Source organism: Arthrobacter sp. H35-D1, from assembly GCF_030063185.1.
In the GTDB taxonomy this organism is placed as follows: domain Bacteria; phylum Actinomycetota; class Actinomycetes; order Actinomycetales; family Micrococcaceae; genus Specibacter.
Genome location: NZ_JASISP010000010.1, coordinates 1 through 115343 on the forward strand (window position 1 = coordinate 1; position 115343 = coordinate 115343).

The following is a 115343-nucleotide window of genomic DNA, read 5'->3' on the forward strand; positions in this document are numbered from 1 at the left end:
TTGCCCGCCGCACGCGGCAAGGGCCAGCCCGGCCGGTTCCTGCATGCCCTCCAATGTCTCCTGATCCATCCAAACAGCCTATCACATCTCAACTGATTTCTGATCATCTTAAGCAAAGAAAAACCCCGCAATCGCGGGCTTCATCCCACGTACTTGCGGAGGTCTGAGACTTCGAAAAATCGCGGTTTTCCCACCCTCCAGTTGAAAAACGTCACGACAACGGGGGCGGAATTGGCCCTTAGCAAGCCAAAGCCGTGACCAACTTTTCGTTCAAAAACGTGAGTAACGCGTGATTGGGCCCCTCTGCGCACCTGTCCGGTGAAGTAAAACCGCAGGTCAAAGCCCCTTTTGGTGCCCTGGGCGGGAATTGAACCCACGACCAAGAGAAACTCAGGACTCTCATGCCAACAGTCTCCGTTGAGCGCCAAAGACCGCCAGTTTTCGGGGAGAGCGGGACAATGGGCCCCTCGCCAGGGTTTGCGGATACTGGTCACGGCCCGTGAATCCATGGCCAAGGACCGGACCAGATCAATCAACGCCCTGAATGCTTTAACGCGCAGTAGCGACCTCGGAATCGATGCCCGCAAGAAGCTCACCGCTGCCCAGATGGAGGAGATCTCACGATGGCGTGAACGCGAAGAAGAACTGGCGTTGAGAATCGGTCGGACCGAGGCCATCCGCCTCGCCAAGCACATCTTAGACCTCGGCGAACGGCTGGAATCCAATGAGAAGCAGCTGGCTGATCTGGTCAAGGTCAGCGAGGCTGCACCTCCGCTACAGGAGAAAGGCTTCAGAGCCGTGACCGCGGCGAAGTGCGTCGTGGCTTGGTCCCATGAAGGACGGGTCCGTGACGAAGCGGCTTTTGCTTGCCTAGCGGGAGTGAACCCCATCCCCGCGTCATCGGGCAACACGGTGCGGCATCGCTTGAACCGTGTAGGCGATAGAAGGCTCAACAGCGCCCTACACATGGCTGCGATCACCAGGATGACCCACGACGCTGAAACCCGTGACTACGTCGAGAAACGCCGTGCTGAGCGCAAAACCGATAAGGAAGTTCGGCGCTGCATCAAACGCTACCTAGTGCCCCGCGCCGTTAATTCGTTTTAATAGTCGTCCCAGTGATTCGAGGATGCCTTCGGCGGTCTTCGTCCAGATGAACGGCTTGGGATTCTCGTTCCATCCCTTGACCCAGTTGCGCAGGTCTTTCTCCAGCGTCTGTACGTTCCTGTGGTCGCTGCGCTGGAGTAGTTCCCGGGTCACTTCGGCAAACAGCCGCTCGACCTGATTGATCCAGGACGAGTATGTAGGGGTGAAGTGCATCGTGAACCGCGGGTGTTTGCCAAGCCACGAGACAATGGTTGGACTCTTGTGCGTCCCGTAGTTGTCGCAGACGATATGCACGTCCAAGTCCGCCGGGACCTGCGCATCGATCTTGGTCAGGAACTTCTTGAACTCCACGGCCCGGTGCAAGCGGCAGGTGGAGGCGATCACGGTCCCATCAGAGACGTTCATTGCCGCGAACAGGCTTGTGGTGCCATGGCGTGCATAGTCATGGGTGCGCTTCTCGGGCATGCCCGGCATCATCGCCGAATGCCGGCTGTGACCGGGACAGGGCCTGGACCTGAGATTTTTCATCGACGCTGAGGACCACCGCGGATTCGGGCGGGTTCAGGTAGAGACCCACGATGTCGTAGACCTTCTCCACGAAGAACGGGTCGTTGGAGAGCTTGAACCCGTCGGTGCGGTGGGGCGTCAGGCCAAAAGCCTTCCAAACCCGCCCGATGGTGGACTTTGACAACCCGGCGCGTTCGGCCATCTTGGAACGGGGCCAATGGGTCGCGTTTTCCGGAGTGCTTTCCAAGGTGGCGACCACGATATCTTCGACCTGCTCGGTGGTGATCGTTGCCGGTCTCCCAGGGCGTGGATCATCGCTGAGCCCATCCAAGCGGTGCTGCACAAACCGTGAGCGCCACTTCGTCACCGTCGGGGCCGAGCACCCGACCAAGACGGCGACGTCCTTGTTCGCCATCCCCTCAGCGCAGGCCAGTACGATCCGCGACCGCAGCGCCAGCGCTTGGGCGGTCTTGCGCCTGCGGGTCCATCGCGACAGCTGCTCGCGCTCTTCATCGCTGAGGTCCAGTTCGGACTTGGGCCGTCCGGTGCGTGCCATTCACCAATTTTAACACTTATTGAACGAATTTACGACGCGGGGCACTAGCCCGACGGGTGTTCAGCATACTGAATGCCGCCTCTCACTCGAACATGGTTCAAGAAGCGACTTGACAGACATAGAAGAGTCGTAGGGACATGCCAGCCACCGCCCGCGCCGCCGTGGAAGACGCTATAACGCTTGCCGTGACGGGTGTGGATGAGAACCGCCCGGTTGCGCTCTTGGTTCTTTTGAGGAGCACGATCAAAATAGACGATGTCCTGGGACGGTACCTTGTATTTTGCCTGCACAGGCGCATTCCCACATGATTCTTCGATACCGTTATGCCCGCATTTTTTCTGAGTCAACGCGCACACTATCGAATTAGCGCGTCGGGTCGTATCATCACCTTAGGAAACCTCACCGAGCGGTTGGGTTGACTATTCGCAATTAAATCCCAAGGCTTCGGCGATCCCGGGCCACTCCGTGGAGGTGCGTCATGTACAAGTTAAGATTGCTGACGGCGGCGGCTGCCGCCGTCCTTTTAGTACCGATTCTCCCCGCAGCCGCAGCGGTCACGGGCGACCAGCTCGTGAACACCGGCAGCACTTCAGCACCATTCTCCCAGAACAAGCAGAATGAGCCTGGTCTCGCCGTCGACGCCGCGCACCCCACGGTGCTCGCGGCCGGTGCAAACGACGAAATCGACATGGAGGCTTGCGCCGCGGGCGCGCCGAACACCTGCCCGTTCACCCAGGGTGTGGGCGTCTCCGGAATCTATTTCTCCATGGACTCCGGACACACTTGGACCCAGCCCACGTACAGTGGTTGGACCGCACGAGACTGTGTGGGACCAGCGGTGTGTGCACCCCACGTCGGTCCGATCGGAACTCTGCCGGGCTACTACGAAAAGGGTCTGGTTTCCAATGGTGATCCCGAGTTGGCATTCGGGCCGCGCAGGGGCGCGGACGGAGCCTTCTCCTGGGCGGCCGGCTCCCGGCTCTACTACAGCAACATCGCCACCAACTTCGGGACAACTCGCAGCGATCAGGCGTTCAAGGGATCCGGGGCGATTGCGGTGTCACGCACCGACGACGTGGCGGCCGCTGCGAACAACGATGCCAGCGCATGGATGGCTCCCGTCATTGTGAGCAAGCAGAGCAGTGCCACTTTCAGCGATAAGGAGCAGATCTGGGCTGACAACGCTGCCAGCAGTCCCTTCTTTGGGAATGTGTACGTTTGCAACGTCAGCTTCCGCAGCAACGGCCACGGGGGTGCTCCGGAGCCGGTTATGCTGCACCGCTCGTCAGATGGGGGCGATAACTGGACTACCCGCCAGATCTCCGCCGCAGTGAATAACGCTCAGATTAGCGGGCGTCAGGGTTGTGCTGTACGCACAGACGGCGCAGGCCGGGTGTACGTGGTCTGGTCCGGCTTTACGCCAGCAGGCGCAAGTGTCTTCTACCAGGCGACTTCGGACAACGGCGGCGCCAACTTCACACGGCCTAGGGTCGTGATGGCAATCGGTGGTATCGGCCAACTGGATCCCGTCACCGGGCGATCCACCATTGACGGCGTCGCAGGTTCGCGGACCGACGTCTTTCCGAGCATCGATATCGCAAATGGTGCGCCTACCGGCGTAGGGGCCCTGAACACGGTGGTACTTGGTTGGTCCGACGACAGCGCAGGAACCAATATGGAGCGGGCATATGTCTCCTTCTCCAGCGACCGCGGCGCGAGCTATAGCTCAAAGCAGGCGGTATCTACCACCGGCGACCGCGCTAACCAGCCGGCGGTTGCCATCTCGCCCAATGGAGGCACGGTCTACATGACCTATAACGCCTGGCACGCTGCCTGGCAGACGACCACTGCCAACGCGCGCCCGATGGAGGGGGTCGTGCTCAGCGGCCCGACACGGGGCACCCTCGCGGAAGTTCACCGTGGAGTCTCGGGCGACGCCCGCGGCTCGAGCGCCAATTCACTGACGGCGGAGTTCCTCGGCGATTACAACTACGTGGTGGCGACCGACAGCTACGGTGCGGCCCTCTGGAACGATGTGCGTAACGCGACCGATTGCCCCGCGGTGGATGCGTACCGCGAGGCGCTGGCCAACGGCGGCACGCCGACCCCGCCCGTGCCGTGCCAGTCCCCGATGACCGCCTTCGGCAATACGGACATCTTCGGTTATACCTCGGCACCGTAGACTGATCCGAGGTCGCTCGACCGGGCCGTCGCGCTTCCGCGGCGCCCCGATCGTGCGGCGTGCCGTCACCTTGCTGCTCTCGCTCGGCTGGAAACTACCGGCATGCTTAGGCTAGGTCCATGACAGCACAGTTCACACACGACGACTGGGCCAGCACGGCCGAGACCCTAGACCTCGATGCGTTGCTGTTGGACGAGCACTTCCAAAGGATTTTCGGCTGGACCAAGGAAATGGCCGGAGATCCACGCACCATCGTGGATCTGGGTGCCGGCACCGGCACTGGCACCTTTGGTTTGGCACGCACGTTCCCGAAGGCCACCGTGGTAGCAGTCGATCAATCGGAAACTATGCTCAACCGGCTTCGGGGACGGAGATAGTCTCCAGATACTCATTGCAGTCGGCTTCCAGCGGTGCTGGGGTGTAACGATTGGAAGCGGCGTTGCCGTTCATGAGCGGGAATCGAGCGGCCTGGGCAGCCCGGGAAATGGCTTCCCATTCCATGAACCCCACATGAGTATCAGTCCAGGTATTGGTCAACGAAACCGCAACGATGGCTCGTTCCCAAAAGTCCTTGCCAGTAACGTGTTGCTTGAGCTTGCCACCGACGTTACCGGTTTGTCCGATGTAACAGGAAACGCGTTCCTCCGAATCACCGCCAAACAGGAAATAGAGTCCCACCTGCGATGCTTCAGGCGTCGAGAGGAAACCACCAAGCAATGACCGGTGCGCGTCGAAAACGCGAACCGTTCGTGTAGTTATTTCTGCCATGCGGATACCGGAAGGGTCACCGTGAGGTAGAAAAATCTGGATCGTTTGGGGACGTGAACTGGCCCGCATTTCGGGTTCTCCTCCGGAAGACGGCATACGAGGTCAAACTTACCCCCAGAACAGACTGGACTTGGGTCTGCCTCGGCTTTGGGTGACTCACCACCTCCCTTGGGGTCGGCGAGCGGCTCGTTCCACGGTCCCGGCAACAATTAGCTTTACGGGCCTGAGAGCTAAGTCCTGAAGGCGACGAAAGCAGTCAAGCGGCGGTCCGTGCTATGCATCGACTGCCGCCCGACGTTGTGTGCCTGAACACCCTTCTCGTGGAACGGCAGCAGCGAGGAGGCCTGCCCAACTGGGGATTCAACGAACCAAGTATCTCAAACGGATGGCTTGTCGCGGGCGCATGCCACCGTCTGCTTGCGTTACAGACCGCCATGGGCCTCGATGGCGTCGGTGTGGCGTGAAAAGGGGGAGTGATTTCTGAAGAAAATTTCGCTGAATTGGGGGAGTCAAGGGGGAGTTGGGCCGTTTTTGGCCTTAAACGGTTCTGAGCTGCGGAACATAACCGCAGGTCAGAGCCATATTTAGGTGCCCCGGGCGGGAATTGAACCCACGACCAAGAGAATGTCACCATCTGAGCGTCACGAGGTGTCGATGACTATCATAATTCGCGTATTCTCGGGTGTTTTGGTCCTCTTTGGCGCCCACGACATGTCAACAATTGCCGTAGTTTTCGGTTGAATTAGATGGGTAAAAGATGAGCGACGATCCAGCATCTGTTGACACCATTCAGCTTCACATTGGCGTATCTGTCAAATCAGGTCCGTCAGCGCCTTGCAATCGGGTGTAGACCCGCGTCAATGGCTACCATTTTACGCTTGAAAGATTGGTCAGTCTATTGACCGTTGGCCCAGGATCGAGTCGCCGTCGGTGATGATAGGGGACTGGTCGGCCATCGTGATTTTGTGTGTGGATAGGGGCTTGGTGAATCTCTGAGGTGTCAACTGTGGCCTCATGTAGCCGAGCGCTACTGCAAGGACTACAGCCAACCCACAGTGATCGATGGGCGGATCCAGAGGCCCGTTTTGGGTTTTGAGGGTCGGAGCCCTTGAATTGGCGTGTCCAAGTTGCCCGCGCTGCACTTTCTGGTTCAGACCCGAATCAGGGACTATTTGCCAAGCTTGCCCGGCAGGGCTATGAGAATGGGATCACGGGGCTTGAAAACCTGTCCCGTATAAGGCCGGGCTTTTTTGAGGGCGGGTCGAGGAGGTGCGTTGGATGCACACCATAATCAGTGGCGGGTCAATGGAGATGTAGGCGTAGGAGTTCACGGACCTTCTGGGTCTCATCCCTGTACACCGGACCCATTGCCGTGGCATTCCCGGATGCCGGAGACCTGAGCATGTTCGTCGCAGCAGCCATCGCCGCCATCGTTCATCTGGCTACCTACCGGCTCCGCCCGCTGTCCAAACCCAGGAGATCAGCAGAAGACCTGGACCCCGCCGTGCAAAAAGCTTCTGCCGAAGTCGGCCAACCCTTGGCCGTCGCCCCACAGGCGGGGAAGTGAGCACATCCGCAGGCAACCGCCAGCGCACGCTCGTGGCGATCGACGTGCAGCACTACTTCCGCGACGAGACCAGTCAATGGTCCGTCCCACGTTACGCCGACATCGTGCCGGTGATTGACACTCTGAGGAAATCCCTGCCAGACCCGGCCATCTTCACGAAGTTCGTTGCCGGCCCCAGGAACACGGGGCCTGAGGCAGCTATTATCCAGCGATGGAACCAGATGCGGTTGCCGGAAGACGACCTCGGGTGGGCCCTCACAATGGACACCGCAACCGGCGACCACACCTTCGCCAAGGGCACGTTCTCCAAATGGGGGCATGAACTCGCCGACCTCATCCCGCCCGGCGCGGAAATGGTGCTGACGGGCGTAGCCACGGACTGCTGCATCCTCGCCACCGCACTCGGTGCCGTCGACGCCGGACGCTACGTAACCGTAGTAACCGATGGCTGCGCCGCCGTCAGCGATGAGGCCCAGGACCAAACCCTGGGCCTGCTGGAACTGCTGTCACCAATGTGCACCGTCGTGGCCAGCACAGAATTGCTGGCCGGGATTGCCTCGACGACCGCGGTCGGCGGGTGACCTGACGGGGGAGTAGCCCGCCCTGCAGGCCGAACAGCCTCCACTCCGGAAGTACTGGCGGCTGCGAAGGCAGGCGTCCGCAGGTCGCAGTGCAGAGAAAAGTAGGAGGACAAGATTGCCATTATCAGCCGTTCCGGAGGGACGCTTGAGGAAGCCCAAGACACCAAAAGGCTCCACGTCGAAGTCAGCGACGGACTAAGCGAACTCCAAATTGCCGCGGCCTTGAAGCAGTCAGGGCTGGGCACGCTGGCCGAAGGTCGCGCTTTTCTTCGGATCTTCTGCCTGCGGCACCTGACCGGGCCGCCGGCAACGCCGGAATGGGATACGGCGTTCACAGCCATGGCAGATTATGCCAGTTCCAAGGGATGGACCAACACTGAAGGGGAACTACAGGCCCACCTTCAATACACAGCAGCGGGCGAAACCGAATAGCGCCCGGGCGGTGGCGACATTTGGCGGTGTCGCCATTTGCCCGTGAGAGGGAGCCATAGTGAACAATCATCCGTGGGTAGCGCGTTGTCAGAGCTTCTCGCTATTTGACTGAACCGCGTGATCGGTCACCCGATAGATGACTCGCAAGATACGTTGGGAAAGCCGTGACTGCCAAGAAACTCCAGTCGATGGAGGGCGGTGACCTGTGCTGTCACTTCGATTTCCGTGACTATCGGGTCCGATGATATGCGTGTCAGAAGAGAGCGTACACAAACGGGAGCGCCCATCCTCCTCAAGGCGTGGCCTCTTACGCGTGTCCGCAGCCGGTAAGGTTTAACAGTCCGAGCAACAAAGAGGTGCCAACGCACGGGGCGCCTACCAGCGTCCCGGCGTTTACTTATCTCGTGGGCGCGTTCACACCGGTCCGCCAAGTTATTTTCAAGGGGCTCAAGTCCTGTCAGCGTCTTCATCGCCAGCCCCATAGAACGCCCCCGTAAGTCTTTTCTGGACTGTATCATTGGCATAGGTTTCGACATGATTTGTCCAGCGCTGGTGTGACTAGAGGAGGACACGTGCGGGCTTTGGAATGGACGGCACCCCATGGTTTCTCAATCCGCGCGGCCGGACAGGGAGAGATCGCCGAGTTCAAGCGGCTTGTTAAGGCAATGAACGTTCCTTTTGAGCCGACTGAAGCCGAAATCGAGGACGGATCAACCGGTGCTTTCCTTCGGGCCGCTTTCCTCGATGGCAAACGCATGGCAGTGCTCGAAGCAGCAAGCCGGGTATTAGTCGACAGTGACTCCTATCGATCCTTTTATGCAGGTGTTTCCCTGGCACTTGTGGCGGTCGACAGTTCAAGCCGCGTTGTAGGGTTGCTCCAAGCCATACCTCCAGGACAAGTCATCAATGGCCTGCTTGAGAGCGGGTGGCCGCTACAAGACTCGATTCCGCTGGGCATCAAGGTCGCAAAAGTGTCAGCCCTTTGGGTGGACGAGGAGGCTCGCCGAGCGGGCTTGGGCTCAGCCTTGCTGGACAGCTGTTGCGACGTATACTTCGCGGCTGGCTTCAGCCTCGTCTACGGCAATTTTCGTCTATCCTCTCCGATCGATCTCGAGAGCTTCTACGGCGCCACAGGATTTCGGATTCTGCCTCCGGGGGATCGTATCCCCGTGGGAACAGGACAAGGCCGCATCGTGGACATAGGTACGGAACCGGACCAGAAAATCTTTTACATGACTCGCGGGAATTGGGCGAAGCTCGACCGTTCAAAGCCGAAGTTAGACGAGCCGATCTGATTCACCTGCAGCAGCACGAGAAGACTTTCCTCCAATTCGTCACACTTAAGTGGAGTCAGAATCCTCTGGCTTTTCCATCCGGAAGGATCCCCAGATGTCCGTCCTTTCCAGCACTGAGCTAAGCCCTATTGCCGGTTTCGCTGTCATCTGCGGTTAGCCCGGATTTTGCATGGTGGCTGGTTTGGCTGCGCGATCAGCATTTGATTTCTAGCGGCGCTGTGTTTGTTGTTTGGGGCGTGCGTTCGGGGCCTGTTGTCGCTGGCTGGGCGCCGGTGTCCACGGTGTCCGAGGTGTCGTTCGGGATGATCGAAGGGGCCGGCCGTGTGGTTCTCAGGCCAGCAATGATGACTGTTTTCGGCGGGTTTTCTTCAGCTCCGTGATGGTTGCCAGTAGCGTGGTGATCGTGCCGGCTTCGGGCGCTTGGTCGGGGATGAGTAGCCAGGTGCGGCGCGCCCGGGTGATGAGTTTTCCCGCGGTGGCGAAGAGCCGGTATCACCACCGTTTCATATCCCAACCCCGCGCAGCGTGTCCGTTGGGCAGTGCGGCGAGTTGCAGCCATTATGTAGTGCCCGCGGTTATGCAGAAAAGGGTCACCGAGGGGTTACCGGTCCGGCTCGTTGTCTGTTCTTCCCTTTCGTGGCTACTTTCCTGCTTTCTACATAAGAACCCGAGGCGCATGCTGGTCTTCCCAACGAGGGAAGGTGAGCATGATGGTGAACCATTCACCGGGGCCCATAGGCGGTCCCCTTTCGACCTACGTACAGGGTTTCGTGAGGCCCTGCACGATCTAGGGTATGCCGAGTCGAGAATCTGCCAGCTGACGGCCTTGGTAAGGCGTTTGGACCGATGGCTCCAGCACAAGGGGCTGGACGTTGCGTCGCTGGATGACCACGAACTGCAATTGTTCCTTGACGCCCTGAGCGCAGAGACTCAGGGACCTCACCCAACAGCGGCTTCGTTCACCTTCTTACTGGAGTATTTGCGCACTGTTGGTGCAACCCCGTGGCTCGCGGCTGACAAGGAACCGGAGAGCCTAGAGGAAACTATTATCGATGGTTTTGGGCGCTATCTCCGTATTGAACGGAGGCTCGGTACCCAGTCTGTCACCGGCTATGGGAAGACGGCAGGTTCTTTCATGCAGTGGTTGGAAAGGTCTGCCAAGACACTGCAGTCGATGGACGCTTCAGATGTCATTACCTTTGCCACAAGCTTCTACAGTGCCGAGCAAAGCCTCCACGCGAAAAAAGTGCTGACGGGGCTGCGGTCATTCCTACGGTGGGCATATTTGGAAAACCTGACGGAGCGAATTTGGGTGGAGGTAGTTCCCTCTGCTGCGAGCCATGGCGCAAACCTGCCAAAGGGGTTCAAGCAAAAGGAAGTCAACGCATTGCTGGCAACATGCGACCGCGAGACCGTGACGGGGCTGAGGAACTACGCAATGTTGGTTCTTATGAGCAGGCTGGGGTTACGTGTCAGCGGCCATGAGAAAGTGCCCATACGCGGCCAACAGGAGAGCCACGATTCGATGGCCGTCAGTGGGCTCGTAACTCGCCATTCCGGCGCCAAAATCTCGATTTTGCATTGTCTGCGGGGACTGACAAAAAATCGTCTTGGCGATACAGCTACGGCATCCCTCTACGGCATGGGCCAGGAAGACGCCCTTGGGCCTCCGATCCGTGCATTCCCGTGCCATCGGCGATCCTCTGGACGTTCAGGAGCATGCGGCAGGTCCTCGACGCAATGGTCGCCAAGCGATTCTCGTCCTGCATGAGCGACGGCGTATCGATAGTTGTTTTTTGGGTACATTGACGGCGAAACAGGAGCGATGTGCCTGGCCGCCAGCGGGCACGCTTCGTGGCCGTCCAGCGCCTTTCTTGAATCCTATTGGCCGCCAGTGGGCACTTTCTCATGGCCGCTAACAGTTACGAGCCGGCGAAGTGTCGGCCTTGCGGCTGAAGGACGTGGACTGGCGGTCGGGGGAGATCCTGATCCGTGGCAAGGGACCCCAGGGCTCCGGATATGGCGATTTATTCTATGTAGGAGTGCGCCTTGTTTTTGACGGTGAATCTGAGGACGAGGTCGGTGCCGGGGTAGCGGGTTTTCGTGGTGGTGAGGTGCTCACACAGTTCGGCGGCGGCATCGGTTTTTGCTTGGGTGGGCAGCCGATCGAGGGTGATCGTGAGGAATCCTGGAACGGTGGGGTCGATGTCGCCGGACTGATTGAACAATTGCCGCATGAGCGCGTGGGCTTCATTGCCGGCTTTGGCATAGCCGGTGTTGGTGCGGATCTCCCTCGCGATCGTCATGGCGGTGTTGTAGGCGGCCATGCGGATCCCGGTATGGATCAACTTGACCTCGGTATCCAGGACTTGCTGGCCGGGGGATAGTTTCCCGAGCATGATTTTCGCAGGGATCTTCTTATGTGCCTTCTCGGCCGCTAGCAAGTCTTTCTCGGCTTTCCACAACGGCTTCGTGATGGTGTTGTGCATGGTGCTGGTCACCACGACCTTCAACTCCTTCGCCCCCACCGGCGGGGTTCGCAGGGCGGCCAAGGCTGCGTCAACCTCTGCGGCAACTTCGGCATGGTGTTTCCTGGCGGTGAGGACTTTTTGATACGAGGCATTCTTCGCCGGATTCGGCACCAACCGCTTTGCATCATCGTCACTGCTGGCGTAAGAATCGTGGGAGTCAAGATCGAAGTGCATGCGTGCGTAGCGGAATTGGTTTTCCTGCCGCCACCTGTTGCCCATACGCCATACCGCTTCCCCGGCGGGCAGTGTGCGGTTGGTGGTGAGGATGTGGATCTGCCGTGTTCCACCGCCCTTGCCCTTGGCGGGAACGATACGGCTGAGCTGGCGCATCGGGTACATTTCCCCGGTTTTCTTCGTCGTGGGCAGTACCAGGTCAACGATCGTGTCCGCGACCGACCAGGTCTTCTCTTCGCCGTGCTCATCACTATGGGAGACCTCGGTGAACTTTGACTCATCAATGTCGGCGGTGGTGCCTTTGCGCCAGGTGAGCACATCGAAACCATTCTCATCCATGTGCTTGAACAAGGCCGGTGACCAGCCACCACGATCGAAGCCGACGAGGACACGCCGCTCGTCCCCCACCGCTTTGCGTAGTTCAGGCAGCAGGTTACGGAGTTCACCGGCTAGGGACGCCCCGGGCTCGGCCATGACCACGAACACGGGGGAACCGTGGGCGTCGGTGACCCAGGTTTCCTCCGTCGCCGGGACCGGGAACTTCAACCGGGTGGAGTAGAGCTTGCCGATCTTTTTCGTACCCTGGTACGCGCGCACGTGCCCGTCCACGTAGAGGATCGCGGCAAGGTTCTCACCGTTCGGGCCGGTACCGTTGAGGTGGTGGGCGGCCAAGGCTGAGATCAGCTCTTGGGCTTTGCTGGTAGCGGCGAGTTGGTTGATCCGGCGGCGGATTGTTTTTACTTCAGGGGTGCGATCCAGCCCCAACACCCGCCCGAGTTCTTCCGGGTTGAACCGGGTCGCGCCCTCGGCCCGTGTTTCTCCGGCCAACGCCCGCACCACCGCATCAATCAGGATGGCATTCAGCCCGTAGAAACCATCCGGTAAAGCACCAAAGACGTCTTTCGAACACGTCAGCAGGCCTGTGGTTTCCAACGCGGGCATCGCCAGAAACAACCCGGCATAAGGGACTTTCGCGGCAGGTGCGAACACCGGGGCAGCCTCTGCCAGCAGCCCGGCCCTCGCTGCCGAACGTTCCCCCGCACGCGGCACGGCCACAGGCAGTATCGGCAGCTCCGGCTGCATCGGTGCCGGCCCTTGTTCGCTGACCGGCGCCGGCGCGGAGAACTCGGGCAACGCTTGGGGGCCCTGTATATTCGTCGCAGCCTCGACGGTGACCGGCTTCGGGACTGCGACTGTTTTCAGGGCACGGCGAACACTGAATTCAGACACGCCCACCGCGGCGCCGACTGCTCGCAGAGAAAGTCCCATTGCCCGTAGTTCCGTGATCCGTTCCACGACGTCCTCACCGAGGCGGGACGGTCCCTTCGGACCCATGGCTTCCGGAACCAGTCCCGCAATCCCGGTCGTCTCCAGCACCTGGCGCCACCGCCATAACGTCACCGCGTCCACCCCGAACCCGGTGGCAATCTGTGCGACCGTGGCGGCCTGGATCCCAACCAACGTCGCGGCAGCAAAACGACGGGTGGCAGCATCACCAACATCCCAAACGTAGGCGAGCTGGCCATGAATGAATACCCGACCGCCTTCGGCGTTCTCCACCAGCGACGCCGAGCCGCCCAAGGACACGACACCGGCCGCCATGGGCACCGGAAGTGGAGGCTGCGAAGTCATTATGACCATCACTCGAGACCCAACGCAAGAAATTTATCCATACAATTATTATATCGCAAACAAGACAAAATTAACAGTTCTCACGCCACCAAAAACACCGGAAAATCAACGAACTGCCAAACCCATCATCCTGCTATGACCGGAGCCCTGGACCCTGCCAAGAGAAACTGCCGTCGCCGCACGACGTAGGATCCGCTTTGGCTGATTATCTGCACCAGGGACGTCCTCACGGATGGGGAAACGCCATGTTTTTGAAGCTCTATGCTCCCTTGAAAAGCCTGACTTCAGGCGACGTTACAAACGTCGTACTGGTCGCTTCAAAGCGCGCCGGAATTCCAGGAGCTTGTGCGCACCGACTACGGCATACTACCGGGACGCAGCGCTTACGATCTGGCTCGTCACGGGCCGAGGTCGGGCAAGTCCTGCGTCATCGAAGTCCAGCCAGCACCGCACTGTATGGTTTTATTCCACGGATGCGGCCCAAATAGCTATCCGACCTACAGCGGCTTCCCCCTCGGAGGTGGTGCCGACCCAGCGGCGATGCCCCTGCACTTCTGTGTCTTCTTCCATTCTCGTCAGCATATGCCTTGAAACGGCGGTTGATGTTCAACGCTCTACCGGCTCGCTAGACGCGCGATCCCGTTCCCTTACTACTGAGATCCCTGGTCAATTCGGGTCCGGAATCGGCTATTGGAGGTCATCGCGAAAGTCAATCGATCCATCACGGCTGACACTAAAGGTGAAACCTGATGCATCTCTCCAACTCAGTACCGGGATTGCATTGTTGCTGCTCCCACGAATGATCCGGGCGTTCTCTCCATCCGTGGCATTCTTCCAAATCCCTTGGAAGGTGTGCGCGATGGTGGCGTCGAGCCACTTCAACCGAGTAGTTGTGCCTGGCGTCGCATCCCATCGCACCTCCGGTTCAGCCTGCAGAAGTGCCGCGCCAGATATTGCGACATCAAAAATTGGACCTGTGCCGACGTTTGCCACCCTGAAACTCCCATATGCAATGTGGACATCTCCTGAATCCATAGTGCTGCCAGAGGACATCCAGCATACCGAAGTAGCGACGGCAAGGGCCCGTGATCGATTCATTCGATTCTCACTTTTGACCGCCTCCAATCGGGCACGACCGTCACGACGAAAGCCCCAGACCCGGTTCCTAAAGCCATCACCGATCCCCCTACAAGCGAGATAACTAGTAGTCCATACCAGTGCTTGCGGATTACGGGCTCTTCCGAATGCAGGGTGTAATCGGGGTTGCTCGGTGATGAATCCGGGCGGGGAGCTCGTTTGGGCGTAGGTGAGGGCCTTGGTAGAGAATCAGATTGTCTACCAAGGCCCTCACCTCTACCCAATCAACGCTGCACCCGGAATCATCACAGAGCAACCCCGACTACACTCTGCATTCTGAAGAGCCCCTTAAACGCTTCTGACCTGCGGAGCATAACCGCAGGTCAGAAGGTGTTTTGGGTGCCCCGGGCGGGAATTGAACCCACGACCAAGAGATTAGAAGGCTCCTGCTCTATCCGCTGAGCTACCGAGGCGTGGCCCAAGTAAGGGCCGCATCTAAAATATCAGGTTTATTGGTTGATCTCCTCCTCCACAGGTTCCCCGGGCCAGATCTCATCCACAATCGCGGTGTTCTCACTGGCAGCAGCGCCCGGAACGGCGTTTGCTGGAAGCAAGTGAACATCGCCGCAGCTGCGGCCCAGTGAAAGGCAGTGCCATGGCTAACCACGTCAGTATCAGGGGCTTCATGTCCTCAGAGTTCGAGATGCGCAACACCCCCAATGGTCTTGTCATCGGAAATTTCCGCATGGGTTCCACCGAGCGCCGCAAGGACCCCGTCACCAACGCGTGGGTCGACGGGCACACCAACTGGTATCACATCAGTGCCTTCCGCTCCCTTGCCCAGAACGCCGTCTCCAGCATTCACAAAGGTGACCGCATCTTGGTCATCGGAAGGCTGAGTATCAAGACGTTCCTGCGCAAGGACGGCACAACCGGCACCAATGTGGAAATCGAGGCCGACAGCATTGGCCCGGACCTGCAGTTCGGCACCTCGCACTACACACGCATGGCAAGCGCTCGTCCGGCAGGCCAACCAGGCGATTCGCATGAGACCGGCGATGCCTCTCAAGAGGGGCATCTGTCCGTTGCGGCCAACCACGGAGAAGTGCCCGAAGATTCCCTGCCCGCGAGTAGCGGCCAAGACGGTGAAGACGGTGATGACGGTGGGGACGACGACAACCTCGACGGCGACGCTGCAGCCGTCATGGACAACCGTGAGCACGGTGATCACGACGATGGAGGTGGCCTCCGAGACGGGGAACTCGCCGATCTGGAGACGGGGGAGATATTAAAGGAAGCTGCACCCTTCTAGTGCGGTGGGGCAATGCTCCGGTGGTCATGGCAGAATGGCGGGGTGACTTTGGAAAAGATGACATCCCGCCACCAGCCCGCATCACGGCACGTGAACGTGCGTGCTGTTGGAGTGTCCGTTTTACTGGCTGCGACCATGGCCCTGGGCGGTTGCGGCTTGCTTCCAGAAGAAACGACCGCCCCTGTTCCCACAACAGACTCGAGCACCGCAGCTCCTGCCAAGGAAGTCGCAAAGGAAACGGATAAGCCAGCTCAACCGGTGACCGCTGCCGAAGAGTTCTCCAAGAAACTCACAGGAATCCTCACCACACTGGCCGCCGGCACCAAGGCGCCCAACCGTGAACAAATGAAGGCGGCCATGCTCGACGCCGGGGCTGTCGAGGAAAAAATTGAGATCTCCATCGACATCACACCAACGGGCCTTGCCGTGGATGCCATCGAGGCGGCGTCACCCGTCGCCGAAGAATGTGTCATCGGCCAGGTCAGGGACGGCAACGTTGCTGTCACCATCTTGCCGACGCTGGCCTCCGGCCGCTGCTTTGTTGGGGATGCGCACTGACCCGGTGGCTGGACCGGCATCGCCATGACGCTTGCCTCACAAATACGTCTGCGAATATGGGTTAAGCCGCTGCACCCACTAACCTTAGGGGTATGGCGGAATTTATTTATACAATGTCCGATGCCCGCAAGGCTGTTGGCGACAAACTCATTCTTGACAACGTAAGCATGTCTTTCTATCCGGGTGCCAAGATTGGCGTCGTCGGACCCAATGGTGCGGGAAAGTCCACCATTTTGAAGATCATGGCCGGCTTGGACACCCCCTCCAACGGTGAAGCCCGTTTGAGCCCCGGCTACACGGTGGGCATCCTGCTGCAGGAGCCGCCGCTGAACGAGGAGAAAACCGTTCTGGGCAACGTCCAGGAGGGCGTTGGCGAGATCTACGGCAAGATCACCCGTTATAACGAGATCTCCGAGGAAATGGCCAGCCCAGACGCTGACTTTGACACCCTCCTCGAAGAGATGGGCAAGCTGCAGGAAGCCATCGACGCTGCCGACGCTTGGGACATCGACTCCCAGCTCGAGCAGGCCATGGACGCATTGCAGTGCCCACCGGGCGACTCGGACGTCACTATTCTCTCCGGTGGTGAGCGTCGTCGCGTTGCCTTGTGCAAGCTGCTGTTGCAAAAGCCCGATCTGTTGCTTCTTGATGAGCCCACTAACCACCTCGATGCCGAGTCCGTGAACTGGCTGGAACAGCACCTGAAGAGCTACGCTGGCGCCGTCCTTGCCGTGACCCACGACCGTTACTTCCTGGACCACGTCGCCGAATGGATCGCCGAAGTGGACCGCGGCAAGCTCTACCCCTATGAGGGCAACTACTCCACTTACTTGGAGAAGAAGCGCGCCCGTCTGGAAGTCCAAGGCAAGAAGGACGCCAAGCAGGCAAAGCGACTGACCGAAGAACTCGAGTGGGTTCGCTCCAATGCCAAGGGCCGCCAGACCAAGTCCAAGGCCCGTCTGGCCCGCTACGAAGAAATGGCTGCCGAAGCCGACCGCACGCGCAAGCTGGACTTCGAAGAGATCCAGATTCCGCCGGGCCCGCGCCTGGGCGGAATCGTTCTGGAAGCTGAGAACCTCAAAAAGGGCTACGGCGACCGCGTCCTCATCGACGGACTGAGCTTCACGCTGCCCCGTAACGGCATCGTCGGCGTGATCGGTCCGAACGGTGTTGGCAAATCAACGCTTTTCAAGACCATTGTTGGCCAGGAAGAGCTCGACGACGGCGTGCTCAAGGTGGGCGACTCGGTGAAGATTTCCTACGCGGACCAGAGCCGCGGCGGCATCGACCCGGACAAGACCCTCTGGCAAGTTGTTTCCGACGGCTTGGACTTCATTCAGGTCGGAAACGTTGAAATGCCCTCCCGTGCCTATGTTGCCGCTTTCGGCTTCAAGGGCCCGGACCAGCAGAAGAAGGCAGGTGTGCTCTCCGGTGGAGAGCGCAACCGGCTGAACCTGGCGCTGACCCTGAAGCAGGGTGGAAACCTGCTGCTTTTGGATGAGCCCACTAACGACCTTGACGTGGAAACCCTCAGCAGCCTAGAGAACGCGCTGCTGGAATTCCCCGGCTGTGCCGTGGTGGTCTCGCACGATCGCTGGTTCCTAGACAGGGTCGCCACCCACATCCTGGCCTACGAAGGCACCAACGAGAACCCGGCCAATTGGCACTGGTTCGAAGGCAACTACGACGCCTACGAGGAAAACAAGGTGGAGCGCCTTGGCGTTGACGCGGCACGTCCGCATCGCGTCACGCACCGCCGCCTGACCCGCGACTAAGCCACAACTCCGAGGGCCCACCTCGGATGGCCGGTCCCCGCAAGGGAGCCGGCCATTCCTCTTTTAAGATTGTCCAGCCATAGCGATGCCTGTCACGGGGATCTTTGTCACCGGGGTTCGTCGGCTTCGGTCATGACGGGGTAGAACTCCACGTCGCCGCCGCTGTGGATCATGGTGGCCAGGGCGCGTGCGTCTGCCTCATCGGGGAGTTCCAGCAGATGGAAGCCGTGGTTGATTTCCTTCGTCTCGGCGAAGGGACCGTCGCTGAACACTGCCGGTTTGCCGTCGGAGCCCGGTGTGATGGCCACTGCGTTGCCGGCGTCCAGCCCGCCACTGAACAGGACGCTGCCACCGGCCTCTTCGACGGCTGCCGCCAACGCCGCGTGCGCTGCCATGGCGTCGTTCCACATTTTCTCCGTAACGAGCTTGGGATCGAACTCGGACTCGCGGATCACTGCAAGGTATTGCTTGGCCATGATGATCACTCCTGGGGATCGGCCGGCCCGCAGGGATGCGGTGCCGTGCGTCGATGGTGCCTCTACCCTTACGACGAACCATACAGGCGGAAATCAACACACGGCATGAAAGATCTTTAGTCGGTGGGTGTCCCCTCCGGCACGCGCATCATGCCTTCTTGGGCAACTGAGGCGACCAGGACGCCGTCGCGGTTGAAGAAACGGCCCAGGTTCAGCCCGCGGGCCTCGGAAGCGCTGGGGGACTCGGCAACGTACAGCAGCCAGTCGTCGACCTGCAGCGGACGGTGCCACCACATGGCGTGGTCCAGGCTGGCCACACTGATTCCGGGTGTTGCCCAGGCGATGCCGTGACGGCGCAGCGACGGCTCCAACAAGGTGTAGTCGCTGGCGTAGGCCAGCGCGGCGCGGTGCAAGTTCTGGTCCGTGGGCATGGGGCCCAGCGTTTTCAGCCACACTGCCTGGTGGGCCACGTGCTCGCCCTTGACGTCAAAGTAGATGTTGGGGCCAACATGGCGGATGTCGAAGGGACGCTCATAAGCCCAGGCCTGCGCCACCGGGTGATCGATGCCACCGAGCAGCTGCGCCGACGTTGGCAGCGTTTCAGGATCTGGAATGCCCGCCGGCATGGTGTCCTGGTGCTCGATGCCGCTGTCCGGTCGCTGGAAGGAGGCGATCATGGAAAGGATGGGAACGCTGTCCTGATAGGCGTGGGTGCGGCGGGCAGAGAAGGAGCGTCCGTCACGCAGGCGCTGCACCCCAAACGTCAGGGGGGAAGCGGCGTCCCCCGGGCGGAGGAAATAGCCGTGCATGGAGTGCACCAGGTGGTCCTCACCCACCGTGCGGGCCGCCGCCACCAGCGACTGCGCCAGCACTTGGCCACCAAAAAGCCGGGCCCGCGGGGAGGACTCGTCGCCGAGCCCCACAAAAACGTCTTCATCGGTCCGGGCCCCGTCGGCGTCGGACAGCTCCAAGATTCGCAGCAGGGATTCCATCGGGTCTGTTCTGGGAGGCGTCGCATTCATAAGCGTGACTCTATGTGTCTTCCCGCCCCTGCGACAAATGGGCCGGCAGGCATGAATTCGGATGCTGCGACGCGCTTTGGCGTGATGTTGCCAACGTTGATTGGTGGCACTGCCTGCGGCTTTGACATGATGAAGGCATGGCAACTGGCATCCGCATCTCCCAGCAAATCCGCTTTGGCGACATTGATTCCTACAACCACGTCAACAATGTTGTCTATTTGCAGTACCTCGAGGATGCGCGCGTCCAGCTGACTTACGCCGAACTGCCAGGCGGCGGCACCTTTCACGACTTGGTCGGCCAAGATTTGTTCACGTTGGTGGGACGCAACGAAATTGAATATCTGGCCCCGATCAGCTTCCGGCCGACACCCATTTTCGTGAACATCTGGGTCACCCACATTGGCGGCTCCAGCTTCGACTTTGGCTACACCGTCACCGAATCCGACGCCTCCATCATCTACGCCCAGGCATCCACCTCCATGGTGCTGGTCTCGCGCAGCACCGGCCGCCCCGTCCGCCTCACCGACGCGCAGCGGGCCGCCCTTGACGCTTGGCGCGGGGCCCCCGTGCCTTTCAAACGCGGAGCCAATCGCCCCGCTGCCACACCCGCCACCGCAGAAGGAAGCCGCTGATGTCCACCGCCACGCATACCGAAGAACTGCTCCTGGAAGACGCCGGGACCGCCAACGACCTGCGCACCTTTGTGACCCGGGCCCGTGCCGCGGACGACGGCGCCATCCGGCTTCAGGGGGCCGGTCGCGTCCTCGCGGCGTACGTGTGCGTCATGCGCTCGAAACTCCTGGGGGAAGGCACCCCCACGATCCTTGGGCTGCGCACCATGGCGCTGGCAACGCCGTCGACCCTTGACGTCACCGTGTCGCTGGCCTCGGTGGCCGACCGTCTGGCACGGATGGAGGCCAACGACACCACGCTGCCCATCCCTCCCATGACCGTCAATGAATCCTGGGCGGCCGTCACGGCGCCGCGCGGGGCGTGGGAAGAACTGGGTACCGTTTCAGCGGACACGCTGATCGCCGCAGCAAAGACCGGAGTGCAGGAGATTGGGCAGATCATTCCCGTCAATCCGGGCGCGCTGATCGTCAACAACGCCCGCGCCGCTGTGTGGGGGCGGGAAATGGAAGGTGTGCCCGGCGAGATTCCCTGCGGTGCGGCCTTCGCTGCCTATGCTTTGGGCTTCGTGGCACCGGGGGAGAGCGGCACCATCTTCCGGTCCCACAAGTGGTTGCGGATCACCACCGGCCGCGGCCACATCCTCATCCGGCCCAAGGCGGTTCTCTAAACCGCCGTTCCAAGCCTCCCGCTGAATTCGAAACGGGAGTAGTTGCCCATGTTGAGCTGAAACATGGGCAACTACTGCAAACTCGAGGACGGGAGCGGAGTGGAGCGGCCCGGCGTGGCCCGGCGCGAGGGCCGCACTATCGGACCCAAGGGTCGCCCCGGAGGCCGGAAAGCTTAGCTTTGGGGTTCCGAAGCGGCGTTGACCAGCGAATGTGCCGCCCGCTCCAAGTAATCCCACAACGTGGCTTCATGCATGGGCGAGAGTTCCACGGCGTCGACGCCCTTGCGCATGGCGGCCAGCCAGCGGTCGCGCGCCTCGGGTGTGATGGTGAACGGGACGTGTCGCATGCGCAGGCGCGGATGGCCGCGTTCCTCAAGATAGGTGCGCGGGCCGCCCCAATACTGCTCGATGAACATCAACATGCGGTGCTCGGCCGGACCCAGGTCCTCTTCGGCGTACATGGCGCGCAGCACCGGATCGGCGGCAATGCCCCGATAGAACACGTGGATGATCTTCTTGAAGGTCTCATGCCCGCCCACCTGCCCGTAAAACGTGTCGGCATAGTCCACGAGTTCATCCGCGGCAGGGCCGCTGGTGGATGGCAGCGGGCGGCCCACCTTGGTGGGAATCGGCAGCATCGTTGCCAACGGTTGGCCAAAGCGCGAGGGAATCGGTGTGCCTTTCGCCGCATCATTCTCTGCCGCATCATTTTGGGCCGGACCGTTGGCGAAGGGGGAGGAGGGGTTGTGCTCGTGGTTCATGGCTGTACTTTCTACGCTTTCTACTCTGCCGTCTCGGCGGGTTCGTTGCTGGTTGGAACGTTCGACGCCGGTGTGCTTGCGGCGGGTGCCTGAGGCGCCTGGGGCTCTGGCGCATCTGGCTGTGGCGGCACATAGTTGCCTTTGGACCGGTTGCCCAGGCGCAGTATTTCACCGTTGCGCAGGTACCACACGGTGCCGTCCTCGGCCAGGACCCGGGTGATGCGCAGGCCAAGGTATTCCACCGTGCCCACCACCTCACTGGTCACAATCACGTCGCCGATCCCGTACTGGTCTTCAAAAGTGATGAAGATGCCGGCGAGGAAATCTCGAATGAGCTGTTGGCAGCCGAAACCGATGGCGATGCCCACCACACCCACGCTGGCCAGCAGTGGGGCGATGTTGATGTTGAAGGCGAGCAGGATGTAGAAACCGGTCACCAGGGCCACTGTGGCGGTCAGGATGGAGTTCAGAAGGGATCCGATGGTGCGGGCGCGCAGGACGCGGCGTTCGTTGTCCAAAGCACGCATCATGGGGTCCATGTTGCGCAGCATGGGTGCGGCCCAACGCAGTGAGGCATGGTTCAGCGGTGTGCGTTGGATGCTGGCGCGCTTGACGAACAGGCGGATGCCGTAGTGACACACCAGCCACATCACCAAGCCAATGGCCAGAGCCACGCCGGCTTGGGTCACACTGCGCCAAAATCCTTCATCAAAGCCGTCAAAGATCAATAGTGCTTGCACGCGTGGCTTACCTTGCATCGCTCGGGGAAGGGAACTGGGAACTTCATCTCAACCCTAGCGCGGACAGCGCAGCAGATCAGTCCTGCGTGGGCTCCAACACTCCAGGCTCGTGGTGAACTGGGAAGTTTACGCTTCTGGCAATGAAGCATTTGCTGGCTGCTTCTGCATGCAGGGTCAGTGCCAGAGCCTCCGTGGAAGGATCCGCAACAAAGATTTTGGGGTGCAGGGTGATTGACTCAAACTGGCCGCTGCCGTCGGGATTTACCACCAATGTTCCAGTGGCAGTGTCTTCATACTTGGTGACGACCACCCCGTGCTTCACGGCCACGTGGAGGTAGGAGAGCATGTGGCATTGGGAGAGGGCGGTCACGAGCAGCTGCTCCGGATTCCAGCGATCCCAGTCGCCATGAAAGGTCTTGTCGGCAGAGCCCAGCAGCATGGGCAGGCCAACGGCCGTGACGCTGTGGTCGCGGCCGTAGGCCTTGTATCCGGAGGTTCCGCTTCCCCGGTTGCCGGTCCAAAATACATTGATCTCGTAATGGTGCTCGTTGGGTGCCATGCGGCTAAGCCTAGCGAGCTTAGGGGAGGGCGGTAGGCGCTGGCGGCCGAGGGACCACGCCTGACGACTCTTCCCGGTACTACTTGCCTACCAGCGCAGGAATGGTTGCAGGGAGGCCGTGTAGCCGTCGAGGTAGCCGGTGGCGTTGGGGTGGAACGGGAACTCGCCGATTTGGAAGGGTGGCGGGTAGTTCAGCCATGGTTGGGCGGAGGGGATTGCGTGGCCGGCGAAGCGGTAGGCAACCGGCACGAACGCCACTCGGTTGGATAGGGCTGTGACGGCAATGACCCCGTTGAGCAGGTCGGCTGCGCCGTTCAGGAGCTTGACACCGTTGACCTGGGTGGGAGTGAACGTCGGAGCTGCCATGTTCTCCGGTTCAAAGAGTCGCGGGTAGCCCAAATAGAGGATCCTCGCGTGCGGTGCCTTGGCCTTGATGGCCTTGAGCATCGTGGTGGCGTTCCGGGGTACTTTCTTCATGAGGTGGATGGAGTTGGCGACGGCGGTCTTGCACGCTGCCGCAGTCGAGGCCGGCGACAGGCAGGTGCCCACGGCCGTGGTCCACGCGACGTCGTTGCCGCCAGCGGTGATGGTGACAAGCTTCGTGGCGGGTGAAAGCTGCGGCACTTGGGTCTGCGTGACGTCGGTGATGGTGTTGCCGGAGCACGCAATGTTTGTCAGCGCCGCACCGGTCAGTGCCGCGACGTCGTTGGCGTAGCCGGCTGTGCTCTGCCTGCACGGCCCGGTTTCGCCGCCGGCACCCGAGCCGGCCGAGTACGAGTCGCCCATGACGGTGTAGGCCAGCGTGGTTTGGCCGGTGTGCGAATGGCCGGAGTGGCTCCGGGCAGTTTGTGTTTGGGCCATGGCCGGCGCTCCGGCCATGCCTGCAACCAGGCCCAGTGACAGCAGTGTCACGGCGCCTGCACGGGCAGCAATGCCCCTAAAGTGATGAGTGAACATGCCCTCAAGATACCCCTGCCGGCGGGGCCTGACTAGCGTAAAATGTAGCCAATTCTCCCGGGCGCCAGCCGCGTGGCGGGCTGCGCTGAAATGGGCAAAAACAGGCAGGAACGGGCGGGACCCAGCTAGGTTGTGGCTGGGTCCCGCCCGTTCCTCTTGCCCGTTGGGGCGTGGCTCCTAGCTGGCGAGCAACCGGTCCGCGGCCTGCGCCGCCAAGGCGCGCACCACGCCGTCGCGGGATTCAACGAGCAGGCGGCGCAAGGCGGGGAACTTCCCGTCGAGCGTCGTCAAGAACGCGTCGGTGGCCTCCACGGTGGCCTGCGAAACCAACTGCGAAGGGTAGAGCCCGGTGATGAAGGTGGAACTGGTCTCGTACGACTTTTCCTCCCACACCCGCAGGATCGAAGCGAAGTACTTCTCCACGTACGGTTCCAGCAACGCGGTGTCCCACACCTTGCCAAAGCCGTCGATCGCCGCCCGCTGCACAGCATTGGCTCCGTCGCCGCGTACGACGACGGCCTCCCACGTTTCAGCCTTGGCCTCCGCCGTGGGGATGGCGGCATGAGCCGAGGCGGCAGCAAGCTGTCCGGTCTGGGTGTTGTCCAGTGCCAGGGCCGCGTCAATGGCGGCGCCATCTGCCCGTCCGCCGGTTGCCAGGGACGCCAGCAGTTCCCAGCGCATGTCGGTGTCCACGGACAACGAATCAAGGACCACGGTGCCGTCCAACACCGCCTGCACAGCATTAAGCTGGGCTGGGCTTTGGGCGTGTGCGGCAAAGGCCTTGGTGAATTGCAGCTGCGCATCCGATCCTGCAGCGGCGGACTGCGCCAGCTCCCACAGGGAATCGGCGGCGGCAACGGCCGTGGCCTTTTGGTGTTCGCTGGCCACATAGAAGTGCAGGGCCGTGGTGAGCTGGCGCAGCAGCACCATGATCACGGTTGAATCCGTTTCGTGGCCGATGGTTTCCAGCACAAAGTCCACGTACTCGCGGGCGGGAGTTTCGCCGTCGCGCATGGCATCCCAGATCGAGGCTGAAGCAATGGTGCGCGGCAGCGATTCCCTGAAGTCCTGCACATGGGCCTTGGCGGTGGCCAGCGAGACGTCGTCGAGGCGGATCTTGGCGTAAGCGAGATCGTCGTCATTGAGCAGGACGAGGGCCGGGCGCACCAGACCGACCAGCTCCGGAACTTCGGTCTCGGGGCCGCGCACGTCGAGCTCCACCCGGTGAGTGCGGACCAACTTGCCGGCATCGTCGCCGTCGGTGGCCAGATTGTAGAAGCCCACAGCCATCCGGTGCGGACGCAGAACGGGGTGCTCGGCCACGGCGGACTGGAGGATCGAGAATGAGGTGATGGCGCCGTCGTCCGCCACGTCAATGGCGGGCTTGAGCGTGTTCACGCCGGCCGTCTCCAGCCACTTCTCCGTCCAGGCGGACAGGTCGCGGCCGCTGGCAGCTTCCAGCTCCACCATGAGGTCGGGCAATTCGGTGTTGGACCAGGCGTGCTTGGCGAAGTAGGCGCGTACGCCGGCCATGAACTCCTCCTGGCCCACCCAGGCCACAAGCTGGCGCAGCACGGAGGCACCCTTGGCATACGTGATGCCGTCAAAGTTCACGAGCACGTCCTCGAGATCGTTGATCTCAGCCTTGATCGGGTGCGTGGAGGGCAGCTGGTCCTGGCGGTAGGCCCAGCTCTTTTCCAGCGAGGAGAACGTGGTCCAGGAGTCCACGTACTTCGTGTTTTCGGCGGCGGCGAGGGTGGACATGAACTCGGCGAACGACTCGTTCAGCCACAGGTCGTTCCACCAGCGCATGGTCACCAGGTCGCCGAACCACATGTGGGCGAGCTCGTGCAAGATGGTGATGGCGCGGCGTTCCACCATGGCGTCGGTGACCTTGGAGCGGAACACGTAGCTCTCCAGGAACGTCACGGCCCCGGCGTTTTCCATGGCGCCGGCGTTGAACTCGGGCACAAAGAGCTGGTCATACTTCGGGAACGGGTACGGGGTGCCGAACTGCTTCTCAAAGAACTCGAAGCCCTGCCGGGTCAGCTCGAACACGTTCTCCGCATCAAGGTATTCCATGAGCGACTTCCGGGCGAACACAGCCAGCGGCACCGTGCGACTGTCCGAACTTGTCAGCTCGCTGCGCACACAGCCGTACGGCCCGGCGATCAGCGCGGTGATGTAGCTGGAGATCTTCAGCGTCGGCTCAAAGTGCCACGTTGACTTGCCCGCACCGGCGGCAACCGGCTCTGGCGTGGGGGAGTTGGAAATGACTTCCCAGTGATCCGGCGCCGTGACGTGGAAAGCGAATTCGGCCTTCTGGTCCGGCTGTTCAAAGACGGGGAACATGCGGCGGGAGTCCGGCACTTCAAACTGGCTGTACAGATACGCTTCGCCGTCCACGGGGTCCACGAAGCGGTGCAGGCCCTCGCCGGTGTTCATGAAGAACGCGTCGGCCTTGATGGTGAGCACGTTCTCCGCGGCCAGGCGGGGCAGGGAGATGCGAACGCCGTCGGACACTTCCTTCGGGTCAAGTTCCTCGCCGTTGAGGGTGACTTGGTGGACGTGGGCCGTCACGGCATCAATGAACGACGACGCCCCCTCCTTGCCGCTGAACCGCACGGTGGTGGTGGTGGCGAACGTGGTCTCCGAGGTGGTCAGGTCAAGGGCCACGTCATAGCTGGAAACCGTCAAGGTGGCCGATCGCTCAATGGCTTCGGCGCGGGTCAAATTCATACCAGGCAAGGTGTGCTGCCTTCCGTTCAAGGGCGGGTGGAAAGGCCGGACGAAATCGCTTTCGGCGCTTCGGCGGCGGTTGAGACGATTCTGCCACTGTAGCGCGCGACCGCCGGAGCGGTAAGGGGCCGTGTTCTCTGCGGGCCAAAGTGCTTTTCTGCCCGAGACCGCCCCTGGGACGCCAAACCGCACCTTGCCCGCATCCCGTTCCTCCGAAACCGCGCCTTGCCCGCACCTGCGAGGGGTATCCACCGTGCTGTGTCCGCGTCTGGGGCGCTTCCCCGCGCCTTCGCCGCGAACCCGCTGATGCCCCGCAGCGGTTTTGCGGGCCAAGCGCGGGCACGCGGGCCGGACGCTGTTTCGCGGAGGGTTCGCAGTGGGGTCGCAGCGAATCGCAGCGGGTAGGGGCGGCACGTGGCGGCTAAGCGGGGGAAAGCGGCAACCCAGGGCAAGTCAGGGCAAATCAGGGCAAAGAATTACGGCAACTCAGGGCAAATTGCGGCAACTTGGGACGAAAGTTGTGCCCCGCAGAGTGCTGGTGCAGCATTAGTGAAGAAGTGCAAGAATTCGCGTCCGTGGACGGACTGGTGATCGTGGGGAAGTGGGAATTCGTGGGGGAGCAAGTGCACGGTGCCAAGGATCGTGGTGCAGAAGGCCGCAGCGCCAAGGACCGCAGCGGCCAGAGCCGAGGCGGTGAAGCCCGCGGCGCAGAAGGCCGCAGTGCAGAGGGCGAAGCAAGCTACAACCGGCGATGGGTAATGGGACTCGTTGTGGGGCCGCTCTTGCTGGGCGCCTTGGCGGCTGCCTGGATATTCAGCGTCGCCGACAGGCTGCCCACCGAACTGGCATCGCACTGGAACAGCAAAAATGAGGTTGACGGGTACATGTCGGTCACCGGGACGGCGTTGATGGCGTTTCTGTTCGGCGGCGGCCTCGGTGCGCTTATGGCCCCTCTGGCACCCATGCTGCGGGCGCAGTCGGTGCTCTTTGCCCGCATTGGTGTAGGTTTCGGCCTGGCGTTCGGGGTTGCCATGACGGCACTGGCCGTTGCCGTGGTTGCCGGCCAGCTGGACCTTGCAGACGTCTCGCACGCGGAAATTTCCGGACCCGTCATGGCAGTCGGAATCGCTGCAGCATTTGTCGTTGGCTGTGTCGCGACCTGGCTGTACCGCCCCGGCGAGGTTGACAGGACCCAGAGCAGCGAGGCCGCCGCAACGAACGCAGCGGCTGGCCAGGACCACACGGATCTTGGCCGCCAAGGAAGGGAAAGAGCATCCCGGGGCGAGACCCTGCACCTCCGCGTATCCATGGGCGCCTGGAAATGGTGCCTGAGCCTGGGCGTTGGTCTCATTGTCGCCGTCAGCACGTACTTCATTTTCCCGGGCCTCGCTTTGCTGGGTGTGGTGGTAGTCGGATTCATCTGGGTATTTTGCCAGGGAACGGCCGTGATCGGCCCCGACGGGGTCAAGGTGCTTGCCTCGGGCTTCTGGAAGGTTATGCCGCTGAACTGGCAGGAAATCAACAGTGCAGAGGTCCAGGAAATCAAGGCCATGGACTACGGCGGCTGGGGTTATAGGATGGGCGGCGGCAGCGTCGGCTTCATCATGGGCAACGGGCCGGCCCTGGTCATGAAGGGAGGATTCCACGAAACGTGGGTCATCTCCATGCCGAACCTTGAACTGGCCGGGGAAGCGGCCGCCCTGGTCAACGCCTATATTCATGCTGAAAAAATGAAAAGCTAGGGCCATGACATTCGACGGCAGCCACGATTCCACCGACGATCGGCCCGTCGACGCCCGGGCACTGCGTTTCGCCCTCATTTTCCCGGTCCTGCTGGCCGCAGCTCTTTTCCTGGGTGGCTTCCTGATCAGGGCCCAGCTGCCCGACGGCGTGATGCTCCCGACAGGCGGTGAGCCGATCCCCGTTCCGTGGTTCTTGGGCCTTGGTGCCGCCGTGATTTTGGTGCTTGGCGCAGGCGTGGGCAGCCAAGGAGCGCGAACATCGCTGCCACCGCTGCGGCGGAGGATCCTCTTGGGACTCGGCATGACCCTGCAATTGGCAGCCTTCACGTTCTTTGTGGCAGCGCTGCTGGGCCAAGGTGCGCCCGGCGGGCTGCCGGAAACGCCCGTTGACGGTTTCGTCCTGCTCATGGGCTGCGGGTTGGCCATGGCCATGGGGGTGGTGCTGGCCATGACGTTCAAGCCGGCGGAACAGTGGAGCGCCACCGATGACAAGGTGCTGGCCCAGCTGTTGGATGCGGAAGCGGACCCCACCGCCAGCAACGACATGATGGCCTACTTCGTGCACCCGAGAGGCTCCGTGACCATCATGATCCTGCTCGCTGCCATCTTGCCCGGGGCCATGTTGAGTGTGGTTTCACCGTGGATATTGCTGGGTGCGGTGGTACTGGCCCTGCTGGTGATTTCCACGCTCACGGCGACTGTCCAGGTGGATAGGCACCAGCTCAGCGTGAAACTGCTCGGGCTTCTCCCTGTGCTCGTCGTCCCCTGCGAGGGGGTGGACGCGGCAGTGTCCCTGGACATCAGTGCCAAGGACTACGGCGGCTGGGGCTTGCGCAAGCACAGCGGTTCCGCCACCTTTTTGACGCACTCGGGCGCCGCCGTCGTGCTTCGACAAAACAACGGCGGAAAGGTGGTGGTCAGTGCACCCGACCTTGACATTGCCGACGACCTGTCCGCGATCTTGAACCGTCGGGCCGGAAAGTCGCCCGACAAGCACTGAGGCCACCAACGCAGCGGCCGCAGCACGTGGCTGGCATGGGTAGGCTTGGAGCAGAAATAATCACCTCCACCACTAAGGACCCCTCATGCGCGTTCACATCGCAACCGACCATGCCGGCATGGAGCTCAGCGCCCACCTCATCACCGCCCTGGCCGCCAAAGGCTACGAGATGGTGGACCACGGGCCCCAGGCCTACGACGCCGAGGACGACTACCCCTCCTTCTGCATCAACGCAGCCTTGGCAGTGGTGGCAGACCAGGCGGCCGGAGTGGATGCGTTGGGGATCGTGCTGGGCGGTTCAGGCAATGGAGAGCAGATCGCGGCCAACAAGGTCAAGGGTGCACGCGCGGCCTTGGCCTGGAACCTGTCCACCGCGAAGCTTGCCCGCGAGCACAACGACGCCAATTTGGTGGCCGTGGGCGGCCGCCAGCACAGCGTCGAGGAAGCCACCGAGATCATCGAGGCGTTCCTCGCGGAGCCCTTCAGCGATGCCGAACGCCACGTCCGCCGGATCGGGAAGATCGCCACGTACGAGGCCACCGGCGAAGTCGACGGGTAACTGATGCCTGAGGGCCATTCCGTCCACCGACTGGCGCGGCAGTTCAATGACGTCTTTGGCGGGGCCGCGCTGACGGTGTCCAGCCCGCAGGGGAAATTCACTGCCGGCGCGGCCCGCATTGACGGCCACGTCCTGGAACGGGCCGAGGCCCATGGCAAGCAAATGTTCCTGTCCTTCTCCCACGATCTCGTGATGCGCGTCCACCTGGGCCTCTACGGTGCCTGGGACTTTGGCGGCGACTCCACCTTTTCCGGTGCCTCCAGCATCGGGGCGCCGCGGCGCATCGGCGAGCAGGAAGTTGGTGGCGACTCCGTTGCTCCTGGAAGTGGGTGGGGCCACGCGTCCGAGGGCCCCGCTGCGAGCTTGCGAGCTGGGGGAGGAAGTGGGTGGGGCCACGCGTCCGAGGGCCCCGCTGCGAGCTTGCGAGCTGGGGGAGGACGTGGGGAGTACGCAGGCCCGCCGGAACCCAAGGGAGCCGTCCGCGTGCGGCTTGTCTCCGACCACGGCTGGGCCGACCTGCGGGGACCCACGGCGTGCGAAGTTCTCACGCCCGCTGAAGCCGCGGCCGTGCGCAAGAAGTTGGGGCCTGACCCGCTGCACAACTTCCCCGGCGACGCGGAAGAGTTTGCGCGCCGGATTCGAAAGAGCACCACCACCATTGCGCTGCAATTGATGAAGCAGGACGTCCTGGCTGGCGTCGGCAATGTGTACAGGGCTGAGGTCCTGTTCCGGCTGGGCCTGGACCCCATGCTTGCCGGCACAAGCCTGCAGGCAGAGGAGGCCATGGCGCTCTGGGTGGACATCACACGCATCATGGCCGACGGCGTCCGCGACGGGCGCATCATCACCACCGAAGTGGCGGACAGGCCCTCGGGCATCGGCGTTGGACCCGGTCTCGCGGCACAGTGGCGGGACGGCGGGGGCAGGCGGGCCGGCGGCGGGCAGGACGGAGGGCACGACGGCGGGCAGGACGACGGCGGCAGCCAGGGGACGGCGTCGAGCCTCAACACCGTGAACAAGGACGTTCCGGTTGAAGACGCCCATTATGTGTACAAGCGAGAAGGCCTGCCCTGCCGTCATTGTGGCACCGAGATTGCCATGAAGGGCTTGGGTGGGCGGAAACTGTACTGGTGCCCGAACTGCCAAGGCGGCTAGCGCACAAAAATGCCGCCGTTTGACGCAAATGCCACACTTCAAACCCTGGCATTTGCGTCAAACCTCGGCGGAAACCAAACCCGGGGCAACACGATTTGCGGCACGGGCAAAGTCGTTGATAGTGTTACGGAGTTGTTCGGCAGAAAGTCGAAACATCCGGGGGCGTAGCTTAATGGTAAAGCCTCAGTTTTCCAAACTGATGACGCGGGTTCGATTCCCGTCGCCCCCTCCCAACAAGGATTCCTCGGTCAAGTGGCTGGGGAATTGTTGTTTCCCGGCAAGTCGCCCGCGCCACACCCCAAATGGCGTGTTCATAAAGGGCGATTGTGCATCCGGGAACATTTGCCCGTAGACTGTTCCGGGCAACTACGGGGCGTAGCGTAGTGGCTAGCGCGCCTGCTTTGGGAGCAGGAAATCGCAGGTTCGAGTCCTGTCGCCCCGACTTCAGCATTATCCGGATCACGTTTGGTCAGTGACTGCCCATGTGCTGGGCCCAGATATCCATCTAGAGACCATCAGGAGTACCACGCTGTGAAGAGCGCTGTCGAAAACCTCACACCCACTCGGGTCAAGCTCGATGTTGAGGTTTCCTTTGATGAATTGAAGCCCAGCATTGCCGAGGCATACAAGACAATTGCCACACAGGTTCAGGTGCCTGGCTTCCGCAAGGGCAAGGTCCCCAACCAGCTGATCGACCAGCGCGTTGGCCGCGGCCACGTTCTGGAGACGGCCATCAACTCCGGCCTCAACGGCTGGTACCAGGAAGCTGTCATCGAGAACAAGCTCACCCCGTTGAGCCGTCCCGAGGTTGAAATCACCGAGGTTCCCGATCCTTCCGGCACCGACGGCATCGTGAAGTTCCATGTTGAATTGGACATCCGTCCCGAGATCGAGCTGCCCGACTACGAAGGCATCGAAGTTGAGGTCGCCGCACTCGAGGCCTCCGAGGAGGACACCGAGACGGCACTTGACGAACTGCGCGGCCGCTTCGGCACGCTGAAGGTTGAAGACCGCCCGGCTGCCGATGGCGACTTCCTCACCATCAACATCGACGCCAAGATCGGCGACGCCGAAGTTGACTCGGCTTCCGACCTGTCCTACCAGATCGGTGCAGGCAACATGCTTGACGGCCTGGACGAGGCTGCAACCGGCCTGTCCGCCGGCGAAGAAGCCATCTTCAACACCAAGCTCGCCGGTGGCGAGCACGCTGGCGAAGACGCCCAGGTCACCGTGAAGGTCACCTCCGTGAAGGTCCGCGAACTGCCCGAGGCAAACGACGACTTCGCCCAGCTGGCTTCCGAGTTCGACACCATTGGGGAACTGAAGGAAGACCTGGCCAAGCAGGCTGCGGAGTCCAAGACCGTTGAGCAGGGCGTCGAAGCCCGCGACAAGGTTCTCGAGAAGCTCGTTGGCCTCGTTGAGGTTCCCGTTCCGGATTCCGTCGTTGCGGAACAGATGGAGCAGCACTTCAAGCCGGAGAACGCCCACGGCCCCGAAGAGCACGACACCGAAGAGCACCGCGCCGAGGTCAAGGACAACACCGAGAAGGCGTTCCGCAACGAGATCATCCTCGATGCCATCGCCGAGAAGGAAGAGATCGGAGTCAGCCAGGCTGAACTGATCGACTACATTGTTTCCTCCGCCAGCCAGTACGGCATGGACCCGAACCAGTTCGCACAGATGCTGGATTCCTCGGGCCAGGTCAACATGATCGTTGGCGAAGTTCGCCGTCGCAAGGCGCTGGCTGCTGTTTTGGCCAAGGCCACCGTGAAGGATTCCGAAGGCGCAGACGTCGACCTGACCGACTTCGTCTCAGTTGCTTCGGAAGAAGAAGACGAAGAAGTTGCCGGCGAGGACGAGGTCATCGAGCCTTCAGCCGTTGTCGATCCGGGCGAAGTGCGTATCTAAGGCACACCTTTCCAAGGGTCGTTAGAACCAAAAGCCGTTGCCGGTTCCTTGCACAAGGAGCCGGCAACGGCTTTTTGTGTGCCGGTCCGTCCACGTCCCCGCGTGCCACGCGGGGAGCGTTTTATTCCCACGCACACGGGGTCTTCGAGGATCGTGCGCCTACAGCGAACAGTGTACGGATGGGCCCCAAAGCACCACCGAAAAGGGCTACTGTCCAAGTAGTGAACATTAGTGATGGGCACGTTGGGCTCGCCCGGCGGCCCACACGAAGGAGAGGTAAACCCACCATGGCACAGCACACCACCCCCACGATGGCCGGCGACGACCCGAACGCCCAGGACCAGTACATTTTCAACCGCCTGCTGAAGGAACGCATCATTTGGTTGGGCTCGGAAGTCCGCGACGACAACGCGAACGTGATCTGCTCGCAGCTGTTGCTGCTCTCGGCGGAGGACCCCGACAAGGACATCTTCCTGTACATCAACTCACCCGGCGGTTCGGTGACGGCCGGCATGGCCATCTATGACACCATGCAATACATCCCGAACGACGTCGTCACGGTCGCCACCGGGCTGGCAGCCTCCATGGGGCAGTTCCTGCTCTCCTCCGGCACGAAGGGCAAGCGCTATGCGACGCCCAACGCACGCATCCTCATGCACCAGCCTTCAGGCGGCATTGGAGGTACGGCGTCGGACATCAAGATCCAGGCCGAACTGATCCTGCACATGAAGAAGGTCATGGCTGAACTGACGGCCGAGCAGACCGGCCAAACGATCGAGAAGATTCTCGTCGACAACGACCGCGACAAGTGGTTCACGGCCGAGCAGGGACTTGAATACGGCTTCTTCGACAAAATTGCCCGCAGCGCCGGCACCGTTGCCGGCGGCGGCGGAACCAACGCCAAGTAGAGACTCGCCAAAGCAAATCTTAGATTTCAGGAGCAACCGATCATGACATACAACTTTGGCAGCACAGCTTTTGGCCAGACTGCCGGCACCATGCCCACCAGCCGCTATGTGCTTCCCCAGTTCGAGGAGCGCACCCCCTACGGTTTCAAGCGCCAGGACCCGTACACCAAGCTGTTCGAGGACCGCATTATTTTCCTGGGCGTCCAGGTTGACGATGCGTCCGCGGACGACGTCATGGCGCAGCTGCTTGTGCTGGAAGCCGATGACACGGACCGCGACATCACCTTGTACATCAACTCGCCCGGCGGATCGTTCACGGCCATGACGGCCATCTACGACACCATGCAGTTCATCCGCCCGGAAATCCAGACCGTGTGCCTGGGCCAAGCTGCTTCGGCGGCTGCCGTGCTGCTTGCAGCGGGCGCACCGGGCAAGCGCCTGGCACTGCCCAACGCACGCGTGCTCATCCACCAGCCGGCGCTGTCCGGCGGCCAGGGCGGCCAGGCATCCGACCTGGAGATCCAGGCCAATGAGGTCATGCGCATGCGCGCTTGGTTGGAGAACACGCTCTCCTCCCACTCGGGCCGCACGCCCGAGCAGGTCAGCAATGACATTGAGCGGGACAACATCCTCACGGCCGCCCAGGCCAAGGACTACGGTTTGATCGACGAGGTTCTTGAACCCCGCAAGATCAAGCCGGCGGCCATCACCCGCTAAGCAATACCCCGCAAGCGCCGGAACGAGGGCGTAAAAATCCCTCGTTCCGGTGTTTGCCTTCCACCCAATGTCCGTGCCGTGGCCTAGAGTGGAATGTAATTCACCGAACGTTCCCGGCACCAGTCGGGGACGCACACGTTTCAGAGGTAACTTTGCCGCCGGCAGGTTATGCGCGAGAGGACACATCAATGGCCAGGATGGGCGAAAGCACCGATCTGCTGAAGTGTTCTTTCTGCGGAAAGAGCCAAAAACAAGTCCGCAAGCTCATCGCCGGCCCCGGGGTGTACATCTGCGACGAATGCATTGAACTGTGCAATGAGATCATTGACGAGGAACTGGCCGAAGTTGCCGACCTCGACGCCTTTGAACTTCCCAAGCCGCGGGAGATTTTCGACTTTCTGCAGGAGTATGTGATTGGCCAGGAACCGGCCAAACGCTCCTTGGCGGTTGCCGTGTACAACCACTACAAGCGCATCCAGTCCGGCCACGCCGTCATCAGCAACACCATCTCCGCCGGCGTCCACGACGAAGTGGAAATCGCCAAGTCCAACATTCTGCTTGTGGGACCCACCGGCTGCGGAAAAACATATCTGGCCCAAACCCTTGCCCGGCGACTGAACGTGCCGTTCGCCGTCGCCGACGCCACGGCGCTGACCGAGGCCGGCTACGTGGGGGAGGACGTCGAGAACATCCTGCTCAAGCTCATCCAGGCAGCGGACTTTGACATCAAGAAGGCCGAACAAGGCATCATTTACATCGACGAAATCGACAAGATTTCACGCAAGTCGGAGAATCCTTCCATCACCCGGGACGTGTCCGGTGAAGGTGTCCAGCAGGCGTTGTTGAAGATTCTTGAGGGTACCGTGGCGTCGGTTCCGCCGCAGGGCGGGCGGAAGCACCCGCACCAGGAGTTCATCCAAATCGACACCACGAATGTGCTCTTCATCGTGGCTGGCGCCTTCGCCGGCCTGGAGGAGATCATTGGATCCCGTGCCGGGAAGAAGGGCATAGGTTTTGGTGCCCCGCTCAGTGCCCTCAAGCAGTCCGAGGCCAGCTACGCCGACGTCATGCCCGAGGACCTGCTGAAGTTCGGCTTGATCCCGGAATTCATTGGCCGCCTGCCTGTCATCACCACTGTCACGCAGCTGGACCGCACGGCCCTCATCCAGATCCTGACGGAGCCCAAGAACGCCCTTGTCAAGCAGTACCAAAAGATGTTCAAGCTCGACGGCGTCGAGCTTGAGTTTGATGACGAGGCACTCGATGCGATTGCTGATCAGGCACTAGCGCGGGGGACAGGTGCCCGCGGCTTGCGCGCCATTTTGGAAGAAGTCCTGCAACCTGTGATGTTCGACCTGCCCAGCCGGGAGGACATTGCCTCGGTGGTCATCACGGCCGCTGTTGTGGACAAGAAGGCCGAGCCGACGCTCATCCCCCACGAAGTGGTTGCCAAGCGCAGGAACAAGTCGGCCTAGAAGCGGGCTCGAGGCTGTCTTGCGGAATAGTCTGCCAGCCCATTTGGTTGCACAAAGTAGCGGGCCAAGCCCGCGCAGGCTTCATTTTCCTTGCCCTACCCAGGAGGTTCTTCATGACTGAAAATTCTGCAACTGCGGTTGAGACCGCTGATTTCTGGTTCGATCCCACGTGCCCCTTTGCTTGGGTGACGTCGCGCTGGATCGGCGAAGTGGAAGAAGTTCGCAATATCAAGGTGGACTGGCATGTCATGAGCCTGTCGGTGCTCAACGAAAACCGCGACGACATTTCCGAGGCATACAAGGAGCACATCGAGAAGGGATGGGGCCCTGTCCGCGTCATCACGGCTGCTGCGCAGGAGCATGGCAAGGAGTTCATCAAGCCCCTCTATGACGCCATGGGGACGCAGATCCACAACAACGGCAACAGGGAACTGGACGACGTCATCGCCAAGTCTCTCGCCGAGGTGGGCCTGCCCGCCGAACTGGCCGCAGCGGCAACTTCGGACCGCTATGACACGGCCTTGCGCGCCAGCCACTCCGAGGGCATCAGTCAAGTGGGGCAGGACGTTGGAACGCCCATCGTGGCCTTCAACGGCACGGCATTCTTTGGTCCCGTCCTCACGCGCATTCCGCGCGGAGAAGAAGCTGGCAAGCTGTGGGATGCCACCCTGACACTGGCCGGATTCCCCTACTTCTTTGAAATCAAGCGCAGCCGAAACGAAGATCCGCAGTTCGGCTAACTCCGGCTGAGCCGCCCAGCGCGCATGAAGAGGAAAGTGCCGCCACCCGAGCAGGGGTGGCGGCACTTTTTATGCGCTGATCGAGCACCGATTATTCTGCGCCGCATCTATAGGCGAATGGTGCGCCACTGTGTCACTGGCGCCGCATCCGAAGGTGAATCGGACGCATAAGTTGAGTGGCGTGGGGGCATGCGGAGCGTTCCGGGTGTAGTCCGGCGCATAAGTTCAGTGCCCTGTGGCCAACTGGACACCCGTGCAATCCTGGCAGTTCTTGGCAACCCGTGGCTGCACGAGCGTGGTGCCTGATAGCGGCACAGTGCCCCATGGCCCAAGACAGTTGTGGCCGCCACTCTCAAGGAGTGGAGGCCACAGCTGGCTGGGTCTCAACGAAGCAAGAGCACCACGAGACTAGGCCTGCGCGGGCTCCTCGGCCGGCGCCAGCTCGACGTCGGACACGCTCAGCTCACCCGCGCCCACGGCGATCGTAATCTCCAGGGCATTCGCTGCGGCCTTTAGGTCGCCCAAGCCAGCGGCCAGCTGTGCCGCCCGGACTTCGCCGGCGGTGACAGTTGCCGAGAGCACTTGGGTGCGCTGCTTGACCTTTGCCTCGGACTTGGCCTTGCGGATACCGCTCAACGCGTCCCCGACCGTGGAGAGCAAGGTGGTGTCGCCGTCGTCCACGGCGACTTCCGTGGGCCAGGATGCGCGGTGCACCGAACCGGCACGCCACCATCCCCAGACTTCTTCAGTGGCGAACGGCAGGAACGGTGCAAACAAGCGCAGCAGCGAATCCAAGGTGGTGGCCAGCGCCGCCAAAACGGAGGCCTGGCCTGCGTCGCCGGCAGCACCATAGGCGCGGTCCTTGATGAGCTCCACGTAGTCGTCGGTGAAGTGCCAGAAGAAGCTCTCGGTGAGCTGCAGGGCCCGGGCATAGTCGTATTTTTCAAACGCAGCCGTCGAGGAGTGCACCACTTCGGCCAGTTGGGCCAACAGGGCGCGGTCCAGCGGGTTGCTCAGCACTTCACTGTCAACGCTGAGCACATTGGCTTCGGTGGCGCCAAGGTTCAGCACGAATTTGGAAGCGTTGAGCAGCTTGATGGCCAAGCGGCGGCCAATCTTCATCTGCGCAATTTCGTATGCTGTGTCGGCTCCGAGCTTGGCCGAGGCGGCCCAGTAGCGAACGGCGTCGGCGCCGAAGTCGTTGAGCACGTCGGTGGGGACCACCACGTTGCCCTTCGACTTGGACATCTTCTTGCGGTCCGGGTCGAGGATCCAGCCGGAGATGGCAGCGTGCTTCCACGGTGCGCTGTCCTGCAGTGCATCCGCGCGCACGGCGGAGGAGAACAGCCAGGTGCGGATGATGTCGTGGCCTTGCGGGCGCAGGTCGAAGGGGTAGACGGTGGAGAACAAGTCCTCGTCTACGCCCCAGCCACCCACGATCTGCGGTGTCAGCGACGATGTGGCCCAGGTGTCGAGCACATCGGCATCGCCGACGAACCCGCCCGCGGCGTTGCGCTGGTCTTCGGCGTAACCGGGCGCGGCATCGGCTGCCGGGTCAACGGGCAGCATCGCGGTGGTGGGGAGGATGGGGTGCTCGTAGTCCGGGTTGGCGTCCTCATCGAGCGGGTACCAGACGGGGACGGGCACGCCGAAGAAGCGCTGGCGGGAAACCAGCCAGTCGCCGTTCAGGCCGGAGATCCAGTTGTCGTAGCGCGATCGCATGAAAGCGGGGTGGAACTCGATCTGGGCGCCGCGGTTGATCAAGCGTTCGCGGCGGTCTTCGTCGCGGCCGCCGTTGCGGATGTACCACTGGCGAGAGCTGACGATCTCCAGGGGCTTGTCGCCCTTTTCGAAGAAGTTCACCGGATGCATGATCTGCTTGACGTCACCGTCAAGCAGCTCCGCCTCGGTCAGCATCGCCACGACGCCTTCCTTGGCACTGAAGACAGTCTTTCCGGCGATCTTGGAGTAGTTCTCCCGGCCTTCTTCGGTGGCGATCCACTCGGGCGTCTCGCCCAGGATGCGGCCGTCGCGGCCCACAATTGCACGGGTGGGCAACTGCAGCTCACGCCACCAAGTCACATCGGTCAGGTCGCCGAACGTGCAGACCATGGCAATGCCGGAACCCTTGTCGGCCTTCGCCAGGGCGTGGGCGCGAACTTCCACCTCAACCCCGAAAAGCGGCGAGGTGACCTTCTTGCCAAACAGCGGCTTGTAGCGCTCGTCGTCCGGGTTCGCCACCAGTGCCGAGCAAGCTGCTAACAGTTCCGGACGCGTGGTTTCAATGTAGATTTTGGTGCCGTCTTCGGCGAAGAACGGGAACCGGTAATAAGCGCCGGGCATTTCCCTGTCCTCAAGCTCAGCTTGGGCCACGGCGGTGCGGAACGTGACATCCCACAGCGTGGGGGCTTCGGCCATGTAGGCGTCGCCGGCAGAAAGGTTCGCCAGGAAGCCCCGCTGGGACACCGCACGGGAGTGGTCGTCGATGGTGCGGTACGTCAGGTCCCAGTCAACCGACAGGCCCAACGTCTGGAACAGGTGCTCAAAGACCTTCTCGTCCTCGACGGCGAGTTCTTCGCACAACTCGATGAAGTTCTTGCGCGAGATCACATCGAAATCACGCTGGTTCTTGGCCGGGGCAGCGGGAGGCCGGTAGTCGGCGTCGTACGCGGTCTTCGGATCGCAACGCACACCGTAGTAGTTCTGCACGCGCCGCTCGGTGGGCAGGCCGTTGTCGTCCCAGCCCATCGGGTAGAAGACGTTTTTGCCGCGCATGCGCTGGAAGCGGGCCAGCACGTCCGTCTGCGTGTAGGAGAACATGTGCCCCACGTGCAGCGACCCGGACGCGGTCGGCGGGGGAGTGTCGATGGAGTACACCTGCTCCCGCGTGGTCTCACGGTTGAACTTGTACGTCCCCTCGGCGAGCCAGCGTTTGGTCAGGGACTCTTCAAGTCCCTCCAGAACGGGCTTGTCGGGAACGTTGCTTGAGGAAGGTGCGGGCGTGTCTGTGCCCGGAATGATTTCAGCCATGGATCGATTCTTCCATGGTTTGCGCCTGTTCCCCGATTGCGGCGTGAATGGCCGCACGTTGATAGCATGCGGGCAACGAATATTGGTCCATGGAAGGGGAACACGGTGGCGCATGATGCACTGCGGGATCTGCAGGCGCTGGTCTGGAACCCTGCCGGGCTGGCCTGTGCCGACGTCCAAGCCGAGCCGGAAAGCGCCGACTATTGCGCCCATTCCCTGACCATCTCCGGCAGGCGCTCCGTGTTTCGCTCAGCGAAGACCACACCCACCAAGGCTGGTCAGTTCGTCACGCTGTGGCAACGATCGGCCGATGGCCCCATCCGGCCCTTTGACACGAACGACGGCGTGGCGTTGTTCCTCGTCCAAGCCGGCTTTGGCGCGGGGCTGGGGCTGTTTGTGTTCCCGGCCAGTGCCATGGTCCGCCACGGTGTGGTGTCAGTTGACGGGACAGGGGGCAAGCGGGCCATGCGTGTGTACCCACCGGATATTGAGGTGGGCAGCAGCCAGGCCCGACGGACGCAGAAGTGGCAAGGTGATTACTTTCTGCCCACCTCTGGTCTGGACACGGTCCGGGCCCGGGCACTTCACGCAGACTGAGTGGGACGCTCCTGCGCACCATTGTTCGGCAATGGTACGCAGCGGTGGCACTGGCCCTCCATCCGGTGCCAATGGTGCGCAGGAGTTGAAGTGGCCCCTGCCGCGGGCCGCTCTTCCGCGCTAGGATGCGGATATGGGCACACTGCGGATTTTGCGTGTATATGAAGAGCCTGAACCGGGGGAGTACCGCGTTTTGGTCGATAGGCTGTGGCCCCGCGGTGTCAAAAAGGACAAAATTGACGTTTGGCTCAAGGAAGTGGCGCCCAGCACGGAGGTGCGCAACGCCTTTGACCACGTGGCGGAACGCTTCGAGGCTTTTGTGCGGGACTATACGGTGGAGTTGAAGGACAATCCGGCTGTCGCAGAGCTGCAGGAGGTCATCTCCAAGCACAAGAAGGTGGTGCTGCTCTACGGTGCCAAGGACCACCACGAAAATCAAGCGGCAGTCCTCTTGGACTTCCTCAACGGGGCCAACGGCTGACAACACCGGTTGGCTGCATTGGCTGGCAACACCGGGTGAGTGCGCTGGCTGGGCGCACCGGCGGTCCCAGAGCTACCAGCCCAGAATCAGTGCTGCTGCCTTCTCCCCGATGACGATGGCAGGGGCGTTGGTGTGTCCACGAATAATGTTGGGCATGATCGACGCGTCGGCCACCCGTAGTCCATTGACGCCACGCACTCTCAACTGTTCATCCACAACGGACGCCTCGTCCGTGCCCATCCGCGCGGTTCCCACCGGGTGGTACAGAGTTTGGGCATGCTGGTTGATGGCCAGTTCGTCGCGCTCCGCGAGCGGCAGGGTCCCGGCCCCTGCAGGCTGGATGAAGGTCCCCTTGGTGCTCTGGCGCATGGTGTCGTTGGCGATGATCTTTTCACACAAGGCAAGTCCTGCCATGAGTGTTGTCCGGTCCTTTCCGGCCGGGTCGCTGAGGTAGCGCGGGTCGATGAGCGGTTTGTCGAGAGGGTCGGCGGTGGCAAGTCGGATGGTGCCGGTGCTTTCGGGTTGCAGCAGGATGGCCCCCACGGAGATGCCGTGACCGGTGTGCTCGATGAGTCCTTCGCCAATGAAGGCGACCGGGCCGAAGACCAGCTCAATATCCGGAAGCTCCAATTCGGGGTCGGTGCGTACGAAGCCGTAGGCTTCAGCCGCATTCGAGGTGAGCATGCCCTTTTTCCGAGACAGGTAGTTGAATAGTTGCCCGGGTTTCCGGGCGAGGAACAAGGTATCTGCCGTCGCTTCAACAGCCAGCAAGGCAGCCAAGTGGTCCTTCAAGTTCTTGCCCACTTCGGGGGAGTGGGCCAGGACCTTGATGCCGAGGGCTTGCAGGTCCTCGCGATCGCCGATTCCGGATAGCAGGAGAAGTTGTGGGGTGTTGATGGCACCACCGCACAGGATCACCTCCTTCGCGGCACGGACTGTGCGGCTCACGCCGTCCTGCATGTATTCGACACCGACGGCAGTTGTCCCCTCAAAGAGAACTCGCGTGGCTTGGGCGCCGGTGCGCACCGTGAGGTTGGTTCGCTTCCGGGCGGGTTTGAGGTAGCCGTCGGCGGTGCTGAATCGGGATCCCTTGGATTGGGACACCATCGTTTGGCTGAAACCCTCCTGGTTGTTGGAGTTGGCCGCAATGACTTTGTAGCCCAGTTCCTTTGCCGCGGCAAGGAAGGTTGCCGTGTGGGGGCGGGGGCTTCGCTGCACCTCGATGCTCATGGGGCCCGATGACCCGGTTTCCTGGTCGTCGGCTCCTTCGACTCGTTCCGTTCGAGTGAAGAACGGCAACAGTGATTTCCAGCTCCACCCTTGCCCTGCCGCCGCACCCCACGCGTCATAGTCTTCAGGGAACCCGCGCACCCACATCATGGCGTTGATGGAGGACGACCCGCCCAGCACCCTGCCCCGAGGCCAGAAGACCCGGCGGTTGTTCAGCTCAGGTTGAGGTTCGGTGTCATAGTCCCAGTCCACCTCGGAACGGAACAGGGAGGAGAATGCCGCGGGGATGTGGATTTCTGTTTTCTTGTCCACTGGCCCGGCCTCCAGCAGCAGCACAGTGTTCTTTTTATCCTCGCTGAGCCTGCAGGCCAGTGCGGCCCCGGCTGAACCGGCGCCGACAATGACGTAGTCGGCCACATCTGTGGAGCCAGCGCGTTCATGGCCTGACGCCGTGGGCTTGGCACTCATGCCGCCATCACCACGGCAAGCAGGGTTCTGCCTTGGGCGGTTCTGCCCTGGACGTCTCTGTCCTGGACAGCCCTGCCACGGACGGCTCTGGCGTAAACGCTGCCGGTCGGTGCCGGAAAGATGTTGTTGATCATTATGGCCTGTCTCGCTTTCGTGGAGGGGCGTGCTGACTGGCTGGGATGGAGGGGGAAGCCCTTGGCATTTCCGTCCTGGTTCTTGCCGGTGCGGTTTCAAGCTCGGAAAGCGGCTCCGAAGACTGCCGGCATGCGCGCCCAGGACGGCTTGGCGGCAAACTCCGTCAGCAGCCTGCCCGTTGATTTCGCGCTGCGCGAGGTGACAAACCACGGTGGCTTGGGGAACAAGGCAAACTCTCCGTGGGCAACAGAGCGCGGGAAGGGGCGGAACGGGCCCGTCACCACCGTCCGCTCGGGATCGCTGATAAGCAGCGCGTTGTGTACCACGCCAAGCCCGCTTTGCACGTCGTCCAGCGTGTGGCCGGGAAACGCTCCCCACGGGGCTGCAGCCGTCAGGAAGCCAACGCCCGTCCAAGCATTGACGGCAATGGTTCCATAGTGCAATTGTGCGATCGACCTACGGAACCCCTTGCCCATGGACTTGATGTCTTTCGGGTCGACAATAACATTGGCCCCAAGGGTTCCAAGGAAGTCTTGGTTCGCGGCTGAGATGGCAGCGTCCAGAAATGCCCGTCCTGTGCCAGCCAGTTCCATGACCCCGAGGACAGGGGAGAAGTACTCGGTGGTTTGCATTGTTTGCGCATTTTCCGCTGCCGTCAGCTCAATGAGCAAACGGCCCGCTCCGACTTTCTCGGCGTCCGGGTATGACTCGCAGGCCGCGGCAACCCTGTCGGCGCTGCCGGGGTACCAAGGGGTGCGTTCGGGGGTGCGCGCCAAGGCGGCACGCAGCTCTTTCAGGAAGGCGTCCTTTTGTTTCCAGTCCCGGCTCATGAGCACTATTTGCCCGGCAATACAGTTGTAGCCGCCATTGTGAAGACGCATCGTGGCGATGTGCTCTGCCTGATAGCGCAAGTCCCGTGCCGTCCACTGGCCGGGAACCACGATGATGGGAGAGACCCCGCCGAGTTCGCTGGTGATGGGCTTGTTCAGCAGTGGTGTGTTGGCGCCCTTGCGTGCCCGGCCTTCCGCGCCTGGACCGTAGACAACGGCGTCATGGGTCGCCGCGCTTCCCGTCATGTGGACATGGGAGATGCCGGGGTGGTGGGCCAGGTATCCGCCTTCCGCACCGCCGCCGTCGACTATCCGCAAGAGATTCGCTGCGATGAGAGGGGCCAATGCCACTTCGTACACAGCTTTCATCCTGGCCATCACGGGGTTGAGCTTGAGCAGCGTGAGCCGGTTGCTGGCGATGAGTTCATACAAGACGTCAAGGGGTGGAATGGAAGTGATGTTGCCCGCACCGAGCACCAGTCCCACCCCATGGGTCAGCGAGGGGCGGTGGGCCGACAGTCCGGCATGCGAGCGCACTGTCGACGCAGCCACACCCGGTGGCATCCACACTTCGGCCTTGAACCCATGCAGCAGGATTGATTCATAGGCACTGTGCGGGAGCACGGGAACGCTGACCCGGCCACCAGGTGCCGTGCCGAACTTTACGCCCTCCAAGGGGCTCTTCTTCTGCGCCAGGGCACGCAGGCTGTGGGCCAGCATCGCACAGGCCGACAGCACCGGGTAGGGGCCGGAGATCCACTCTTCGCCGACGAGCTGCGAGTCCGGATCCAGGCCCTTGATGCTGCTTGCCGTGGCAACCCAGCTTTCTGCGGATGCCGCCACGGCGTCGTGAACCCGGTCAAGCAGGGCGGCACGCCCAGTCAGTGACATTGCGGCCCAGGAGTTTTCTCCTTCGGCGAGCGCCGCCACTGCGCCGTCGAACATCTTTCGGTCCTGCTCAGTGGGGGCTGGTGTGACAGTCATGAATCTCCCTTGATTAATGCCTCTGCCGATCACACGGCGATCGATGCCTGACACCGAGTGTATTCGGGTACAGGCCCCCGCACCATGGGCGTCAGCCGCCAATTGCCCGGCAAATGTTGTGCTGGGGCACAAAAAGTGAAGGCGAAACGGCGTATCATTCACGCATGACTGCTCACCAGCAAGAAACAGGGCCCGCAACAGCTGGCGCCGTCGAGTTGTTCGCCGATTTGCTCGGCGCCGTTGATGAGCTCAGCGGGGGCATAGTGGATGAGATTCTCAGTGGTGAGGAGGTTTATGCCGAGGCCACCCTGACACCTGACCAGCTCCTGAAGATTGTTCGCGTCAATGTGCGCTCCCTGCTGGAAACTCTGGTGGGCGCCCCCGAGTCCTTGGACGCTGCGCGCATGGCGGGCAGGCTCAAGGCCGAATACGGGATTCCGATGGCGAGCCTGCTGCGGGCCTATCGAATCGCCGGGCTGACCCTGTGGGAGGAGATGATCTCCCGTTCGGCCGCATTGGGCAGTTCCGAGGCACTGCTGCGGGTTTCATCGAACTTTTGGGGAATCATTGACGCGTTCTCCAGTGCGGCCGCCGAGACGTACCGTGAAGTGGTTGCCGACATTGACCGCCGTGACCAGAGGGCACGTGGAGCCATGTTGTTGTCATTGCTCGAGGGCACTGCCGCCACACGAGAGGCGGAAGACCTGCTGCGCAGACTGGGGCTTCCCTTCCCCGCCACTTACCTTGTCGTTGCCGCGGAGTTCAACGGCACGGGTGCCGATCCGCTGCCATCGATTCGCAGCAGGCTGGGCGCTGCGGGAATCCCCTCCACGTGGACAACATGGACCGGTGAACATTTGGGTCTGGTGGGTTGCCCATCGCCGAACGAGGTTCCGGTGGCCGCAGGCATCATCGCGGCAGCAGCCACGTCCCGGGTGGGTGCAAGCAGGCCATTCGCCTCCGTTCAGTCTGCCAAGGACGCGGTCAGGCAGGCGCAGCTGGCCATGGAATGCGTTCCACCGCTGAGCGTTGGTTTTCACAGTTATGGTTCGGCTCCCATTGACACCTTGCTGGCGGCCCAGCCGAGCTACGCCAGCGAACTGCGCCTTGACGTGCTGGGCCCCCTCGCCGACGCTGTCGATGCAGAACCCCTCCTTGACACGCTCGAAGCATGGTTTGCCGCCGACGGTTCGCCGGCACAGGCAGGAATCATGCTGCATTGCCACCGCAACACCATCGGATACCGGCTGGGCCGCATTGCGGAGCTGACGGGAAGGAACGTGTCGCGGCCTGCGGACGCTGCCGAGCTGTATGTGGCGCTGCGTTCGATGCGCCTTGCCCCGGAATCCGGCACCTTCGGCAGCGCCAGGAACCTGCGCGCCGGGAACCTGCGCCGCTGAAACTGCGGGCGAAACAGCGCAGGGACAAGAACCAGGAGCGGCTTGCGCTGCGGATCTCCAGTCCGCGGCGAGGTGCTGGCAAAATCTCTCCGGAGCAAGCTTGCGCGCTACATTTATTCCATGGTTGAAAACAGTTCCCGCAATGCAGTAGTCACAGGCGCCAGCTCCGGCATTGGCGCCGCCACCGTCCGCGCACTGCGGGCCCACGGCTGGAATGTGGTGGCTGTCGCCCGCCGCGCGGACCGGCTGTTGGCCCTCGCCGCGGAAACCGGGGCCATTGCCTGCCCTGCAGACATTTCCAAGGACGACGACGTGGCCCGCCTCCGCAGCAACGTCACCGACGCGTTTGCCCAGTTCGGCGGCGTCGACACCGTCATCAACATTGCCGGCGGGGCGCGCGGGGTGGACCCTGTGGGCAGCGCAAGTGTCCAGGATTGGGAGTGGATGTACCAGGTCAACGTGCTCGGCACGCTGAAAGTCATCCAGGCATTCCTGCCGGAATTGCGCGCGCATGGCCGAGGCACCGTGCTTAACCTGACCTCCACGGCCGGGCTCGTCGCCTATGAAGGCGGAGCCGGCTACAACGCGGCAAAATTCGGCCAGCATGCGCTGAACAACGCGCTGCGCCTGGAAGAGGCCGAGCACAATGTGCGCGTGATCGAGGTGGCGCCCGGACTTGTCCACACGGAGGAATTCATGCTGAACCGCCTCGGTGGGGACAAGGAAGCCGCAGCCAAGACGTACCAGGGCGTGGCCGAGCCACTGCTGCCGGAGGACGTGGCCGACGTGGTGCGCTACGCCGTCGAACTTCCCCAACACATCAACTTGGACCAAATTGTGGTCAGGCCCGTGGCACAGGCGGCCGCGCACAAACTGATCCGCAACCCCTAGGAAAACCCCTGGTGATCGGTGCCGGACAGGTGGGGTGTGCCCAGCGCCGGCACGGACGACCTGGCCGCACGGCTGGCCGACGTCGAATCCGGTTTCCCCGATGAGGCGTGGGCCCGTGATCGGCGTGTGCGTTATCGCCTGGATTCGGGCCCCGCACCCGAGCCGCCCCCGTGCTGGATGCCAGAAACTATCCGGTGCATGTGCGGGGCGCCGTCACCGGCCAGCCCGGATGCCGGACGCCTGGCCCGACGCTGACCGGCAGCCGAATGTGGCAGGTGGCTGCCGGGGCGCTAGACTTGTAGACAAAGCGTTGAACCGGCCATCACCGGCGAGCTTCCGGAAGAACGCACCGCGCACAAGCATGAGGGCACGGTGCCAGTAGAACCGGCCGGGTAAGCCCGTCACAGCAGTCAATGAGCGGCCGGACCCGGCGTCGGAAGGCAAGGGGGACGGTTAGCGAGGTGGTACCGCGGCGCAAGCCGTCCTTGCATCCTGAAACGAACGCCCCCAACCAGGATGATGTGATGACCCACTTCCCGAAGGCCTCCGCCGCCGCCGGCCTCCATGCCGAATCCAAGCACGTTCCCGCCTCCGTGAATTTTCCGAAGGTGGAAGAGCTCGTCCTGAAGTACTGGGATGAAGACGGCACCTTCCAAGCCAGCATCGACGCGCGCGACGCCGGCCAGGACGGGTCCAACGAGTTCGTCTTCTACGACGGCCCTCCTTTCGCCAACGGACTGCCGCACTACGGGCACCTGCTCACCGGCTACGCCAAGGACTTGGTGGCCCGCTACCAGACACAGCGCGGTCGCCGGGTGGAGCGCCGTTTCGGCTGGGACACGCACGGTTTGCCCGCCGAACTGGAAGCCATGAAGCAGTTGGGCATGACGGACAAGGCCCAGATCGAGGCCATGGGCATCGACAAATTCAACGACGCCTGCCGCTCCTCCGTCATGAAGTACGCCGGCGAATGGCAGGAATATGTCACCCGCCAAGCCCGCTGGGTGGACTTCGAGAACGACTACAAGACACTTAACGTCGAGTACATGGAATCGGTGCTGTGGGCCTTCAAGCAGCTGCACACCAAGGGCCTGACCTACAACGGCTACCGCGTCCTGCCGTATTGCTGGAAGGATGAGACACCGCTCTCCAACCACGAGCTGCGCATGGACGAGGACGTGTACAAGGACCGACAGGACCAGACTGTCACAGTCGCCTTCCCCATCCTGGCCGGCGAATCCACGCTCTCGCAGGAGCTGGCCGGCGTGCAGGCGATCGCGTGGACCACCACGCCCTGGACCCTGCCCACCAACCAGGCCCTCGCCGTCGGACCCGACGTGAGCTACGCCGTGGTGCCCGTGGGTCCGGGTGGAACCAGCGCAACGGGGGAGCATTTCCTGCTCGCCTCGGATCTGGTGGGTGCCTACGCCAAGGACCTGGGGTACGACGACGGTGCTGCCGCGACTGCCGCCGTCACCGCCACCTACGCCGGTGCCGAGCTTGCGGGACTGAAGTACGAGCCGTTGTGGGACTACTTTGCCGACGACGAAAAGTACGGCACTGCCAAGTCTTGGCAGTTCCTGCTCGCCGACTACGTGACCACCACCGACGGCACCGGCGTGGTCCACCAGGCCCCGGCCTATGGTGAAGAGGACCAGAAAGTGTGCGAGCAACACGGGATCCCCGTGGTCCTGTCCGTGGACGAGGGCGCGAACTTCCTGCCGCTCTTTGAAGGCGGGCCGCTGAACGACATCGCCGGCGTGCAGGTCTTTGACGCCAACAAGACCATCACGAAGGTGCTGCGCGAGGCCGGGCGCCTGGTCCGCCAAGCCAGCTACGTGCACAGCTACCCGCACTGCTGGCGCTGCCGCACACCGCTGATCTACCGCGCCATCTCTTCCTGGTATGTGGAAGTCACGGCGTTCAAGGACCGCATGGTGGAGCTGAACCAGGACATCAACTGGATCCCCGGCAACGTCAAGGACGGCCAGTTCGGCAAGTGGCTGGCCAATGCCCGCGACTGGTCCATCAGCCGCAACCGCTACTGGGGCAGCCCCATCCCCGTGTGGCAGTCCGACGACGAAGAATTCCCGCGCACCGACGTCTACGGCTCGCTTGCCGAGATGCAGGCCGACTTTGGCCGTCTGCCGGTGAACAAGGCGGGCGAAGTGGACCTGCACCGTCCGTTCATCGACGAGCTGACCCGGCCCAACCCGGACGACCCCCGCACGCCTGAGCAGGGACAGTCCACCATGCGCCGCGTGGAGGACGTGCTGGACGTCTGGTTTGACTCCGGCTCCATGCCGTACGGCCAGGTCCACTACCCGTTCGAGAACGAGGACTGGTTCAACACCCACAACCCGGCCGACTTCATCGTTGAGTACATCGGACAGACCCGCGGCTGGTTCTACATGCTGCACATCCTCTCCACCGCGCTCTTTGACCGTCCGGCGTTCCGCAACGTCATCAGCCACGGCATCGTGCTCGGCTCCGATGGGCAAAAGATGTCCAAGTCCCTGCGCAACTACCCCGACGTCTCCGAGGTCCTGGACCGCGACGGCTCCGACGCCATGCGCTGGTTCCTCATGTCCAGCCCCATCCTGCGCGGCGGCAACCTGGTGGTGACCGAGCAGGGAATCCGCGACGGCGTCCGCCAGGTCATCCTGCCGCTGTGGAACGTGTACAGCTTCTTCACCCTGTACGCGAACACGGCCAACGGCGGCACCGGCTATGACGCGAAACTGCGTTTTGACGGCTACACCGACCCCATGGACAAGTACTTGCTGGCCAACACCGGAGACCTGGTGCGCAAGCTGACGGGCATGCTTGACGGCTACGACGTTTCCGGCGCCTGCGAATCCCTGCGCGTGTACTTCGACATGCTCACCAACTGGTACGTGCGCCGCAGCCGCAACCGCTTTTTCGGCGAAAACGTGGACGCCTTCGACGCCTTGTACACGGCGCTGGAAACGGTGTGCCGCGTGGCAGCCCCGCTGCTGCCGCTTGTCACCGAGGAAATCTGGCGCGGCCTGACGGGCGGGCGCTCGGTGCACCTGACCGACTGGCCCAATGCCGAGCTGTTCGTCCCCAACGCAGCCCTCGTGGAGCAGATGGAGGCGATCCAGCAGATCTGCTCCACCGGATCCAGCCTGCGCAAGGCCGCCAAGCTGCGCGTCCGCCTGCCCCTGCAGGAACTGACGGTGGTGGCGCCCAATGCCGCTGCGCTGAAGGACGGTGCGTCCATGGTTGCCGAGGAACTGAACCTGCGTTCCGTGCGCTTCCTTGACGCCGCCGATGCCTCGCCGGAAGAGTTCGGCATCTCGCAAAAGCTCGTGGTCAACGCCCGAGCTGCGGGGCCGCGTCTGGGCAAGGACGTCCAGCTCGCCATCAAGGGATCCAAGTCCGGGGACTGGTCCGTCAACGACGGCACCGTGACGGCAGGCGGCCTGGAACTGCAGCCTTCCGAGTACATGCTGGAGACCGTTGTTGCCCAGAGCGACGACGGCGGCAACAGTGCGGTGGCCATGCTGCCGCACGGGGGCTTCGTGGTGCTCAACACCGAGCTGACCCCGGAACTCCTGGCCGAAGGCACGGCAAGGGACATGGTCCGGGCCATCCAGCAGGCGCGCAAGGACACCGGCCTGCAGGTCAGCGACCGCATCCGCACCATCGTCAGCGCCCCGCAAGAGGTGGTTGATGCCCTGCATGCCAACGCCGAGCTGGTGAAGGGCGAAACCCTGACGTTGAAGCTTGAACTCATCCCCGGTGACGTTGAAACCACCATCACAGTTGAACGGAGCACCGTCTAAATGAGCACCAATCACGATGAATTCTCGGTGGAAAGCGTCTATGCCGAACTCCTGGGACGAGCCCCGGAGAACAAGATGGAGCCGCGGCTTGCCCCGCTGTTCCGCGCCATGGATTTTCTGGGCGAGCCCAACAAGGCGTTCCCCATCATCCACATCACCGGAACCAACGGGAAAACCTCCACGGCCCGCATGATCGAAGCCGGACTGCTGGCCCACGATCTGCGCACCGGCCGCTACACCAGCCCGCACCTGACCCGCGTGACGGAACGCATCAGCATTGACGGGGCCCCCGTCAGCGACGAGACGTTCGTGCGGATCTGGGATGAAATCCGCCCCTACCTCGACATGGTCGACGCCGAACTCGTCTCTGCGGGCGAGGTGCGCCTGACCTACTTTGAGTGCCTGACCATCCTGGCTTTCGCCATTTTCGCCGACGAGCCCGTGGACGTGGCGGTCATGGAAGTGGGACTGGGCGGCATCACCGACGCCACCAATGTGGGCGACGGCCAAGTTGCCGTCATCACCCCCATCTCCCTCGACCACACCGAGCTGCTCGGGGACACCACGGGACTCATTGCGCAGGAGAAGGCTGGCATCATCAAGGAAGGTGCGTTTGTGGTCAGTGCCGCGCAGCCCGCCGACGCCGCTCAGGTCATCCTGGACAAGGCCCGCTCGGTGAACGCGGACTTCCGCTTCGAAGGCGTGGAGTTCGGGGTGGAGTCGCGCACCATTGCCGTGGGCGGGCAAAGCCTTGACCTGCAGGGCCTGGCCGGGCGCTATCCCGGCATCCTGCTGCCACTGCACGGCGAACACCAGGCGCAGAATGCCGCCGTCGCCCTTGCCGCCCTGGAAGCGTTCCTTGGCGGCGGGGAAAAGGAACTCAACCTCGAATTGGTCCAGCAGGGTTTTGGGGCCGTCACCGCGCCTGGCCGCCTGGAAGTCATGCGCACCTCACCGACCATTGTGGTGGATGCCGCGCACAATCCTGCCGGAATCGCCGCAAGCGCCAAGTCGCTGCAAGAGTCCTTCGCGTTCAGCAAGCTGGTGGTTGTGCTGGGGGTCCTGGCGGAGAAGGACGCCGCGGAAATTCTGAACACCATCAAGGAATCCTATGGCGACGAAGCAGCCGAGATCTGCCTGACCCAGTCAAACTCCCCGCGCGCCATTCCCGCCGCGGAACTGGCCGAACTGGCCGTTGACCTCGGCTGGGACGAAGCGGACGTCCACATTGCCGAGAGGCTCGACGACGCCATCGAATGGGCGGTTGAACGGGCCGAGTCCAACAACGACCTCGCCGGCGGAGTCCTCATCACCGGCTCCATCACGGTGGTGGGCGAAGCGCGCATCCTGCTTGGCCGCCCAGGCGAAAAGGCAGGTGCCTGAGATGGCAAAGCTGACTCGTGCACAGCGCGAATGGAAGCCCAACACGCCCAAAAAGGTGCGGTCCACGAGGATGATGTTCGCCTCGGTCGTGTTGGTCCTGGAAGCTTTTGTGGCCCTCTTTGCCGGCCTGGCGCTCTTCGGCTTGAAGGACAAGAACCCCCTCTTCCTGATCTTGGGCGTGGTGCTGGCAGTCCTGCTGGTCTCTGCGTGTGCGTTCCTGGCCAAAAAGTGGGGCCCGGCCTTTGGCTGGATCCTGCAGCTGATCCTCATCGCCGGCGGCTTCTGGGAACCGTCCATGTTCGTTGTGGGCGTCCTCTTCGCCGTGGCCTGGTGGTACGCACTGTACGCAGGCGCCAGGATTGACCGTGAAAACGTGGCCCGGGCCCGGGTGCAGGCGCAATGGGATGCCGACCACCCCGACGAGGAACCCGCCGCAGAATAGTTTCGCGCCCCGGCCAGTAAGCTGAATCTGAAAGTTCGTTACATCTAGTTGTTTGGAGTATCTGTGAGCATCGAGCGCACTCTTGTCCTGGTCAAGCCCGACGGCGTTGGCCGCAACCTTTCGGGGGCCGTGCTGGCCAGAATTGAAGCCAAGGGCTATGCCTTGGCCGAGTTGAAGAAAGTCAACGCCACGCGCGACCAGTTGGAAGCACACTACGCGGAGCATGCCGGCAAGCCGTTCTACGAGCCGCTGGTGGAGTTCATGCTGTCCGGCCCGGTGGTGGCAGCGATCTTCGAAGGCGAGCGCGTCATTGAAGGCTTCCGTTCCCTGGCCGGCACCACCGACCCCACCACCGCGGCCCCCGGCACCATCCGCGGAGACTTTGGCCGCGACTGGGGACTGAAGGTGCAGCAGAACCTTGTGCACGGCTCCGACTCGGTGGAGTCGGCCGAGCGCGAAATCGGTATTTGGTTCGCTTAAGCACGCAGCGCAATAAAAATGAGTGGGCACCTTCCAAAGGGAAGGTGCCCACTCATTTTCATTGCCCCCGTCCCGACGCTCCTGCACTTTCCGGGGTGAAACGACCGACGCTCCTGCACCTTCCGGGGTGAAACCACCGACGCTCCAGCACTTTCGGGGGTGAAACACGGAACGCTCCTGCAGCAGCACGGGGACGACTCGACTACAGCCACCGATCGCGCCAGAGCGTTGAGGGAAAGTGCCCCGAAAGTGCTGGAGCGTTGGGATGTGCGCTGGGGGTGTGCGCTGGGGGTGTGCGCTGGGGGTGTGCGCTGGGGCTAAGCGTTGGAGGGGATGATCAAATGCATGAACTTGAAGAAGATGGAGGCCAGGGTGGCTATGTAGAGCAGGCCCACAATGACCCAGGCCCAGTCGTTGAGGAACTTTGTCAGGGCGGCAGGGGCGGGAATGACGCCGTGGTTCAGGTTGCGCACGGTGAGCCAGACAAATAGCGGGATCATCACGGCCCACACGATCATGCAGTAGGGGCACAGGACTGCCAAGACATAGACGGCTTGGAACCAGAACCAGCCAACAAGGGCCATGCCCGCAGTGATTCCCGCCTGCAGTCCAATCCAATACCACCGGCTCATGCGTGCCCCGGCCAGCAGGACCATGCCCGTGGTGATCACGACGGCGAAGGCCGCAACACCAATGAACGGGTTGGGGAATCCCAAGATCGCTGCCTGCGGTGTCTTCATGACTTCGCCGCAGGAAATCCAGGAGTTGAAGTCGCAGCTGACCGTCGCGTCCGGGTTTGCGTACAACTGGAGCCGGTCAAGGACCAATACGAAGGAAGCGATCCAGGCGATGGCGCCGGCAATGACAAGGAACCAGCCGAAGGCCCGGGCCCGCACCATGGCGGGCTTGCCCAGTTCTGTCGGATCGCTCGTGGATACTTTGGTGCCGGGCATGGTGTCCTTATTCGTCGACAACGGTGATCGTTTCCTGATTGTAGCGTGAGTTTCTTGGCGCGCCGTGCGTGGAATCGCACCACGTCAGGACGCATGTGAGACAATGAGTACGGCTGATTGGCGATCCACATGCGCCCCTCAGTCCGATGGCACGCCCAATGGCTGCCGGTGACGACGCTGCCAGAGAAGGCAGCCATCCACCGGGCAACTTGCGCAAACCATTGGCTTCGCAGAGCTTGCGCACCCAGAAGTTGGTGCCGCCCGTGAAGTATTTAGACGACTTCCGTCAGCGCCCGCGGGGGCTGACACATCTGCCGCTTTTGGCGTTCGATGTGGGTGCGCTGAATCGGCGCGAAAGTAACGCCCACCATGGATAAAGAACAAGCCTCCACAGACAATGCCGGGGCGGCCGAGGCAGCCCCCACCAAGGCAAGGACAACGCGGTCGCGTCGCGCCACCGCCGCGGTGACCAGTCCAGGGAAAACTCCCGTTGCCGCAGAAGCCGCAACGTCCGCCACAGGAACGTCCGCCACCGCATCGTCCGATGCCGCGGCATCGGACGCGGCTGCATCAGATTCAGCCGCGGCGCCGGCCACAGCACCTCCGGCACGCCGCAGCAGGGCCAAGAGGACCGAAACCTCCCATGCCGCGGCCGCTGAAACCCCGATGATTGACATCCCGGATGCTGCGGGAGTTGCCGGCGCGGTGCCGGCGGAAGACAAGGCAGCGGCAGACAAGGCCCCGGCCGACAGTGCCCCGGCAGCGTCGGAACCAGCCGAGACGGCACCGACCGCTGTTGCACCCAAGAAGCGGACCGCGAGCCGGCGTGCCACGGCACCCGTTACCGCGCCCGGCCAAGGTGAACTGAGTCTCGGCGCAGGTGGAAGCATTCCCGAGTCGGGAAACGAACCCGCCAAGGCCCCCGCGAAGCGGACCCGCACCACCAAGACTTCCGCAACCAAAACGGCCACAGACAGAGCGGCGGCGTCCAACGACGCCAGTTCAACGGGAGCCGATGCTGCCGTCAAGGACGAGACTGCATCCGTTTCGGCTGACTCCGCCTCTGTTGCCCGTGACAGTGCCCCTTCCGCCGACGTGTCGGTCGAGGCAGCACAGCAGGAGCCGGCAAGCTCAGGCGCTGCTGCCGCCAAGGGCCGCTCCACGCGTCGGAGCACAAGGAAGACGGCTCCCACGGACGCCCCCGCCACGGATGCACCCGCACAGGCCGGAACGCGGCAGGAGACCCTCGACGGTGCTCCCGCCGAAACCGCCACGGATGGCGAATCCGCCGCGCCCAAGGCAACGCGCAGCCGTCGCCGGACCACTGGAAAGGGTGCCCCGGCCGAGCCCGTCGCAGAAGCTGCCGCTTCCGGCCAAGCCGACCATACGGGAACGGGCGAGCCGGCAACCCAAGCAGTAGCGAATCCAGCGACCACAGCGACCACCGCAGCGGCAAGTACTGCCCCAGCGACCGCCACCGACACGGCGCCTGCCGACACGGCCCCTGCCGCCGAAGCCCCGTCCAGGGCTCCTGACACAGGCATTTCTGCGCTGTTCCTGGCCCCTGACCTCAGTCACAGCGTGCCCGTTGTCGTCTCGCACGGGCAGGAAGAGAATCCTGAAACAGGCGACGGGGACACTCACAACACGGACAGCCACAGCGGGGACAACGAGGGCGGGGATCGCCGCGGACGCAACCGCCGCAACCGCCGCAACCGCAGCTCCGAAAACGACGCAGCCGAAGTCCACAACGAGAGTGACGATCCTGCCGACGAAAATGACACTGAGGAAACCGACGACGGCGTGACGTCCCGCCGCCGGCGTCGTCGTCGCCGTGGTGACGCCGATTTGGAAATGGCCGGAGGCAGCGACGAGGACCCGCCCAACACGGTGACCCGTGTCCGTGCCCCGCGCACCGCTTCGGAGCCGAGCACCAGCTCCTCGAACCGGGTGACAAGCCTGCGCGGCTCCACCCGGCTCGAAGCGAAGAAGCAGCGCCGCCGCGATTCACGCGACTCGGGCCGCCGCCGCACCGTCATCACCGAAGCGGAGTTTCTGGCCCGCCGGGAATCCGTGGACAGGGTCATGGTGGTGCGCCAAAGCGACGACCGCATCCAGATCGGCGTGCTGGAAGACGGCATCCTGGCCGAGCACTTTGTCTCCAAGACGCAGCAAGACTCACTGATTGGCAACGTCTATCTGGGCAAGGTCCAGAACGTGCTGCCCAGCATGGAGGCAGCCTTCGTCGACATTGGCCGCGGCCGCAACGCAGTCCTGTATGCAGGGGAAGTCGACTGGGACGCCGCCAACCTCAACGGGCAGCCGCGCCGCATTGAGAACGCATTGAAGTCCGGGGACTCCGTGCTGGTGCAGGTGTCCAAGGACCCCGTGGGCCACAAGGGCGCCCGCCTGACAAGCCAAATTTCGCTGCCCGGACGCTATCTTGTCTTCGTGCCCGGCGGATCCATGACGGGCATCTCACGCAAGCTGCCCGACGTCGAACGCAACCGGCTCAAGCGCGTCCTCAAGGACCACCTGCCGGAAAACGCCGGTGTCATTGTGCGCACAGCGGCCGAAGGTGCCAGCGAAGAGGAGCTGACCAACGACATCAACCGGTTGCGGGCCCAGTGGGAGGGCATCAGCGCCCGTGCTTCCTCGAACAAGACGCTCGCCCCGGAAATGCTCTACGCCGAGCCCGACCTGACCATCAAGGTGGTCCGCGACGTCTTCAACGAGGACTTCACCAAGCTTGTGGTCTCCGGTGAGGACGCCTGGGACACCATCGAGGCCTACGTCACCTACGTGGCCCCGGACCTGCTTGACCGCCTGGAAAAGTGGACCAATCCCGAGGACATTTTCACGGCGCACCGCATTGACGAGCAAATCAACAAGGCCCTGGAGCGTAAGGTCTTCCTGCCCTCGGGCGGTTCGCTTGTCATCGACCGCACCGAGGCCATGACGGTGGTTGACGTCAACACCGGCAAGTTCACCGGATCCGGCGGAAACCTCGAGGAAACCGTCACGAAGAACAACTTGGAGGCTGCTGAGGAAGTTGTTCGCCAGCTGCGCCTGCGCGACATTGGCGGGATCATCGTCATTGACTTCATAGACATGGTCCTGGAATCCAACCGCGACCTGGTGTTGCGGCGCCTGGTCGAGTGCCTGGGCCGGGACCGGACCAAGCACCAGGTGGCAGAGGTCACCAGTCTGGGCTTGATCCAGATGACGCGCAAGCGCATGGGCACCGGCCTGCTTGAGGTCTTTGGTGAGCAGTGCCCCAGCTGTGCCGGCCGCGGCATGGTCACCCACGAGATCCCGGTGGAGCACCACCGCGTCCCCGCCGTCCACACCGTCGTCGAGTCCGTGCCAAGCCACCAGAACCGGCACGAACAGGGTGAACGCACCGCCAACCGCTCCACACGCAGCGAACGCAAGCGCAATCGCAACCGTGGACAGCAAAACGAGGCCGAGCAACTCCAGGAGGCCTCGGAGACGCACGTGCCCGATGAAGTCGACGAGGCTGCGAAGGCACAAAAGGCCCATGAAGCGCGTGCGGCATTGGCCAACATTGCCGCAGCAGCGGCCGCATCGCACCACGAGCACGACGGCGAGCAGCCCCGCACCGAGGCCGCTGCGGCGACCGCCGAAGAAGTAACGCACGACGCCGCCACCCTCACCTTGGGTGGGGAAGCCGTGGAACTCCCGCGGGGGCATCGCAGCGAAAGCAGCGGCTTCTCCGGCACTGCCCCACTGGACAGGGACGCAGCCTTGGCCGGTCTGACGCAGGCACTGGACCAGCTGGCGGCACCCGGGAACGAACACGGGTACGAGGCTGATGCCGAAACCGGCAACAGCCGCGCCCGTTCACGCAAGGGACGGCGCAACCGCAGTGCCCGCAGCGCACAGGGCGGGTCCGACACGGCTGTGGAAACCAACACCGGCGGTTCAGGTGCCCAGGGGTCGGTGCAACACAGCAGTGCCACGTCCCAGGGGGAGCCGACACGGGGGGAGCCGGCCCAGAGCCTTGTGGCTCAGTCTGAGCCGGGACGGCCGGCGGAGCCAGCCGCAGTGAAAAAGAGTGCGGCGCCCATCATTTTGGGTGTGGGAGTCCCCGCCGCGGAACTCTAGGGACTCTGGGAACTTCAGGCTCCCGTACCTCGGCTGCCTGAAGGCCCGGAAGCTTCAGGAAAGGGGACCGGCCCGCAGCAGACAGGAAGAAACACCGCCACCGGCGGAGTTCACAACTGTTTGTTGCGGGCCGGTTTTCGCTAAGCCGAGGAGGCGAGGCTAGGGTGAAGAGCGACACGGGGTGCCAGGACAAGAGGTCCGGCTGAGACAAGACCCGTTGAACCTGCCCGGCTAGCACCGGCGAAGGGATGTCCCATGGTCATCAACACTTTAACGTCAAACACCCCGGGCCTTGCCCCCGACACCAATGCCCACGGCGCCAGGGCCCGTGACGCCGCTGCGGCCACGGCTGTGAAACACCCAAGAGTATTGAGCATTGCCGGCTCGGACCCATCGGGCGGAGCCGGCATCCAGGCGGACATCAAGTCCATTTCGGCCCATGCGGGATACGCCATGGCAGCGGTCACCGCCTTGACCGCGCAGAACACCCGCGGCGTCAGCGGCGTCCACTTCCCGCCAGCTGAATTCCTTGGCAGCCAGCTGGACTCCGTGGCAGCGGACATCACCATTGACGCGGTCAAGATCGGGATGCTGGGCAGCGCGGAGGTGATGATCACCGTAGCGGACTGGCTGGTGCGAACCCGTCCCCCCGTCGTCGTCCTTGACCCTGTCATGGTGGCAACCAGCGGCGACGCCCTCATGGCACCGGAAGCCCACAGCGCCTTGGTGGGACTGCTGGGGCACGTTGACCTTGTCACCCCCAACATTCCGGAGCTGGCTGCGTTGCTTGGCGAGCCCGAGGCGCAGTCGTGGCCCGAGGCGGTGGATCAGGGCAGGGCGCTGGCCGCCGCCCACCAGCTCACCGTCCTCGTCAAGGGCGGGCACCTGCCGGGGGACCAAAGCCCCGACGCACTGGTGGCTCCCGACGGCACGGTGCACGAGTTTTCCGCAGCACGGATCGACACGGCCAACACGCACGGCACCGGCTGCTCGTTGTCCGCCGCCGTGGCCACCCTCCAGGTCAAGACAGGCGACTGGGAGTCCAGCGTGCGCCAGGCCAAGGCGTGGCTGAGCCGCGCGTTGGAGACCTCGGGGGAGCTGCAGGTGGGAGGCGGAGCCGGTCCGGTCAACCACCTGCATGCCTTGTGGGAAACGGCCGCACCCGGACTTGACGCGTTTAGCCGCGGTTTGTGGGCTGACACTGCACCCCAGCTGGAGGCCATCCTTGACCTCGACTTCATCAAGGAACTGGCCGCCGGCACCCTGCAACGCAACCACTTCGCCTACTACCTTGCCCAAGACGCACTGTACCTGGGGGCCTATGCGCGGGTACTGGCCAGGGCCAGTGCCATCGCACCGACGGAAACCGAACAAAAGTTCTGGGCCGCCGGGGCGCAAAACTGCCTCGAGGTGGAGATGGAACTGCACCGGGACTGGCTGCGCCATTATCCGCTGGATTCTTCCCAGGGACCTGTGACCAAGCACTATGTGGACCATCTGCAGGCAGTGGCATTTTCCGGCAGTTACGGGGAAGTGGTGGCGGCCGTGCTGCCCTGCTTCTGGCTCTACGCCGAGGTGGGACGCATCCTCCACGCCGACTACCAGCTGATGTCCGGCGACCACCCCTACGGCACGTGGTTGCAGACGTATGCCGACGAAGCCTTTGCCCAGGCCACGCAAACGGCGATTGCCATCACGGACGCCGCAGCACGGAGGGGATCGACACTGGAACGAGGACGCATGAAGGCGGCCTTTGCGCATTCGGCACAATTTGAAGTGGACTTCTTTGCCGCGGCCCATCAGGCTCTGCCGCCCCATGAAATCGCCATTGGTGATTAACACCACCTGTCATGAGCGCAAAAATACGGTGCGGCACGGGCATAAATGCCAAAGAATGCCGACTTCCGCGCTAAAGTTGCCAAGTGCGGTTTCGCGAATAACCCCAAGGTTTCGGAGCAGAGTTCACTCTTTCCCGGCACAGTTGGGGGCGCGCAGTCAGTCTCATTTGCTCCCGGAGCGAGAATTAGCGTATTCTTGATCTTCGGTGCTTACGCCAACACTTAGGGCAACCACTCCATGGCAGAACTCCATTGAGGTCCACGGCGTTGAGGCACATGCACGCACACCGTTCCTGTTCAGTTCCGAACAGCGGGCGCATGTGGTTGGCAGTGGTCTAATATGATCCTGTCGGCATAAAACTTTGTAATAACGTCGAGAGAAGTGAGTTCCCCAGTGGTGTACGCGATTGTCCGCGCAGGCGGCCGTCAAGAAAAGGTTTCCGTAGGAGACCACGTGACCATGAACCGCGTCCCCGGTGGAGTCGGCAGCACGCTTGAGCTGCCCGCTCTGCTCTTGGTCGATGGTGAGAAAATCACCACCGCCGCGAAGGACCTGGCTAATGTAAAGGTTACGGCTGAGAAGTTGGAGGACCTCCGCGGTCCGAAGATTGTCATCCAGAAGTTCAAGAACAAGACCGGTTACAAGAAGCGTCAGGGCCACCGTCAGGAACTGTCCAAGATCAAGATCACTTCAATCGCCTAACTGGCGATTCGAACGTAGATCCTCTTAGTAACTTTTAGTCAAAAGGCAGGCATTTTCAAATGGCACATAAAAAGGGTGCGAGTTCCACTCGCAACGGTCGCGACTCCAACGCCCAGTACTTGGGCGTCAAGCGCTTCGGTGGTCAGGTTGTCAAGGCGGGCGAAATCATCGTTCGCCAGCGCGGCACACACTTCCACCCCGGCGTAAGCGTAGGCCGCGGCAAGGACGACACACTGTTCGCCTTGGACGCCGGCTCGGTCGAGTTCGGTACGCGTCGTGGACGTCGCGTCGTCAACATCGTTGAAGCTGCGGTCTAAGACCAACGCTATTCCAGTGGAGCGGACCGCATGGTCCGCTCCACTGTCTTTTAACAAGAATTGCGCACTGGATAAACCAGATCACTCGCGCAATTCCTTCGCTGGCAGCGCACAAGCCGTAGTCCCACAGCGGACTAGAATTAGTGCGAGACAGCAAGTTCTATTCAAGGAGATTTCATTGGCCAGCTTTGTTGACCGGGTTGTATTGCATGTATCCGGCGGGACTGGCGGCCATGGCTGCGTCTCCGTGCACAGTGAAAAATTCAAGCCGTTGGGCGGGCCCGACGGCGGCAAGGGCGGCGACGGCGGCAGTGTCACCTTCCGTGTCAGTGACCAGACCACCACCTTGCTTGACTTCCACCACGCCCCCCACCGCCGCGGCGGCAACGGCCAGCCCGGCATGGGCGACTGGCGTGACGGCAAGGACGGCAATTCGCTGATCCTTGAAGTTCCCGATGGCACGGTCATCAAGGACAAGGGCGGTAATGTCCTGGCCGACCTCGTGGGCATCGGCACGGAATACGTCGCTGCCGCAGGTGGACTGGGCGGGCTCGGCAACAACGCCCTTTCCTCACTGAAGCGCAAGGCCCCGGGCTTCGCCCTGTTGGGAATCGCAGGCTCAGAGGCCGACATTGTCCTTGAACTGAAGTCCATTGCAGATATTGCCCTGGTGGGTTTCCCGTCCGCCGGCAAGTCCAGCCTCATCGCCGCCATGTCTGCGGCTCGGCCCAAGATTGCCGACTACCCTTTCACCACCCTGATCCCCAATCTGGGCGTTGTCCAGGCAGGCGAGGTCCGCTTCACCATGGCCGACGTTCCGGGCCTCATTGAGGGGGCCAGCGAAGGCAAGGGCTTGGGCCATAACTTCCTGCGCCACGTGGAGCGTTGCGCGGCCATTGTGCACGTCCTGGATTGCGCCGCGCTCGAGGTGGACCGCGACCCCATCAGTGACCTGGCCATCATTGAGCGCGAGCTTGACCGGTACGACGTCGACATGAGCTATGCCGGATCCGACGGCGATGTGGTGCCCTTGAATGCTCGCCCACGGCTGGTGGCCCTGAACAAGGTGGATTCACCCGATGGCCGAGACATGGCCGAGTTTGTCCGCGGCGACCTTGAAGCCCGCGGCTACCGCGTGTTTGAAGTCTCCGCAGCAAGCCATGAGGGTCTGAAGACGCTGGGTTTTGCCATGGCGGAGATTGTCAGCGCCGCGCGGCAGCAGGTCATCGACAGCCCCGTGAAGGTGGAACCTGTGGTGCTGCGCCCCCGTGCCGTCAACGCGACGCCCTTCACGATTGTGCGTGAAGAGCGAAACCTGGAACCCCTGTTTCGGGTGCGTGGCGACAAGCCCGAGCGCTGGGTTGAACAGACGGACTTCCAAAACGAGGAAGCCATTGGCTATTTGGCGGACCGGCTGGCCAAGGTTGGAGTGGAAACCGGACTGTTCAAGGCTGGTGCCACACCTGGCGACACAGTTGTCATTGGTGGCACGGACGGTATGATCTTTGATTGGGAGCCCACGATGATGGGAGGCGCCGAACACTTGGCGGCACCCCGCGGGACAGACTTGCGCCTGTTGGATCTTGGGGACCGTCCCACCCGATCACAAAAGCGGCAGGAACAGCAGGACCGCCGCGACGCAAAGGCAGCAGCTCGTGCCGAGCTGGAAGCCGAACGCAAGGCTGGCATTTGGACTGAATCCACCAACCGCCACGCAGCCAAGACACAGCTCATCGAAGCTGATTTGGCTGCTGAAGGCGATGCCGGCGACAACACCACCCCTAAGGACCTATGAGCACGGAAGCAATGACATCCATGGAAAAGAACCAAGCACTCTCAATGTCGGCACGGCAGAACATTGCCACGGCATCCCGAATCGTGGTGAAAGTCGGCTCGTCGTCGTTGACGTCGGTGGCCGGTGGCATTTCAGAGGATGCGCTCACCAAGCTCGCGGACGTGCTTGCCGAGCGGCACCTGGCAGGAACAGAGATCATCCTGGTCTCCTCCGGTGCCATCTCGGCAGGACTGCTGCCGCTCGGGCTGGGTCGGCGCCCCTACGACCTCGCCACACAGCAGGCAGCCGCCAGCGTTGGCCAGGGATTGTTGATGGCCCACTACAGCAACGTCTTCAGGTCCCACGGAGTTACCGCTTCCCAAGTGCTGTTGACGGCCGAGGACTTGGCCAAGCGACGCCAGCACGTCAATGCCCACCGGGCGCTTGAACGCCTGCTCAACTTGGGCGTGATTCCCATTGTCAATGAAAACGACACCGTGGCGACGCGTGAGATTCGCTTTGGCGACAATGACAGGCTCGCGGCACTCGTGGCGCACCTGATCAAGGCCGACGCCCTTCTCCTGCTCTCCGATGTTGACTCCCTGTACGACGGTCCGCCATCCGAAGGGGCCACACGCATCAGCCGGGTGGACTCGCCTGACGACCTTGAAGGCATTGTCATCGGCAGTGCCGGCAAGGCGGGAGTGGGCACCGGCGGCATGGCCACCAAGGTCCAAGCCGCCATGATTGCTGCGGAAACCGGGATTCCGGCGCTTGTCACTTCCACGGCGCAGGCTGCTCAAGCCTTGGCCGGGGAGGACGTGGGAACGTGGTTTGGCGACAACGGCAACAGGCGCTCCGTGCGCATGTTGTGGCTGGCACACCTGGCGGACATTCGTGGCCGGCTGGTGCTGGACGACGGTGCTGTCCGGGCCGTCAGGGAACGGCACAAGTCCGTGTTGCCTGCAGGGATCACAGCCGTCAACGGCGAATTCGTTGCTGGCGACGCGGTTGAAATCTGCGATTCGCAGGGCAACGTGTTCGCCCACGGTCTAGTGAACTTCCGCAATTCAGACCTGCCCCAGATGCTTGGACACTCAACCAAAAACCTGGCAAAAGTCATGGGACAGCAGTTCGAGCGCGAAGTTGTCCATGTCGACGACCTGGTGGTTCTGAACGTTTAGCGTTCAGCGTACGGAGATCTATGCCACAGCCGCAGGCTCTCCGTTGCCCTAGACTGGGTAGATGACCGAACAGATTGTAAAAGAAAACATTTCCGCTGAAGTTCAGGCCATCACAGAGCGCGCCCGAAAGGCCGCACGCCGCATGGCCGGCGCCAACAGGGCTTGGAAGGACAAGGGCCTGCGGGCTGTTGCCAAGTCGTTGTTGGACAATCAGGACGCCATTCTTGCAGCCAACGCCAAGGATGTGGCAGCAGGCCGCGAGAACGGCACCTCCCTGCCAATGCTCGATCGCCTGACGCTGACAAAGCCGCGGGTCCAGGGGCTGGCCGACGCGTTGGAAAACCTCGCCAGCCTTCCGGATCCAGTCGGCAACGTAGTGCGCGGGCAGACCCTGCCCAACGGCCTGCGGATGCGCCAGATCAACGTCCCCTTGGGCGTTGTCGCCGCCATCTACGAAGCGCGTCCCAACGTTACGGTGGACATCGCCGGCCTTGCCCTGAAGAGCGGCAACGCCGTGATCCTGCGTGGCGGCACGGCTGCAGCCAATACCAACAAGGCCCTGCTGGGCCTCTTGCGGGACGCCCTTGACTCAGTGGGCCTTCCCGCTGACGCAGTGCAGTCTGTCGACCAGTTCGGCCGTGAAGGTGCCAACCTCATCATGAAAGCCCGCGGCTCCGTGGACGTGCTGATTCCCCGCGGCGGGCGCGAGCTCATTCAGACAGTCGTGAACAACTCCGCCGTTCCCGTCATTGAAACCGGCGAAGGCAATGTGCACATCTTCATCGACAGCAGCGCCGAAGAGGAAATGAGCGTTGACATCCTCGTCAATGCCAAAACCCACCGCCCCAGCGTCTGCAACACCGTGGAGACGCTGCTGGTCCACAAGGACGCCACAGTGCTTCCGGCCGTGCTCAGCGCACTCTCCAAGGCAGGTGTGCGCCTGCACGTCGACGAGCGTGTGCAGGCAGTGTTGCCCACCGGGGTAACAGCTGTGCCCGCCACGGATGAAGACTGGGCCACGGAGTACATGGACCTTGACTTGGCCGTAAAAATGGTCGACTCGATGCCCGACGCCATCGCCCACATCCGCACGTGGAGCACAGGCCACACCGAAGCGATTGTTACCAACGATCTGGCCAACGCGGAAAAGTTCATTGCAGAGATTGATTCGGCAGCTGTCATTGTGAATGCAAGCACTCGTTTCACCGACGGCGGCGAGCTGGGGCTCGGTGCCGAGGTCGGCATTTCGACGCAAAAACTGCACGCCCGCGGGCCGATGGGCCTGACTGAACTGACCACCACCAAATGGATTGTGCAGGGCGAAGGCCAGGTCCGGGGCTGAGTCCGGCCAGTCGGTGTGCCGGTACGCGCCGATTGCACGTACCATTAGAGGAGAATTCAAGCGATAAACGGTCAGGTTGCGGTTACACTTCCGCCCGGCCACGTACCCCAGGGGAGAAATAATGCTGACCCAGCTTGCCGGAGTCGTACTGGCTGCCGCAGAGGAACATGACCTTGCGCCGTTGATCGCACCCCCGTACGTGGTTGGTGGGGTCATGCTTGCCATCTTGCTGTTGCTGATGGTGGTGACAGTCTCATTCATGAACTTGGGCAACCGGCATGTGGCAGTGGAGGCTTCCGAGGACCCGCACCGCCAGCACACGAACAAGCATTTGCACGGCGACGATTCGGCGTCCTCCAATCACTGAGGAAAATCCCTTGGTGACTTCTTCTGAAGGCACCAGGGGGCGCCTGCGCATCGGCGTCATGGGCGGCACGTTCGATCCGATCCACCATGGCCACCTTGTCGCAGCCAGCGAAGTTGCGAGTGTCTTCAAGCTTGATGAAGTCGTGTTCGTACCCACGGGCGAACCGTGGCAGAAGGCCAAGAACAAGGTCAGCGCCGCTGAGCACAGGTACCTGATGACAGTCATAGCCACCGCGGCAAACCCGCGATTCACGGTAAGCCGGGTGGACATTGACAGACCCGGCCCAACCTTCACCATCGACACCTTGCGCGACCTGCGCAGGATGCGTCCAGAGGCGGATCTGTTCTTTATTACCGGAGCCGACGCCATGGCCCAGATCATGTCGTGGAAAGACAGCGACGAGCTGTGGGGCTTGGCCCATTTCGTTGGTGTTACCCGTCCCGGCCATGTCCTCGACGACAGGGGTCGCACCGATGTGAGCTTGCTGGAAGTCCCCGCCATGTCGATTTCTTCCACAGATTGCAGAAAGCGCGTGGCGGAACACAACCCCGTCTGGTACCTGGTTCCCGACGGAGTGGTGCAATACATTGCCAAGTATGGGTTGTACCTTCAACCTGTCACAGATGCCGGCGCAGGCATCGCGCCGGTGACCAAAGAGAACCGAATGAGTAAGTCATGAGCAAGGAAAAGGAGCCGATTCGCAGCCGCAGGCAACTGCGTGCGCAGTTGGCACAAACGAACGGCACCACCGAGAAGCCGGCGGAGCCTGGTCCTGCCACGCCCAAAACGGACGACGCCGCAGCTGCCGCTTCAGGGCACGCCGCAGGCTCGAATGCCGAACACGCAACGGACGCCACTGCCCCCACAGTCCCTGTCGAGCCGAGCACACCGCCCCGCGTGGAAGCTCGCGTCGAAGCAACGCCGCGTGAACGCGAGTCCCAAACGCGTGCTCGCGACAGGGCCGCACTGCGCGCCTACAAGGAACTTCTGGACCAGTCCGAGCTGAACCCGCTGCCATCCCGGCGCGCCTTGCGCCAGGCCCAGCTAGACGCCGACCGGGCTCCCATCACGGCTGTCAACCCCGTGGTCTCCGCTGCGGCCGCTCCCGGCGCCGGAACAAAACCAGAGCAAGCTCCGGGCACCCCGCCTTCGCCCGTGACGCAGCCTGCACCCAAGGTGGCCTCCGCGGCCAAGGTGGCCAAGGTGGCCAAGGCCGACACAAGCGCCACCCAGGCAGGCGCCACTGCCGCAGGATCCGGTCAAGGCACCACCAAGCCGGAAGTAGCCGATGGTGCGCCCGCAACCGGGACCCAAGCAACCTCGCCGACGCCGCAGGGAAGCCACCCGGCGCCCCAAGGTCTCCCGCGCACCCGTGCAGGGCGCCGTGCCGCAGCCAAACCTGTGGATGAAACACCAGCGACAGCTGCGGCGACGTCGGCACCGCCGCACTCGGCACAATCGCAGGTAGCCCAGTCGCATGCGGCCCAGCCGCCGCCACTGCCGGCGGTGGCGCCCTCAGCCCCGGCAGGTGCGCCCGGCCCGTCCAGTCAAGACAGCACAAAGGCAGCAGATGCGGAGCCCGACACTGACAATGTCAGCGGGGGAAACTATTCGCCGCTGCCCGGACTTGCGCCCGGTGACAGCTACTACCCGGTCTCGGCAGGTCCGCCAACGGGGGCGGTGCCCGTCGCCACGCCCACAGCCGAAGAACTGAAGGTGCTGGCCGCACAACGGGCAGACACCGAGCGTGCGGCAGTGCTCACCCAGCGAGCCCAAGCCCGTGAGCGGCTGGCCCAGGAAAGTGCCAAGAACCGGCGCACGGGTGCAGAACCCCGGCCGGGTACCGAACCGCGCCCGGTATCGGAGCCCCGCCCGGTTGCCGATCCCACGGCCACGAACAACCTGGCCATGGTCACTCCGCTGGAATTCGTCAATGTACCCGGCACCGGTCGGCCCATGATGCGCCCGCCGTCGACAACCCATGTGCCCATCGTCACCCGGTCGACACCCCAGCAAGCGCCCGGGGCACGGAAGCCGCTGCCCCGTCCGGAAAAGAAGGCTGCGGCACCGGCGAAGGCTCCCGGAGGTACAGCACGTGAAGGCACCGGCACTGCAGGGCGGTCGTCGAGCGAGCTGGAAACGCAGGCTCAGGCCACGGTGGCCCGGGCCAATACCGTGCCCAACGTCAGCGCCGAACGATTCGATGCTGCCTTGGCGGCGCGGGCCGTCCACCGCCCGGGTCCGGGGAACCGCCTGCTGACAGGCGGACGCAGCAGCACCCTCAAACGCGCGGAAGCGATGGCGACCGGTGGGCACCCAACTGTGGCTCCCGCCGTCGGACATCCCGATCAGGAGCTTGCGGATGGTGCCGCCGATGTGCCCGTGGAGGTGCACCGCTCGCAGATGCCTCCGATGCCCGCCGACTACGCCCACGGCCTGGAGCCGCTGGATGCCATGACGGCCGGTCTTGGACGCACGCAGCGCAATCGCCTGCTGCAGTGGGGCAGCGTCATTGTTGGCGGAGCGGCATTGGCCGTGGCCGCCATCTTGTTCATCACCACACTTACACGCTAAATCTTCACCAATCAAAGGAAACAGTAGTGACGGCAACAGAACAGTCAATCGAACTTGCACGCGCAGCGGCGCGTGCGGCATCGGACAAGCTGGCCCTAAATGTGACAGCCATTGATGTCAGCGATCGCTTGGCCATCACGGATATTTTCTTCATTGCATCCGCCGAGACCGAGCGCCAGGTCAACGCCATCGTGGACGGCATCGAAGACGAACTGCACAAGTTCAACTTGCGCCCGGTTCGTCGTGAAGGACGTTCGGGGGGTCGCTGGGTATTGCTTGACTACGCCGACATCGTGGTCCACGTCCAGCACGAGGAAGACAGGATCTTCTATGCGCTGGAACGCCTCTACGGCGACTGCCCGGTCATCGACCTGCAAATGGGGGAGCTGGACCCTTCGGCAAAGTCCGTTGACGCCCCCGCCGACGCGACGGCAGACGAAAACTAATCCCTGCAAAGTGCTCTGGAACGGACATTTTTTCTGATGGCTGGAAATGAACAAGAACATTCAGTCCTGCAGCCCGCCGGTGCACGCCGACGGGTGATTTTTTGGCGCCACGGACGCACCGCGTGGAATGCTGCGCGGCGTTTTCAAGGCCAAACTGACATTCCGTTGGATGAGGTGGGCCTGTCCCAAGCCAGCCGTGCCGCGGCCCTGTTGGCGGGGAAACTTGTTCGCAGCAGCAGCGAGCCAAACGTGCAGATCCTCTCCTCCGACCTGGGCCGCGCCTATGCCACGGCGCAGGAACTGGCGGCCTTGCTGGGCAGCGACATTCTGGTGGATCCACGTCTGCGCGAAACGTATGGCGGGGAATGGGAGGGGAGAACTTTCGATGACATCATGGAGCACTTCCCCGAAGACATTGCGCTGTGGCAGCGCGATGAGCCCGGTGTGCGTGCCGGCGGGGGAGAGACCCGCGTGGAGGTTGCCCACCGAATGGTGGCAGCCATTCTCGAAACGGCCGAGGCCATGCCCGACGGTGGAACGCTGGTGATCACCACCCACGGTGGTGCCACGCGTGTGGCCCTGGCGAAACTGCTGGGCCTGCCGGAGGAATTGTGGCGGACCATGTCTGGCCTTTCAAACTGCCACTGGTCGGTGGTTGAAGCCGCCAAAACCGAAGCCGACGGCGAAGGAATCGGCCATTGGCGGCTGCTTGAACACAATGTTGGCACGCTTCCCGCACCCTATGAACTACCCGAAGACTTTACCGAGCCAGTTGAAGATTAGACGCGCTTGGAAGCCCGATTTGGCAGCTGGGCGAAACGTGTTCTAGGATAGACAAGTTGTTCCGGCCAAGACCGATTGGTCGAGTCGGAAGAGCGGTTTGGGGCTGTGGCGCAGCTGGTAGCGCACCTGCATGGCATGCAGGGGGTCAGGGGTTCGAGTCCCCTCAGCTCCACCAAACCATCCTGTGCGCCCCAAAGGCGGCTAATGGTTACAACTAAATAATGTTTTGGGGCTGTGGCGCAGCTGGTAGCGCACCTGCATGGCATGCAGGGGGTCAGGGGTTCGAGTCCCCTCAGCTCCACCAAAGTAAAGTCCGGCCTTCCACACATGGAGGGCCGGACCTTTTTTGGTTGGTCCTCCGTTTCCGCCAGCTGCGGGTGCACCTGCGGTGGCTTGTGGGCCAGGTGGTGTCGAAAGCTCCCGGAGTTCGACAGCATAAACCTCCCGGGGTGCGACAGCATAAAAGAGTGGGAGAATGATTCAGTGCCCACGCCAAACACCACCCCCGATCCCATGGCCGAGCCTGTCGCCCGCAGCTACGAGGCGGTGCTGGCCAGCATTGAAGCCGAACTCAAGACTGGCAGGATCAAGGTGGGGGACCAGCTGCCCGGAGAGCGCGCGCTGGCCCTGAAACACGGAATCTCCCGGGCCTCGGTGCGCGACGCCATTCGCGTCCTTGACGCCATGGGCGTGGTGCGCACCGCCGTAGGATCGGGTCCCCGCTCGGGAGCCGTGGTCATTGCCAATCCCAGCGCCGGGTTGGCTGCCACGTTGCGCCTGCACATGGCAACCAGCCATTTTCCGGTGTCTGACATTGTGCAAACCCGCATCATGATGGAAACCTGGGCCGCGGTGGAGGCAGCCGCACAGCCACGCGAGCGTGCCCGGGAAGCGGAATTGGGCAAGCTCCTTCGCGCCATGGACCAACCGAACCTGGACAGGGAGGAATTCCATGTCCTCGATGCGGCTTTTCATGTGCAGTTGAGTTCCTTGGCCGGCAATGCCGTCATCACGTCCATGATGGAGTCCCTGCGCTCCGCCATCCAGGGCTACGTCAGTGCAGCCATCGACAGCGACGAGCGGTGGGAGGAGATCGTGCCCGCGTTGCGGGTGCAGCATGAACGGATTCTCGAAGCGGTGTTGGCGAACGACGGCGACCGGGCAGCCCAGGAACTCAAGAGCCACATCGAATGGTTCCACCAACAGACACTCCCGTTGCCATGAGGTGCCCCTGTCAAAGCGGCGAAGCGTATGCAAGCTGCTGCGCCCGGTACATCACCACGGTGGGCGCGGCCGAGCCGACGTTCCCGCCCACGGCGGCGGCGCTGATGCGCTCACGTTTTAGCGCCTTTGCCGTGGGTGATGCCGGATACCTGCTGCACACCTGGCACCCCTCCACCCGCCCGGCATCGCTGGAGCTTGATCCTGACCAGCAGTGGTACCTGCTGGAGATTCTGGGCACCAGCGCCGGCGGCGTGTTTGATGCGCAGGGAGTTGTCAGTTTTCGCGCCCACTACCGTTCAGCGGCCAACCGCAAGCTCAAGGATTCGCTCATTGAAACCAGCAGTTTCGTCCGGCTTGGGAAACAGTGGCTCTATGTGGAGGCATTGGAACTGCATTAGTACTCCTGCGTTGCCGGACCGGGTTCCGACGGCGGGGGGTCGATCTCCTTCTTGGCGGCGACCTCTTCCCTGTCGGCTAGAATTTGGCGGGCATGGAGGATGTCCCCGATGAACCAGTCGTACAACAAGACACCGATGACACCGCCAATGAGTGGTCCCACAATCGGGACCCAGAAGTACCAGGCGAACGCCCCGGGGACACCTGTAATTGTGCCCGGCATGGCCACATCACCCCAACCGGCCAGCCAGGCAAACACGCGCGGTCCAAAGTCACGGGCCGGATTGATGGCGTACCCGGCGTTGGCGCCGAAGGACATGCCGATCGCGGCCACCGCGAAGCCGATCATGAGCGGACCGAGGTTGGCCTTGACCGCCAAGTTGCGCATGTCGATGATGGCGGCAATGAAGATGATCAGGAATGCCGTTCCGACGATTTGGTCAATCAGCGGGACGGTCAGGTTTCCGTTGAAATATGGTGCCGGGAACGTGGCAAAGATGGAAAAAGTTGCCAAACCGCCAGCCTCGTCTCGTTGGGTTTTCGCCGCGGCATTGAACGCGTCAATGGCATTGAAGTACACCACGTACAGCAGAGCTGCGGCGGCAAAGGCGCCGACCACTTGGGCCACGACGTAGGGGACAACCTTGTTCCAAGCGAACTTGCGCCGCACGGCAAACGCCAAGGTGACAGCCGGGTTCAAGTGGGCTCCTGTCACGCCACCGGCCACATATACTCCCAAGGCAACGGCCAACGCCCAACCCCAGGTGATCAGCAGCCAGTCCCCGGCAGCGACGAAGATGGTGGTGTCGGTGGCGGCACGCCCACTTCCTGGCAGGGCTGCGACAGCCATGGCGACGACTCCGTCGCCAAAACAGATCAAAACAAAGGTGCCGAGGAACTCTGCAAGCATCTCGCCCCAAATACCGCCAACACGTTTTAGACCGCTGCCTTCGCGAATACCTCTCCGCAGCGGCGTAATCTCACTCATGTGAATCATCCTTCGAGTCGTCAATGACGGCGACGTATCTGTGACTGAGGTGACTGCCACCAGTATACGACCAGGTGTTCCTTGTCACCATGGGTGGGGCGGAGGGGTGGAAATTCGCCCTGTAGAGTTGCCCGGTGGAGGAAAACAAGAGCACTGCCGGCCTCGAATTCGATTTTGTGCAACTGCGCCGGTTTCCTGACATTGAGGCTGCGAACCTCTTCGCCCACGACGCCACCGACGAGATGATCCTGCACGAAGCAGACGAGGCCCTGGCCAGCGCAGGCAACGGCACCGTGGTTGTGGTGGGGGATCGCTACGGAGCCTTGACCCTGGCCGCCGCCACCCTCCACGGGCTGCGCGGACTGCGCGTCCACCAGGACGGGCTGTCCGGGGAACGGGCGCTTGCCGCCAATGCCGCCCGAGCCGACTTGGCAGCGGCCTACACCTCGGGACTGCTCGACGGCGGCCTTTTCGCCGGTGCCAAGGTGGTGCTGTGGCAGCTGCCGCGCAGCTTGGAGGAAGTGGCCGAAGTGGCCGAGCTGATCTGCACCCACGCCGACCCGGAAGTGCGGATCTTCGCCGGGGGTCGCGTCAAACACATGACAGTGGCCATGAACGCGGTCCTGTCCCGTCACTTTTCCTCCGTCACCGCCGGGAGGGCGTGGCGAAAGTCCCGTCCGCTGGCCGTGCGAGGCCCGCTCAAGGAGGGTGCGGCGTCGAGCTTTCCGAGGCGCGAGTTCCACGAAGAGCTTGACCTGTGGCTGTGCGCGCACGGGGCCACTTTCGGTGGCACAAAGATTGACGTGGGCACCAGGTTCCTGCTGGAGTTCATCCCGGAGATGCGCCACGACACCGACACCGCCATTGACCTCGGCGCCGGCAACGGCACCATCGCAGCGGCGTTGGCCACGTCCCGGCCAGGGTTGCACGTCGTCGCCACCGACCAGTCGGCTGCCGCAGTGGCCTCCACCGGCGCCACCGCCGCAGCCAACGGGCTGCAGGGGCGCATCGAGGCAGTCCGCGACGACGCCCTGTCCGGCTTCCCGGCGGAGTCGGCCGGGCTGATTGTGCTCAACCCGCCCTTCCACGTTGGAGCGAGCGTCCATGCGGGCATCGCCCTGAAGCTTTTTGCCGCGGCAGCCCGGGTGCTGGCTCCGGGCGGAGAGCTTTGGTGCGTGTACAACCGCCACCTTGACTACAAGCCCGCTTTGGCCAAAACCGTGGGGCCCACCCGCGTGGCGGGACGCAACAGCAAGTTCACGGTGACAGTCTCCACCAAGACCGGCCACCCCGCGGCGGACCCCGGCGCTGCTCAACTCCGGATCGGGTTAACCCCGGATCGAGGAGTTTCCCGTGGCGTTCGCGCACACTGGAGCTGCGGAGGGTAATCTGGCAGCTGGGCATCGGGGGATACGGGAGCCCTCGTGTGCCAACCATCCGCAGGGAGAAATAGTTGACTGGTCTTGAACTTGCTGTGCCGCTGCGCCGCCGCGGCACAAATCTTCCCAAGATGGGCAATTTCAACCAGGCTGTCATTTTGGATTCCATCCGCCGCTCCGACGAGGGTCTCAGCCGTGTCGAGCTGGCATCCTCGGCCGGACTGGCCGCCCAGACCGTCTCCAATATTTGCCGCAGACTCCTTGACTCCGGGTTGATTGTCGAGGCAGGCAAGGAAACCTCCGGTCCGGGCAAACCCCGCACCATTTTGCAGCTGGACCCTCGCGGCATGTACGCCGTGGGACTGCACCTGGACCCGGCGCTGACAAGTTACGCACTCCTTGACGCCGTGGGCAACGTGGTGGCGTCGAGACAGGAACCAACGGACCTGGCCAGCACCCCGGCCGACGCCGTTGCCGCCATGGGTGCCATGGTGCGCCAACTCATTGCCGAATCAGGCGTGGACGAGCAAAGAATTGCCGGCGTTGGCGTGGCCACCCCCGGGCCCGTGGATGTTGCCAGCGGCACCGTTCTCGATCCGCCGCACATGACAGGCTGGACGAGGGTTCCGCTGCGGGACATCCTGGAAGAAAGCACTGGCCTGCCGGTGGTCGTCGAGAAGGATGTGACAGCAGCTGCCGTCGCGGAGCTGTGGGCCGGCGGGGCTCACAACGCAGCCGATTTTGTGTTCGTCTACGTCGGCACTGGAATAGGAGCCGGCCTGGTGCTCAACGACGAGGTGGTGCGCGGTTCATCAGGGAACGTCGGGGAGATCGGGCACATTATTGCCGATTCGGACGGGCCCGCCTGCGACTGCGGACGCCGGGGCTGTGTCAAAGTCACCTGCATGCCTGAAACCATTGTGGCCCGGGCCCGGGAGGCAGGGGCCCTGCCTCCTGCGGACCCGCTGTCGCCCCAACTGCTCGTGGAAGACATGGCGGCGCTGGCCCAAGCTGCAGCGGACGGAAATCTTGCCGCCGCCGAGGTGTTGGCGCAGTCGGCTCGCAGGATGGCAGTTGCCGTCTCGGTGCTGACCAATCTGCTGGATGTTGAAAAGGTTGTCTTTGGCGGACCGTTCTGGCCGGCACTGGCCGCGAGCCACCTGGCCCAGGTCCCGCCCGTGTTGGCGGAACTCAGTGTCACCACCAGCGTCCACACGGTGGATGTTGTGGGCACCATTGTCAGTTCGGGGGAGGAAGCGTTCGGTGCTGCCTGCCTTGTCATGGAAAAGACGTTCAGCCCCAAGGCCACCCACCTGCTGTTGGACGCCACACCCTAGTTCCGTGAGTTCCGGTCCGGCAGGGCGGCTTGCTCAGTCGACCGCGCCTTCGCGGACCTCGCCGAAGGGAACGTCGGGATCCGTGCGTGCCTGGACTGTGTGGGAATTGATGACGACATGGACGCCGTGCTTTTTGTCGGCGACGGACTGCTTCAGGACCGGCAGGACGGTGGCGACGAAGTCATCGTCCCTGCCTGCGAGATACTCTGTATAGGCGGCTGGCAACTGGTTCATGTTCCACACTGTAGCCTTCACACGGCGCCACCAACAGGTGTGCGGCTCCTCCGACGGGTTCGCGGTGGCACCGACAGGTGTGCATGGGAAGTTCTGCCCATTGCGGCTTCGGCCGGGATTGGATGGGCTTGGCCCTAGGATTTAGTCAATAACTGTGCCCGGAGAAAGGCCCAAAACCGTGTTGTCCACCAGCATCCACCCCACCCTCGACCGTGCGGAGCTGGCCCATGCCCAGCAGCTTTCAGAGCGCATCGCCCACAGCTTTGAATACAAGGTGGTGGGGCAGGGGCGGTTGCGCGAGACGCTGCTGATCGCCTTGATGACGGGCGGGCACGTGCTTTTGGAATCGGTGCCCGGGCTGGCCAAGACCACGGCTGCCCAAACTTTGGCCGATTCCATCGATGCCCGCTTCCACCGCATCCAGTGCACTCCGGACCTGTTGCCCAGCGACATTGTGGGCACCCAAATTTACGACGCCTCCCAAGGCAGCTTCGTTACCCAGCTCGGCCCCGTTCATGCCAATATCGTGCTCCTGGACGAGATCAACCGCTCGAGCGCCAAAACACAGTCGGCCATGCTGGAGGCCATGCAGGAACGCCAAACCACTATTGGCGGGCAGGTGCATCCGCTGCCCTCGCCGTTCCTGGTCATGGCGACGCAAAACCCCATCGACCAAGTGGGCACCTATCAACTGCCCGAGGCGCAGATGGACAGGTTCATGCTCAAGGACGTCCTTGACTACCCCAGCCCGGCGGAGGAAGCCGAGGTGATTCGGCGCATGGATGCCGGCGTGTACCTGCCCGAAGCAACGCCGTCGGCCGTGGCCACGCTGGAGCAGGTGCGCACACTGCAGGCTACCGCGAAGAAGGTGTATCTGGACCCCTCCCTGGTGAACTACATTGTGGGCCTTGTGTACGTGACCCGGCACGCCGGAGCCTACATTGACCCTGCCCTGGGCGGCCTCATTGCATTCGGCGCCAGCCCCCGGGCCAGCATTGCCTTCACCCAGGCGGCACGCGCCTTGGCGCTGCTGCAGGGCCGCGACCATGTCATCCCCGAGGACGTCAAGGCCCTTGCCGAGCGGGTGCTGCGGCACAGGATCATCCTGGGCTTTGAAGCCGTGGCCGAAGACATCCGGGTGGAAAAAATCATTGCCGCCATTGTTGACTCCGTGCAGACACCCTAGGACCCCGTGGCAAGTTTGTTGACGGCGGTGCAGAAAAAGATGCACATCTTCGCCCACCGCAAGGCCAGGGGCCTGCTCGAGGGCGAATACGCTTCGATCTTTCGTGGCCGGGGCCTGGACTTTGAGGATCTGCGCGATTACGTCCCGGGGGACGAGGTGCGCGACATCGACTGGAAGGCCACGGCGCGAACGGGCAAGCCACTTGTCAAACGCTATGTTGCCACCCGCCGCCAGCAGTTGCTCTTCGTGGCCGACACCGGCCGGAACATGGCGGCGCTGGCCCAAGGCGGGGAGCTGAAAAAGGATCTGGCCGTCATGGCCATGGGAGTCCTGGGCGTGCTGGCAGTGGGCCACGGCGACTCGGTCTCGCTGGTCCACGGGGACGGGGACGGGACGGACGCGCTGCCTGCCGGAGGTACCGAACACCACGTGGAAATGCTGTTGCGCCGCATGGACGCAGCGGGCCTTGACCACGGACCCAGCGACCTCGCCGCCCAGCTGGAATATGTGGCCGCCCATTACCGGCAGCGCATGCTGCTGGTTATCATCGCCGACGGGGTGGCGGCGGATCAGCGCCTGGCAAAGGTGTTGCGTCGCCTGCGGGCACAGCACGAGATTCTATGGGTGGACATTGCCGACGCCGACCTGGCGGGGCCGGACGCAGTCCAAGGGACGGGCCTTGACGTGGCCGGGATGGAACCGGTCCTGCTGTTTCTGGCCCAAGATCCCGGGCTGGCCCGCAGTTATGCCGAGGCCATGGCCGAACGCGCCAGGGGCCTCTCGGAGCTGCTGGCCGCCCATGGCATTGCCACGGCATCCATCGCCTCCTCCAGCGAGGCCGTGGCGCGGATCTTTGCCCTGCTGGAAAGGCACCGCCGTGGCCGCTGAATTTTATGTCCCTGAGTTTTATGCCGCAGAGTTTCATGCCGCCGAGTTTCAGGCCGCTGATTTCTATGCCCCCATTGGATATTCGCCGTGGTGGCCGCTGGCCGGGGCTGCCCTGCTGCTGCTGTGCCTGGGCTGGTGCGCGTGGGTGTGGATTGCCACCCGCGCCGGAGCCGACGCTGCCGTGCCGGAGTTCACGGCACCGCGCAATTGTGATTCCGTCCGGCAAAGGTACTGGGCGCTGATTGCCGAGATTGAGCACAGGCACGACGGCGGCCGGCTGGACGGGCGGGCGGCGCACCTTGAGCTCAGCCTCGCCGTGCGCACTTTTGTGCACGAGATGACGGGGACGCGCGCCCAACGCATGACCCTTGCCCAACTGCGTGAACGCCAGCTCCCGCTGGTGGCGGACGCCGTGGAACGTTGGTACCCGGCGGAATTCTCCGCCGGTACCGGCTCGCCCACGGTGGCAGCTTCGGCACAGCAGGCTCGGGAGGTGGTGGGTCAATGGCGCTGAAGTATTGGTGGCTGCTGCCCCTGGGACTGGCTGTGCTGGCCGCCGCGGGAGCATGGTTGTGGCGGCGCCGGGACGCCGTCCAGGAGCATTCCCCGGTGGCGCACGCCGAGCGGCTGACGGAGCTGCCTGCCTACCGGCAGGCTGTGGCCGCCCACCGCAAACGGCTTGCTTGCACCTTGGCGGCGTTCGCCGTGCTGGCGGTGTCGTTGCTTGTCGCCGCGGCCCGGCCCGTCAGTGAAAGCAGCAGCATCCCCGAACAGCTCAACAGGGACATCATGCTGTGCCTTGACGTGTCGGGGTCCATGCTGGAGACCGACGAAGCGATTGTGGGCGTGTTTTCCCAACTCGTGGGCAATTTCAAGGGCGAACGGATCGGGATGACCATCTTTGACTCCAGCGCCGTCATGGTTTTTCCGCTCACTGACGACTACGAATTTGTGGAAGCGGAACTGGCCACAGCCACACAGGCGCTCAGCTCCGATGCCGGCACCTTCGACTATCTCGCCGGGACCTACGAAGCGGCCGGTTCCTCGCTCATCGGCGACGGTCTGGCCAACTGCGTCAATGGATTCCCTGCAGCAGGGAAGGCTGCAGGGGAAACGGAGCGGTCGCGTTCAATCATCTTCGCCACCGACAACATGCTGGCAGGACGGCCCTTGTTCACGCTGGAGCAGGCCACCGGACTGGCAAAAACCGCCAAGGCCCGCGTCTACGCATTCAACCCCAACGACTACGGCCCCACCGGTTCCGGCGCCAACGAATCCGGCTCCAGTGGATCGGACCCGGGCTCAGGCAGCCTAGGCTCCATCGCTTCGGACTCCGGAGGCTACGGCCCCAGCGGTTCCGGCGCGGTTCCGCTCTTTGGCGACGCTGCCGCAGGGCTGCAGAAGACGGCGGTGGCCACCGGCGGGGCCTACTACGCGCTGGAGTCGGAGGAGGCCGTTCCCTCCATTGTGGAGAAGGTGCAGGCCACCGAGGCTTCGCTGTTGTTGGGAGCCCCGCAAAAAACCGTCGTCGACCACCCGGGCGCTGCCCTGGGTGTAGCCGGTCTTGCGCTGCTGGGCCTGGCTCTGGTGGCTGCGGCGGCACGGAGGGGGCGGCCATGAGCTTCCTGCCCATTGTTTCACCTTGGTTCTTTTGGCCAGTAGCCGCACTGCTGCTGGCGGCCACCGGCTGGACGCTGCTGAAGAACCGCGGCACCGCCGGATGGCACGCCGGCTCGCAGAACACAAGGGCCGCGCGATGGCGTCTGGCGGCGCTTGTGGTCCTGGTGGTCCTGGCGGCTGCCCGGCCCGGCCTGGCCGGTGCCAGTGCACCCGTGGCCAGTAGCGATCTCAATGTGTTCTTTGTGGTTGATGTCTCGCCAAGCTCTGCGGCCGAGGACTATGACGGCGCGTCCCCGAGGTTGGCGGGGATGCAGGCGGACATCAACGCGCTGGCTGCCGAGCTGCCGGGGGCCCGGTTTTCGTTGATCAGCTTCGACAGCACCGCGAAGGTGCTGCTGCCGCTGACAACGGATGCGACGGCGCTGCGCACGCTGACCCAAGTGCTGGCCCCGGGCACCGCCTACACGTCCAAGGGCAGCAGCATCACGGCGGCCGGGCCGGTTCTGGGGGAGCGGCTGGCTGCAGCGCAGCAAAGCCACCCCGACCGGCCCAGGCTGGTGTTTTACTTGGGCGACGGTGAACAAACGGCGGCTGCGGCCCCCGAACCCTTCGCCGAAGGCACCGAATTAATCGACGGCGGTGCGGTGCTGGGCTACGGCACGGCAGCCGGCGGACACATGCGGGACCATTCCTTCAGCGCAGAGCATCCAGGACCTTATATCTTGGACAAGACCGCCAACTATGCCCCGGCCACCTCACGCATCGATGAAAAGGCCTTGGGATCGGTTGCCGGGCAGCTAGAGGTGCCGTATGTCCACAGGGGGAGCCCGGCGGATATTTCCGCGGCCCTCGCGGCCTCGGCGCCCAAGGGGTCGGCTGCGCCAGGGAACAACGAGCAGCAGGGTGCCGGGCGCTGGGAACTGTATTGGCTCTTTGCCTTGGCCGGCTTTGGCGTGGCCGCGTGGGAAGTCGTGCGGCTGGGCATCGCCCTGCGCAGGCTTCCCGGCGACAAACCTTCCGGCGGCAGGCTTCCGGGTGCTCGACGTCCCAGTGGAAGGAAGGATGCTCCATGAGCGGGAGATGGAACACGGAAAACACCGGTCCGGGCCGCGCGGTTCAACCTGAACCTGAACCGCAGCCGCAGCCGCAGTCGCAGCAACAGCACCCGCTGCAGCCGCAACCGGCGCTGGAAGTGGACCGGTTGGCGCGGTTGCACCGGCGCAGGACACTCCTGCTGCGCTCGGCGCCCGTGGTGTTGGCTGCGGTGCTCCTTGGCGTGAAGCTGCTCTCGCTGCCGGTCTCGGCCGGACAAGCCGCGGACTCCTATGGGGCATCCAACGCCGGAGGGACCCTCGGCGGTGCCCGCGCCATGGGCCTGCCCAACCTGGTGGAACGGTGGAAACCGCGCTTTGCACAAGGGGACGGCCACGTGCTGCAGGGCGACTTTGAGCAGGCCCGCGAACAATTTTCCCAGGCCCTGGAGCTTGTCCCGGCAGGGGAGTCCTGCAAGGTTCGGGTGAACCTTGTGCTCAGCCTGGAAAAGCTGGGTGAGGCACGGGAGAAGGCAGGGGACCCGACGTCGGCCATGGAATTGTTCGCCGAGGGCAGCGAAACCGTGGCACAGGCACCGCGCGACTGCTTTATGGCGAACAGCGGCAACAATCAGGACGGCGAAGGGAAGGCGCTGCGCGAAGCCGCTGAACGGCTGGAGGAAAAACAATCCGCAGGTCCGGGCGACGCAGCGCAAGGCCCGGACGGCGACGGTGAAACGCCCACGCCCCCACCGCCGGCCGGAAAAATGGAGCAGCTGGAGCAGACGGGGCAAAAGGCGCAGCAGGAACGCGGGCAGCGGCAAAAGCTGAAAGAACAGTTGGATGCGGACGACTCGCAGCCCTACCCCAAGCCCTGGTGACAGAAAAAGCCCTGGTGACAGGAAAAGCCCCGGGCGGCCTGCGTGGCAGCTGTGCGGCAATAACAACTGTGCGGCAATAATTCGGCGGCGACGACCATATTAGGCCCCGCGCCGAACGCAAATGCCGAAATATTGCGTAAAGTTGCGTCGTAATTCGGCTCCGGCTTGGTGCTGGCAAAAGTTTCCGGTTAGAGTGGTTGTTGAGTTTGTACCTCAATATGTGTCAGCGACCTTTGCACGCAAAGGTGTGGGTGCCCCCATGTGGGCCTGACATTTGCTGGTGGATGGCAGCTTCCCGACAACTGTGCTGTGCACAGTCGGCAGGGGTGCATCCGCCCGACCTTTTACGAAAATGCGGCAGTTCCTGCCTGCGGTGAGCTAGACACCCGCGCATGAATTGCCGGCCCATCCTCAAGGACCCAAGCAAATGTCTCCTCCGAGCCTCATCCAGGCGTCGGCGCCATCTTCACACAGCGCGCCGATCGCCCTTTCCTACGAACTTTTTCCGCCCCGCAACGAAGCTGCGGCACTCTCCCTGTGGAACACCATCCGCGAACTTGAAACGACCAATCCGGACTACGTCTCCGTCACCTACGGGGCCAGCGGAAGCAACCGGGACACGGCAGTTGAACTTCTCAACCGGCTGTTGACCGAAACCTCCCTGCTGCCGCTGGCGCACCTGACCTGCGTGGGCAACACGGCCGACGAACTGGCCGAGATCATCTCCGAACTTCTGGACCATGGTGTGCGCGGCATCCTGGCACTGCGCGGAGACATGCCCAAGGACGCCCCGGCGGAGCCGCGGGCAGGATCGCTGGCCTATGCCCAGGACTTGATTGAGCTGGTCCGTCGCGTGGAGCAGCGCCGTTCAGCGCTGCTGTGCGCCGGCAAGGTGGCCATTGGTGTGGCAGCCTACCCGGCACAGCACCCGGAATCACCGTCCATTGAGCACGACATCGAGGTGTTGCTGGCCAAGCAGCGTTCAGGCGCCGACTTTGCCATCACCCAGGTGTTCTTCCACGCCGACCAGTACAAGGACCTGGTCAACCGGGCACGGCGGGCCGGGGTGTCCATCCCCATCATTCCCGGGGTCATGCCCTTGACAAGCCTGCGCCGTGTCCAGCGCCTGGGCGACCTGACCGGCGTCGAGCCTTCGGCAAAACTGCTCGATGCCCTGGGCAGGGCCGAGGACGCTGCGGACAGCCGCCGCATCGGCGTTGAGGCGACGGTGGGCCTGGCCCGTGCCGCCCTGGACGCCGGTGCCCCTGGAATCCACTTGTACACCTTCAACGAACACGCAGCGGCGCTGGATGTCCTGGACAAGCTGCAATTGCTCAGACCGGGTCGGCCGCAGCTGGCCTCCCGGGCTGTACCGGAGCGCCTCGTCAGGGCCTGAACCACTGCCCGGCCCGCAATTTTTCCGCACAATCTTGAATTGTCTTTGCTTCACCATCACTAAGGAAATGCCATGTCAAACACACCTGTTTTCCCCGCCGCCTCACTCCTTGGCTACCCCCGCATTGGCCGTCGCCGCGAATTGAAGAAGGCCATTGAGTCCTTCTGGGCCGGCAAGATCGATGCGGCAGCATTGGAAACCGCTGCCCAGGACATCCAGTTGGGCACCGCCCGCCGCTTGGCCGAGCTGGGCCTGACCGAAGCTGCCGCCATCCCCGGCACGTTCTCGTACTACGACCAGGTCCTCGACGCGGCCACCCACATTGGGGCCGTGCCCGCCCGCTTTGGCGAGCTGCGCAACGCCGACGGCCAGCTGGACATCAACGCCTACTTCACCTTGGCCCGCGGCACCGCGGAGGCGCAGCCGCTGGAAATGACCAAGTGGTTCGACACCAACTACCACTACCTGGTGCCGGAAATCGGCCCGGAAACCGACTTTTCGCTGACCTCGAACCGCATCGTGGAGCAGTTCGAATACGCCCTCTCCAACGGCTTCGAAACCCGCCCCTACTTGGTGGGCCCGGTGACCTTCCTGCTGCTGAGCAAGGCTTCCGACGACGCCCCGGCCGGCTTCTCCCCGCTCTCGCGCCTGGAAGAGGTCCTGCCCGTCTACGCCGAACTGCTCACCCGTCTCGGTGCCGCCGGTGCCTCATGGGTCCAGCTGGATGAGCCGGCCCTCGTGGCCGACCAGGATGTTCCCGTGGCCGAGATCCAGGCCGCCGTGGCCCGCAGCTACGAGGTCCTCGCAGCGGCCGCCGGACGACCTGCCATCCTCGTCTCCACTCCCTTCGGCGCCCTCGCCGAACTGCTGCCGACCCTTGCAGCAGCCCCGATCGAGGCGCTGCACATCGACGCGTTCAAGGGCGCCGTGCCGTCCTCCGAAGAGTTGGCACTGCTGGCCGGGAAGACCGTTGTTGCAGGCGTTGTTGACGGCCACAACATCTGGCGCAACGACCTGGCCGAGTCGGTCAACCGCCTGGAAGTTCTCAAGGCAGCCGGGCTGACCGTGGCCGTGTCCACCTCCACCTCCACCCAGCACGTCCCGCACGACGTCACCGAGGAAACCCAGCTCTCAGCGGAACTGCGCAGCTGGTTGGCGTTCGCAGACCAGAAGGTCACCGAAGTGGTGACCCTCGCTGCGCACCTGGTGGACCCGGCGTCGTCCGCTGCCGCCGTCGCGGAAGCAACAGCCGTCATCGCCTCCCGCGCCGCTGCCGCCGGCGTCAAGCGCTCCGAGGTCAGGGCCCGCCTGGCCGCACTGACCCCGGCCGACTACAGCCGCTCCGCGTACTCGGTGCGCGAAGCCGCCCAGGAAAAGGCGCTGTCCCTGCCGCCGCTGCCGACCACCACGATCGGCTCCTTCCCGCAGACGAGCGAGATCCGCTCGGCCCGCGCCCGCGCCAACAAGGGTGCCATCACGGCCGGGGAATACTCGACGCTGATGAAGGAAGAGATCAAGCGCGTGGTGGACCTGCAGGAAGAACTCGACTTCGACGTGCTGGTGCACGGCGAGCCCGAGCGCAACGACATGGTCCAGTACTTTGCCGAGAACCTCGAAGGATTCGACGTCACGGTCCACGGCTGGGTCCAGTCGTATGGCAGCCGCTGCACCCGCCCGTCCATCCTCTGGGGCGACGTGACCCGCGAAAAGGCCATCACGGTCGAGTGGGCCGAATACGCACAGTCCCTGACCAACAAGCCCATGAAGGGCATGCTGACAGGTCCCGTCACGATCCTGGCCTGGAGCTTCGTCCGCGACGACCAGCCCCTCGGCGAGACCGCCAACCAGGTGGGCCTGGCCCTGCGCGACGAGATCGCAGACCTGGAAGCCGCCGGCATCAAGGTGATCCAGGTCGACGAGCCTGCGCTGCGCGAACTGCTGCCGCTGCGCCGCGCGGACCAAGCTTCCTACCTCGACTGGTCAGTGAACTCCTTCCGCCTCTCCACGGCAGGGGCAGCCGACGCCACCCAGATCCACACCCACCTGTGCTACTCCGAATTTGGTGTCATCATCGACGCCATTGACGGACTGGACGCGGACGTCACGTCCATCGAGGCCGCCCGTTCACGCATGGAGGTTGTCAACGACTTGGAAAACCACGGCTTCGGCCGCGGTGTTGGCCCCGGCGTGTATGACATCCACAGCCCCCGTGTCCCCGGCCAGGCCGAAGTCTCGGAGCTGCTCGGCACCGCCGTCAAGCACGTGCCGGCGCGCCAGCTCTGGGTCAACCCGGACTGCGGCCTGAAGACCCGCGGCTACGTGGAGACCGAAGAGTCGCTGCGCAACCTGGTCAAGGCCACCAAGGAAGTACGCGCACAGCTCGTGTAAGTTCCTGCCGGCGCGTGCAATGCCGCGCCACTGCCGAAGGCGTTTCCTGTTCCCCGCACGGGGGCAGGGAACGCCTTCGGCGTTTAAGCAGCCAGTTCGGTTGGCTGGCGGCTTGACGCGCGGACTAGATTGAACACATGAGTGCAGATGCAACGGTGGCAGCAGCCCGGACAGTTTTCGACAGCGGAATCACCAAGCCCCTTGCGTGGCGGCTGCAACAACTGGCGGCCATGAACCGCATGCTGTGCGAACAGCGGGACTACTTTGCCGATGCACTGGCGGAAGACCTGGGCAAGCACCCGGCAGAGTCATGGCTGACAGAGCTCGGCTTCCTGACCAGCGAGATCGCCCACACCATCAAGCACCTTGAAGGGTGGCTCAAGCCGCGCAAGGCCGCCGTCCCGTTGGCCCTCCTGCCGGCCAAGGCCTTCACAGTCCTGGAACCCCTGGGTGTGGTCCTTGTCATAGCCCCGTGGAACTACCCCCTCCAATTGCTGCTGGCCCCGGCCATCGGCGCGCTGGCGGCCGGCAACACCGTGGTGGCCAAGCCCAGCGAGCTGGCCCCGGCCAGTTCCACCGCCCTGGCCCGGTGGGTGCCTGAATATCTTGGCGGGGCTGTGAGCATTGTTGAAGGCGGGGTCCCGGAGACCACCGAGCTGCTGGACCAGCGCTTCGACCACATCTTTTACACCGGAAACTCACGTGTGGGGCGCATCGTCATGGCTGCAGCGGCAAAGCACCTGACACCTGTGACGCTTGAACTGGGCGGGAAGTCGCCCGTCTACATTGACGACACCGTGGACATGGCCGCCGCCGCACGCAGGATCGCCTGGGGCAAGTTCATGAATGCCGGGCAGACCTGCGTTGCCCCCGACTACGTGCTGGGGACCGGCCCGGCCCTGGCCGGGCTGGCTGCCGAACTGCCGAAAGCCATCATCGAACTCTACGGGACGGATCCGGCCCGGAGCCTGGACTACGGGCGCATGATCCACGACGCCGCCTTCGCCCGCGTTGCCGACATGGTGGCAGCGGACCTGGCCGAAGGCGCCGGATCGGTGCTGGTCAGCGGGGGCGGCTCGGATGCGGTGGCCCGGTACATTGAACCAACAGTGCTGCACGTGGATGCGCAGGCCCGGCTCATGGACAGTGAGATCTTCGGTCCCGTGCTGCCGCTTGTCACCGTGGACTCGTTGGAGGACGCCCTCGACTTCATCAACGAGCGGGACAAGCCGCTGTCCCTGTATGTCTTTAGCGAAGACAAGGCAGTACGCACGCAATTCACTGAACGGACGTCGTCGGGCGCGTTGAACTTCGGCGTCCCCGTGGCCCACCTGACCATCCCGGACCTGCCTTTTGGCGGTGTGGGGGAGAGCGGGATGGGCAGCTACCACGGGCGCCACTCCATCAAGACGTTCTCCCACCGAAAGGCCGTCCTGGAAAAGTCGTTGGCGCCTGACACCCTCGCCATGATCTACCCGCCGTACGGGGCAGTGAAGAAACAGCTCATCAAGCGCTTCGTGGCACCGGCCCGGCGCTTCCGCAAGGGCTAGGAGCGGGAGTCCACATAGCTGGTGCCCGTCATTTCCTGCAGAATGCCCGCCAGCTTGTCCACGAACACCTCCACCCGTGCTGTCCGGGCGTCGTTGATGAGCAGGGCAAAGATGTTCCTGGCCAACCGGATTTCCGGCACGTCCAGGACCACCACGTTGTCGGGTTTGTTGCGCAGCGCCAGCTCGGGGACCAGCGCCGCACCCAAACCCACGCTGGCCAGCTGCAGGCTCGCATTGAAGTCGTCGCTGTAGGCGACCACGCGCGGATGCAGGTTGCAGCTGGCAAAGAGCCGTTCGATGACCGAGGCGTCGCTGGTCCCGGGATGGTGCATGATCCACGGCATATCCGAAAGCTGCTCGGCCGCCATGACCGAGCCGGGACGGATGCCCCAGGATTGGGGAAGGACCACCCTGAAGTTGTCATCGCCTATCCATTGCCGGTTCAGGCTGTGCGGCCACGCCAGTCCGGACTGCCCCACCTGATACACGAGTGCCACATCAAGGGTCCCGTCGCTGCGCAGACCGCCAATGGTCTGTTGGGGCTCGCCCACGGAGATGTGCACCTTGATGCCCAGGGCGGGCCACTCCGGGCTGCGCAGCAGGCGCGGCAACACGTAGGTGGCCAGCGAGGGAAAGATGCCCAAGCGCAGTTCTTGGCCGCTCCCTTCCTCGGTCCTGGCACTGGCTGCCAGCAGCGCGTCGATGTCGGTGAGGACCTTGGCCGCATGCCTGGACATGACCAGCGCAGCATCGGTCGGCACCACGCTGCGCGCCGACCTGCGGAACAAGGCCACCCCGGCATCGCGCTCAAGGGCTGACATCTGCTGTGAAACGGCCGACGCCGTGTACCCCAGTGTGGTGGCGGCCGCGGCAAAGGACCCGCGGCGGACAACCTCGAGCAACGTCTGAAGATGGACGGGATTGATCACTGGTAACCTCTTCTCTGGGGTTCGGCCCACTCCATGCAAGCATAGGCGGCGCCGTCGGCTTCGGCGTGGCCTGTACTGTGGCCGGCAACATGGCCGGCAGCATGGCCGGCACTGTCTCCTGCGGCACGTGCGGCGAAGTAGTTCGACACGCCGCAGTTACCCGACACGCCGTTGAATTTTTTGTGATGAAGTACTCCACAAGCTGTGGACAGTGCAGATTTTTCGTTGAGTTCTAGCGCTTTTAAATCCCGTTGCCTGTGGACGGACGGTGTATAAAATGACATACTTGTAATACATCATGTAGGGGTCTACCTCCGGACTCTGCACTACATGTAGTATCTATTACAGAATTCAAGCGGTTCCAAGGAATTAGCTGGAACAGCTCGAAAAGCTGGCGAGACCGTGGCGAGAACCGTTGGTCCCACCGAGAGCGAGCAGGCCGTTATCGGCAGCCAAAGGTAGTTACAGACAAGGGGAACTTGATCATGACCGTCACGGTTTACACCAAACCAGCATGCGTGCAGTGCAATGCCACATACCGCGCGTTGGACAAGAAGGGCATTGCGTACCAGAGCGTGGACATCTCCACCGATCCGGCAGCCCTTGAGCATGTGCTCAGCCTGGGATACCAGCAGGCGCCCGTAGTGATCACCGACGCCGACCACTGGTCGGGTTTCCGTCCGGATAAAATTTCAGCATTGGCCGCAGTCCTCGAGGACGCAGCCACCAGCGTCGCATAGCCGCAGCAGTGCCCGGACCTCGGGTGCAACACCACCATTTCTCGTGCTCCGGCACACACGAGTGGGGCTGGCCGAAGGAATGGTTGGCCCCACCGCCGCAAGCAAGTAGTTGGAAAGCGTTTGTCATGTCAGCCATTGCAGCCGAAGCCGCTGTTGGTCGGATAGCCTCTCGAATAACCAGCAGCCCCTTGATTTACTTTTCATCAGCCTCCGACAACACCCACAGATTCGTTGTGAAACTCGGTGTTGACGCCGCCAGGATCCCGCTTCTCACCCGTGAGGACACCCTCTTGGCGCAAGAGCCCTTCGTCTTGCTCCTGCCAACCTATGGTGGGGAAACAAGGCGTGGGGCAGTGCCAAAGCAGGTCATCAAATTCCTGAACATACCCGAAAATCGACGTTTGATCCGTGGCGTCATTGGCGCCGGGAACACGAATTTCGGAGACACCTATTGCCTTGCCGGAGACATCGTCGCCGAGAAGTGCAATGTACAGCATCTATACCGTTTTGAACTGATGGGCACGTCTGAGGACGTGGACCGCGTTCGCGAAGGATTGGAAGAATTTTGGACACGATTGTCTCAGAACACGACTCAACAGTGAAGGCGTCCAAGGACATGCCTGCGGCATGGGAGGGCCTGGGTTACCATGAGCTCAACGCCATGCTGAACCTGTACAACGCCGACGGCGAAATCCAGTTCGACGCCGACAAGGCCGCCGCCCGCCAGTACTTTTTGCAGCACGTGAACAACAACACCGTTTTCTTCCACGACCTGGAAGAAAAGCTGGACTACCTGGTGAAGAACGAGTACTACGAGCGTGAAACGCTTGACCAGTACACGATGAACTTCATCCGCGACCTCTACCACCACGCCTACAAGAAGAAGTTCCGCTTCGAAACCTTCTTGGGCGCTTTCAAGTTCTACACGTCCTACACGCTGAAGACCTTCGACGGCAACCGCTTCCTTGAGCGCTACGAGGACCGCGTGTGCATGGTTGCCCTGCACCTGGCCCGCGGCAACGAAGAACTCGCCACCAAGATCGTCGACGAGATCATCGAAGGGCGCTTCCAGCCGGCCACCCCCACCTTCTTGAACGCCGGCAAGGCCCAGCGCGGCGAGCTTGTCTCCTGCTTCCTGCTGCGTATCGAAGACAACATGGAGTCCATTGGCCGCTCCATCAACTCCGCACTGCAGCTGTCCAAGCGCGGCGGCGGGGTGGCGTTTGCGTTGACAAACATCCGTGAAGTGGGTGCGCCCATCAAGCAGATCGAGAACCAGTCCTCCGGCGTCATCCCCGTGATGAAGCTTCTTGAAGACAGCTTCTCCTACGCCAACCAGCTCGGTGCCCGCCAGGGTGCAGGCGCCGTGTACCTGCACGCCCACCACCCCGACATCAACCGCTTCCTTGACACCAAGCGCGAGAACGCCGACGAGAAGGTGCGCATCAAGACCTTGTCGCTCGGTGTGGTCATCCCCGACATCACCTTCGATTTGGCCAAGCGCGACGAGGACATGTACCTGTTCTCCCCGTACGACGTCGAAAAAGTGTATGGCATGCCATTCTCCGACATTTCGGTCACCGAGAAGTACTACGAAATGGTGGACGACGCCCGCATCAAGAAGACGAAGATCAAGGCCCGCGAGTTCTTCCAGACTCTCGCCGAGATCCAGTTCGAGTCCGGCTACCCGTATATCATGTTTGAAGACACGGTGAACCGCGCGAACCCGATCGAGGGCAAGATCATCATGAGCAACCTGTGCTCGGAGATCCTGCAGGTTTCGGCACCGACAAGCTACAACGACGACCTCTCCTACGCCGAGACCGGCAAGGACATCTCCTGCAACCTTGGCTCACTGAACATTGCCAAAGCCATGGATTCCCCGGACTTCGGCAGCACCATCGAAACGGCCATCCGCACGCTTTCGGCTGTGTCGGACATGTCAAACATCACCAGCGTGCCCTCCATTGCCAAGGGCAACGACCAGTCCCATGCCATTGGCCTGGGCCAGATGAACCTGCACGGCTACCTGGCACGGGAGCGGGTCCACTACGGCTCGGAAGAGGGCTTGGACTTCACCAACATCTACTTCTACACCGTGGTGTACCACTGCATCCGGGCATCGAACCTGCTGGCCATCGAAACCGGCTCCAGCTTTGCCGGCTTTGAGAAGTCCACCTACGCCTCCGGTGAATTCTTCGACAAGTACACGGACGGTGAATGGCTGCCGCAGACGGAGAAGGTCGCCGAGATGTTTGAAGGCGTCCACATCCCCACGCAGGATGACTGGCGTGAGCTGAAGGCTTCCGTCATGGAACACGGCATCTACAACCAGAACCTGCAGGCCGTCCCGCCCACCGGTTCCATCAGCTACATCAACAACTCCACGTCGTCCATCCACCCGGTGGCTTCGCGGATCGAGATCCGCAAGGAAGGCAAGCTGGGCCGTGTGTACTACCCGGCCCCGTACCTGACGAACGACAACCTCGAGTACTACAAGGACGCGTACGAGATCGGCCACGAGAAGATCATCGACACCTACGCCGCTGCCACCCAACACGTGGACCAGGGCCTGTCCCTGACCTTGTTCTTCAAGGACACCGCCACCACGCGCGACATCAACAGGGCGCAGATCTACGCCTGGCGCAAGGGCATCAAGACCATCTACTACATCCGTCTCCGCCAGCTCGCGCTGGAAGGGACCGAGGTGGAAAATTGTGTTTCTTGCATGCTTTAGTGCCACATAACTGAAGAGCACGACGGCGGGTGCGTCCCGCCGTCGTGCCTTCGGCTTAAGATTGACTGGGCTCTTGGAGCCACCAGTATTTAGTGAAGAGAGAAAAACGATGACACCGGAAAAGCTGAAGTTGGCAAGCCACGTTAAGGCCATCAACTGGAACCGCATCGAGGACGAGAAGGACGTGGAAGTCTGGAACCGCCTCTGCAACAACTTCTGGCTGCCCGAGAAGGTGCCGCTGTCCAACGACATCCAGTCGTGGGCCACCTTGACACCGGATGAGCAACTGCTCACCATGCGTGTGTTCACCGGCCTGACCCTGCTGGACACCCTGCAGGGCACGGTGGGTGCGGTCTCGCTGATCCCGGATGCCATCACCCCGCACGAGGAGGCCGTCTACACGAACATTGCGTTCATGGAATCGGTGCATGCCAAGAGCTACTCCTCGATCTTCTCCACCTTGGCCTCGACGAAGGAAATCGACGAAGCCTTCCGCTGGTCGGTGGAGAACGTCAACCTGCAGAAGAAGGCCCAGATCATCGAGGGCTACTACTACGGCGACGACCCGCTCAAACGCAAGATCGCCTCCACCTTGCTGGAGTCCTTCCTGTTCTACTCTGGCTTCTACCTGCCCATGTACTGGTCCTCACGCGCCAAGCTGACGAACACGGCCGACCTGATCCGCCTGATCATCCGCGACGAAGCCGTGCACGGCTACTACATCGGCTACAAGTACCAGAAGGGCCTGGAAGGTCTCTCCGCAGAGCGCAAGGCAGAGCTGAAGGCCTGGACCTTCGAGCTCATGTTTGAGCTGTACGAGAATGAGGTCCAGTACACCCACGACCTCTACGACTCCGTTGGTCTGGCCGAGGATGTCAAAAAGTTCCTGCACTACAACGCCAACAAGGCGCTGATGAACTTGGGCTACGAGGCCATGTTCCCCTCGGCCGTCACCGATGTGAACCCGGCCATTTTGTCCGCGCTCTCACCGAACGCCGATGAGAACCACGACTTCTTCTCGGGCTCCGGTTCCTCCTACGTCATCGGCAAGGCCGTGAACACCGAGGACGACGACTGGGACTTCTAATTCCCTCATAGAATGCGCGCAACCTGGCCCTTGGGGGCCGAGGTTGCGCGCATCTTTTGTTCCCACAACGTGCGGTGATCCGAACATGGGTTGTGCCTCGTCTACTAGATCAGAGTGGCAAACCGTTCGGCGGCCGAAGTTGCCCCGGCGACGATGATCTCGTCGTCCAGATTCAGCACGGTTTGTGGGGTGGTGTAGTCCCATTCACCGTTTTTACGTTTAACCGCGACCACGGTGATGTGGTGCTTGGCCCTGATTCCCGTCACGCCCAGGGGTTGGTTCAGCGCTTCCCTGGGCGGGCGTGTCTTGACCATGGCAAAGCCGTCCTCGAACTCGATGTAGTCCAGCATGGCGCCGCGGACGAGGTGGGCGACCCTGCGCCCCATGTCCTCTTCCGGGCGCACAACATGTTCCACGCCGAGTTGTTCCAGGATTTGGCCGTGGGCAGCGCTGACCGCCTTCGCCCAGATCGTGGGTTTCTTGAATCGAAGCAACGATGAGGTGGTGAGGATGCTGGCTTCAAGGTCGCTGCCGATGCCAACCACCGCCCTGTCGAACTCATGCACCGAGAGTTGGCGCAAGGCTTCTTCCTTGGTGGAATCCGCCCGAACGACGTGGGTGAGCCGGCCGTTGAAGGATTGGACAATGTCTTCATCCCGGTCAATGCCGAGCACTTCGGTCCCAGCTGCCGCCAGTTCCAAGGCCAGCGCACCTCCGAACCGGCCCAGTCCGATGACGACGACGGAGTTTGCTTCTGCGATTCGTTCCATCGATTTGGGTGCGAAAAGTGGATGTTTAGCCAATGAGTGGCCTCTCTTTCGGGAATTCGTAGAGCAGGGGACGGGATCGTAGTGCCAGGGCGGAGGCCAGGGTCACTGGACCGAGACGGCCGATAAACATCAGGAACACCAGCAGGAGTTGCCCTGCCGGTGGGAGGGACGCCGTGATCCCGGTGGAGAGTCCGACGGTGGCGAAAGCCGAGATGGTTTCGAAGAAGAGCCGGTCAAAGCCGATGTCCGTCATCAGCATCAACGCCATGGTGGAACCAATCACCAGGGCGACGGCGAGCAGGACGATGGTGATGGCTTGGCGATGCACGGAGCGGGAGAGTCGTTTGCCGAAAACATTCACTGCTGTGCCGCCTTGAATTTCGGTGGCGAGGATGAAGAAGAGCACGGCGAACGTGGTGATTTTGAGGCCTCCCGCGGTACCTGCCGGTCCGCCGCCGATGAACATCAGGATATCCATGCCCAGCCAGGTAGCCGGATCCATCTGGCCTAGATCCAGTGAGTTGAAGCCAGCGGTGCGGGTCATCACGGATTGGAAGAAACCGGCGAGGAGCTTATCCGCCGTAGACAACGCGCCGAGGGTCTTGGGGTTGTTCCATTCCAGCGCGCTGATAAAAAGTGTTCCCAGGACCAGAAGGGTACCCGTGCCACTAAGCACCAATTTGGTGTTCATGCTCCAGTGCAGGGGCTTGCGGTAATGACGCCCCAGCTCGAAGAGAACCGGGAACCCCAACCCTCCGATGATGATGGCAACAGCAATCGGCAAACAAATCCAGGGGTCTCCGACGAAGCTCATGAGACTATCGCTGAAGAGCGCGAATCCAGCATTGTTGAAGGCTGACACGGAGTGAAAGAGACCCAGCCAGATTGCGTGCCCGGCGGAGTATCCGTAGCCGACGCCGAAACGCAGAGCCAAAACAGCCGCGACAACGAGTTCGACGCTGATGGTGATGCGCAGAATTCCAAAGAGCACGGATCGAACGTCACCAAACCCGGTGCTCTTTGTTTCCGTAGCAGCTTGGATTCGGGATTTGAGCCCCAAACGCCGGGCCATCAGTACCCCGAGCAGGGAAGCGAACGACATGATGCCGAATCCACCGATCTGGATGAGAACCAAGATCGTGCCCTGTCCGAAAGGGGTCCAATACGCGGCCGTATCCACCACGGCCAACCCTGTGACACACACAGCGGATGTGGCCGTAAAGAGAGCTTCCAAAACACCGGCTCCACCGGTTCCGGACTTTGCGATGGGCAGCATCAAGACAAGCGTTCCGAGCAGGATGGCCAAACCGAACCCAGTGGCAATTGCTTGCGCTGGATGGCGAGGAACCATCGCTTGAGCGATGACTCTGAACTTACCTGCGGCTACGTGCATAAGTCATAGAGTAAACGCCATTCATGGAAACCCAACCATCGGCAGCGAAAGTGCGACTAGGCGACAGCATTGGCCGGACGTTGGAGCGGGACGAATCGTGCGTTCCACGCTTGGCACAGTTTCCCAACCTGCAGTTTGACCATCATGTGGTCACAGCCTTCTTAGCTCACGCAGACCGGTGGCCTGACGCTATTTGAAGGTGGTGGGTGTCGTGTCCTTTTTATTGCCTGCACAGGGTGTGCTGGTCGGGCCGGTGTCCACAACGGCGATGCTGGCGGGTGTGAATGTCAGTGGACGCTCTTAGAATATATGTATGAATGAAACGGCAGCGAGGCCGGGACTTTCGGCCTCCGATTCAGAATATTCCAGGGTTGGTGGGCATGTTCACCAGCTGTTGAATCTTGCAGGGGCTTTGGTCCGTGCCGCGTCCCGTGCCAGTGCTGTCACGGTTGAGGATATGTCTGCTGCTGCTGCTGCTGCTTCTGCTGGCGGTGACCTTGGTGGGTTACCGTTTGGTGTGGACGTCGGGGTACTGTCTGATCGGGAGTGTGTGCGGTGGGCGCAAGACCTGGAGCACTTGGCCAGGATTGGGGAGGCGATGACTGTGCAGGTGGTGGCTGAGTTGGCCCAGCGCACTGAAGCCGGTTGGTACGAGGCAACCGGGGTGCGCAGGCCGGTGGATTTGTTGGTGCAGTCCTTGAAGGTTAGTGCGGCTGAGGCACATCGCAAGATCCGCCTTGCCGAGGCAGTGTTGCCGGTGCGGGACGTGTTCAGTGGCAATGTTGCCCCGGTGCGCCAGCCCCGGCTGGGGGAAGCCTTCTTCCGGGGAGAGTTGTCTCAAGAGCAAGCGTTGCTGGTGTCCGGGTTTGTGGATGAAGCAGCCCGTCTGGCGAGTGATGGCAGGATTGACCAGGATTGTTTTCTAGACGTCGAAGTGACGTTGGTGGAGGCCGGGCAGGGGGAGGATCCGGATTGTTTGCGTCGTATTGGCAACCGGATCATGAGTCATCTGGATCCCGACGGGCAAAAGCCCAGTCATGCTGATTTGGTGGCGAAGCAGGGATTGTTTTTCCGCAAGCCCCGGCGCGGGCTGATTCATATTGACGGGTACATGACCATCGGGCAACACGAGCAGCTTATGGCCGCCATTGGCCACGCCACGAACCCCAACCACCACGGAGACGCGAACACCACCACGACCACCAGCACGGCCAGAGGTGCTGGCCAGACGACTGAGACGGGTGCGGACGCCAACAACGCCGGTGCCACTGATCAGGGTCCTGACACGGCCAATAGCTCCACCGCTGCTGCCGCTGACCCTTGTGCTGGCGCCGGCCCTGATGCCAGCAATGGTGCTGGCACTGATATCGGCGGGCAGGAGACCTTGTTCGAGCAGCTGCACGGGTTGATGGGACTCTTCACCACACCCACGGCCGGAGCGACGGGCGCAACGACGGCGACGGGCACAGGGACGAATGGAGCGTCAGGGCCGGCAGAACCAGCCGGAGCAGCCGGGACAGCCGGGCCGGCAGGAGCGTCAGGGCTGGCAGAACCAGCCGGAGCGGCTGGGGCTGGGGTGGGTTGGAGGGCACAGCCGGGCCCGCAATCGCCCCTGGGTCATGAGGAAGCGCCCTCACGCCCAGGACGGGACCCGCTGATCCCGGGACCAGGGCGGGACCGGGCGGAAGCAGGACAGAATCCGTGTCCGGGGCCCGATGGGGATCCGTGTCCGGAGCCCGAAGGTGGTGCATCGCCCGAAGGTGGTGCGTCGGCGTGGCGGTCGGTGTGGGCTGCGGTGCCCGGGCAGGGGCAAGAGCAGTCGCGGGTGGTTGATGGTGTGCGGATTCCTGTTCCGGGTTCGGGGGAGATGTTGGAGGGCTTGGATCCGATTGATCCGGCGAGTACGGACCCGGTGGTCAAGGACGAGCGCACCTATGGGCAGAAGCTCTTGGATGGGTTGCTGGAGTGTGTGAAGTTGGCGGCACGGACGGAGAAACTCCCGCTCAATGGTGGGCTGAAAGCGCAGTTGATCATCATGGCCACCGAGGAAGACCTGGCCCGCAGGGACGGGACGGGGACGGCGTTTACCGCCTATAACGGGCCTGTGCCGTTGGCACTGTTTGCCCCGTCCTTGTGTGATCCGGAGATCACCACCGTGTTGACCGGAGATGGGCAAGAGATCCTCAATGTGGGTCGGGCCCAGCGGCTCTTCACCCTGGCGCAACGCAAGATCTTGTTCGCCCGCGATCTGGGGTGTTGCTTTCCTGATTGCACCGTCCCGGCGCCGTGGACCGAGGCCCACCACGTGATCCCGTGGCAACACGGAGGGGAAACCAATATCAGCAATGCTGCCTTGCTCTGCGGACCTCACCACACCCTGATTCACCACAGCGAATGGAGGCTGGAGCTGGTTCAAGGCACACCCACCTTCACCGCCCCGTACCTGATTGACCCCACCCAAACCTCGCGCCGCAACACCTACCACCACGGCCTGAACAAAAGCAGCCACCACAACAGCACCCACAACCAACAAAACTGACAACAAAACCCCCACCCACCCACCAGTACCCGCTGAGCCCTGTGGATTTGATAGCGTAAAGAGCATGGACGATGATTCTTCCCAGATACATCCGGATGCAGCAACAGCGTCGGCTCCCTTCATGCGAAGTGCCGCTTCGATCGGGCGTTTGGGCAAGGACAGCGGCCCGCGCGACCCCGGCGACGCTTGGGTCGAGGGCGAAGCAGGGAAATTCTGGGGCAGGTTTGGTTCGTCCGGCTTGCTGGTGGTCGATACCGAACGAGGAATCCTGCTGCAACACCGCGCACTCTGGTCCGACCACGGCGGCACATGGGGTCTGCCCGGAGGCGCACGCCATCAGGGGGAAAGTGCGGTCCACGGCGCGCTTCGCGAGGCTTGGGAGGAAGCTGGTGTGCCTGACGAGAAAGTCGAGCTGCTTTTCACCTCGGTGTACGACGTTGGTTACTGGTCCTACACCACCGTTGCTGTCAGCGTGGTGGAGCGCTTTGAAGCGGTGATCAACGACCCCGAAAGCATTGCCCTTGAATGGGTGACGCCGTCGGATGTTGAATTGCTGGACCTGCACCCCGGCTTCGCTGCAGCATGGCCAAAGCTGTGGCGTCGTTTGCCGGAGTCTTCGACGATGGTTGGACCTACCAGCTGATCTTGTCAAAGTCGCGCCGCAACCGCACGCCTCGCCCCGGGTTCAATGACTCCACCCAATTGATCCGACCTCGCAAGTGGGCGCGAAAATCGGTGTGATCGGCGCGGTTTTGCGACTGCGGACCATGCAAAACGCAATTGTGCAGGATTGCCTTGAGTGCGTCGAATTCGTGGCGCGGAACGTTGAGATGCTGGTTCACCACGATCCCGGTGATCTGCTGGCGGGTGCCGCGTGGGCGCACCCGGGTCTTGCGGTCGTTGAGCGCATGGCCCTCGTCGTCGACGATCCGCTTTGCTCCCCGAAGGAAACTGTCGGCACGGCGGGCCAAGGAGGGACCCCCGCTGAAGCCAAGGTCGTCGGCATAGCGGGTGTAATTGGCTGCGAAGGAGTCTGCCCAGCCCTGCAGCCGGGAGTCCAACCTTCGCAATGCCACATTCGCCAGTGCGGGAGATGTCGGTGCGCCCTGCGGCAGATGGGGGAGTCGCAGGGCTTGGGCCAAGGCAAAGCGTCCAGCCGCGGTGCCGCCCCGGGGCATGGCGCTGATGATCCGGGGAGGGACGACATGGGTGCACAATCCGGTCAGCCTGTGCGCCACCGCTTCCGGATAGCCTGCTTGACGCAGTGCGCCAAAAACTTTCCCGGCGGTGACGTTGGCGAAGAAGCTGAGCAGATCAAGAGACATCACCACGTCGGAGCCAGTATGGCCAGCCGCTCCGGTGGCCGCACTTCGTCCCGGGACGAAACCGTGGGCCGAGTTGTGCAGTGGAATCGGAGCCAAGAGGCTGCACAGCACTTTCCGTTGGATGCTCCGCAGCCGCAGCCCCGGAATCTCCAACAGTCGAGGGGTCCTGCCGGCCCGCTCGCGCCATACGTAGCGGTAGTGCTGCAAGCTTCTCCGGTGGGCAAGCCTGTTCAAGTGGCGGGTGTCGGCAAACCACTCCAATTCGCCCATCGTCAAGCCGAGGAGTCTTGCCAACTGGTCCAGCCCGGCGACCTCGGGAACAGCAAAGGCGGCATCCCGCACTTCGGGGCCCGCCAACGCATAGGAAGCTAACCGAAGGGGCTTGCGCTGTTCCGTCGCTTTGCCCACAGCAGCAACGAAGGGATCGCTGGCAGCTATGTGGGCGGCCAGCTCGCGAGGCGCGTCGGCGGGTTTCCGGTGATAGGCGCCCACCACGGCTCGAACCAGCGGACCCAGCCAACGCCGTCGTGCTCCCAATACATCGGCACCAGCGGACACCAACGCCGGCACTGTCCACTCCGGGGCTGCAAGAAAAGCATGCGCCAACGCCGTTGCCACAGTCGTGGGTGTGGGATGCGGCGTGCGGGCAAGGACTTGCACAGCTTTATGTTCGATGGCCATCCCCCTCACTTCCCTTCGCGGCCCCACAGCGAATCCAGGGATGCCGTGAGGCGACGGAAGCCTCCGGACGACCCGTCTGTCTGTGCGGGTGGCGTGCTGCGCGGAGCGCAGAGCCCCACCCGCGGCGCTTGCTCGAGCAATACTGCGTGCCCCGGGGTAGCCCCGGGGAGGAACATGCATGAATGCAGCTCCACCTCGTCCGGAGGGATCCGTCTACCAGAACGCTAGCATGGCGACTTCGATCACAGGGCTTCGATCACAGGGCCCGGCAGGGGGCGGACGCTGCCGGGTGGATGGCTGACACCAGTGCGGACGGCAGTTGGCCTGAGCGCCGACGTCCTGGCCGCGGCGCCGGACCTGGCACGTTCTCCTCCGCAGTGTCTTCCCACCTGAATGTGCCCAATGGCATGGTTGGTACCGAACGCACCCGCTACCGTGCCGTGGTGGACAAATACATGACGGGCGAATGCACTGCGGCGATTGCGCCGATCTGCCGGGCAGTGGCTGCCAAACTCGTGGCAGAAATCTCCCGCGGGGCGCCGGTGGACGTGGTTGGGGGGCTGGCGAAACCATGCAGATCGCCCACCGCTTCGACGCCATCATCGCAGATCTGGCCAACACCCGCCGCATGGGACGCATCGGCGGACGCGGCACCGCCGTGGACCCCGCCGATGAAATGGCGCATGACTATGGAGGCAATGCGCCCCCTTCTGCTGGCGGAGACTGTCAGCATTGTGCGCAACTGGACGGCGGGGGACTTGGGCACCATTTCCGGTTGGGTGGGCAGCATTGTCAGCCAACTGGCCCAGCACCCCGAGCTCCAGCAGGAACTGCGCAGCCGCATGGCGGATTTAGCCAGCGAAGATGCTGCCTTCCTGGACGCCGCCATTGATGAAATGCTGCGCATTGACAACCCGTTCCTGTCCAACGGGCGCAAAACCACGCGCGCAACGGGACTCGGGGGAACACTGCATCGAGCCGGAGCGCCGGGTCTATCTGGACTGGGTGTAAGCAAACAGGGACTCTGCCGTTTTTGGCGACCCCGACGACTATGGTCCTCCCGAAAATGCCGCCAACAACCTCATTTATGGCTATGGCTATGGCTATGGCTATGGCTATGGCATGGGCCAGCACGCGTGCCCGGGACGAGCCCTTTCCACCATGGAACTCCGGGTGGACACAGTTGAACTGCTGCGCCAAACCACGGCGATCATCCCTGCCCCAGGCCTGAAGAATGCGTGTGAGAGGTCACCGCTGGGCGGCTTTGGCAGCGTCCACGTCATCCTCGCCCAGAAGCAGCTTCCGCTCGAGAACCAAAGCCCGGCAATCTGCGCGCTCGTCAGTCCGCAGCGGTTGGTTGGTCCAGCAGGGCGACCAAGAAATCGGATTCCTGGGTAAAGGGATGCAACTGCCAAGTGGAGAAGCGTCCCGAAACGTGTAACCCTGCGTCTTGGACGTCGCGGAAGAAATTGGCAAAATCATAGCCGCGGCCAGCACCGAATCCCACCACTGCCCGGCCATCCGGCGCCAAGTGGTACCTAAAATGCGTCAGTACGGTCCTCGCCGTGCCCGGGACAAGAAACGTCAGCACATTTCCAGCGCACACGATCAAATCGAAGGTCTCCCCGGGCAGGGACAAATCTGTGAGGTCGCCCAGCCGCCAGTCCACATCCGGGTAGTCCTTCCCGGCAGCCGCAACCAGCTCTGCATCCAGGTCCATGCCCAACACCTGGTGACCCCTGCGTGCCAGCGCCCCGCCAATCCGGCCCATGCCGCATCCGGCATCCAGGATGCGGCTTGAGCGGGCGAGCAACGCATCCGCCAGCCTGGCCTCGCCTTCCAAGTCCACGCCCTCGGCCCCCAAAGCGGCAAACCTGGCCATGTACCGGGCCGAATGGCCGGGTTCCTCTCGATTTTTCGCTTCCCACAAATTCTCGCTGTTCATGGCCCAAGGCTACCGCTGTCCAAACAGCCAGCCCCAACAGCACCAAGGCGGGGTTGCACCCCGCCAGCTGTTCACGTGTGGTGGGCCACGCCGTCGAACATGGCGCGCTTCGTGGCATCACCGGAAGAGGCAGCGCCGACCCTGATCCATGCAGAACGATTTGCTGGCGTGCACGGGGTGTCATCCATGGCCCAAGCGACCAGTCTCACGCTGAAGAAATTAGCGCAACACCGCCTACTTTCGCTAAGCTAAGGCAAGACTAATAGATCAGCATTCCTTAGCTATATTATTTTCCTTACCCAGGGGGTAGCGCACGCTCATGATGGACAGTATTGTCTCCCTCCCCTTTGTCTGGGCCTTTTTGATCTTGTTCGTCATTGTGATGCTGCGCTCCAATGGCACGTACTGGGCAGGGCGGGCTTTGGCTGCCGGCGGCCGCAAGACCAAGTTGCAAAAGCACTTGGACTCCCCGGCCGTGGTCCGTGCGGAGAAAATCATCGCACGATGGGGTGCACCGGCTGTCAGCGTGAGCTTCCTGACCATTGGTATCCAGACTGCGGTCAACATGTCCGCCGGACTGGGGCGGATGCCCTTGCGCCGCTACATACCTGCCACAGTGGTCGGGTCCATTGCCTGGGCTTGCATTTACGCCACCATCGGGCTTGCCGCCTTCGACGCCGCCCTGGCCGCGGCAGCCGGATCGCCCCTTGCCTTGATCGTTTTGGTTGTTGCCGTGGCCGCAGCGTTGCTGGGTGTGCACCTGTTCCGTGTCTCGCGGACCCGCAAGCTGGACCAGAGCGCCCTGGACGATTGCCCTGTCATGGGCCAGGAAGTGGTTGGCAACTCAACGCTGCAGGCTTAGCAGCCGTGTGTTTTTCGATACGCACGCTGCCGGTAGAGTCGTAGCCATGCCGGAAACAACCACATGCATGGCTGCTGAAACCCTCGCAGCCGAAACTACAGCAGCCGAAACAACAGCCGTTGACACCCAGTCGTACTACCACCACTTGGGCGGAAACAGCTACTCCTCAACCATCCACGCACAAGGTGCCTGGAACGCGCATGAACAACACATGGCTCCGGTTACCGGCATCATGGTCCACGCCTTGGAACAGTTCCAACCGCGAAACGACATGCGCCTTGTCCGCCTCAACTTCGACATCCTCGGACTGATTCCGGCCGGCGACTTCAGCATTGAAACCACTCTTCTGCGCCCCGGCAAAACCATCGAACTGCTGCAAGCTGAATTGATGGCCGGGGGACGCGTGGCTGTCCGGGCCACTGCTTGGCGGCTGCAACGCGGGGACACGTCCGCCGTCGAGGCCTTGGAAGACAAGGCCCTCGAGCCCTTGGAGCAGGCCGTTCCCTGGACCGGATTGAACAGCTGGCCTGGAGGGTTCATCAAGACCATTGAGGGACGATCGCTTCCCGGCCACCGCAAGGGGCATGGTCGCGCCTGGCTGCACAGCCCGTACACCATGCTCGACGGCGGCGAGCACTCCTCGGCGTTGGTCCGGCTCCTGGGCTTGGCTGACAGCGCCAACGGCGTGGCCGCGCGCGTGACGCCCGAACCCGGCAGCTTCATGTTCCCCAACGTGGATCTTTCGCTGCACATCTACCGGGAACCTGTCGGGGAGTGGCTGGGCCTGGACTCGACTGTGACGTTTGCCGGCGACGGAGTGGGCCTCACCTCCTCCGTGCTGCATGACGCACAGGGCCCCTTCGGACGCTCCGAACAGATTCTGACCCTGCGTCCCATCCCGCACAGCCAGTGAGCCCTCTGCTTGTCCCGCGCATGGAAGTCCACAAACAGTTGGTCAACCAAGGTGCTGAAGCGGACCTCAACCAGGCCCTGGATCTTTTGTCCGAAGTGAAGGCCGGCCGCCAGGACGCCATGCTGCGCCTGTACAGGCCCGAGCCGACCGTGGCGTTCGGACAGCGCGACACCAAGCTTCCCGGCTTCGCCGCAGCGGAGCAGGCCTCCCGCATCAACGGCTACGTGCCAGCGGTTCGGCGTGCCGGGGGCAGGGCCGCCGCCTACCACCAGGGCACGTTGATCGTGGACCACATCCAGCGTCAGGACGACGCCATCGCCGGAGCCAAGGCGCGGTTCGGCTTCTTTGGCGAGCTGTTTGCGCAGGCGCTGCAATCGCTGGGTGTGGACGCCGGTGTCGGGGAAATCCCCGGTGAGTATTGCCCGGGGGCGTACAGCGTGTATGGCCGAAGTGCCACTGCCAGCATTAAACTGGTGGGAACGGCCCAGCGTGTAGTCTCCGGGGCGTGGCTTTTCAGCTCAGTCATCGTCGTGGAAAATTCGGCACCCATCCGCCAAGTTCTGCTCGACAGTTATGCCGCGTTGGGCCTGGAGTGGGACCCGGCCACGGCAGGTGCCGCCGAGGACCTGCTCCCGGGCCTCACGGTGGATGACGTGGAAGCGGCCATCCTGGCGGCCTACAGGGATCACACGCACTTGATCGGCGGCTAACCCGCGATCGAGCGGGTACAAAAATCGGGCCGCGCAGCTTGCGCCGCGCGGCCCGTTTCTCTCAGTCCTTGCCGAGCTGCTGCCCCGCTATTGCCCTGCTGTCAGGATCCCTGGAGCCTCGGCGCCAATGGTCGTGGAGTCGCCGTGGCCGGTGTTGACAACGGTTTCCGCCGGCAGTGCCAGCAGCCGCTCGGTGATTGACTTCACGATGGTGGGGAAGTCGCTGTAGGAGCGCCCGGTCGCCCCGGGGCCACCGTTGAACAGCGTGTCGCCGGTGAAAACCGTACCCAGTGCTTCGGCGTAGAAACACGTCGAACCGGGGGAGTGGCCCGGAGTATGGAAGGCCACCAGCTCCGTGCCGGAGATCGTGAACGTATCCCCTTCAGCAATGGGCGAGTCCGGGGTTGTCCCCGGGTAGATGTCCTCCCACAGCATCTGGTCCGCAGGGTTCATCAGCACCGGAGCGCCTGCCAAGCCGGCGAACGCGCGGGCATGGCGGATGTGGTCGTCGTGTCCGTGGGTCAGCAACACGGCCTTGACGGTGCGGCCGCCCACGGCGTCCATGATGGCCTCCGGGTCGTGGGCGGGGTCAATGACGAACACCTCGGCGTCGTCACCCACGATCCAGACGTTGTTGTCCACGTCCCAGGTGCCGCCGTCGAGCGAGAACGTTCCTGAGGTAATCAATCTATCAATATGTGCGGCCATTACAGCTCCACCACCGATCGTAGTACGGAGCCTTCACCCATTTTGGCGAAGGCAGCTTCAATTTCATTAATGGTGATGCGTTCGGTGACGAACGCATCCAGATCAAGCTTCCCCTGCTTGTAGAGGTCCACGAGCATGGGGAAGTCCCGGGAGGGCAAACAATCCCCGTACCAGGAGGACTTCAGCGACCCGCCGCGGCCAAAGACATCCGCCAGCGGCAGTTCAAGCATCAGCTCCGGGTTGGGCACGCCCACCAGCACCACGGTGCCGGCCAGGTCGCGGGCGTAGAACGCCTGCTTGTAGGTTTCGGGACGTCCGACGGCGTCGATCACCACATCGGCGCCGAAGCCTCTGGTGTACCCCTGGATGGCGACGACGGCATCCTCGACAGTGGAGTCCACGGTGTGCGTGGCGCCCAGAGCCTTGGCCGCTGCCAATTTTTTCGGATCGCGGTCCACGGCGATGACGGTGGTGGCACCGGCCAGGGCAGCACCGGCAATTGCAGCCGAACCCACGCCGCCGCAGCCAATGACGGCCACGGAGTCCCCGCGCTTCACGCCGCCGGTGTTGATGGCGGCGCCAATGCCGGCCATGATGCCGCAACCGAGCAGGCCCACAGCGCCGGGATCGACGTCGTCGTCGACCTTGGTGCACTGTCCGGCGGCGACGAGGGTCTTTTCAATGAACGCCCCGATGCCCAGTGCGGGCTCGAGCACGGTGCCGTCCTCGAGTGTCATTTTTTGGGTGGCGTTTGCAGTGTCGAAGCAATACTGGGGCTGGCCCTTGGCACAGGCGCGGCACGTTCCGCAGACTGCACGCCAGTTCAGGATCACCCTGTCGCCGGGAACCACGTTCGTGACTCCTTCACCCACGGCGCTGACCACACCTGTTGCCTCGTGCCCCAGCAGGAAGGGGAAATCATCGCTGATGCCGCCGAGCTTGTAGTGCAAATCCGTGTGGCACACGCCACTGGTGAGGATGTCCACGAGGGCCTCCCCCGGGCCGGGATCGGGAACAAGAATGGTTTCGATTGTTACGGGGGCGTTCTTGCTGAGCACAACTGCGCCTTTGACCTTGTGAACCATGAATGGCTCCTTACGACTTGGGTTCCTGCCAGGAACGTCCATTGGGGGTCATGACAGGCTACATGGATTGCTGACGATCGGTGCTCATTATCAGGCGTGCTTAGACGCCCAGCTTCGTTTTAACATCTTTCAGCGAAGGATTGGTGGCCGCGGAGCCGTCGGGGAACAGCAAGGTGGGGACAGTCTGGTTTCCCCCGTTGAGGCTCTCAACGAGCTCGGCAGTGCCGGGAACGTCCTCGATGTTGATCTCCGTGTAGCCGATGCCCGAGGCCTCAAGCTGCTTCTTCAGGCGCTTGCAGTAGCCGCACCAGGTGGTCGAGAACATGGTGATGGTGCCGGCGTCGGGGGTGAAGTCCACGGTGAGTGCTCCTTGTAAGGGGGTTGTGAGTGCTGCTGTCCATGACAACGCTACCGGGCAGAGTGCATATTCCCGGAGTTGTGCCACCATGGAATGCATGTGCGGACGATATGTCATGGCCAGGGCTGTCGGCGACCTGGTGGCCGAGCTCGAAGCGGAAGCCGATGCCAACCTGGAGCTGCGGGCCTCCTGGAACGTGGCTCCCACCACGGATGTGCCCATAGTGCTCGAACGGCTCGTCGACGGCGCCCTGCACCGGCAGGTGCATGTGGCCAAGTGGGGCCTGGTGCCGCGCTGGGCCAAGGATCCCGGCGTCGCCGTGCGCGCCTTCAACGCCCGCAGCGAGACGGTGCTTGAAAAGCCCACGTTCCGTGCCGCTGCCAAGACCCGGCGCTGCGCGGTGCCCGCGGAGGGGTACTACGAGTGGAAGAAGCTTCCCGACGGCAAGAAGCAACCGTACTTTGTGCATGCCAAGGACGGCTCGCTCATCACCTTCGCCGGACTGTATGAGTGGTGGAAGGACCCTGAAAAGGACGACGCCGACCCCGAAGCCTGGCTGCTCTCCTGCACCATTCTGACCATGGAGTCCCCGGCCGACGGCGAATTGGCCACCCTCCACGACCGGCTCCCTGTCCCGATGGGCAGCGAGTTCATGGCCGAATGGCTCAACCCGGTGCCGGGTGAGGTTGCCGGGCTGCTGGACAGGGTCCTTTCCGAGGCCCACCAGCTGGCCGGCGAATGGCAGCTGGACCCGGTGGGTGCCGACGTCGGCAACGTGCGCAACAACTCCCCGGAACTCACGGCGCCGCTCCGCTGACATGGTCCCGGAGCCTGCGCGCGAAAATGCCTGGTCGATTGGCCGCAAGCACCCTACGCTTGCGGTAAGGATCCACCCACACCGGGGCGGACGACCCCGGCGACCCCGCCACCCGGTACGGCGAACCGGTCCTTGAGGAAAGGATGCCCGGACATGTGCCGACTCTTTGGACTGCACGCCGGCACGGAGACCGTGAAGGCCACGTTTTGGTTGTTGAAGGCCACCGACAGCCTGTCGGTGCAGAGCCACCGCGCACCGGACGGCACGGGGATTGGCGTTTTCAACGGCCAGGACACTCCCACGGTGAGCAAGCAGCCCATGGCCGCCTGGCAGGACGCAGACTTTGCCTGCTCGGCCAAGACCCTGGAAGGCACCAAGTTCCTGGCCCACGTCCGGTATGCGTCCACGGGCGGCCACACCACGGAGAACACCCACCCGTTCGAGCAGGACGGCAGGCTTTTTGCCCACAACGGCGTGGTGCACGGGTTGGCCGAGCTGGAGGCCCGCATTGCCGAATGCGGGGGAACCGGCTTGGTTCGCGGCCAGACGGACAGCGAAAGGATGTTTGCCCTGGTCACCGCGGAGGTGCGCCGCAATGGCGGGGACGTGGGGGGTGGAGTGGTCGCGGCGATGGCATGGATCGCAGGCAACCTGCCCGTGTACAGCCTGAACTTCATCCTCGCCACCGCCACGGAACTGTGGGCACTGCGTTACCCGGAAGCACATCAGCTGCATGTCCTGGAACGCTGTGCAGGCGGGCACGATGGAGGGACGTTGCAGGCCGGAAGCCAAGGAATTCAGGCGCACTGCAAGGACTTGATGGACAAGGAATCGGTGGTGGTGGCCAGCGAGCCCATGGACGCGGATCCCGGCTGGCGCTTGCTGGCGCCCGGGGAAATGCTCCATGTGGACAGCGGGCTGGGAGTCACATCAAGCCTTCCGCTACCGCCTCAGCCGGCACACCGGCTGGCACTCGCAGACCTCGAACCTGCTGCGGCGGCCTCCCAGCATCCAATCGGCGGCTGACGGATACCGGCCTGGCAGTTTGAGTCCGGCAGTGCCATCCAGACAGCCAGCCAGGCGGGTGGGCTTGGCTTGGTGGGCTTTAGCCGTCCGAGTCGTCGGAAGACCAGCGATGGAAGTCAAGGGACAGATACAGGGCAAGGGCTGCGGAGTTGGTGGCTTCAACCTGGAGAGAAACATCACTCCGGCCCTCATTGAACAAAGTGTCCATGGTAACCAGCACAAGTTCCTCGGCCAAGCCGCGGCGGCGGTGGTTGCGGTCGGTGATCAGTTCAATGATGAAAGGGGCGTCGGGGGCGCCGTGGCCGGTGAAGCGATCCACCACCAGCACAGCGGCCACAATTTCGCCATCGTCATCCAGCGCCACATGGGATGCCTCGTGGAGCAACCGGCCCCACTTTCCCTCGAAGGCGGAGCGCATGTCGGCCAGTGCCACGGAAAGATTTTCACCGGCAGCGCCAGCCTCATACGCGCTGAAATACAGCTCGCCAAGGCGTTGCAGATCGGTGTCCTGCACGGTCCGCGTTGCTGTTTTGAACTCGCGTTCCAACGGGTTGGTCTTGGCGATGAGGGTGACCATGTCAGTCATGGAACGCTCCTTAAATCGTTGTGGCGCCGGCAGCGCGTGCAGGCCAAAGGCCCTAAGGCCATGCTAGACGCCTGTGTGCGTTGTCAGCTATCTGCTTCATAACGTTTGCTGCACGGATTCTGTGCCGAACAAGTGCCGGCTGCTGCGAGTGGCCGAAGTGGCGGGTAGTTTCCGCGTGGAGTTGAGCGTACACTTAAATTCGATCGAATATATGTACTAATACGAATGAATCATCCGGAACGGACCTTGTGGTTTGGGCGGCTTGAGTGGTTTGAGCAGCTGGATGGGGATGGAACGCGCACATGGGCAGCTTCAGTGAGGGCATTGATGTGGTGAGCTCGCCCGAAGGGGAGCTTTTGCAGTTGTGCTGGCGCGGCGCTCATTACGCCATCGAGCCGCATCCCTTGTGCTGGTACGAGCGCCGGTCTTGGTGGGAGAGCGAATCCCGCGTACCCCCGGGGGAGGGGGCCGGGATTGTGGACCTGCAAATGTGGCGCTTGCAGCTTCGGCGCGAAGGAACCCCAGGCTGCTTGACCCTCGATGTTGTCCATTATCTGCCCGGCGGACAGTGGCGGGTCATTAAAATTCATGACGCAGTGGATGAAGTGTTTTGGCCGGAGGAGTTGGCGGACGGTGCGTAACTTTGTCCATTTGCATAGTTCATCCGCCTTCAGCGCCCACTTTGGAGTGTCGTGGCCGGAGGAGCTGGCACAGGTTGCCGCCGTGGATGGCGACGCACTGGCCGTCACCGACAGGGACGGCCTCTATGGGGCGGTCAAGCATGTCAAGGCGTGCATGGCTGCCGGCATCGACCCCATCATCGGCGTTGACCTGGCCGTGGTGGAGGATGGGCCGGGCGGGCCGGTGGCAGCGGGCCGGGTGGTGGTCCTGGCCCACGGCGGGACATTTCTGCCGCCGGGCACGGGCTACGCCGCGCTGTGCCGGCTGGTGTCGGCAGCCCACGCCGGCACGCCAGTGGGGCTCACACTTGACCAGCTGGCCGCCGGAGTGCTGGACCCGGAATCCGGGAAACCCGCGCTAACGGTTTTGCTCGGCCCCGCATCTCCCGTCGGCAGGTCGCTGCACGGACGCAAGTACCTGCTGCCGCGCACCAAATTCCTGCAATGGCACAAGGCCATGCCGGACGGAGCAATGGTGGTGGAAATTGCCAGCCACCTCAGCGCGCCCGGCGCCCCGCTGAGCACTGCCCACGCCGTGCGGATGCTCAAGTTGGCGCAGGAGTTCAACGTTCCGGCGGTGTTGAGCAACGCCGCCCGCTACGCCCATGCCGAAGACGCCCCCACGGCCGATGTCCTGGATGCGGCAAGGAACGTGATGCCGTTGGGAGAACTCCACGAGCTGCAGCCCACGGGACAGGCTTGGCTCAAGAGCGCCGCCCAGATGCGTGCCGTGGCCAAGGAAATTGTGTACCAGGGCGGATACGGCAACGCCGAACTAAGCCAACTATGGGCCAACACCGCCCAGTTGGCGGACAAGTGCAGGCTTGACCCGGCTGCAGACTTGGGCTGGAAGCAACCGGCAACCCCGGAAATGGATGTGCTCGGGTTGACGGGCACCGCCGGTGTGGAACTTCGTCAACGCAGTGAGGCGGGGCTTGTCCAACGCTTTGGCAACCTCAGCGGAACCAAGCTGCTGACTGTGCGCAACAGGCTGGAGACGGAACTGGCCACGATTGGCGGCTTGGGCTTTGAATCCTACTTTCTCACCGTGGCAGAAGTTTCGGACATGATCCGCACCATGGGGGTGCGGCGGGCAGCAAGGGGCTCGGGGGCGTCCTCGCTTGTCAACTACTTGCTGGGCATCAGCGCCGTGGACCCCATCGCCAACGACCTGCTCTTTGAAAGGTTCCTCTCAGCGGACAGGTCCACGCTGCCCGACATCGACCTGGATGTGGAAAGCGCGGAGCGCCACAACGTGTACAGGGGGATTTTTGAACGCTTTGGCCCCAAGCGGGTGACCTTGATGAGCATGCAAAACAGCTACCGTGCCCGGGGCGCTGTCAGGGATGCCGGCATGGCACTGGGCATGGACAGGGGAGACATTGACCAGATAGCCAAACAGCTGTGGCGGTTTTCGGCAGGCTCCTTCAGGGAAGCACTGGAGGAAAAACCCGAGCTGCGCGACCTGGCCGCCCAGGTCCGCGACTCCCGCCACGCCGACGGCGGCGGCCAGCTGGACCTCCTGGTGGACCTCACCGAACGTCTTGACAGCCTGCCCCGGCACATCTCCATGCACCCGTGCGGGGTCATCCTGGGAGACTCCGGGCTGCTCAACCGCACCCCCGTGCAGCCCAGCGGCATGGGACTGCCCATGAGCCAGTTCGACAAACACGACATGGACGCCATGGGCATGCTCAAACTCGATGTCCTGGGCGTGCGCATGCAAAGCGCCATGGCCTATGCGGTCCGGGAAATCATCCGCCTGCACCCCACAAGGGAAGCCGTGGCGGAGGAAGGCGGGCACGCCCCCGACGCACCCTTCATCACCGAAGGAGGGGGAATTGACCTTGACGCCGTCCCGTTCGACGACGAACCCACCTTTGAACTGATCCGCAGCACCCACACACTGGGCTGCTTCCAAATCGAATCCCCGGGCCAGCGCGAGCTCGTGGGGAAAATGGCCCCCGCTGAATTCAGCGACCTCATCATCGACATCTCCTTGTTCCGGCCCGGACCGATGAAATCAAACATGGTCAAACCATTTCTGGAAAACCGGGCAGGCTTCTCGCCGGCACACTACGCCCACCCCGACCTCATCCCCGTGCTGGAAGAAACCCATGGAGTCACGGTTTTCCACGAACAAGTGCTGCGCACCCTCAGCACCATGACAGGGTGCACCTTGTCCAGGGCAGACGAGTTCAGGCGGGGATTGGGGAACCCGTCCGCCGAGCCCGCCGTGGAAAAGTACTTCAGGGCCAAAGCCGCGGGGAACGGCTACAGCCAGGCTGTCATTGAGGAGGTGTGGGGGACTCTTGCCGCGTTTGGCAGCTTTGGCTTCTGCAAGGCGCACGGGGCGGCCTTTGCCGTGCCCACCTACCAGTCGGCCTGGCTGAAAGCACACCATCCTGCTGAATTCATGGCAGGACTGTGGGAACACGACCCCGGCATGTATCCGCTCCGCCTGATCGTGGCAGAGGCAAGGCGCATGGGCATCCCCATCCTGCCCCTTGACATCAATGCCAGCGGCGGGCAGTACCGCGCCGAACGCACCGCGGCCAATGTGACGGGCATCCGCATGAGCCTTGCCGGTGTTTACGGGCTCTCCGGCACCGAGCTCAAGCGCATCCTCGCCGGCCAGCCCTACGGCTCCCTGGCCGAGCTGCGCGACAGGGGAAGACTGAGCCGGCCCATCCTGAAACGACTGGCTCAATTGGGCGCCCTGGACTCCCTGCATCGCCGGGCACAACAGAGAACAGGGAACACCGCCAACCGTGCCGACCTCATCGCCCACGTCAACAGTTTGCCGGCGCACAAGGCCAACAAGCGCAATGAGCCCATCTCCGGGCAGCTGGCCCTGCCCATGGAGGATGTGGAACTGGGCGCGCTCGCAGCCAGGCACCCTGCGGCAGGGTTGGCCGAGACTGTGCGCACCGAACTAGACCTGCTCTCCGTCGATGTGAGCGGGCACCTGATGGAAAGCTACGCCCCGCTGCTGGATCGGCTGGGTGTCAGCCGGGCCGAGCAGCTGCTGGGCTTGCGCAACAACACCGAAATTTTGGTGGCCGGGGTGCGGGTGGCCACCCAAACACCGCCCATGCGCGGCGGCAAAAGGGTGGTGTTCATCAGCATTGACGACGGCACCGGCTGCGTGGACGCCACCTTCTTCAGCGAGGCGCAGGAAAAGTCCGGCCCCCTGCTCTTTGGCACCCGCATGCTGCTGATCCGCGGGCTGACACGGCGCACCGGCCCGCGAGGCATCACCGTGCAGGCGTTGGAAGCCTGGGATTTGCAGGACCTGGACATGAACTCGCTGCCCGGGTCGCTGCTTGGGGCGCTGCCGGAAATGCGGCCGGAGCCAGTGCCGGACATGGAGCCAAATATGCGCCCTGGCTCGCTGGCAGGCTCGCCTTCCGAGGCGTTGCCGGAGCCCCCGTGTTGGCCGGTGCACCGGCATGCAGATATCATCGAGGAGGCCCACAGCAACCCCCGTATGTTGCTTGGACATGGGGCCGCACAGGACAAATCAAGGAGTTAGACGTGCCAGTGGATTCACAAGTCACCATCAAGGTCGAGGGCAACGAGACCGCGGTGGCCACCGGCACCACTGGTGCGGAACTATTCTTTGACCGCCGCGAAGTTGTTGTCATGCGCGTGGACGGGGTTTTGAAGGACCTTTCGGCAGTGCTCGAAGCCGGCGCCGAGGTGCAGCCCGTCACCATTGATTCCCCCGACGGCCTCGACGTGTTGCGCCACTCCACCGCCCACGTCATGGCCCAGGCTGTGCAGCAGCTGCGCCCGGACGCGAAACTGGGCATTGGCCCGTACATCACCGACGGGTTCTACTTCGACTTCGACGTGGCCGAGCCTTTCACTCCAGAGGACTTGAAGACCCTTGAGAAGATGATGCTCAAGATCGTCAACCAGAACCAAAAATTCGCCCGCCGCGTCGTCACCGAGGACCAGGCCCGCGAAGCCATGGCCCACGAGCCCTACAAGCTGGAGCTTTTGGGCAAGAAGAACGACGGCGACACCGCCGAAGGCGTCAACGTCGAGGTGGGCGCCGGGGAGATCACCATCTATGACAACGTGGACCGCAAATCCGGTGACCTTGTTTGGTGCGATTTGTGCCGCGGCCCGCACCTGCAAAACACGAAGCTGATCTCCAACGCCTTCGCCCTCACCCGCACCTCCGCCGCCTACTGGCTGGGCAACCAGAACAACCAGCAGCTGCAGCGCATCTACGGAACGGCCTGGCCCACCAAGGACGCTTTGAAGGCCTACCAGGAGCGCATCGCCGAAGCCGAGCGCCGCGACCACCGCAAGCTCGGCGTCGAGCTTGACCTGTTCTCCTTCCCCGACGAGCTGGGCTCCGGCCTGCCCATCTTCCACCCCAAGGGCGGCATCATCCGCAAGGAAATGGAAGACTACTCCCGCAAGCGGCACGTTGAGGCCGGCTACGACTTCGTTTACACCCCGCACATCACCAAGGCCAACCTGTACGAGGTCTCCGGGCATCTCGACTGGTACAAGGACGGCATGTTCCCGCCCATGCACGTGGACGCCGAGCTCAATGAGGACGGCACGGTGCGCAAGCCCGGCCAGGATTACTACCTCAAGCCGATGAACTGCCCCATGCACAACCTGATCTTCCGGTCCCGCGGACGCTCTTACCGTGAACTGCCGCTGCGCCTGTTCGAGTTCGGTTCCGTGTACCGCTACGAAAAGTCCGGCGTGGTCCACGGCCTCACCCGTGTCCGCGGCATGACACAGGACGACGCGCACATCTACTGCACCAAGGAGCAGATGAAGGATGAGCTCACCGAAACGTTGAACTTTGTGCTGTCGCTGCTCAAGGACTACGGCTTGGACGACTTCTACCTGGAGCTCTCCACCAAGGATCCGGAAAAGTTCGTCGGCGACGACGCCGTTTGGGAGGAAGCCACCCAAACCCTGGCCGAAGTGGCCGAGGCGTCGGGGCTGGAACTGGTGGCCGACCCTGAAGGAGCCGCGTTCTACGGCCCGAAGATCTCCGTTCAAGCGAAGGATGCGCTGGGACGCACTTGGCAGATGTCCACCATCCAGCTGGACTTCAACCTGCCCGACCGCTTTGAACTTGAGTACCAGGCCGCCGACGGCACCCGCCAGCGGCCGGTCATGATCCACCGCGCACTGTTTGGTTCGGTGGAGCGCTTCATGGCCGTGCTGACTGAGCACTACGCCGGGGCCTTCCCCGCCTGGCTCTCACCCGTGCAGGTGGTGGCCATCCCGGTGGCCGAAGCGTTCAACGACTACATGTTCGACGTCGTCGCCAAGCTCAAGGAAGCCGGCATCCGTGCCGAGGTGGACATTTCAAGCGACCGCTTCCCGAAGAAGATCCGCACCGCCAGCAAGGACAAAGTCCCGTTTGTGCTGATTGCCGGCGGGGACGACGCAGACGCCAACGCAGTGTCCTTCCGCTTCCGCGACGGCAGCCAAGACAACGGCGTGGCAGTCGATGACGCGGTGGCCCGCATTGTCGAAGCTGTTGGGAACCGCACGGCGTGAGTGAATTTGGTGGGGCGCCCGAGCCTATTCCAGTCGATGATTTTGAACTCCCCGGGGTTCCAGACGCCTTCCAACGACTCTGGACGCCCCACCGGCTCGCCTATGTGAAGGGCGGGCAGGAGCAGGTCACCGGCAAGCACAACTGCCCTTTTTGCGAAGCGCCCGGGCGCAGCGACGAGGAATCCTTGATCGTCCACCGCGGGGAACTGGCCTATGTCATCCTGAACCTGTACCCGTACAACGCCGGACACCTGCTGGTGTGTCCGTACCGCCACGTGCCCGACTACACCGACTTGACGGTGGCCGAGACGGCCGAGTTTGCCGCCCTCTCCCAACAGGCCATGCGTGTTCTGCGCCAGGTGGCGAACCCGTCGGGCTTCAACCTGGGCATGAACCAGGGCGTCACGGGCGGGGCGGGCATTGCCGCGCACCTGCACCAACACGTGGTGCCGCGGTGGGGAGGGGACGGAAACTTCCTGCCCATCATCGCCGAGACGAAGGCCATCACCCAAACCCTGGGGGATGTCCGCCACCAGGTCTCCGCGGCCTGGGCCACCGCCAGCGGGGGCCCGTCGGCGACGGAAGCTGCCGAGGAGGGGGAGAGCAGTGCTTAATAAATATGCCCGCGCACTCTTCGCCGCCATCTTCACCCCGGTGGCTGCCTTGTTGGTGCGGCTGCGGGTTTCACCGGACGCCGTCACCATCGTAGGCACCTTGGGCGTGGCAGCAGGGGCCTTGATCGGCTACCCGCTGGGGGAGTTGTTCTGGGGCACTGTTGTCATCACTGTCTTCGTCTTCTCGGACATCGTCGACGGGCTCATGGCCCGCATGCTGGGCCGCTCCGGAAAGTGGGGTGCCTTCCTTGACTCAACGCTTGACAGGGTGGGCGACGGCGCCGTGTTCGCTGGCATTGTCGTGTGGTTCTACACTGGCGGCAACAACCACTTCATCGCCGCCATGGCACTGACCTGCCTGGTGCTGGGTTCGATCGTCTCCTACGCCAAGGCACGGGCCGAAGGCCTGGGCATGAGCGCCAACGTGGGCATTGCCGAACGCTCCGACAGGCTCGTGGTGGTGCTCGTGGCGACCGGGCTGGTGGGGCTGGGCATCCCGGAAGCCGTGCTCGCCGTCGTGCTTGTCCTGCTGGCACTTGCAAGCCTTGTCACAGTGTTCCAGCGAATTGGCACCGTGCGCCGGCAGGCCCACGATCCCAACCTCGCGCAAGGGCAGCAAAAGCAGGGGCAGTAACACCAGTTTTAGGCGGCGCAGAACCCCGGAATAGACTGGCGACACCCGTGCGACGCATCACGTTTGCGGGCTTAGAAACTATTGTTCTCATCCAGAGGGGTTTTTGTGTCTACACCCGATGTAACACCGGTAACCGGCAGCAGCCGCGTCAAGCGCGGCATGGCGGACATGCTCAAGGGCGGCGTCATCATGGACGTTGTCAACGTTGAACAGGCAAAAATTGCCGAAGATGCCGGCGCCGTGGCCGTCATGGCACTGGAACGCGTTCCGGCCGACATCCGTGCCCAGGGCGGCGTCTCGCGCGCCAGCGACCCGGACATGATCGACGCCATCATCGCCGCCGTGTCCATCCCCGTGATGGCCAAGGCCCGGATCGGCCACTTCGTTGAGGCCCAGGTCCTTGAGTCCTTGGGCGTTGACTACGTGGACGAGTCCGAGGTCCTGACCCCGGCCGACTACGAGCACCACATCGACAAGTGGAACTTCAAGGTTCCCTTCGTCTGTGGCGCCACCAACTTGGGCGAGGCCCTGCGCCGCATCAACGAAGGTGCCGCCATGATCCGCTCCAAGGGTGAAGCCGGCACCGGCGACGTCTCCAACGCCACGGGCCACATGCGCAAGATCCGCACCCAGATCGCCCAGCTGGCAGCTCTGCCCAAGGACGAGCTGTACGTTGCCGCCAAGGAACTTGCCGCCCCGTACGAGCTCGTGAAGGAAGTTGCCGCCTCCGGCAAGCTCCCCGTGGTGCTGTTCACCGCCGGCGGCATCGCAACCCCTGCCG

General features: G+C 62.8%; 96 protein-coding genes, 5 tRNA genes, 2 pseudogenes and 1 riboswitch (1 of these 104 running past the window's edge). Of the genes and pseudogenes, 75 read left to right on the forward strand and 28 right to left on the reverse strand.

Translation table 11 applies throughout. The features are described from left to right. Positions 1-468: 468 nt before the first annotated feature. Positions 469-1107: pseudogene (locus QMG25_RS11600) on the forward strand (transposase); the annotation flags it as partial. Here QMG25_RS11600 and QMG25_RS11605 read toward each other — a convergent pair. Beyond that, positions 1078-2170, reverse strand: a pseudogene (locus QMG25_RS11605) (IS630 family transposase). The pseudogenes QMG25_RS11600 and QMG25_RS11605 sit on opposite strands and share 30 nt — an antisense overlap. A gap of 478 nt (positions 2171-2648) precedes the next feature. On the opposite strand from QMG25_RS11605, the gene QMG25_RS11610 reads away from it, so the two are divergent. Next, positions 2649-4352 (forward strand): sialidase family protein, encoded by a 1704-nt coding sequence (locus tag QMG25_RS11610; protein ID WP_283460401.1) that lies wholly within the window; start codon positions 2649-2651, stop codon positions 4350-4352. A gap of 119 nt (positions 4353-4471) precedes the next feature. Next, positions 4472-4729: a methyltransferase domain-containing protein gene (locus QMG25_RS11615; protein WP_283460402.1), complete on the forward strand. Its 258-nt coding sequence runs from the start codon at positions 4472-4474 to the stop codon at positions 4727-4729. On the opposite strand, the gene QMG25_RS11620 is transcribed toward QMG25_RS11615, so the two are convergent. Then, complete coding sequence (locus QMG25_RS11620) at positions 4704-5189, reverse strand: GIY-YIG nuclease family protein (protein WP_283460403.1); 486 nt, start codon at positions 5187-5189, stop codon at positions 4704-4706. The two genes, QMG25_RS11615 and QMG25_RS11620, sit on opposite strands and share 26 nt — an antisense overlap. Positions 5190-6492: 1303 nt before the next feature. Here QMG25_RS11620 and QMG25_RS11625 point away from each other — a divergent pair. The 4 genes from QMG25_RS11625 (at position 6493) to QMG25_RS11645 (ending at position 10766) form a co-directional block, all read left to right on the forward strand. After that, on the forward strand, positions 6493-6687 hold the full coding sequence (locus QMG25_RS11625; protein ID WP_283460404.1) for a hypothetical protein: 195 nt from the start codon (positions 6493-6495) through the stop codon (positions 6685-6687). Further along, positions 6684-7268: a cysteine hydrolase family protein gene (locus QMG25_RS11630; protein ID WP_283460405.1), complete on the forward strand. Its 585-nt coding sequence runs from the start codon at positions 6684-6686 to the stop codon at positions 7266-7268. The genes QMG25_RS11625 and QMG25_RS11630 overlap by 4 nt, the downstream gene beginning before the upstream one ends. Before the next feature lie 1004 nt (positions 7269-8272). Then, positions 8273-8995, forward strand: a complete 723-nt coding sequence (locus QMG25_RS11635; RefSeq protein WP_283460406.1) for a GNAT family N-acetyltransferase — start codon at positions 8273-8275, stop codon at positions 8993-8995. Positions 8996-9833: 838 nt separating this feature from the next. After that, complete coding sequence (locus tag QMG25_RS11645; RefSeq protein ID WP_283460407.1) at positions 9834-10766, forward strand: site-specific integrase; 933 nt, start codon at positions 9834-9836, stop codon at positions 10764-10766. Between the two features lie 256 nt (positions 10767-11022). Here the strand turns inward: QMG25_RS11645 and QMG25_RS11650 are convergent, their stop codons facing one another. Then, positions 11023-13332: a putative transposase gene (locus QMG25_RS11650; RefSeq protein WP_283460408.1), complete on the reverse strand. Its 2310-nt coding sequence runs from the start codon at positions 13330-13332 to the stop codon at positions 11023-11025. A 1477-nt stretch (positions 13333-14809) separates the two neighbouring features. After that, positions 14810-14882, reverse strand: a tRNA-Arg gene (locus tag QMG25_RS11655). Positions 14883-15064: 182 nt separating this feature from the next. Between QMG25_RS11655 and QMG25_RS11660 the strand changes: the two genes are divergently transcribed. From QMG25_RS11660 to ettA, 3 genes are all read left to right on the forward strand, one after another. Further along, positions 15065-15721 (forward strand): single-stranded DNA-binding protein, encoded by a 657-nt coding sequence (locus QMG25_RS11660; protein WP_283460409.1) that lies wholly within the window; start codon positions 15065-15067, stop codon positions 15719-15721. Between the two features lie 42 nt (positions 15722-15763). Beyond that, positions 15764-16279 carry a DUF6993 domain-containing protein gene (locus QMG25_RS11665; protein ID WP_283460410.1) on the forward strand — a complete coding sequence of 172 codons (516 nt, stop codon included), beginning with the start codon at positions 15764-15766 and terminating at the stop codon, positions 16277-16279. A gap of 92 nt (positions 16280-16371) precedes the next feature. Next, positions 16372-18054: an energy-dependent translational throttle protein EttA gene (gene ettA / locus QMG25_RS11670; RefSeq protein WP_283460411.1), complete on the forward strand. Its 1683-nt coding sequence runs from the start codon at positions 16372-16374 to the stop codon at positions 18052-18054. Between the two features lie 107 nt (positions 18055-18161). Here the strand turns inward: ettA and QMG25_RS11675 are convergent, their stop codons facing one another. Both QMG25_RS11675 and QMG25_RS11680 read right to left on the reverse strand, forming a co-directional pair. Continuing rightward, the gene (locus QMG25_RS11675) at positions 18162-18530 is read right to left on the reverse strand and encodes a YciI family protein (protein ID WP_283460412.1); all 369 of its coding nucleotides are present in this window, start codon (positions 18528-18530) and stop codon (positions 18162-18164) included. 116 nt (positions 18531-18646) lie between these two features. Then, positions 18647-19552 (reverse strand): acyl-CoA thioesterase, encoded by a 906-nt coding sequence (locus tag QMG25_RS11680; protein WP_283460413.1) that lies wholly within the window; start codon positions 19550-19552, stop codon positions 18647-18649. Positions 19553-19689: 137 nt separating this feature from the next. Here QMG25_RS11680 and QMG25_RS11685 point away from each other — a divergent pair, with 137 nt between their 5' ends. Both QMG25_RS11685 and QMG25_RS11690 read left to right on the forward strand, forming a co-directional pair. Then, entirely contained in the window at positions 19690-20184 is a 495-nt protein-coding gene (locus QMG25_RS11685; protein ID WP_283460414.1) for an acyl-CoA thioesterase, read from the forward strand. Further along, positions 20184-20852, forward strand: coding sequence for a DUF8185 domain-containing protein (locus QMG25_RS11690; RefSeq protein ID WP_283460415.1), 669 nt, complete (start codon positions 20184-20186; stop codon positions 20850-20852). Before QMG25_RS11685 ends, QMG25_RS11690 begins: the two co-directional genes overlap by 1 nt. Positions 20853-21025: 173 nt before the next feature. Here QMG25_RS11690 and QMG25_RS11695 read toward each other — a convergent pair whose 3' ends face one another. The 5 genes from QMG25_RS11695 to pepN form a co-directional block, all read right to left on the reverse strand. Beyond that, the gene (locus QMG25_RS11695) at positions 21026-21490 is read right to left on the reverse strand and encodes a globin (RefSeq protein WP_283460503.1); all 465 of its coding nucleotides are present in this window, start codon (positions 21488-21490) and stop codon (positions 21026-21028) included. A 143-nt stretch (positions 21491-21633) separates the two neighbouring features. After that, positions 21634-22353, reverse strand: a complete 720-nt coding sequence (locus QMG25_RS11700) for a mechanosensitive ion channel family protein (protein WP_283460416.1) — start codon at positions 22351-22353, stop codon at positions 21634-21636. Positions 22354-22429: 76 nt separating this feature from the next. Further along, positions 22430-22912 carry an OsmC family protein gene (locus QMG25_RS11705; RefSeq protein ID WP_283460417.1) on the reverse strand — a complete coding sequence of 161 codons (483 nt, stop codon included), beginning with the start codon at positions 22910-22912 and terminating at the stop codon, positions 22430-22432. Positions 22913-22999: 87 nt separating this feature from the next. Beyond that, complete coding sequence (locus QMG25_RS11710) at positions 23000-23869, reverse strand: SGNH/GDSL hydrolase family protein (protein ID WP_283460418.1); 870 nt, start codon at positions 23867-23869, stop codon at positions 23000-23002. A gap of 177 nt (positions 23870-24046) precedes the next feature. Next, positions 24047-26608, reverse strand: coding sequence for an aminopeptidase N (gene pepN, locus QMG25_RS11715; protein ID WP_283460419.1), 2562 nt, complete (start codon positions 26606-26608; stop codon positions 24047-24049). 575 nt (positions 26609-27183) lie between these two features. Here pepN and QMG25_RS11720 point away from each other — a divergent pair. From QMG25_RS11720 to QMG25_RS11770, 11 genes are all read left to right on the forward strand, one after another. Beyond that, the gene (locus QMG25_RS11720) at positions 27184-28350 is read left to right on the forward strand and encodes a DUF1648 domain-containing protein (protein WP_283460420.1); all 1167 of its coding nucleotides are present in this window, start codon (positions 27184-27186) and stop codon (positions 28348-28350) included. A gap of 4 nt (positions 28351-28354) precedes the next feature. Then, the gene (locus tag QMG25_RS11725; protein WP_283460421.1) at positions 28355-29350 is read left to right on the forward strand and encodes a hypothetical protein; all 996 of its coding nucleotides are present in this window, start codon (positions 28355-28357) and stop codon (positions 29348-29350) included. 85 nt (positions 29351-29435) lie between these two features. Beyond that, a complete protein-coding gene (locus QMG25_RS11730; RefSeq protein ID WP_283460422.1) occupies positions 29436-29909 on the forward strand; it encodes a ribose-5-phosphate isomerase in 474 nt (157 codons plus the stop codon). A gap of 3 nt (positions 29910-29912) precedes the next feature. Continuing rightward, positions 29913-31064 carry an Fpg/Nei family DNA glycosylase gene (locus QMG25_RS11735; RefSeq protein ID WP_283460423.1) on the forward strand — a complete coding sequence of 384 codons (1152 nt, stop codon included), beginning with the start codon at positions 29913-29915 and terminating at the stop codon, positions 31062-31064. 158 nt (positions 31065-31222) lie between these two features. Further along, positions 31223-31293: transfer RNA gene (locus QMG25_RS11740), tRNA-Gly, on the forward strand. Between the two features lie 140 nt (positions 31294-31433). Beyond that, positions 31434-31506 (forward strand) — tRNA-Pro (locus QMG25_RS11745). A gap of 89 nt (positions 31507-31595) precedes the next feature. Continuing rightward, positions 31596-32972, forward strand: a complete 1377-nt coding sequence (gene tig / locus QMG25_RS11750) for a trigger factor (protein ID WP_283460424.1) — start codon at positions 31596-31598, stop codon at positions 32970-32972. A gap of 287 nt (positions 32973-33259) precedes the next feature. Further along, complete coding sequence (locus tag QMG25_RS11755; protein WP_283460425.1) at positions 33260-33880, forward strand: ATP-dependent Clp protease proteolytic subunit; 621 nt, start codon at positions 33260-33262, stop codon at positions 33878-33880. Between the two features lie 42 nt (positions 33881-33922). Further along, the gene (locus tag QMG25_RS11760; protein WP_283460426.1) at positions 33923-34597 is read left to right on the forward strand and encodes an ATP-dependent Clp protease proteolytic subunit; all 675 of its coding nucleotides are present in this window, start codon (positions 33923-33925) and stop codon (positions 34595-34597) included. Between the two features lie 188 nt (positions 34598-34785). Beyond that, entirely contained in the window at positions 34786-36072 is a 1287-nt protein-coding gene (clpX, locus tag QMG25_RS11765; RefSeq protein WP_283460427.1) for an ATP-dependent Clp protease ATP-binding subunit ClpX, read from the forward strand. A 113-nt stretch (positions 36073-36185) separates the two neighbouring features. After that, positions 36186-36812: a mycothiol-dependent nitroreductase Rv2466c family protein gene (locus QMG25_RS11770; protein ID WP_283460428.1), complete on the forward strand. Its 627-nt coding sequence runs from the start codon at positions 36186-36188 to the stop codon at positions 36810-36812. 408 nt (positions 36813-37220) lie between these two features. On the opposite strand, the gene valS is transcribed toward QMG25_RS11770, so the two are convergent. Further along, positions 37221-39842 (reverse strand): valine--tRNA ligase, encoded by a 2622-nt coding sequence (gene valS, locus QMG25_RS11775; RefSeq protein ID WP_283460429.1) that lies wholly within the window; start codon positions 39840-39842, stop codon positions 37221-37223. A 105-nt stretch (positions 39843-39947) separates the two neighbouring features. On the opposite strand from valS, the gene QMG25_RS11780 reads away from it, so the two are divergent. After that, the gene (locus tag QMG25_RS11780) at positions 39948-40439 is read left to right on the forward strand and encodes a MepB family protein (RefSeq protein ID WP_283460430.1); all 492 of its coding nucleotides are present in this window, start codon (positions 39948-39950) and stop codon (positions 40437-40439) included. Positions 40440-40572: 133 nt separating this feature from the next. Next, positions 40573-40920, forward strand: a complete 348-nt coding sequence (locus tag QMG25_RS11785) for a DUF488 domain-containing protein (RefSeq protein WP_283460431.1) — start codon at positions 40573-40575, stop codon at positions 40918-40920. A 72-nt stretch (positions 40921-40992) separates the two neighbouring features. Here the strand turns inward: QMG25_RS11785 and QMG25_RS11790 are convergent, their stop codons facing one another. Together QMG25_RS11790 and QMG25_RS11795 are read right to left on the reverse strand one after the other, a co-directional pair. Then, positions 40993-42618, reverse strand: a complete 1626-nt coding sequence (locus QMG25_RS11790) for a GMC family oxidoreductase (protein WP_283460432.1) — start codon at positions 42616-42618, stop codon at positions 40993-40995. 230 nt (positions 42619-42848) lie between these two features. After that, entirely contained in the window at positions 42849-44567 is a 1719-nt protein-coding gene (locus QMG25_RS11795; protein WP_283460433.1) for an aldehyde dehydrogenase family protein, read from the reverse strand. Between the two features lie 164 nt (positions 44568-44731). On the opposite strand from QMG25_RS11795, the gene QMG25_RS11800 reads away from it, so the two are divergent. The 6 genes from QMG25_RS11800 (at position 44732) to ndk (ending at position 52972) form a co-directional block, all read left to right on the forward strand. Further along, entirely contained in the window at positions 44732-45967 is a 1236-nt protein-coding gene (locus QMG25_RS11800; protein ID WP_283460434.1) for a PucR family transcriptional regulator, read from the forward strand. 120 nt (positions 45968-46087) lie between these two features. Continuing rightward, entirely contained in the window at positions 46088-46858 is a 771-nt protein-coding gene (locus QMG25_RS11805) for an SDR family oxidoreductase (RefSeq protein WP_283460435.1), read from the forward strand. Between the two features lie 524 nt (positions 46859-47382). Continuing rightward, positions 47383-50667, forward strand: a complete 3285-nt coding sequence (gene ileS, locus QMG25_RS11810) for an isoleucine--tRNA ligase (protein ID WP_283460436.1) — start codon at positions 47383-47385, stop codon at positions 50665-50667. Continuing rightward, positions 50668-52050, forward strand: coding sequence for a bifunctional folylpolyglutamate synthase/dihydrofolate synthase (locus QMG25_RS11815; protein WP_283460437.1), 1383 nt, complete (start codon positions 50668-50670; stop codon positions 52048-52050). It begins immediately after the preceding gene. A gap of 1 nt (position 52051) precedes the next feature. Then, entirely contained in the window at positions 52052-52492 is a 441-nt protein-coding gene (locus QMG25_RS11820; RefSeq protein WP_283460438.1) for a DUF4233 domain-containing protein, read from the forward strand. Between the two features lie 63 nt (positions 52493-52555). Beyond that, positions 52556-52972 (forward strand): nucleoside-diphosphate kinase, encoded by a 417-nt coding sequence (gene ndk, locus QMG25_RS11825; RefSeq protein WP_283460439.1) that lies wholly within the window; start codon positions 52556-52558, stop codon positions 52970-52972. A 317-nt stretch (positions 52973-53289) separates the two neighbouring features. Here ndk and QMG25_RS11830 read toward each other — a convergent pair whose 3' ends face one another. After that, on the reverse strand, positions 53290-53925 hold the full coding sequence (locus QMG25_RS11830) for a vitamin K epoxide reductase family protein (protein ID WP_283460440.1): 636 nt from the start codon (positions 53923-53925) through the stop codon (positions 53290-53292). A gap of 369 nt (positions 53926-54294) precedes the next feature. Between QMG25_RS11830 and QMG25_RS11835 the strand changes: the two genes are divergently transcribed. The 16 genes from QMG25_RS11835 (at position 54295) to QMG25_RS11910 (ending at position 71003) form a co-directional block, all read left to right on the forward strand. Continuing rightward, positions 54295-58053 carry a ribonuclease E/G gene (locus QMG25_RS11835; protein WP_283460441.1) on the forward strand — a complete coding sequence of 1253 codons (3759 nt, stop codon included), beginning with the start codon at positions 54295-54297 and terminating at the stop codon, positions 58051-58053. 167 nt (positions 58054-58220) lie between these two features. Next, positions 58221-58319, forward strand: a riboswitch (TPP riboswitch). Then, a complete protein-coding gene (gene thiD / locus QMG25_RS11840) occupies positions 58309-59892 on the forward strand; it encodes a bifunctional hydroxymethylpyrimidine kinase/phosphomethylpyrimidine kinase (protein ID WP_283460442.1) in 1584 nt (527 codons plus the stop codon). It overlaps the preceding riboswitch by 11 nt. A gap of 393 nt (positions 59893-60285) precedes the next feature. Further along, a complete protein-coding gene (rplU, locus tag QMG25_RS11845) occupies positions 60286-60594 on the forward strand; it encodes a 50S ribosomal protein L21 (RefSeq protein WP_283460505.1) in 309 nt (102 codons plus the stop codon). 59 nt (positions 60595-60653) lie between these two features. Continuing rightward, on the forward strand, positions 60654-60911 hold the full coding sequence (gene rpmA, locus QMG25_RS11850) for a 50S ribosomal protein L27 (protein ID WP_283460443.1): 258 nt from the start codon (positions 60654-60656) through the stop codon (positions 60909-60911). Positions 60912-61089: 178 nt separating this feature from the next. After that, positions 61090-62706: a GTPase ObgE gene (gene obgE / locus QMG25_RS11855; RefSeq protein WP_283460444.1), complete on the forward strand. Its 1617-nt coding sequence runs from the start codon at positions 61090-61092 to the stop codon at positions 62704-62706. A gap of 11 nt (positions 62707-62717) precedes the next feature. Then, a complete protein-coding gene (gene proB, locus QMG25_RS11860; RefSeq protein WP_502866392.1) occupies positions 62718-63869 on the forward strand; it encodes a glutamate 5-kinase in 1152 nt (383 codons plus the stop codon). A gap of 61 nt (positions 63870-63930) precedes the next feature. After that, complete coding sequence (locus tag QMG25_RS11865; RefSeq protein ID WP_283460446.1) at positions 63931-65211, forward strand: glutamate-5-semialdehyde dehydrogenase; 1281 nt, start codon at positions 63931-63933, stop codon at positions 65209-65211. 121 nt (positions 65212-65332) lie between these two features. Next, entirely contained in the window at positions 65333-65578 is a 246-nt protein-coding gene (locus QMG25_RS11870) for a hypothetical protein (protein WP_283460447.1), read from the forward strand. Between the two features lie 13 nt (positions 65579-65591). Beyond that, positions 65592-66257, forward strand: coding sequence for a nicotinate-nucleotide adenylyltransferase (gene nadD, locus QMG25_RS11875; protein WP_283460448.1), 666 nt, complete (start codon positions 65592-65594; stop codon positions 66255-66257). After that, positions 66254-68152 carry a hypothetical protein gene (locus QMG25_RS11880; protein ID WP_283460449.1) on the forward strand — a complete coding sequence of 633 codons (1899 nt, stop codon included), beginning with the start codon at positions 66254-66256 and terminating at the stop codon, positions 68150-68152. The genes nadD and QMG25_RS11880 overlap by 4 nt, the downstream gene beginning before the upstream one ends. A 26-nt stretch (positions 68153-68178) precedes the next feature. Then, complete coding sequence (rsfS, locus tag QMG25_RS11885; RefSeq protein ID WP_283460450.1) at positions 68179-68598, forward strand: ribosome silencing factor; 420 nt, start codon at positions 68179-68181, stop codon at positions 68596-68598. Between the two features lie 36 nt (positions 68599-68634). Continuing rightward, positions 68635-69381, forward strand: a complete 747-nt coding sequence (locus tag QMG25_RS11890) for a histidine phosphatase family protein (RefSeq protein ID WP_283460451.1) — start codon at positions 68635-68637, stop codon at positions 69379-69381. Positions 69382-69480: 99 nt separating this feature from the next. After that, positions 69481-69556: transfer RNA gene (locus tag QMG25_RS11895), tRNA-Ala, on the forward strand. 53 nt (positions 69557-69609) lie between these two features. After that, a tRNA-Ala gene (locus QMG25_RS11900) sits at positions 69610-69685 on the forward strand. A 179-nt stretch (positions 69686-69864) separates the two neighbouring features. Further along, positions 69865-70605 (forward strand): FadR/GntR family transcriptional regulator, encoded by a 741-nt coding sequence (locus QMG25_RS11905; protein WP_283460452.1) that lies wholly within the window; start codon positions 69865-69867, stop codon positions 70603-70605. Beyond that, complete coding sequence (locus QMG25_RS11910; RefSeq protein WP_283460453.1) at positions 70602-71003, forward strand: YchJ family protein; 402 nt, start codon at positions 70602-70604, stop codon at positions 71001-71003. Before QMG25_RS11905 ends, QMG25_RS11910 begins: the two co-directional genes overlap by 4 nt. On the opposite strand, the gene QMG25_RS11915 is transcribed toward QMG25_RS11910, so the two are convergent. Beyond that, positions 71000-71989 (reverse strand): MIP/aquaporin family protein, encoded by a 990-nt coding sequence (locus tag QMG25_RS11915; protein ID WP_283460454.1) that lies wholly within the window; start codon positions 71987-71989, stop codon positions 71000-71002. The genes QMG25_RS11910 and QMG25_RS11915 overlap by 4 nt on opposite strands. Positions 71990-72123: 134 nt before the next feature. Between QMG25_RS11915 and QMG25_RS11920 the strand changes: the two genes are divergently transcribed. Continuing rightward, a complete protein-coding gene (locus QMG25_RS11920) occupies positions 72124-73377 on the forward strand; it encodes a class I SAM-dependent methyltransferase (RefSeq protein WP_283460455.1) in 1254 nt (417 codons plus the stop codon). Between the two features lie 122 nt (positions 73378-73499). Further along, complete coding sequence (locus tag QMG25_RS11925; RefSeq protein ID WP_283460508.1) at positions 73500-74705, forward strand: ROK family transcriptional regulator; 1206 nt, start codon at positions 73500-73502, stop codon at positions 74703-74705. 33 nt (positions 74706-74738) lie between these two features. Here the strand turns inward: QMG25_RS11925 and QMG25_RS11930 are convergent, their stop codons facing one another. Beyond that, positions 74739-74939, reverse strand: a complete 201-nt coding sequence (locus QMG25_RS11930) for a hypothetical protein (RefSeq protein ID WP_283460456.1) — start codon at positions 74937-74939, stop codon at positions 74739-74741. 178 nt (positions 74940-75117) lie between these two features. Here QMG25_RS11930 and QMG25_RS11935 point away from each other — a divergent pair, with 178 nt between their 5' ends. The 9 genes from QMG25_RS11935 to QMG25_RS11975 all read left to right on the forward strand — a co-directional run bounded on the left by QMG25_RS11935 (position 75118) and on the right by QMG25_RS11975 (position 85879). Beyond that, positions 75118-76125 (forward strand): AAA family ATPase, encoded by a 1008-nt coding sequence (locus QMG25_RS11935; RefSeq protein WP_283460510.1) that lies wholly within the window; start codon positions 75118-75120, stop codon positions 76123-76125. Between the two features lie 6 nt (positions 76126-76131). Beyond that, a complete protein-coding gene (locus QMG25_RS11940) occupies positions 76132-77013 on the forward strand; it encodes a DUF58 domain-containing protein (protein ID WP_283460457.1) in 882 nt (293 codons plus the stop codon). Continuing rightward, entirely contained in the window at positions 77003-77527 is a 525-nt protein-coding gene (locus tag QMG25_RS11945) for a hypothetical protein (protein WP_283460458.1), read from the forward strand. Before QMG25_RS11940 ends, QMG25_RS11945 begins: the two co-directional genes overlap by 11 nt. Continuing rightward, entirely contained in the window at positions 77518-78633 is a 1116-nt protein-coding gene (locus QMG25_RS11950; protein ID WP_283460459.1) for a VWA domain-containing protein, read from the forward strand. Before QMG25_RS11945 ends, QMG25_RS11950 begins: the two co-directional genes overlap by 10 nt. After that, the gene (locus QMG25_RS11955) at positions 78630-79706 is read left to right on the forward strand and encodes a vWA domain-containing protein (protein WP_283460460.1); all 1077 of its coding nucleotides are present in this window, start codon (positions 78630-78632) and stop codon (positions 79704-79706) included. The genes QMG25_RS11950 and QMG25_RS11955 overlap by 4 nt, the downstream gene beginning before the upstream one ends. Further along, entirely contained in the window at positions 79703-80545 is an 843-nt protein-coding gene (locus QMG25_RS11960) for a hypothetical protein (RefSeq protein WP_283460461.1), read from the forward strand. The genes QMG25_RS11955 and QMG25_RS11960 overlap by 4 nt, the downstream gene beginning before the upstream one ends. Positions 80546-80972: 427 nt before the next feature. Further along, positions 80973-81941, forward strand: coding sequence for a methylenetetrahydrofolate reductase (locus QMG25_RS11965; protein WP_283460462.1), 969 nt, complete (start codon positions 80973-80975; stop codon positions 81939-81941). A gap of 72 nt (positions 81942-82013) precedes the next feature. Next, on the forward strand, positions 82014-84329 hold the full coding sequence (metE, locus tag QMG25_RS11970) for a 5-methyltetrahydropteroyltriglutamate--homocysteine S-methyltransferase (protein WP_283460463.1): 2316 nt from the start codon (positions 82014-82016) through the stop codon (positions 84327-84329). Between the two features lie 137 nt (positions 84330-84466). Beyond that, positions 84467-85879: an aldehyde dehydrogenase family protein gene (locus QMG25_RS11975; RefSeq protein ID WP_283460464.1), complete on the forward strand. Its 1413-nt coding sequence runs from the start codon at positions 84467-84469 to the stop codon at positions 85877-85879. Here the strand turns inward: QMG25_RS11975 and QMG25_RS11980 are convergent. After that, positions 85876-86808, reverse strand: coding sequence for a LysR family transcriptional regulator (locus QMG25_RS11980; protein ID WP_283460465.1), 933 nt, complete (start codon positions 86806-86808; stop codon positions 85876-85878). The genes QMG25_RS11975 and QMG25_RS11980 overlap by 4 nt on opposite strands. Next, complete coding sequence (locus tag QMG25_RS11985) at positions 86805-87092, reverse strand: hypothetical protein (RefSeq protein WP_283460466.1); 288 nt, start codon at positions 87090-87092, stop codon at positions 86805-86807. The genes QMG25_RS11980 and QMG25_RS11985 overlap by 4 nt, the downstream gene beginning before the upstream one ends. A gap of 201 nt (positions 87093-87293) precedes the next feature. Here QMG25_RS11985 and nrdH point away from each other — a divergent pair, with 201 nt between their 5' ends. The 4 genes from nrdH (at position 87294) to nrdF (ending at position 91372) form a co-directional block, all read left to right on the forward strand. Beyond that, entirely contained in the window at positions 87294-87548 is a 255-nt protein-coding gene (gene nrdH / locus QMG25_RS11990) for a glutaredoxin-like protein NrdH (protein WP_283460467.1), read from the forward strand. A 125-nt stretch (positions 87549-87673) separates the two neighbouring features. Next, a complete protein-coding gene (gene nrdI / locus QMG25_RS11995; protein WP_283460468.1) occupies positions 87674-88150 on the forward strand; it encodes a class Ib ribonucleoside-diphosphate reductase assembly flavoprotein NrdI in 477 nt (158 codons plus the stop codon). A 14-nt stretch (positions 88151-88164) separates the two neighbouring features. Next, positions 88165-90285 carry a class 1b ribonucleoside-diphosphate reductase subunit alpha gene (gene nrdE / locus QMG25_RS12000; RefSeq protein ID WP_283460512.1) on the forward strand — a complete coding sequence of 707 codons (2121 nt, stop codon included), beginning with the start codon at positions 88165-88167 and terminating at the stop codon, positions 90283-90285. 109 nt (positions 90286-90394) lie between these two features. Beyond that, complete coding sequence (gene nrdF / locus QMG25_RS12005; RefSeq protein ID WP_283460469.1) at positions 90395-91372, forward strand: class 1b ribonucleoside-diphosphate reductase subunit beta; 978 nt, start codon at positions 90395-90397, stop codon at positions 91370-91372. A 104-nt stretch (positions 91373-91476) separates the two neighbouring features. On the opposite strand, the gene QMG25_RS12010 is transcribed toward nrdF, so the two are convergent. Both QMG25_RS12010 and QMG25_RS12015 read right to left on the reverse strand, forming a co-directional pair. Then, positions 91477-92142, reverse strand: a complete 666-nt coding sequence (locus tag QMG25_RS12010) for a potassium channel family protein (protein ID WP_283460470.1) — start codon at positions 92140-92142, stop codon at positions 91477-91479. Between the two features lie 25 nt (positions 92143-92167). Next, positions 92168-93418 carry a TrkH family potassium uptake protein gene (locus QMG25_RS12015; RefSeq protein ID WP_349307131.1) on the reverse strand — a complete coding sequence of 417 codons (1251 nt, stop codon included), beginning with the start codon at positions 93416-93418 and terminating at the stop codon, positions 92168-92170. 574 nt (positions 93419-93992) lie between these two features. On the opposite strand from QMG25_RS12015, the gene QMG25_RS12020 reads away from it, so the two are divergent. Beyond that, positions 93993-96074 carry an HNH endonuclease signature motif containing protein gene (locus QMG25_RS12020; RefSeq protein ID WP_283460516.1) on the forward strand — a complete coding sequence of 694 codons (2082 nt, stop codon included), beginning with the start codon at positions 93993-93995 and terminating at the stop codon, positions 96072-96074. A gap of 121 nt (positions 96075-96195) precedes the next feature. After that, positions 96196-96717, forward strand: coding sequence for an NUDIX domain-containing protein (locus tag QMG25_RS12025; RefSeq protein WP_283460518.1), 522 nt, complete (start codon positions 96196-96198; stop codon positions 96715-96717). Here the strand turns inward: QMG25_RS12025 and QMG25_RS12030 are convergent. The 3 genes from QMG25_RS12030 to QMG25_RS12040 form a co-directional block, all read right to left on the reverse strand. Beyond that, on the reverse strand, positions 96707-98080 hold the full coding sequence (locus QMG25_RS12030; RefSeq protein ID WP_283460471.1) for a reverse transcriptase family protein: 1374 nt from the start codon (positions 98078-98080) through the stop codon (positions 96707-96709). The genes QMG25_RS12025 and QMG25_RS12030 overlap by 11 nt on opposite strands. Before the next feature lie 430 nt (positions 98081-98510). Next, the gene (locus tag QMG25_RS12035; protein WP_283460472.1) at positions 98511-98987 is read right to left on the reverse strand and encodes a hypothetical protein; all 477 of its coding nucleotides are present in this window, start codon (positions 98985-98987) and stop codon (positions 98511-98513) included. A 432-nt stretch (positions 98988-99419) separates the two neighbouring features. Further along, complete coding sequence (locus tag QMG25_RS12040; protein ID WP_283460473.1) at positions 99420-100025, reverse strand: class I SAM-dependent methyltransferase; 606 nt, start codon at positions 100023-100025, stop codon at positions 99420-99422. Positions 100026-100344: 319 nt separating this feature from the next. Between QMG25_RS12040 and QMG25_RS12045 the strand changes: the two genes are divergently transcribed. From QMG25_RS12045 to QMG25_RS12055, 3 genes are read left to right on the forward strand one after another with little or no spacing between them, the layout of a single operon-like run. Next, the gene (locus QMG25_RS12045; protein ID WP_283460474.1) at positions 100345-100887 is read left to right on the forward strand and encodes a DedA family protein; all 543 of its coding nucleotides are present in this window, start codon (positions 100345-100347) and stop codon (positions 100885-100887) included. Between the two features lie 46 nt (positions 100888-100933). Continuing rightward, entirely contained in the window at positions 100934-101800 is an 867-nt protein-coding gene (locus QMG25_RS12050; RefSeq protein ID WP_283460475.1) for a thioesterase family protein, read from the forward strand. Positions 101801-101820: 20 nt separating this feature from the next. Then, positions 101821-102510 carry a lipoate--protein ligase family protein gene (locus QMG25_RS12055; RefSeq protein ID WP_283460520.1) on the forward strand — a complete coding sequence of 230 codons (690 nt, stop codon included), beginning with the start codon at positions 101821-101823 and terminating at the stop codon, positions 102508-102510. Between the two features lie 87 nt (positions 102511-102597). Here QMG25_RS12055 and QMG25_RS12060 read toward each other — a convergent pair whose 3' ends face one another. The 3 genes from QMG25_RS12060 to QMG25_RS12070 all read right to left on the reverse strand — a co-directional run bounded on the left by QMG25_RS12060 (position 102598) and on the right by QMG25_RS12070 (position 104661). Further along, positions 102598-103218, reverse strand: coding sequence for an MBL fold metallo-hydrolase (locus QMG25_RS12060; RefSeq protein WP_283460477.1), 621 nt, complete (start codon positions 103216-103218; stop codon positions 102598-102600). Next, positions 103218-104303, reverse strand: a complete 1086-nt coding sequence (locus QMG25_RS12065; protein ID WP_283460479.1) for an S-(hydroxymethyl)mycothiol dehydrogenase — start codon at positions 104301-104303, stop codon at positions 103218-103220. Before QMG25_RS12065 ends, QMG25_RS12060 begins: the two co-directional genes overlap by 1 nt. A gap of 100 nt (positions 104304-104403) precedes the next feature. Further along, complete coding sequence (locus QMG25_RS12070; protein ID WP_283460481.1) at positions 104404-104661, reverse strand: mycoredoxin; 258 nt, start codon at positions 104659-104661, stop codon at positions 104404-104406. A 97-nt stretch (positions 104662-104758) separates the two neighbouring features. On the opposite strand from QMG25_RS12070, the gene QMG25_RS12075 reads away from it, so the two are divergent. Then, the gene (locus QMG25_RS12075) at positions 104759-105478 is read left to right on the forward strand and encodes an SOS response-associated peptidase (protein WP_283460483.1); all 720 of its coding nucleotides are present in this window, start codon (positions 104759-104761) and stop codon (positions 105476-105478) included. 153 nt (positions 105479-105631) lie between these two features. After that, entirely contained in the window at positions 105632-106504 is an 873-nt protein-coding gene (locus tag QMG25_RS12080; RefSeq protein ID WP_283460485.1) for a class II glutamine amidotransferase, read from the forward strand. Between the two features lie 79 nt (positions 106505-106583). On the opposite strand, the gene QMG25_RS12085 is transcribed toward QMG25_RS12080, so the two are convergent. Beyond that, positions 106584-107090 carry a GNAT family N-acetyltransferase gene (locus tag QMG25_RS12085; RefSeq protein ID WP_283460487.1) on the reverse strand — a complete coding sequence of 169 codons (507 nt, stop codon included), beginning with the start codon at positions 107088-107090 and terminating at the stop codon, positions 106584-106586. A gap of 302 nt (positions 107091-107392) precedes the next feature. Here QMG25_RS12085 and QMG25_RS12090 point away from each other — a divergent pair, with 302 nt between their 5' ends. The 6 genes from QMG25_RS12090 to pdxS all read left to right on the forward strand — a co-directional run. Further along, positions 107393-107731, forward strand: coding sequence for a hypothetical protein (locus tag QMG25_RS12090; RefSeq protein ID WP_283460489.1), 339 nt, complete (start codon positions 107393-107395; stop codon positions 107729-107731). Further along, the gene (locus QMG25_RS12095; protein ID WP_283460492.1) at positions 107724-111305 is read left to right on the forward strand and encodes a DNA polymerase III subunit alpha; all 3582 of its coding nucleotides are present in this window, start codon (positions 107724-107726) and stop codon (positions 111303-111305) included. Before QMG25_RS12090 ends, QMG25_RS12095 begins: the two co-directional genes overlap by 8 nt. Before the next feature lie 2 nt (positions 111306-111307). Then, positions 111308-113314: a threonine--tRNA ligase gene (thrS, locus tag QMG25_RS12100; protein ID WP_283460493.1), complete on the forward strand. Its 2007-nt coding sequence runs from the start codon at positions 111308-111310 to the stop codon at positions 113312-113314. Then, positions 113311-113928: an HIT family protein gene (locus QMG25_RS12105; RefSeq protein WP_283460495.1), complete on the forward strand. Its 618-nt coding sequence runs from the start codon at positions 113311-113313 to the stop codon at positions 113926-113928. The genes thrS and QMG25_RS12105 overlap by 4 nt, the downstream gene beginning before the upstream one ends. Next, on the forward strand, positions 113921-114562 hold the full coding sequence (gene pgsA, locus QMG25_RS12110; RefSeq protein ID WP_283460497.1) for a phosphatidylinositol phosphate synthase: 642 nt from the start codon (positions 113921-113923) through the stop codon (positions 114560-114562). The genes QMG25_RS12105 and pgsA overlap by 8 nt, the downstream gene beginning before the upstream one ends. Positions 114563-114667: 105 nt before the next feature. Continuing rightward, positions 114668-115343 carry the 5' portion of a pyridoxal 5'-phosphate synthase lyase subunit PdxS gene (gene pdxS, locus QMG25_RS12115; RefSeq protein WP_283460499.1) on the forward strand. The gene runs 227 nt beyond the window's last position, so 676 of the gene's 903 nt are visible here — the first part of the coding sequence; the start codon lies at positions 114668-114670; its stop codon lies off the right edge, out of view.

Bases quoted from the DNA above. Each gene is read 5' to 3' on its own strand.
- QMG25_RS11915 (WP_283460454.1), bottom strand. From the start codon at position 71,989: ATGAGTGAGATTACGCCGCTGCGGAGAGGTATTCGCGAAGGCAGCGGT.
- proB (WP_502866392.1), top strand. From the start codon at position 62,718: ATGACATCCATGGAAAAGAACCAAGCACTCTCAATGTCGGCACGGCAG.
- valS (WP_283460429.1), bottom strand. From the start codon at position 39,842: ATGGCTGAAATCATTCCGGGCACAGACACGCCCGCACCTTCCTCAAGC.
- rpmA (WP_283460443.1), top strand. From the start codon at position 60,654: ATGGCACATAAAAAGGGTGCGAGTTCCACTCGCAACGGTCGCGACTCC.
- pepN (WP_283460419.1), bottom strand. From the start codon at position 26,608: ATGAATTTGACCCGCGCCGAAGCCATTGAGCGATCGGCCACCTTGACG.
- QMG25_RS11910 (WP_283460453.1), top strand. From the start codon at position 70,602: ATGAGGTGCCCCTGTCAAAGCGGCGAAGCGTATGCAAGCTGCTGCGCC.
- QMG25_RS11675 (WP_283460412.1), bottom strand. From the start codon at position 18,530: ATGGCCAAGCAATACCTTGCAGTGATCCGCGAGTCCGAGTTCGATCCC.
- QMG25_RS12040 (WP_283460473.1), bottom strand. From the start codon at position 100,025: ATGAACAGCGAGAATTTGTGGGAAGCGAAAAATCGAGAGGAACCCGGC.
- QMG25_RS12035 (WP_283460472.1), bottom strand. From the start codon at position 98,987: ATGCGCAGCATTTCATCAATGGCGGCGTCCAGGAAGGCAGCATCTTCG.
- QMG25_RS11870 (WP_283460447.1), top strand. From the start codon at position 65,333: ATGCTGACCCAGCTTGCCGGAGTCGTACTGGCTGCCGCAGAGGAACAT.
- QMG25_RS11705 (WP_283460417.1), bottom strand. From the start codon at position 22,912: ATGGCACCCAACGAGCACCATTACGAGATCAATGTATTTTGGACCGGC.
- ettA (WP_283460411.1), top strand. From the start codon at position 16,372: ATGGCGGAATTTATTTATACAATGTCCGATGCCCGCAAGGCTGTTGGC.
- nrdI (WP_283460468.1), top strand. From the start codon at position 87,674: ATGTCAGCCATTGCAGCCGAAGCCGCTGTTGGTCGGATAGCCTCTCGA.
- QMG25_RS11755 (WP_283460425.1), top strand. From the start codon at position 33,260: ATGGCACAGCACACCACCCCCACGATGGCCGGCGACGACCCGAACGCC.
- QMG25_RS12080 (WP_283460485.1), top strand. From the start codon at position 105,632: ATGTGCCGACTCTTTGGACTGCACGCCGGCACGGAGACCGTGAAGGCC.
- nrdF (WP_283460469.1), top strand. From the start codon at position 90,395: ATGACACCGGAAAAGCTGAAGTTGGCAAGCCACGTTAAGGCCATCAAC.
- QMG25_RS12015 (WP_349307131.1), bottom strand. From the start codon at position 93,418: ATGCTGCCCATCGCAAAGTCCGGAACCGGTGGAGCCGGTGTTTTGGAA.
- QMG25_RS11795 (WP_283460433.1), bottom strand. From the start codon at position 44,567: ATGACTGTCACACCAGCCCCCACTGAGCAGGACCGAAAGATGTTCGAC.
- QMG25_RS11650 (WP_283460408.1), bottom strand. From the start codon at position 13,332: ATGACTTCGCAGCCTCCACTTCCGGTGCCCATGGCGGCCGGTGTCGTG.
- QMG25_RS12075 (WP_283460483.1), top strand. From the start codon at position 104,759: ATGTGCGGACGATATGTCATGGCCAGGGCTGTCGGCGACCTGGTGGCC.
- QMG25_RS11965 (WP_283460462.1), top strand. From the start codon at position 80,973: ATGTCTCCTCCGAGCCTCATCCAGGCGTCGGCGCCATCTTCACACAGC.
- QMG25_RS11695 (WP_283460503.1), bottom strand. From the start codon at position 21,490: ATGCTGCCGATTCCCACCAAGGTGGGCCGCCCGCTGCCATCCACCAGC.
- QMG25_RS12060 (WP_283460477.1), bottom strand. From the start codon at position 103,218: ATGGCCGCACATATTGATAGATTGATTACCTCAGGAACGTTCTCGCTC.
- QMG25_RS11685 (WP_283460414.1), top strand. From the start codon at position 19,690: ATGGCAACTGGCATCCGCATCTCCCAGCAAATCCGCTTTGGCGACATT.
- QMG25_RS12065 (WP_283460479.1), bottom strand. From the start codon at position 104,303: ATGGTTCACAAGGTCAAAGGCGCAGTTGTGCTCAGCAAGAACGCCCCC.
- QMG25_RS11770 (WP_283460428.1), top strand. From the start codon at position 36,186: ATGACTGAAAATTCTGCAACTGCGGTTGAGACCGCTGATTTCTGGTTC.
- nrdH (WP_283460467.1), top strand. From the start codon at position 87,294: ATGACCGTCACGGTTTACACCAAACCAGCATGCGTGCAGTGCAATGCC.
- QMG25_RS11610 (WP_283460401.1), top strand. From the start codon at position 2,649: ATGTACAAGTTAAGATTGCTGACGGCGGCGGCTGCCGCCGTCCTTTTA.
- QMG25_RS11800 (WP_283460434.1), top strand. From the start codon at position 44,732: ATGACTGCTCACCAGCAAGAAACAGGGCCCGCAACAGCTGGCGCCGTC.
- QMG25_RS11960 (WP_283460461.1), top strand. From the start codon at position 79,703: ATGAGCGGGAGATGGAACACGGAAAACACCGGTCCGGGCCGCGCGGTT.
- clpX (WP_283460427.1), top strand. From the start codon at position 34,786: ATGGCCAGGATGGGCGAAAGCACCGATCTGCTGAAGTGTTCTTTCTGC.
- ileS (WP_283460436.1), top strand. From the start codon at position 47,383: ATGACCCACTTCCCGAAGGCCTCCGCCGCCGCCGGCCTCCATGCCGAA.
- QMG25_RS11725 (WP_283460421.1), top strand. From the start codon at position 28,355: ATGACATTCGACGGCAGCCACGATTCCACCGACGATCGGCCCGTCGAC.
- QMG25_RS12045 (WP_283460474.1), top strand. From the start codon at position 100,345: ATGATGGACAGTATTGTCTCCCTCCCCTTTGTCTGGGCCTTTTTGATC.
- QMG25_RS12025 (WP_283460518.1), top strand. From the start codon at position 96,196: ATGCGAAGTGCCGCTTCGATCGGGCGTTTGGGCAAGGACAGCGGCCCG.
- QMG25_RS11710 (WP_283460418.1), bottom strand. From the start codon at position 23,869: ATGTTCACTCATCACTTTAGGGGCATTGCTGCCCGTGCAGGCGCCGTG.
- QMG25_RS12030 (WP_283460471.1), bottom strand. From the start codon at position 98,080: ATGGCCATCGAACATAAAGCTGTGCAAGTCCTTGCCCGCACGCCGCAT.
- QMG25_RS11985 (WP_283460466.1), bottom strand. From the start codon at position 87,092: ATGTCATTTTATACACCGTCCGTCCACAGGCAACGGGATTTAAAAGCG.
- QMG25_RS11955 (WP_283460460.1), top strand. From the start codon at position 78,630: ATGAGCTTCCTGCCCATTGTTTCACCTTGGTTCTTTTGGCCAGTAGCC.
- QMG25_RS12050 (WP_283460475.1), top strand. From the start codon at position 100,934: ATGCCGGAAACAACCACATGCATGGCTGCTGAAACCCTCGCAGCCGAA.
- QMG25_RS12010 (WP_283460470.1), bottom strand. From the start codon at position 92,142: ATGGAACGAATCGCAGAAGCAAACTCCGTCGTCGTCATCGGACTGGGC.
- metE (WP_283460463.1), top strand. From the start codon at position 82,014: ATGTCAAACACACCTGTTTTCCCCGCCGCCTCACTCCTTGGCTACCCC.
- QMG25_RS11925 (WP_283460508.1), top strand. From the start codon at position 73,500: ATGGGCAATTTCAACCAGGCTGTCATTTTGGATTCCATCCGCCGCTCC.
- thiD (WP_283460442.1), top strand. From the start codon at position 58,309: ATGGTCATCAACACTTTAACGTCAAACACCCCGGGCCTTGCCCCCGAC.
- QMG25_RS11620 (WP_283460403.1), bottom strand. From the start codon at position 5,189: ATGCGGGCCAGTTCACGTCCCCAAACGATCCAGATTTTTCTACCTCAC.
- QMG25_RS11865 (WP_283460446.1), top strand. From the start codon at position 63,931: ATGACCGAACAGATTGTAAAAGAAAACATTTCCGCTGAAGTTCAGGCC.
- QMG25_RS11880 (WP_283460449.1), top strand. From the start codon at position 66,254: ATGAGCAAGGAAAAGGAGCCGATTCGCAGCCGCAGGCAACTGCGTGCG.
- QMG25_RS11730 (WP_283460422.1), top strand. From the start codon at position 29,436: ATGCGCGTTCACATCGCAACCGACCATGCCGGCATGGAGCTCAGCGCC.
- QMG25_RS11930 (WP_283460456.1), bottom strand. From the start codon at position 74,939: ATGAACCAGTTGCCAGCCGCCTATACAGAGTATCTCGCAGGCAGGGAC.
- QMG25_RS11680 (WP_283460413.1), bottom strand. From the start codon at position 19,552: ATGAATGCGACGCCTCCCAGAACAGACCCGATGGAATCCCTGCTGCGA.
- QMG25_RS11690 (WP_283460415.1), top strand. From the start codon at position 20,184: ATGTCCACCGCCACGCATACCGAAGAACTGCTCCTGGAAGACGCCGGG.
- QMG25_RS12055 (WP_283460520.1), top strand. From the start codon at position 101,821: ATGGAAGTCCACAAACAGTTGGTCAACCAAGGTGCTGAAGCGGACCTC.
- QMG25_RS11815 (WP_283460437.1), top strand. From the start codon at position 50,668: ATGAGCACCAATCACGATGAATTCTCGGTGGAAAGCGTCTATGCCGAA.
- QMG25_RS11760 (WP_283460426.1), top strand. From the start codon at position 33,923: ATGACATACAACTTTGGCAGCACAGCTTTTGGCCAGACTGCCGGCACC.
- QMG25_RS11975 (WP_283460464.1), top strand. From the start codon at position 84,467: ATGAGTGCAGATGCAACGGTGGCAGCAGCCCGGACAGTTTTCGACAGC.
- QMG25_RS11820 (WP_283460438.1), top strand. From the start codon at position 52,052: ATGGCAAAGCTGACTCGTGCACAGCGCGAATGGAAGCCCAACACGCCC.
- QMG25_RS12090 (WP_283460489.1), top strand. From the start codon at position 107,393: ATGGGCAGCTTCAGTGAGGGCATTGATGTGGTGAGCTCGCCCGAAGGG.
- QMG25_RS11785 (WP_283460431.1), top strand. From the start codon at position 40,573: ATGGGCACACTGCGGATTTTGCGTGTATATGAAGAGCCTGAACCGGGG.
- QMG25_RS11830 (WP_283460440.1), bottom strand. From the start codon at position 53,925: ATGCCCGGCACCAAAGTATCCACGAGCGATCCGACAGAACTGGGCAAG.
- QMG25_RS12020 (WP_283460516.1), top strand. From the start codon at position 93,993: ATGTCTGCTGCTGCTGCTGCTGCTTCTGCTGGCGGTGACCTTGGTGGG.
- QMG25_RS11890 (WP_283460451.1), top strand. From the start codon at position 68,635: ATGGCTGGAAATGAACAAGAACATTCAGTCCTGCAGCCCGCCGGTGCA.
- QMG25_RS12085 (WP_283460487.1), bottom strand. From the start codon at position 107,090: ATGACTGACATGGTCACCCTCATCGCCAAGACCAACCCGTTGGAACGC.
- QMG25_RS11790 (WP_283460432.1), bottom strand. From the start codon at position 42,618: ATGAGTGCCAAGCCCACGGCGTCAGGCCATGAACGCGCTGGCTCCACA.
- QMG25_RS11660 (WP_283460409.1), top strand. From the start codon at position 15,065: ATGGCTAACCACGTCAGTATCAGGGGCTTCATGTCCTCAGAGTTCGAG.
- QMG25_RS11835 (WP_283460441.1), top strand. From the start codon at position 54,295: ATGGATAAAGAACAAGCCTCCACAGACAATGCCGGGGCGGCCGAGGCA.
- QMG25_RS11950 (WP_283460459.1), top strand. From the start codon at position 77,518: ATGGCGCTGAAGTATTGGTGGCTGCTGCCCCTGGGACTGGCTGTGCTG.
- QMG25_RS11615 (WP_283460402.1), top strand. From the start codon at position 4,472: ATGACAGCACAGTTCACACACGACGACTGGGCCAGCACGGCCGAGACC.
- nrdE (WP_283460512.1), top strand. From the start codon at position 88,165: ATGCCTGCGGCATGGGAGGGCCTGGGTTACCATGAGCTCAACGCCATG.
- QMG25_RS11805 (WP_283460435.1), top strand. From the start codon at position 46,088: ATGGTTGAAAACAGTTCCCGCAATGCAGTAGTCACAGGCGCCAGCTCC.
- QMG25_RS11735 (WP_283460423.1), top strand. From the start codon at position 29,913: ATGCCTGAGGGCCATTCCGTCCACCGACTGGCGCGGCAGTTCAATGAC.